Source organism: Janthinobacterium sp. PAMC25594 (genome assembly GCF_019443505.1).
Lineage (GTDB): Bacteria > Pseudomonadota > Gammaproteobacteria > Burkholderiales > Burkholderiaceae_D > Janthinobacterium.
In genome coordinates this window covers 1,842,224-1,953,835 of record NZ_CP080377.1, presented here as the reverse complement: position 1 = coordinate 1,953,835, position 111,612 = coordinate 1,842,224, and the positions used below count along the sequence as shown (strand labels likewise).

The following is a 111,612-nucleotide window of genomic DNA, read 5'->3' as shown; positions in this document are numbered from 1 at the left end:
GGCGCATGGCGCCCACGGCCATCGACACGTCGCCGTGACCGGTGACGAGGATGACGGGCAGGCTGGCATCCTGCGCCACGGCGATATCGAGCAGTTTCAAGCCATCCATGCCGGGCAGCTTGATATCGCTCAATAAAATACCGGCAAATTCGGGCACCAGCCAGGGCAGCGCTTCCTCGGCCGTGGCGACGGCCGTCACTTGCAGTCCGGCCAGTTCCAGCGATTGCCGGGCGCCCTTGCGCACGACGGCGTCGTCTTCCACCAGCAGCACTTGCATGCCTTCAAAATTATTCTCGTGCATCAGATGTTTCCTTCGTCTCTATCCCCCGGGTCGCAGCTCAGGGTGATGGTAAATTGTGCGCCGCCCCCTTCCTGCGCGCTGCGGTTGCGTACGGCCAGTGCGCTGCCGGCCGCGCGCAGTATGCCTGCGCTGATCGATAATCCCAAGCCCAGCCCGTGTTCCTTGGTGGTATAGAAGGGATCGAAGATCTTGTCGAGCGAGGCCAACGGGATGCCGGGGCCATTATCGGTGATATGCAGTACAGCAAGGCCGCCTTCGCGGCGCACCTGGAACCATATCTGCACGGGCTCGCTTTCCGGCACGGCATCCATGGCGTTGGTGATCAGATTAGTAAACACCTGTTCCAGGCCGATGGCGTTGCACAGCACGATGATGTCGTCTTCCAGCCAGCTTTCATGCAGGGTCAGGCGCTGCGAATGCTTGCGCGTGCGGATTTGCAGCATGGTTTGTGCAAACGCCTGGCGCACGCTGACGGGTTTGCGCGCATCGTCGCTGCGCCGCGCAAAGCCTTTCAGTTGCGAGGTGACATAGCCGAGCCGCTTGACGAGGTCGGAAATCGTCGACAGATTGTCGAGCGCGTCATCGATCTGGCCGCGTGCCAAAAACACCTTGGCATTGTCGGAAAACGTCTGCAGGGCGGCCAGCGGCTGGTTCAGCTCGTGCGTGACGCCGGCCGCCATCTGGCCGATGGCCGCCAGCTTGCCGCTTTGCACCAGTTCCGCCTGGGCATAGCGCAAGGTCTGCTCGGCCCGCTCACGCTCGGCCACTTCCGCCTGCAGGCGGCCATTCGCGTGCACCAGGTCGGCCGTGCGCTGCTCGACCTTGATTTCCAGCTGTTCATAGGCGCGCGCCAGGGTTTGCTGCGCATTGAGTTTGTCGGCGATGCGGCGCCGGCGCTGGCGCGCATACATCAGAGCCAGCAGCAGCAAGGCCCAGCCCAGCGCGGCCGCCATGGCTGCGTTGCGTGCCGCCTCGTTGACCTGGTCGAGTTCGGCCAGCACGGTGATTTGCCATTGCAGCGGGCCAAGAGCGCGGTTCACGGCCAGATAGTCCACCTTGTCGGCGCTGCCGGACAGGGCCGGCGTGTCGCCCGACTGCTGGCGCTCCAGGGTCATCACGCTGGCGCCGTCGGCGAACTGGCGCAGCACCTTGTGCGGCAAAATGGGCAGGTTTTCCTGCAGGAACTGTCGCTGCGCGCTGATATCGTTCTTCGCGGCCGGCGACAGCGGGGCCAGGGTCTTGAACTTGAAGGCGGGTGTGGTGGCCAGGATGATCACGCCATTCGCATCCTTGACCCAGATCTGTTCGCCCGCACCGGGCGTGCGCCACGATTGCTCGATCCAGTCCAGGTTGACCTTGGCGGCGACGACGCCGATGATGCGCCCGTCGCGCAGCACGGGCTGCGAAATGAAATAGCCGGCCTCGAAGGTGGAAAAACCGATGCCGTAGAAGCGGCCGATGCCGCCCGCGATGGAGTTCTTGAAATACGGACGGAAGCCGTAGTTGACGCCCACGTAGGAACTGCGGTCTTGCCAGTTGCTCGATGCCAGGGTCGTGCCCTTGTCGTCGAGCACGTAGACGGCAAAGGCGCCCGCGCGGCGGTTCATGTCGACCAGGTAGGCGTTGATCCGCGTGACTTTGTCGGCGCTGGGCTGTTCCAGCAATTGCGCCACGGCATCGCTCTGGGCCACGGCCAGGGGCAGGAATTCGTATTTATTCAGGGCGCCGCCGATGGACGCCGCGTACAGTTCCGCGCGCGAATCCAAGGTGCGGTGCAATTCATCGAGCTGGCGCTGCTTGACCCAGGCATACGACGCCCACGTCAGCAAGACCAGTGACCCCACGGCCAGCAGGGGGGCGAGCGCGGGTCTCAAGGTCCATTTGCCGAATGCCATGGTGCTCCGTGTGTTTGTTTGTTCAGATGTAACCCCAAAGCGAAGGACTGGGGTCGGACCCTCAGAGGGAATGCGCGCCAATGGCGCGCATTCCGATCCCGAAGGGACCGACCCCGGCCGTTGCGGTTGGGTCAGGCAACACTAATCTGCAGTGCTGGCCATCGTTTCGGCATTGTGATGACGCTGCTGCTCTTCCATCACCATCTCGCCCAGCATGCGCTTGAGGTGGTTGAACTCGGGGGCGCTCGGGTCGCGTGGGCGGGGCAGGTCGATGGCCACGTCGCGCTTGATGGTGCCGGGACGGTAGGTCATGACGATGGTGCGGTCGGCCAGGTAGACCGATTCCTCGATCGAGTGCGTGACGAAGACGATGGTGGTGCCGAAGACTTTCCAGATTTTCAGCAATTCATCTTGCAGGTTGCGCCGCGTCAAGGCATCCAGCGCGCCGAACGGTTCATCCATCAGCATGATGGGCGAATCGAGGGCCAGCACGCGGGCGATGGCCACGCGCTGGCGCATGCCGCCGGACAAGTCTTTCGGGTAGCGGGCACGGAATTCCGTCAAGCCCAGCATGCTCAGCAGCATGTCGACCCGTTCCTTGATCTCGGCTGGCGTCTTGCCGGCGATTTCCAGGCCGAAAGCGATATTGCTCTCGATGGTCATCCACGGGAACAGCGCGTATTCCTGGAATACCATGCCGCGGTCGGGACCGGGCTCGGTGATCAGCTTGCCGCCGGCCAGGATCTGGCCCGACGTGGGCTGCGAGAAGCCGGCGATGGCATTGAGCAGGGTCGACTTGCCGCAGCCGGACGGCCCCAGCAGGCAGATGAACTCGCCGCTGGCGATTTCCAGGTTGATGTCCTTCAGGGCGATGACGTCGGCGCCGCCCGTGGTGAAGATTTTATTGACTGCATTGATATTGATCGTGGTCATGACCGTTCCTCTCAGTGTTCCAGGCCGCGGTGCCACTGCAGCAAATGATTATTCAGGGCATTCATGGCCATATCGATGGCCAGGCCGAACAGGCCGATGGTAAACATGCCGGCGATAATCTTGTCAGACCAGAAGTATTCGCGCGCTTCCAGGATGCGGAAACCCAGGCCGCTGTTGACGGCGATCATTTCCGCCACGATCACGACGATGAAGGCCGTGCCCATGCCGATGCGCGCGCCGGCCAGGATGTACGGCGTGGCCGCCGGCAGGATGACGCGGCGGAACATCGTCATCTGGCTGGCGCCCAGGTTGCGCGCGGCGCGGATGTAGATGCCGTCGACCTGGCGCACGCCGGCGATGGTATTCATCAGCACGGGGAAGAAGGAACCGATGCTAATCAGGAAGAAGGCGGGCGGGTTGCCCAGGCCGAACCACAAGATGGCCAGCGGGATGTAGGCGATCGGCGGAATCGGGCGCAGCACCTGCACCAGCGGGTCGAACAGTTTATAGATGGTCTTGTTGGTGCCCATCAGCAAGCCCAGCGGCAAGGCCAGGCCGGCGCCGATGGCGAAGCCGCCCAGCACGCGCGACAGGCTGGCCCAGGCGTCATGCGGCAATTCGCCGGAGAACATCCACACCAGGTAATTGCCCGCTTCGGGCGTGTACGCTTGCATGGGAATCAGGTATTCATACCATTTCACCAGCACGGCCACGGGCGAGGGCAGGATTTGCGGATTGATCCAGCCGAACGTGGACAGCGCCTGCCAGAACAGCAACACGACCACGGGCACGATGGCACCGTGCGCGAAGCGTTTCATCATTTGAATATTCATCGTGACACTTTCAGATTAACGAGGTGCGTAGGTTTTCTTGGCTTTTTCCAGCAGGTCCAGCTTGACCCAGTCCTTGGCGGCTGGCGGCTTGGCCATGCGGCCCACGCCGAATTTCACCATGTAGTCGGTGGTCAGCTGCACGTGGCTCTGCGTGATGTCTTCCGTGAAGATGGCGTTATCGATGGCATCGCGGTAATCCTCGGACGTGATCTGATTCTTGAACATCGATTCGCGCACGTATTTTTCCGCCAGTTTCGGGTCGGCCAAAAACGCCCGCGTGGCGGCGACGAAGCAATCCATGAAGCGTTGGGCCACGGCCGGCTTTTCCTTGTACATTTTTTCCGTCATCACGAGGGCGCGCACGGGCTCGCCCAGCGGCGTGTCGTAGGGCTTGATGATGGCCGAGCCGTATTTCTTGTGGATCGCCTGCGTGGAGTAGGGCTCGGACTGGCTCATGGCGTCGATGTCCTTGGTCAGCAGCGCCTGGTTCAGGTCGGGATAGCCCATGTACAGGATCTGCACGTCCTTGCCCGGCTTGTCGGACCAGGTCAGCTTGGCCTTGGTGAGTTCGGCAAACAGCAGGATTTCCTGCGGGCCGCCGCGCGTGACGCCGACTTTCTTGCCTTTCAGGTCGGCAATGCCCTTGATGTTCAGGTCGGGACGCCCGACGATCTGCACGCCGCCCTTGGCGAAGCCGCCCACCAGGTACACGGGCAAGCCCGTGGCGCGGCCCGTGATGGCCGCTTCCAGCGCGCTGGCGGAGACGTCGATTTCGCCGGCGATCATGGCCGGCACGATGTCGAGGCCCTTGGCGAAGATGCGTTCCTCGATTTTCAGGTCGTATTTGGGCGCGATTTCCTTCATGTAGGCAACGGCGCCGTAATGGGCGAATTTCAGGTTGCCCAGGCGGACCAGGTCGGCCGCGTGGACGGCGAGCGGGAATTGCGCGGCCAGTGCGACGGCCACGGCCAGTGCCTTGGTGTTCAGGAAGGACGAGATGCGGAAGGTGCTTGCCATGCTGTTGTCTCCAAAAAAGGTAGATGGTTTTTATATTGGGTCAGGCTGCCGCTCTGGTGGCGGTTATGAAAATATAAAAGCATCTTCCGTGCCAGTGGAGCGCATTTTGACGTTTATTGCAAGTGATTGTTTATAAAGGTTTAATTTGATTCTATTGAAAATGGGAAATATCGATATTCCGTCTTTCCGCACGGCGAGGGGAAAACTTGTGCGGATTGCCGCATTCCGGGCGCTGCGCGTGCGGGACGGCATGCGGGTGAACCTTCACGGCGTGGCCGACTCCAATCGTAAAAAAACGCGTTGCAAACAGGCTGGCAACGCGTAACTCCCCCGTGGAGTAGGGGCGGCGCCGCGCGGGCGCCTGATCGATCGCCGGCTGGCGGGTTTATTTCGGCGCCGTGGTGGGCGGCAGTGCCGGCGCGGTGGCCGGATCGGTCAGTGGCGCAGGCGGCGTGACGTGGCCGGGACCGGCTTCCGGCACGGCCGGCGTGACGGGGGCGGGCATCACTTGTGGCGCGGACGTGGGGTTGGGCGCCGTTTCGGGCAGGGGTGCCTCGGCCGGTTTTTTACAGGCGGACAGGGTGACGAGCAAGGCGGCGGCCAACAGGGCAGGCATTTTCATGATGTTTCCTTTGCAAGAGTCGAAGTATCGCGAGGCGGGCGGTGAGCGCCGCGCGCGAAGCTTGAATTTATTGCAATGGAGCTTCCGCTTCTGTTCGCTATTTCACTTTGCGCCATGAATGGGAGCGCAGAGGGGGAAGTACAGCGCTTTTAGATGTCATTTTGAGATGCCGCGAGAGAAAGAATTCACTAGGGCAATATTTTTCACTTTCTTGCTTCTAATGTTCGTTAACGCACAGACCAGGGAAGAGCAGGGTGGCATTCTATGTCCAGACGCTCAGGATTCGTGGTGTTCTGGTATAAAAATTGCCAAGAACTTAACAATCCGGGCTACCGGCAATCGTTTAAAAGGAGTATTCAAATGCATGCAATGACTCAGTCTCACGTGAAGAGCGAATTAAAGGCAGCGCACCAGGAACTTCGTAGCCCCGAAAAAGGCTCGCAAATGGTAGAGCGCGCAGCACCCATCCCCCCGGAGCGCCTGAATCCCATTTCCATGGCACCGATCGAGCGCGTGCGTTCGACGTCGGCCACCCTGCGCCGCATCGAAAACATGCAAAAACTGATCGGCGAATTGTCGCTGCACGAGATGCTGGCCGATGAAATCGCCTGGTTCCTCAAGTTTTCGCCATCGGGCGCCCGCAAATACATCCGCGACTTGCGCGAAGCGGGCGTGATCGAACTGGCCCGCTACATCGAAGGCACCGCCACCTACCTGGGCAAGGCAGTGTACCAGCTGACGCCGGACCCTGAGCGTGTGCGCGCCTTCCTGGCCGCCATCGTCCAGCCGAAACGCGAAGGCGCGCCACCGCGCAAGGACCGTCCCGGCCTGCGCGAGCAAAGCATGGCAGGCAGCGGTCGTCACTTCCACATCCTGGCCGATGACACGCATTACGCGATCCGCGTCAACCGCGGTCCCGTGACGCGCGATCCGCTGGTGGCGGCATTGTTTGGAGCGCCACAGCAAAAATCGGCCGAATAACACCTGACCAAACCTACTGCGCGTCGGGATAGGCAGCCTGCGATGCTCACCGTACCTTCGTACGGTTGCGCTTCTTAGCCACCTCTCCCTTCCGCTCGCTACGGTTTTGTCAGGCGTTGTGACGTAATAGAAGCCGGGTTGCAACCCGGCTTTTGGCGTTCAGGCAGGCCGTTTCACGTAGTCTGATTGAAAAGACTGCAAGCATCCCCATGTGGGCTGGACTGCTGCCCGCAACGCGCGGGTCCACTTGAAGGAGCTTGTCCTTGTCTGCCTACGCCGTGTTCTCCTGCCCCATCGCCTTCATTGTCCTGAAGCGGGCCGCCGCATGAATCCGCTGCTGTGGATCGCCCTCGTCACGGCCGCCATCGTCTTGTCGCTGTGGTTTCCCCGCTGGCGCTTGAAGCGGGCCTTGGCCCGGCCCTTGCCGGCCGAAGGCCTGGCCGTGCTGGAAAAGAATATTCCCGTGTATCCCCGCATGCCGGCCCCGCTGCAGGAGCAGTTGCGTCGTCTCGTCGTGCAATTTCTGTACCAGAAGAAATTTGTCGGCTGCGGCGGCCTGGAGATCACGGACGAGATGCGCTATACCATCGCCGGCCAGGCCTGTTTGCTGCTGCTCAATCGCCAGACGCAGGTGTATCCCGAGCTCGACACCATCCTCGTGTATCCCACGGAATTCATCGTCAGGCGCAATGAAGTGGGGCCGGGCGGCGTGGTCACGCCATCGGCCAACGGTTTGTTGGGCGAATCCTGGGGCGATGGCCGCGTGGTGCTGGCCTGGGATCACGTGCAGCGGGGCGCCGCCGACTGGACCGATGGCCACAACGTGGTACTGCATGAATTCGCCCACCAGCTCGACAGCGAATCGGGCGCCGCGAATGGCGCGCCGTACCTGCCCAGCGTGTCGAGCTACCGCAGCTGGGCCACGGTGCTGTCGCGCGACTTCGACAACCTGCGCCATGACGCCATGCTCCAGCAGCAAAGCGTGATGGACCATTACGGCGCCACGAATCCCGCCGAATTCTTTGCCGTGGCCACGGAAACCTTCTTTGAAAAGCCGTACCAGATGGCCGAGCACCATGAAGAACTGTATGCGCAATTCTTGCAGTACTACAAGGTCGACCCGCGCGACTGGATGGCGCCGCCTGTGGAACCCGAACACATGGCCTCGCCATTTCCCAACTTTGCCCGGCACTGGTAAGCGGGGATTTCAGCCCAGCAGCCGTTGTTTCAGTGCGGGATAGCTGCTGCGCGAGACGGGGATGCCCGTGCTGGTTTGCGTGTCGAGCGCGTATTTGCCGCCCGCGCCGATCTGCAGCCGCTTGAAGCCGAGGCTGTTGACGATATAGGAGCGGTGCACGCGCAGGAAGTGGGGCGGCAGCAGGGCCATGAGCTTGTCGATAGGCAAGTCATGAAAGCACTGTTCGCCGCTGCGCAGCACGATATTGCTGTAGTGGCCATCGGCTTGCACGTGGTCGATCTCGGCCATGGCGATCCATTCCAGCGCACCCCGTTTCTTGATGGCCAGCGAGGCCGCTTGCGTCTGTCGTTCCGTATAGCGCTGCAGCGCCTTGTGCAGCCGTTCGCGGCTGAAAGGCTTGGCAACGAAGTCGAGCACGCCAAACTCGAAGGCCGTGATCGAGCGTTCCGCATGGGCCGAGATGATGATGGTCTGCAACGGGGCCTTTTGGACCAGGCGCAGCAGGTCATAGCCGTCGGCGCCGTGCAAATTCAAATCCAGCAGCAACAAGTCGACCTGCTCTTGGCCCTGCTCCCGCGCCAGGGCGGCCAGGGCTTGCGGCACATTGTCATGCAGCGCCAGCGCCGTCAGGCGCGCACCGAAATGCGCGCGCACCTCGCGTTCGAGGCCTTGCGCGATCAACGGTTCATCTTCCAGTATCAACACATTCATGGCGCCGCCGGCAAGGTAAAGGTGAGACGCCAGCCTGCCTGATGCTGTTCGCTGGCATAGTGGGCCGCATCGCCGAACACGGCGTGCAGGCTGGCGCGGATGTACTGTTCGCCCACGCCGCCGCCCGCATGGGCGCGCGCTTCGCCTTCGGGCAGGACCAGGGTGAGCACTTGCGTTTGCGCAAGCCTGGCGCTGCGCAGCACGAAGAGGGCGCCGTGGCGGTAGCGGTTATGGCTGAACGCATTTTCCAGTGCCGTCAGCAGGATGGCAGGCGGCACGGTGACGCCCGCCGCCTCGCCATCGAGCTGCAAACGGCACGGCTGCTGCAGCCGCGTGCTCATGATGCTCAGGTAATTCTGGCACAGGGCCAGTTCCTGCGTCAGGGCAATGCTCGGTTGCTGCGCAAACTCGTTGAGCATGCGCAACTCGGCGCCCAGTGCCTCGACGAAGGTTTCGGCCGCCTGCGGCGATTGCGCATTGAGTTCGCCGATCAGGCTCAAGGAATTCATCAGGAAATGCGGTTGCATGCTTTTGCGCAAGAGCTGGTTTTCCAGCTGCCGGGCGCGCGCGGCCTTGCCGCGTTCGCTCAACAGCTGCGCCAGCAATTGCGCGCACAGGGGCAGCAGCAAGAAGCACACGACGAGGGCGAAACCGCCTTCGGCAAACTGGCTGCCCGTCAGCAGGAACAGGGCGCATGAGGCCAGCGCGATCAAGGTGCCGCCGCGGCTGCCCGGCAAGCGGCGCCACAGGGCGCCCAGGTTCAGCAGCAGGCTCGCTGCCAGGCCCGTTAAAAACATCAGCCAACAGCGCGTGTCGAAATGCGCGGGCAGCGCGCCGGCCAGCGCGATGCACGCCAGCAACACCGCCGCCGCCAGCGGCCAACGGGGCAGGCGGTACGCCGTATAAAAATACAGGGGCAGCAGGGTGGAAAACAGCCAGGTCAGGGCGCTGACGGCGTACAGGCGCGGCAAGTGCCAGGGGTAGGCGTAACCGGTCACGCTGCGCCAGAGTTCCACCACCAGCAGCAGCGTCGCCACCAGGCACAGCGCGGCAAACATGGCCCAGTGCCGCTGCCGCTGGTACAGCACCGTCAAGGCGAGGAAGAGCAGGGCGACGGCGCCCAGCGCCCCGGCCAGCAGCAGCGGCGGCAGCCGGTACCAGGCCAGCGCCGCGCGGTGGTCTTGCCGGTCGATCAGGTACAGCGCATACAATGGCGACGCCAGGCGGGCCGGCGCCTGCTGCGTCGACAGCAGCAGACGCAGATGGTGCTTGCCGACGGTCAATTGCTGTGGCGTCAGGTGGATGGCGAAATCGATGTCGCCCGCGCGCTCCCCGCTGGCCTGGCGGGCCGGTTGGCCATTGCTGCCGATCAAGTGGCCATCCAGCCACAGCTCGCTGGAAGCCAGCGCCGACAGCACCAGCAGCTGCGTCGATGGTGGCGTGGCGGCCAGGGTGACAGCGCGCTCGACGCACAGCAGCTGTCCCGGCCGGAGCAACTGGTGCAGCGGGGCGGCGGGCGCGGCGGCACTGGCGCCGCAGGCGCGCCAGCCCTCGTCCAGCGATAGCCGGTCCATGCCCATGGCAAAACAGGGCAAGGCCAGGCAGCAAGCGAGGCAGTACCGCAGCAGGTAGCGGAAGAGGGAGGACATGGCGGGCATTGTAGCTGCTCATTTGCCAACCCTTTGCAACATTTTCATCAACTTCGGTGCCATTCGTGCCGGCCACGTGCATTTCGTGCACGGCCCGCCAAAAGTGTGTAAAAGACACTTACCATGCATCAGCGCCGCGCTGTGCACACAGCCCTCACCATGGAATAATGACTATGCAAAGCAGCAAATACTACGCTTTCGCCGGCGCGCTGGCGCTGTTCTGCGGCGCGGCGCAGGCCGCCCCCTCATCTGTTCCCGCTTCTGTTCCCGCTCCCGCGCTGGCCGCGCGCCTGGCGGACTTCGACGGCTGGGTCGCCCGGCGCATGGGCACGCAGCGCATCCCGGGCGTGACCGTCGGTTTCAGCCAGGGCGAGGTGGAATGGGTAAAAGGCTATGGCTATGCGGACCTGGAAAACCGCGTGCCGGCCACGGCCCGCTCCAGCTACCGGCTGGCGTCCGTTACCAAGCCCATGACGGCGGTGGCCATTTTGCAACTGGTGGAACAGGGCAAGGTCGACCTCGATGCGCCCGTGCAAACCTATGTGCCGTATTTCCCCGTCAAACCGTTTCCCGTGACGGTGCGCCAGCTGCTGGGCCACCTGGGCGGCATCGATGCCTACCGCGACAGCAAGGCGGAACAGCATTTCAAGGAGCACAAGGATACGCGCCAGTCCATCGCCGTCTTCGAACAGTTCGACCTGATCGCCGAACCGGGCACGCGCTTCCGCTACACCAGCTATGGCTACAACTTGCTGGGCGCCGTCATCGAGGGTGCCTCGGGCGAAAGCTATGGCGGCTACATGCGGCGCCACGTATGGGGGCCGCTGGGCATGGACGCCACCGTCATGGACGACCCGGATGCCGTGATTGCCGATCGCGTGCGCGGCTACCGGCTGGCCGGCAAGGAATGGAAGAATTCGGAATTCGTCGACATCAGCAGCCGCTTTTCGGCTGGCGGCACGCGCGCCAGCGTGCCCGACATGCTGGCGTTTGGCAGGGGCGTCCACGCAGGCAAGATCTTGTCGGCCGCCAGCGTGGCCGCCATGGTGCAGCCGATGGCCACGCGCGCGGGCCGCTTGACGCACTATGGCATGGGCTGGGAAGTCCTCCCGACGGGCGGGCGCTACGCCATTGCGCACAGCGGCCAGCAGCCGGAAACCGTCACCTATCTGGTCAGCTTTCCTTCGCGCAAGCTGACCATTGCCGTCGCCGCCAATCTCGAACGCATCAATCCGGAAGCGTTCGTGCAGCGCCTGTTCGAGGTGGTCACGGACGAACCGTGGCAGCTGCACACGTATATCGCCGATGCGGGCGCGCAGCGCGCTTACCAGGTGGCGCAAGGCCTGTTCGAGGAAGGCATGGCCTACGCCGAGCGCACGGATCAAGCGTATGCCGATGCGGCCGCCACGCGAGTAGCCTTTACCCAAATCAACGGGCAAGCGCTGACGCCCGATGCCACGGCGGCGCGCGCCTACATCGAGGCGGCCCGCCATCCCGCAGGCGGCTGCGTTTTCCTGGCGGCTGGCGCCAGCATGGCCGGGGCGCTGCGCCGGTCGGGCATCGACCTGAACACCTACTCGCGCGGCGGCGCGCTGGCGTTTGCCCGCGACTATATTCTGTTGTCACAAGGCACAAAGGCGGGCGCCTTGCCCCGCTTCGCCCCCGCCTTCGAGCAAGCCATCGTGACCCTGGCCGCCAGCTGGGACCGCACGGCCGCCATCGCCTGGCCGATGGGGCCTGTGCGCATTCCTGAGCTGGATAGGAAGCTGCGCGCCGCTTTCCACGGCCAGCGTGCGTATCCCGATTTCGTGTCCGAGCTGCAGGAGCTGGCGCAAGCCTCGGCCGCGCGCGGCGAGACCGAGGCGGCGCTGGCGGCCAGCCGCCTGGCCGTGGAACTGTATCCGCTCAGCGACGGCGCGCATGCGCTGCAAGGCTTGACCTTGCTGGGTGCCGGCAAGTGGGAAGCGGCCCTGGCCGCCCTGCGCCTGGCGCTGGCCCGCGACCCGCTGGGCGCGGCCAGTCCGGCGGCGCTGAACCTGGAAGCCTACCGTTTGAAAGGCAGCGGCGCCGTGGCGCAAGGCATGGCCGTGCTGCAGGCGGCCGTGAGCCTGCATCCGCAGAACGCGAATCTGCACGACAGTCTGGCCGAGTTTTATGTGGAGCAAGGCTTGCGTCCGCAGGCGGTGGCAGCCTATCGCCAGGCGCTGCAGCTCGACCCCAGCTATCCGGGCGCCGAGGGGGCCAAGGCGGCGATCATCCGCCTTAGATGAATTCTTTATAAGTAAGGCTGAAAAGATTCCTTTTTGGAAATAAGGGCGCTGCGGTCTAATGGCGGCATTCATTATCCACCAGAGGAATCCCATGCAGACCCGCCTTCATTTCGCCGCCCTGTTATTTACCAGCATCGCTTTCACGCAGGTGGCGCAAGCGGACCAGCTGGCCACCATCAAGGCGAAAGGCGAGCTGGTCTGCGGCACCCTGGGCACGGACGAACCAAACAGTTTTATCGACGCCAAGTCGCGCCAGCTGGTCGGCTATGAAGTGGACCTGTGCCGCGCTATCGCCCAGGGCCTCGGCGTCAAAGCGGTCGTGAAACAGCTGGCCGTGGCTGCCCGCATTCCTGAATTGCAGCAGGGGCGCATCGACATCCTGACGGCGTCCCTGACGCACAACAAGGAACGCGAAGCGCTGATCGATTTTTCCCTGTCCACGTTTTACACGGGCCAGCGCGTGCTGGTCAAAAAAAGCAGCAATATCACGACGGTCGCGGGCCTGGCCGGCAAGAAAGTGCTGACCGTCAAGGGCGGCACGCAGGAACCGAACATCCGCAAGGCCGTGCCCGGCGTGGATGTGGTGACATTCGAGACGGCGGGCCAGGCCTATTTGGGCTTGCAGCAAGGCAAGGGCGTCGGCTATGTCGACGATGAAGTCTCGCTGCTGAACAACTACGCCAAGCTGGGCACCGCGCAAAAAGACTACCTTGTGCTGCCGCAAAACATCAGCCAGGAAGTGTTTGCCTTCGGTATACGCAAGGGTGAGAAGGGCGTGAAAACAGCCGTCGACCAGGTGCTGCGGGGACTGGAAAAATCGGGCGAGGCGGAAAAATTGTTTTTCAAATGGTATGGCCCGACGAGCAATGTGAAATTTGAAAAACGGACTTTCAAGATCGAATCGGACAAGATCGACGCCTGAACCTTACCTGACGCTTCCGCATGTTTGATCTGAACTTTTTGCTGTCCGGCGACTACCGTGACTGGCTGGTCTCCGGCCTGCTGCTGTCCCTGCAACTGATGGGCATCACCTTGTTGCTGGCTTTGCCGCTGGCGTGCGGCGTGGCCATGCTGCGCCTCGCGCCGTCGCGCCTGCTCAACGGCCTGGGCGCCGCGTACGTCGAGCTGATCCGCAACGTGCCCTTGCTGGCCCACTTCCTGTTCTGGTATTTCGGCGCGCCCGAATTGCTGCCCGAGACGTGGAAGGAGCGCTTGTATGCCGGCAATATCGAAGCGGCCAGCGCCATCGCGGCCTTGACTTTATACACGGCCGCCTACATGGCGGAAGATATCCGCAGCGGCATCCGCGCCATTCCCGCACAGCAATTCGAGGCGGGCCGGGCGCTGGGCTTCAGCTTTCTCGCCACCATGCGCCTGTGCATCGTGCCGCAGGCGCTGCGGCTGGCCGCGCCGCCGCTGCTGTCGCAAACCCTGACCCTGTGGCAAAACACCAGCATCGCCACCGTCATCGGCGTGGCCGAGCTGATGTACCAGACGCAACGCGTGGAAGCGGCCTCGTTCCGCAGCGTCGAGGCGTTCGTCTTCGCCAGCGCGGCTTACCTGGCCGTCTCGCTGCTGATCGCCGGCCTGGCGGCCGTGCTGCAAAGGAAGGTGTCCTGATGCTGGAACTCCTCCACGATTACTGGCTGTATTTTCTTGTGGGCCGCTATCCCGAGGGACCGCTGGGCGGCCTGGCGCTGACGGTCGTGCTGGCCAGCCTGGCGCTGGTGCTCAGCCTGCCGTTCGGCTTGCTGCTGGGGCTGGCGCGCCTGAGTCCCTGGCGCCTGCTGCGCTGGCCCGTCGCCGCGCTGATCCACGTGGTGCGGGGCATCCCCTTGCTGCTCGTCATCTTCTGGGCGTATTTCTTCCTGCCCAGCATCACCGGGCATGAGAGCGGGCAATTCGGCACCATGCTGGCGGCCCTCGTCATCTTCGACGGCATTTATCTGGCCGAGATCGTGCGCGCCGGCGTGCAAGCCGTGCCCACGGGCCAGGTGGAGGCGGCCCGTTCGCTGGGCTTGAACTATCTGGACAGCATGCGCTCAGTGGTGCTGCCGCAGGCGCTGCGCCATATGCTGCCGTCCTTGGTGAACCAGTTCGTCTCGACCATCAAGGAAACCTCGCTCGGTTATATCATCGGCCTGGCCGAGGTGTCGTTCATCGCCTCGCAAGTCAATGGCCTGGTGTTGACCAAGCCCGTGCAAGTGTATGCCCTGCTGGGCATGACGTATTTTGTTTTGTGTTTCAGCCTGTCGCGCGCCGCCTTCTGGCTCGAGCGGCGCCAGGCGCGTCTTTTGAAAGCGGCAGCATGATCACCTTTGACAACGTCAACAAATACTATGGCGACTATCACGCCTTGAGCGATATCAATGAACACGTCGCCAAGGGTGAAGTGCTGGTCGTGTGCGGCCCGTCCGGCTCCGGCAAGTCGACCCTGATCCGCACCATCAACCGCCTGGAGGCAATCGCTTCCGGCCGCATCACGGTGGCCGGCCAGGATATTTATGCGCCGGGGCTGGACGTGAATGCCTTCCGCTCGCACATCGGTTTTGTATTCCAGCAATTCAACCTGTTTCCCCATTTGTCGGTGCTGGACAATTGTGCGCTGGCGCCGCAGCGCTTGCGCGGCCTGACCCGGCGCGAAGCCGAGGAGCGGGCGCTGGCCCTGCTGGAACGGGTGGGGCTGGCGCACAAGGCGCGCGCCATGCCGGCGGCCTTGTCGGGCGGCCAGCAGCAGCGCGTGGCGATCGCCCGCGCGCTGGCCATGCAGCCGCCGCTGATGCTGTTCGACGAACCGACCAGCGCACTGGACCCGGAAATGGTGGGCGAGGTGCTGCAAGTGATGCGCGACCTGGCGCAGGGCGGCATGACGATGGTGTGCGTGACGCACGAGATGGGTTTTGCGCGCGAAGTGGCGGACCGTGTCTGGTTCATGGATCACGGCCACGTGCTGGAGCGGGCCACGCCCGAGGATTTCTTTGCGCGGCCGCAACATGCGCGCGCACAACAATTCCTGTCCGATATACGCAGCCCGTTTGGCGTATCCGCATGATTGAGCACATGAGTGGGCGTGAGTGAGCGGCTGTGTGCGTAATCGAACGGTGTTTCGCGGTGCTCAGGCGCACGCTGGAACGGTGGCGCACGGTGCGCCCGCAGCCGACCAGGAGGGCCGTATCATGTCACGCATCATCGCAGGTCATTTTCAGTTGCAGGAACAGATAGACGCCGCGCGCGCCGCCCTGAACCAGGCGGGTTTTTCCGACAGCCGCATCAGCGCCTTCTTTGTCAACCAGCCGGGGCAGCACGACTTGCACGCGCTCGGCGGCGACCGCGACATCTCGCCCGGCGCCAAAGAGACGCCGGAAGGCGTGGTGGAAGGCGTGGCCGTCGGGGCCGCCGTGGGTGCGGGCATCGGCGCGGCCACCACCCTGGCGACGGGGCCGCTCGGTCCCGTCGTCGGCGCGCTGGTGGGCGCCCACGTGGGCTCGCTCTACAGTTTCAATAAAATGAAGGAGGCGGGCGAGTCCGAAAAACATGGCGAAAACAATGGCGAAAACCGCCGCCAGCCACGCCATCCTGGCATGCTGATCGCCGTCGCGCTGGGCGGCCTCGACGAGCGCGAACGGGCGCTCGAGGCGCTGCACCGGCTGGGCGCCGAGCATATCGAGGAAGCGGAAGGCACGATCGCCAATGGCGACTGGCATGATTTCGACCCGCTCAGCATTCCCGTGCTGGTGGCGTGAACCGGCGCGCCAGCCGCGCAACATGCATAAATGCCGCGCTGCATGAAATTTTAGGTATGATCCTTGTTAGTATTGGTAATTATTGGTAATCAATGCCGACAGGGATAGTTTCCGCGCGCCCGTAGTGACACTGGACCAAGGTGACTGCCTGTAGTACTTGCCTCGCATGCTAACGAGTATGAATAGGAGGTCGCGTCATGACACAGGCATGGTTCATTCTGACACGGGCCGATGGGCGCGACATCTGCGCGCCCTCGCCGGCACAGCTGGCCGATGCGCTGGCCGAGGTCTACCGCGGCGCCACACCGGACGGCAGCCCGGCCGCCGTCTTGTTGCGCTTTGGCTACGACGACGGCTTGATGTATCAGGTCGAGGTCGCTAGCGGAGGCGAAGTCACTTTCGAGGAATGGTCGGACCGCGATTGCGAAATCGCCCTGGCCAGTCCGCGCCACATGTCGGCCCTGCCGCAGGGCGACGCGCTGCAACTGTGGCAGTGGCTGGCGCAGCGCCAGGTGGCGAAGATCCGCAGCCAGCCCTGGCAGGGCGGCTAGCCCGCCGTTCTCAACAGGCCCTAGTGTGCCATCAGCACGGGGATGGTCATGCTCTGCAAAATCGTGCGCGTGACGCCGCCCAGGATGGTTTCGCGCAGGCGCGAATGGCCATACGCTCCCATCACCAGCAAGTCGGCCGACAGGTCGGCGGCGTGCGACAGCAGCGCCTCGCCGATATCGCCGCGCCGCACGCCGCCGCCATCGAGCAGATGCAGCCGCGCTTCCACGCCGTGGCGCGCCAGGTAGTGCGTCAGCTCGGCGCCCGGCTGTTCGCCGTGTTCGGCGGCATGCACCTGGGCATCGAAGATGGCGACGTGGACTTGTCCGGCGCGCTGCAGCAGAGGCAGGGCGGCGCTCACGGCGCGGCTCGCTTCCTTGCTGGCGTTCCAGGAAATGAGCACATTGCGCGCGGCCGCCGGCGGCGCCAGCAGGGGCAGCGGCGGCGCATATGGCACGATCAGCACGGGGCGGCCAGAATGCAGCAGCACATAGGCGGGAAAGTCGCGCATCACGGACGGCGATTTATCCTTGGCATTGTATTGGCTGATGACGACCAGGTCCGCATAGCGGGCCAGCAGGCTGATGCCGCCCGCCGCCTCGTCGTCAAGCACGCGCTGTTCGAACGAGGCGACGCCGGCCGCGCGCACCTGCGCCTCGAAACCGTCGAGAGCGCGCGTCGCCCGTTCGCGCAGGAAGTTCAAATGCAAGCTCAGGTTCGGGTCGGCATCGAGGTCGGGCTGGTTCTGGTACAGCAGGCGCGACACGCCCGTCAGCGCCACGCCCGTCAGGTGGCCGCCGCATGCCTGGGCGATGCTGGCTGCCGCTTCGATGCGGGCGGCGCGCCCGGCGCTGTCGTCGATGTGGAGCAATACGGTTTTATATGTCATGGCCTGTCCTCTCGCTGTGCGGTAGCTGCCATTCTGGCACAGTCCGGGGTGCCGGGCGCGCACGACTGCATCAGGCTGAGCACTTGATCTGGCGCAAAGCCGACAAGAAAAACTGCTCCTACACTTGATCCCACGCAGAACAACCATAACAAGCGGGGAGAGACAGCGATGAAGGAACAAAAGGTAGCACTGGTCACGGGCGGCATGGGCGGCCTGGGCACGGCCTTGTGCCGCCGCCTGCATGCGGCGGGCTTTGCCGTCGTGGCGGCGCATACGCCGGGCAATGCGCGCGTGGCCAGCTGGCTCGACGAGCAACAGGCGCAGCAGTATTATTTTCACCCGCTGGCCATCGATGTGAGCGATTTCGCTGCCTGCAGCGAAGCTGTGGCAAGCGTGCTGGCGCAGTTCGGCCGCATCGACGTGCTGGTCAACAACGCCGGCATCACGCGCGACCAGAGCATGCGCAAGATGGAATTGCCGCACTGGGCCGAGGTCATGCGCACCAATCTCGACAGCCTGTTCAACATGAGCAAGCAGGTGCTGGAACCCATGCTGGAAAAGAAATGGGGCCGCATCATCAATATCTCGTCCGTGAATGGCCAGAAGGGCGCGTTTGGCCAGTGCAACTATGCGGCCGCCAAGGCGGGCGTGCATGGCTTCAGCAAGGCGCTGGCGCTGGAAGTGGCGCGCCACGGCATCACCGTCAACACGGTCTCGCCCGGCTACCTGCGCACGCAGATGGTGACGGCCGTGCCGGCCGATATCCTGGAAACGAAGATCCTGCCGCAGATTCCCCTGGGCCGCCTGGGCGAGCCGGACGAGGTAGCGGCCCTGGTGGCTTACCTGGCGTCCGACGAGGCGGCGTTCGTCACGGGCGCGAACATCGCCATCAATGGCGGACAGCACATGAGCTAACCAAGGTACAGCTGGACACTTGAAGCAGGGCAATGGCAGTAGAGGAGACCCGTCCACCCAGCCGGCACGCACGATGCTGGCGGAGGACGACAGGCAACATGGTAGTCACGCTGGAAAACAGGGGGCAGGGCAGCGATGCCTTGCCCTTTGTTGTTGCGCCGCCGTCATGCTCGCGTCATGCCACGCCGCGCCGGGCTTTTTCCAGCCGCGTCTGGCAATCGATGCACAGGCGCGCTTCGGGGCGCGCGTTCAGGCGCGACAGGCCGATGGCTTCGCCACAGTTGTCGCACAGGCCGTAGCTGCCATCGGCAAACTTGGCCAGCGCGTGCCGGATGATGGCCAGCTGCGCCAGATTGTGTTCGGCCGCTTCGCTGACGAGGGCGTTCAAGGTGCGCACGCTGGCGTTGTCGGCCGGCGAGGCTTCGATTTCATTGAGCAGCGAGGCGCGCGCATCGGCTTCGGCCGACTCGTTCTCGATCTGTTCCTGCAGCGCCAGTTTGCGTTGCTCCAGCACGCCTTGCAGGCGTTGCAGCTGGTCTTGCGGCAATCCATTCATGGTTGTCACCCGGTAGAGGTTACTTCCATTATGGTAGTCCAAGATTGGCCACTCTGCTTGCGCTACTACCCGCGCCGCGTTTGATGCGGCGCAGGCAGGCATGGGCCGTTCTATGCTGGCTCCTTCAGGCAGTTGACCATCCAGGCGACGCCGAACTGGTCTTTCAGCATGCCGAAGCGCTTGGCCCAGAACGTTTCTTCCAGCGGCATCTGGATGTTGCCGTCACGCGCCAGCGCGTCGAAGGCCCGTTCCGCTTCCTCCGGCGTGTCGAGGGTCAGGCAGACCGAGCTGCCGCTCATGCCCTTGGCGCCATCTTCCTGGCAGCCACCGTCCGAGCCCATCAGCATGGTGGGGCCCAACTGCACGGAGCCGTGCATGATCTTGTCGTACCAGTCTTCCTTGACCTGCTGCTGGCCCGGCGAGCCGCGAAACGGCATCAGGCACAGGTCCGTGCCATGCAGGTGCTGACGGTAGTATTCCAGCGCTTGCGCGCAATTTCCATTGAATTGCAAATACGGTTCGATACGCATATTGGCCTCCTCTGGTGCTCCCGCGGGCACGCATTGCCATGCGGGGACGTCCCAGTATAGGCGCTCGCCGGCCAAATTCAATCAGTCCGGCGCCATCTCTTGCAGCCGCTCACGCACCTTGCCCAGGGTGCTGAGGATGCGCTCGGGATTGCGGGCGAGGACGGCGCTGCCCAAGTGCAACAAGCTCGTCGCCAGGCTGATCCAGTGCCGCACGTCGTCGTTGCGGGCGATGCGCAGGCGCACCGTGTCGAGCAGGCCGCTGAGCTGGCGCTGCGCCGTTTCCAGGCCGGCGACCGTATGCCCGGCGGCATCGGCATACAGCTGGTTGGCTTGCTGGCGCAAGGCCACTTCCAGGGCGAAGACGGCTTGCGCCTGACTGTGGCTGATACCGTTTTCTCCCTGGCTGGCGCGCTTGCGGATGGCGCGCATGACGGCGCCATGCAGGGTGACGGCCGCCTGCGACAGGCTGTCGGCCAGTTGCTCGACGCGCATGGCGCTGCTCAGAGCCGCTTCGCGGCGTTCGCTGCCTACCGATCCGTCCATCTTGCCTCCGTGGTGGTGAGGGTGGCAGCGAGCTGGGCGTGTTCACGCCCCAGTGCCGCCAGTTGCCGGCGCGCCAGGGTATGGCGCAATCCAAGCAGCCGATATTCCTCGGTTTTGCTTTGTTGCATGTTTTTCGCCAGCACGGCCAGCAGGCGCTGTTGCGGCGTGTCGGCATAGGCGATTTCCACGTCCAGCAAGCCGAGCACCATGTCGCGCTCATTGTCGCCGCTCTTGTCGTACAGCGCCAGCAAGCTGTCGAGCGCGGCCAGCAGGGCTTGCAGCGGCGCATCGCCGTCGTGCAGTACCTGCGCCAGGTGCGCCTGCTGGCTGGCCGCGCCGCCCAGGCGTGAGAGTTGCTGCAGCAGCAAGGTGTAGGCGCTGACATGCCGGTCATCGATGCCGCTGCCCGGCCAGGCGCGGATGGCGACGCCGGCACTGGCCAGTTCGGGCTGCACGTCGTATGCATCGGCTTGCGCCAGCCGGCCCAGCGCTTGCAGGTACAGGCGCACGGCTTGCGCCAGGCGCGCGACGTCCGCTCGCGCGGCACGGCGCTGGGCATCGAGCAGGCGTTCGCGCGCGTCTTCGGCCGGCGACAGATAGGGGCGCGCGCGCTGGTAGCTGTCCACGTGGCGCTGCGCCAGTTCGCTGAAGGCGTTCAAGGCATCGCTGCCGGCGGCCAGGGCGCGCACCTGCGCCAGGTCGGTGCGTGGAGTGGCGCAGCCGCACAGCACGGCAGCCAGGAAGAGGCTCAGGTACAGGTTCAGGCCAAGGGCGCGGCCATGGCGGGCGGGCAGGGCGGACACGTCACCTCTCGACAGGAAGTACTGTATGGAAAGGTATTGTCGTGCCGGCCTGTGCTGTCCGCCTTGTGCGGGCGCAAGCGTGCTGCGATCAGGCGCCCGTCAATTGCTCGCGCCAGCCCAGTCCGGCCACGGTGTCGCCCTTGGGACGGTATTCGCAGCCGACCCAGCCTGCGTAGCCGACCTGGTCGAGCAGCTTGAACAGATGGCGGTAGTTGATTTCGCCCGTGCCCGGTTCGTGGCGGCCCGGCGTGTCGGCGATCTGGATGTGGCGGATCAGGGGCAGCAGGGCGCGGATGGTGTTGCTCAGTTCACCCTCCATGCGCTGCATGTGATAAATGTCGTATTGCAGGAAGATATTGCTGCGCTGGCAGTCGGCGATGATGTCGGCCGCCTGCTGGCTATGGTTCAAAAAGTAACCGGGCATGTCGTAGCGGTTGATGGGCTCGATCAGCACGTGGATGCCGTGCGGACGGCAGGCGTCGGCCGCATATTGCAGGTTGCCGATCAGGCTTTGCCGCGCCCGTTCCAGGCTCATGCCGGGTGGCACGATGCCGGACATGCAATGCAGCTGTTTTGCGCCCAGCGCCAGCGCGTAGTTGAGCGCCAGTTGCACGTTGCCGCGGAATTCTTCGCCCCGGCGCGGATCGCAGGCGATGCCCCGTTCGCCGTGTTCCCAGTTGCCGGGCGGAAAATTGAAGACGGCCAGCTGCAGATCGTGGCGTTCCAGCCGCATGGCGATCTGGCGCGCCTCGACGACATAGGGAAACAGGAATTCGACGGCATCGAAGCCCGCTTCCCTGGCGGCGGCAAAGCGGTCGAGGAAGGGCAGTTCGGTAAACATCATGCTGAGGTTGGCAGCGAAGTTCGGCATGGCGGCACGCAGGTGAGGGTGATGGACACTATCCTAGCCCAAATCGGCAAAAAGGTGGCGTGCATGAAAAATGCGCCCGCCAACTAGGTTGGGGAGCGCATCTCAAGAAAGACAAACGGGGTCTGAAAGCGTAGCGAGCGGGAGTGATATTGCGTCGAGTAGCGCAGCCGTACTGGAGTACGGCGAGCAACGCAAACGCAATAGCGCCCCGCGCAGTAGCTTTCAGGCCGCGTTTTAGCGGCCGCGGCCGCCGGAGCGGTGATTCGCTGCCGAACGCGGCGCATTGCCGGAACGGTTGCCGCCGCCGCCACCGCCGCCCGCCGGGCCGGCGCTGCGTGGCTTGGCGCCGCTGCCGCCGGTTTTCACGCGCACCACGGCGCCCGCTGGCGCGCGGCTGTTGTTGCGGTGACCGCCGGTGCCGCTGCGCAATTGCACAGGCTGGGCGCGGGCGTTCAGGTCCGGCTCGAAGCCTTCGATGACTTCGCGCGGCAGCGTTTGCTTGATCAGCTTTTCGATGTCTTTCAACATTTCGTGCTCATCCACGCAGACCAGCGACACGGCTTCGCCCTTGGCGCCGGCACGACCCGTACGGCCGATACGGTGCACATAGTCTTCCGGGATGTTCGGCAAGTCGTAGTTGACGACGTGCGGCAACTGGTCGATATCGATGCCGCGCGCGGCGATGTCGGTGGCGACCAGTACTTGCAGGGTGCCATCCTTGAACTCGGACAGCGCGCGCGTGCGCGCCGACTGGCTCTTGTTGCCGTGGATGGCCAGGGCGCCAATGCCGTCCGCGCCCAGTTGCTCGACCAGTTTATTCGCGCCATGCTTGGTGCGCGTAAATACCAGTACTTGCGTCCAGTTGTTCGACTTGATCAGGTAGGACAGCATCGGGTGCTTCTTGTCGCGGTCGACCGGATGGATCTTTTGCTGGATCACTTCCACGGTCGAATTGCGGCGCGCTACTTCGATCATGGCTGGCTTGTTCAGCAAGCCGTCGGCCAGGGCCTTGATCTCTTCCGAGAACGTGGCCGAGAACAGCAGGTTCTGGCGTTTCGGCGGCAGCACGGCCAGCACTTTCTTGATGTCGCGGATGAAGCCCATGTCGAGCATGCGGTCGGCTTCGTCGAGAATCAGGATTTCCACTTTCGACAGGTCAACCGTGCCCTGGCCCATGTGGTCCAGCAGGCGGCCCGGCGTGGCGACGAGCACGTCGACGCCGTGTTTGAGCTGCTTGATTTGCGGGTTGATGCCGACGCCGCCGAAGATCACGGTCGAGTTCAGCTTGGTGTATTTGCCGTAGGTGCGCACGCTTTCCTCGACCTGCGCGGCGAGTTCGCGCGTCGGTGCCAGGATCAGCGCGCGGATCGGGCGCGTCGACGTGTTGCTGGTGATGGCTGCGCCATTCGCGTCAGTCGACAGGCGGTGCAGCAAGGGCAGGGTGAAGCCGGCCGTCTTGCCGGTACCGGTTTGTGCGCCGGCCAGCAAATCGCCGCCAGCCAGCACGGCGGGAATCGCCTGCGTCTGGATGGGGGTCGGCACGGTGTAGCCGTGTTCGGTAACGGCACGTACGATAGCGTCGGACAATCCGAGGGAGGAAAAGGACATGGTAACTTTATTGTGAGATCGGCCTGTCGCCATCGGGGGGCGCCAGTCGCAGGCAATCAGATTAGGGGTCGAAAGACAGCGGCAAGGGGACTGGTCATATGTGCCGCACACGCGAAGTATAACAGCATGGCAAAAAAGCGCCGGGTTTGTTTCAGGTACGCAATGCCACAGGTAAAGGAAATGCGTGGCTAGGGCGCGCTCCGGATTGGCGTTATTCACTACTATTGCCTGTAGCACTCCATGCGCGGGACTCACCGTGGCGCCGGGGTGTTCATTCCTGGAGGAATATCATGCGTATCGCCGATCTTCGCATCGCCACCCGCCTGTATGGCGGTTTCGGCACCATCGTCCTGTTGCTGGCCGCCCTGGTCACCGTCGCCACGCTGAATGTCTCGCGGCTGGCCGACGCCAATGCCATCAATACCCACACTTACCAGGTGCTCGCTGAAAACAGCGCGCTCCTGGAAAGCCTGATCAACGTGGAAACGGGCCAGCGCGGCTACGTGATCACGGGCGCGGAGGCGTCGCTGGAACCGTACAAGGCGGGGCAGGCCGCGTTTGGCACGCACCTTGCAGCTGCGCGCGGCTTGACCAGCGATAACCCTGCCCAGCAGGAGCGCCTGACGAAGCTCGATGCTGCCAAGCAAGCCTGGTTGGCTGGTGCGCTCGATCCCGTGATTGCTTTGCGGCGCGCCGTGGCGCAGGGCACGGCGGCCATCGAGCCCGTGCTGGCGCTGGAGAAGGAAGGCCGGGGCAAGCAGGGCATGGATGCCATGCGGGCACTGCTGGGCGAGATCGGCCAGGCGGAAACGGTGCTGCTGGCCCGGCGCTCGGAAGCGGCGGCGGCCTTGCAGGCGCGCACGCACTGGACCTTGCTGGGCGGCGGCGCGGCGGCGCTGATCCTGGCCGCCCTGATCGCCTGGTGGCTCGCCCACAACATTTCCGGCCCGCTGCGCGCGGCGATCGACGTGGCCAGGCAGGTGGCGCACGGCGACTTGACGGTGCAGGTGGACGTGCGCTCGAAGGATGAGACGGGCGAGCTGATGCAGGCATTGAAAGACATGACGGCCAACCTGCTGCGCATCGTCACCGAAGTGCGCGGCGGCACGCAGGCCATCGCCACGGCCTCGCGCCAGATTGCCTCGGGCAATATCGACCTGTCCGCGCGCACGGAACAGCAGGCCAGTTCGCTGGAAGAGACGGCGTCCTCGATGGAGGAACTGACCAGCACGGTACAGCGCAATGCGCAGAATGCCAGCGAGGCCAACGGCCTGGCGGCGTCGGCCTCCGCCGTGGCCGGCAAGGGCGGCGCAGTGGTGGCGCAAGTGGTCGACACCATGGGTTCGATCAACGACTCGTCGCGCAAGATCGTCGACATCATCGGCGTGATCGACGGCATCGCCTTCCAGACGAATATCCTGGCCCTGAATGCGGCCGTGGAGGCGGCCCGGGCGGGCGAGCAGGGGCGCGGCTTCGCCGTCGTCGCCACGGAAGTGCGTAATCTGGCCCAAAGATCGGCTGGCGCAGCGAAGGAAATCAAGGCCCTCATCAACGACTCGGTGGCGCAGGTGGAGAGCGGCGCGCGCCTGGTTGACGAGGCGGGCCACACCATGCGCGAAATCGTCGACAGCGTGCACAAGGTCAGCAGCATTGTCGGACAGATCTCGGCCGCCAGCGACGAGCAGCGGGCCGGCATCGAGCAAGTCAACCAGGCGATCGGCGAAATGGACCAGGTGACCCAGCAAAACGCCGCGCTGGTGGAAGAGGCTGCCGCAGCGGCGGAATCCATGCAGGAGCAGGCCGCCCGGCTGGCCGATGCGGTGAGCGTGTTCAGGACCGCGCAGGTGGATGCCGCGCCGCCCGCGCCGCGCCGCAAGGAAGCCCGCCCCGTTGCGCGCTTGCTCGCGCGCACGCCCGCTAAGGCGCCCCGTCCCGTCCCCAAGGTCTTGCCGGCCAAGGCGCAGGCAGGCGAGGGAAAGCGCCTCGCCAAACATGACGAATGGGAAGAGTTCTAGCCAGGGCTATCGCCTACGGTGCCTGCAGGCCTAGTCGTCGATCTCCCCGACAGCGTAATCGACGCCCTGGTCGTCGAGCCATGCGCGCACGGCGGCCAGGCCGTGCCACGGGTCCGGGCGCAGGTGCTGGCACACATACAGGCCGGCGTCCGTCAGCCTCGCTTCGGTGTCGGGCATGGCGCCGCCGGGGGGGCGCGGCGCCTGCGGCCGTGCCGCCAGCAGCTGCGCGATGTGCTGGCGCTGCTCCTGCGTCAGGCTGGCCGCAATCCTGAATTCAAATCCCATGTTTTCTCCTGGTGTTGTATTGCCCGATGCGCTCAATCGGAATCATCGAAAAAATTGTATATAGCTTGGCAATCTTTCCGTTTTTGTTTTCAAAGTGTCTCGTCCATACTGCATGGCACCGGCCCCGCATACACCGCGTGGGAAAAGGGCGGAAATAGAAGCCAAGCCGCACAAAAACTGCGGGCTCCGAACGATCATACCCTGATCATGATCGGGCACCAGTTCAACGCCAGCGAAGGCCATGTTCATCGATGTATCGTCCAGCAACGGATTCAGGAGAACCAGCATGAGCGCAAGCACGATCTTACTCAATGGCCGTTTCCACACGGTCGACCGAACGCGGCCGCTGGCGTCCGCCGTTGCCATCGCCGATGGCACATTCCTCGCCGTGGGCGACGTGGAAGACGTGATGCGCCATCGTGGTCCCGCCACGCAGTTGATTGACCTGGCTGGCCGCACGGTCATTCCCGGCCTGAACGACTCGCACCTGCACCTGATCCGGGGCGGCTTGAACTACAACCTGGAATTGCGCTGGGAAGGCGTGCCCTCGCTGGCCGATGCCTTGCGCCTGCTGAAAGAACAGGCGCTGCGCACGCCGAATCCGCAATGGGTGCGCGTGGTGGGCGGCTGGACGGAGTTCCAGTTCGCGGAAAAACGCATGCCGACGCTCGATGAAATCAACGCGGCCGCGCCCGATACCCCCGTCTTCATCCTGCACCTGTACGACCGCGCGCTGCTCAACCGCGCCGCCCTGCGCGCCGTCGGCTACGATAAAAATACGCCGAACCCGCCCGGCGGCGAAATCGTGCGCGATGCCGCCGGCAACCCCACCGGCTTGCTGATCGCCCGGCCGAACGCCATGCTCTTGTATGCGACCCTGGCGCGAGGCCCGAATCTGCCGCTCGACTTGCAAGTCAATTCCACGCGCCAGTTCATGCGCGAACTGAACCGGCTCGGCATCACCAGCGCCATCGACGCGGGCGGCGGCTTCCAGAACTATCCCGAGGATTACGCCGTCGTCGATGAGCTGGCGCAAAAAGAGCAGCTGACCATCCGCATCGCCTACAACCTGTTCACGCAAAACAAGGGCGCGGAACTGCAGGACTTCCAGAAGTGGACCGGCATGCTGAAACCGGGCGACGGCACGGATTACTATCGGCATAACGGCGCCGGCGAAATGCTGGTGTTTTCCGCCGCCGACTTCGAGGATTTCCTCGAGCCGCGCCCGGAGCTGGCGGCCGGCATGGAGGATGAACTGGAAAAGGTCGTGCGCCACCTGGTCGAGCAACGCTGGCCGTTCCGCCTGCACGCCACCTATGACGAATCGATCAGCCGCATGCTCGACGTGTTTGAAAAGGTCAACCGCGACACGCCGTTCGCCGGCTTGCACTGGCTGTTCGACCACGCGGAAACCATCAGTCCGAAAAATATCGACCGCGTCAGGGCGCTGGGCGGCGGCATCGCCATCCAGCACCGCATGGCTTTCCAGGGCGAATATTTTGTCGAGCGTTATGGTGCCGATGCAGCCAAGGCCACGCCGCCCGTGCAGCGCATGCTGGACGCGGGCGTACCGGTCGGCGGCGGCACGGATGCCACCAGGGTGGCCAGCTACAACCCGTGGACGGCGCTGTACTGGCTGGTGTCGGGACGCACCGTGGGCGGCCTGGCCCTGACGGAGGCGGCGGGTAGATTGTCGCGCGACACGGCACTGGAGTTGTGGACGGCGGGCAGCGCCTGGTTTTCCAGCGAGCAAGGCAAGAAGGGGCGCATACGCGAGGGCATGCTGGCCGATCTTGCCGTGTTGTCGGCCGATTATTTCGCCGTGCCGGAAGAGGCGATCAAGTCCATCGACTCCGTGCTGACCATGGTGGGTGGCAAGATCGTCTACGGCCAGGGGCCATTTTCCGCCCTGGCGCCGCCCCCGATTCCCGTGCTGCCCGAGTGGTCGCCCGTGCGCGCGGTGCCCGGCCATTACCGTCCCGCGGCCAGGCCGGCGCAAGCCTTGCTGCCGCACCAGTGCGCGGGCGCCTGCGGCGTGCACGCCCACGCCCACGACCGGGCACGCAAGTCGGCCGTGCCGATCAGCGACTTTTCCGGCTTCTGGGGCACGCTGGGCTGCAGCTGCTTCGCCTTCTAGCCGATGGCCATGCCTTATTTGGAAATGCGCAGGATGGCCGAGGCGAGCCGCGTGAAACAGGGGCTCAGGTCGCTTTCGGTGGCCGCATAGCAGTACAGGCCCATGGGTTCGGCCGGCTTGCGGCAACGCGTAGGCGCATCGCTCGTGTTGGCCAAACAGCGCAGCAAGTCTGCGCCTAGTTCATTATCCGGCCCCTCCGGTGCGATCAGCGATGGACCCATGCCCAGGGTGAAGACGAAAATGCCTTCCTGGCGTGCCTTGGCCGCTATCGCTTCGGGCAGGTTGCGCGAAGCGCGATGTACATTGGTCCATCGTTGCTGCTGCGTGGACACCGAACTGGTCACAACGCGCGGCGTGTTGGTCACGATGGGGAACTCCTGCAGCGCTATATCGTTGGCTTGGGGCGCCGGATTGTTGGCGTTGTACCAGGGGGGCAGGGTGCTAATCGCGCTAGCGGCGCAGTTGGTGGGATCCATCAGCGTACTCGCCGCCCATTTTTCGTACAGGCCAAACAACTGCGGCTGACTGTTGCTTTGCAGTTTGTCCACAGTCGCGAGCCCACCCGCCGTGCAGTTGCTTGACATGGCGGGGAAGAAATAGGAGGAAAACGCGGATGGCGAGCCATCGGAGAAAAATACGATGACACGCAGGCTCGAGCGGTTGATCTGGCCGATGTCTTTCAGCTGCTTGCGCGCCTGCCACATGCCTTCGGCCGAATTGGTGCCGCCAGAAAAAACAAAATTGCTAATTTTTGCCGTGGTGGTGGTGCGGTCAAATCCGCGGTTGAGTAGCTTGATGGGAAGGTCGATTTGCGCCTCGGAGGCGAAATGCAAGAGGCCAACCCGATCCACGGTGGAATTGAATTTATTCAGAAAGGAAATGCCTGCCGCCCGTACGGCAGTGGCATTGCCAGACAGCGAACCCGAGGTATCCATCACCAGCACCATGTCCAGGTCCTTGCGGATGGTTTGCGCGGCGGCTGCCACGTTCAGGGTCTTGAAGCCGAGTATGCCCATCAGCGAGACGGGCATCGAGGCGGTGGCGGAGACGTCGATGGTGACGGTGCCCTTGTCGAAGGTCACACCGACGGGGTTGAGTACGGGCGTGGAGAGCAGGAATTTGTCGGGATAGTTGATGTCAAAAAATTCCTTGGCCGATTGGCGCGCGTTGGCCGCCTGCGCCGCCTGCGTATCACCCTGGGTCACGCCGCGCGCCGCCGCCAGGCTGGCCGAATCGACTGCCGCGTTGAGCTTGGCCTTGACGAAATAGCCGAGCGCCGAATCGATGGCCAGGCCCGCCGAGGCGATCAGGACGACGGCCGACAGCGCCACCATGATCAGCACTTGCCCGTTTTGTTTCTTGTGTGGAATGCGCATCAAAATACCGTCATCGAATAAAGGTTGGGGCCGAGGACAGGCGTCGTGCTGTTGCCGATTTTCAATGTGCCAAACAGCATGTCGAAATTATAGAAAGTCTCCACGGCATAAATCAGTTCGCCATCGGACAGCTGGCCCGACATCAGTGACACTGCGGGAGCACTGTCGGCCTGGGCGATATTGGTGCACGTGCCATTGCTCCAGCTACCGCATTGCCACACCTGGCTGGCAGGAAGGTAGCCACTCACCTTCGCGCCGGCGTCCCAGCGGTACTGTTCCAGCACGATATTGCGCAAGCCGCTTTTCGCCGTGTAGCCCATGATCTTGGTAATGTAGATCATGCCGCGCTTGTTCATGTCCAGCGGCGGCGTGCTGGCGGCCAGCGCATTCATGATGGTCTGGCTCGATCCGTTCAGGTCGGTCGTCGAGCGCGAGGCCAGGTTGGCACCTTCGCGGCTGATGTTGAGCAGGATGATCTTGGCCTGGATGGCGCGCGACAGGTCGACCACCATGAACAGCAGCAGGGCCAGCAGTGGCAGCACGATGGCAAATTCCACGGCGGCGATGCCGCGCGCGGCACGCCGCGAAAGAGAGTGGGAACGCATCATAGGCCGCCAAAACTTTCATTGCGCATGGTGGCGGCCACCACGTAGGGCGCCTTGCCGTCCTTGTAGAAGGCGGCCATCATCGGCGTGGCGAATGTCCAGTTGTATGCGACGGAGATGACGACGATATCGCCCGCGTTGCCGAACATGCCGGCACTGGTGCCGCTGACGCCGTTCACCGTGATGACGGGATTGACCTTGTCGTAGATGCCCATCGAACTGGCTTTCATTTTTTGAATGACGGCCTGGTAGCGCTGCTGGTTGCTGCTGGCGGGATCGAGATCGCTGTTGCCCGTCACGGCATAGCGCGCCCCCTCACGCACCGCATGCTGCATGGTGAGATTGGCGAAATATGCCATGCTCAGTTCGATGATGCCTATCATGAACAGCAGGAAGACCGGTGCGATGATGGCGAACTCGACGATGGCGGAGCCGCATTGCCTGAATTTGCCTTGCGGGGACCGGAAGGGTGTGGCCTGGTTGAGCATCATGTCTGGTATCCGTATCAAGGCTCGCGCCGGCATCGGTGTGATGGCGGGCCTGTTGCCCATGGGGCACTCTTCATTGTATCTCGCTTCGAGTGCGCAAGGGTGGCACCAAAGTGCATATAAATCAAGTTTCTTGTAATAAATGTAGTTAATTGATTACTCCATACCCCTGAGTAACGTTCCTGAGAGTAAGATGCGGAGGCTTAATAAATTAAAGAATAATCAACCATTGTCCTGGTGATCCAGCCGATGGTGTTTTTGAAAAGTGAATAAATCAGCATGCTGCAACAGCAACAACTGCAAGAGGAACCAAATGCCGATACGGCATTGCCAATGGTCGATCATGCAGATTTGATCATGATCTCTGGCATGCGCCTGCTGCTGTCGGTGACGGCGTTATTAACGCTGATCATCAACCCGGGCAAGCTGGGTGTGCCGAATCAGCTGGCCTGGTTGATCCTGTGTTCATACGTTCTGCATAGCGCAGTGCTGTTTGTTTTTCTTTATTTCAAGCATCCGGTAGTGCATGGCAAGGTGATATGCTGGCTCGACGTGCTGTGGTGCGGCCTGATCGTGTATGGTACCGGCGGCGCCGAAAGCTATTTTTTCCCTTTCTTTTTCTTCGTTATCCTGGCGGCGTCGTTTCAGCGCGGACTCGATGAAGGCGCGCGCATCACGCTTGCCTCCTGTGTTCTGCTGGTGCTGGCATCGGTGGCATCGACCCCCGAGCTGATCATTTCGCACCTGTTGCTGCGCACCACCTTTGTCATGGCGCTCGGCTACATGATTGCGTACTGGGGCGGCCTGGGGCTGTTGCAGAAGCGCCGCCTGGCGTTGTTGCGCGAGGTCAGCCAGCAATCGAATCCCCGCTTTGGCGTCGACCACACGGTGGCGTCGGTCTTGCAGAAAGCGCGTGCCTTTTTTGACGCCAGCAGCTGTATCCTCGTCATGCGCGAGGGCGATGGGGCGCAGTGGCAGTTGCGTACGGCGCTCGAAGAGAGAGGCGGACATGCTGGGCGTGTCAGCCAGCTGAGCGAAGCCGCGGTGGCGCCGCTGATGGTGTTCGATGCCAGCCAGAGCGTGCTGTACGCGCCGTCGTTGCGCGCGCGCCTGGGACTGGCGAGCGTGCTCACGGGAGTCGAACGCGGCAGTGCGAAGTGGCAGCGGCTCGATGCGCATGGGCCGCAGGGCACGGCGCTGGCCGAACTGCTCGATGCGCGCTCCTTCATCAGCGTGCCCCTGCCTTTGCATAAGGGACTGGGCCGCATCTACGTGATCTCCGCGAAGAACCGGCTGACCCGGGCCGACGCCAGATTCCTGCTGCATATCGTGGCGCAAGTGTTCCCCCTGATTGAAAACATCGCCATTCTCGACAAGCTGGCCTCCGGCGCGGCGTACCGCGAGCGGCAAAAGATTGCGCGCGACTTGCACGATTCGACCATCCAGCCGTATATCGGCCTGCGCCATGGCTTGAGCGCCTTGCGCGCCAAGGTGGCCGCCGACAGCCCCTTGCTGGCCGATCTCGATCAGCTGATCGACATGAGTGGCCAGGTGATTGGCGACCTGCGCCGGATGGCGCAGACGGTGCGCGGCGGCGCGGAGCGGGAACAGGTGACCTTGCTGGTGGCGTTGCGGCGCCAGGCGGAGCAGCTCAAGAAGTTTTTTGGCATCACGATCGAGATCGTCTCGGACAGCGCGTTTGATCTCAGCGACCGGCTGGCAGCCGAAGTATTCCAGATCGTCAATGAAGGCATGAGCAATATCCGCAAGCACACCACCGCCCGCGAGGGCCGCGTGACACTCGTCTGCGATGCGCATGCCTTGTCGATATCGATAGAGAATGCCGGCGAAACGTCGTCCCGCGTCGAGTTCATGCCTGCCTCCATTGCTGAACGCGCCATGGCGCTGGGCGGTCGGGTGCAGGTCAGCCAGGGCGCTGATGGCGCCACCACCGTGCATATTGAAATTCCAGTCTGACGGCAAGAGCGTCACGGCTGCCCTGTTAAAGGCCATCGTATGTCAAGTCTGCATCCCATCCGCGTCATGCTGGTTGATGATCATAAAACCATGTTGTGGGGACTGGAAAAACTGCTGGAAGAGGCGCAACCGGCGATGCAGGTGGTCGCCAGTACCAGCACGATAGGCGGCGCGCTGGAGCTTGCCGAGAGCTTGCGCCCCGATATTGTCGTGCTGGACGTGGACCTCGCCGGCGTGTGTTCCGTCGATTTCATCCCCGCGCTGTTGGCCAATGGCGTCACGCGGGCGGTGATGTTCAGCGGCACGCGCGACCAGGAGGTGCTGGGCCGCGCCGTGCGCAGCGGCGCGCGCGGCGTGATCGGCAAGGAGGCGGCGGCGGAGCAGGTGATCGATACCATTGCCAGGGTACATCGGGGCGAATTGTGCCTGGACCAGGCCTTGCTGGGCAGTCTGCTGGGAGCGCTGATCAAGCCGGTGCCCATGCCGGCGCCGCCCGATCCCGAAATGGCGCGCATTGCCCTGCTGACCCTCAAGGAACGCAAGATTGTCGCCATGATGGTCGAAGGCAATGGGGCACTCAACAAGACCATCGCGCAGCGCGCTTTCATTTCCGAGCAAACCTTGCGCAATCACTTGACGTCGATTTACAACAAACTGGACGTTGCCAACCGGCTGGAATTGTATGTCTACGCGGTGAAAAACGGGCTGGCGGCGCCCCAGGAATGCTGATGTCAGTACAAATGTACTGATGTCATGTAGGAAAAAAGGCTCTTTTGTACCGGCAACAAAATGACTTTTGTCTGATTAGTATCAATGTGTCTTTCCATACAATACCGTTATCAGCAATCGGTGATCGTCGCTGAGTTAGCCAGATTGAAAATGCGAACGGTGACAGGAGCTGGAAATGCGCTTGAACGATGGTGGGACGGGTGAGCTTGCGTATTTCTTGCAAGATCAAAGTGGTAACTCATTTTTCGAACACGCTTTGCTGCTGTCGCTGATGGCCGTGGTGTTCCTGCTTGCGCTGCTGGCCATATGCAAGGGTTCATAAGTGATCGATTTACTGCTTGCATCAGCAGTCCTACATGACGTTGTTAACACTTACTCTGAATGGATTAATCATGAATTTCATCAAAAATTTTATCGCTGAAGAAGATGGCGTTACCGCAATCGAATACGGCCTGATCGCTGCGCTGATCGCTGCCGTGATCGTTGCGTCCGTGACCTCGATCGGCACTAACATCGCAGGCGTATTTACCAAAATTGCCGCCAAGATTACCGCAACCTAAGCATATCCATCAGGGCAAGCCGCACGCCAAGCGTGTACTTGCCACTGTGATGGCCCGGATCATCTTGCATGGCGCCGGGCCATTTTTTTTTGTACCGAGTCCTTGTCCTTCCTGTGCCGGATAATTCATGTACACCGATCTTTTCCTGAGCTGGTTGCCGGCAGTCCTGCTGGCCGTTCTGCTGCTGCTGGCCGTGTATCACGACGTGCGCAGCCGCCGCATTCCGAACCGCCTGGTGTTGGCCGGTGCGCTGGCCGGACTCTTGCTCAATACGCTGTTGCCGCCCGGTGCAGGACTGTTGACGGCCGCGCCCGGCGCGCTCGGCTTCTGGCCGGCGCTGGGTGGCCTGGCCCTGGGCCTGGCGCTGCTGATGCCGATGTACGCGATCAAGGCGCTGGGCGCCGGCGACGTGAAACTGATGGCGATGGTGGGCGCTTTTGTCGGTCCGCACAGCGTCTTCTTTTGCTTGCTGGCCAGCCTGCTCGCGGGCGGCGTGCTGGCGCTGGCCGTGGCGGCGTTCCACGGCACGCTGCGCCAGGTTGCGAGCAACAGCTATTACCTGGTATTGAATAGCCTGATGCGCGCCATCGCTACGCAACGGCCCGATATCGATGCGCCTGCCAAGCCCAGCGGCCAGTTGCCCTATGCCATCGCCATCGCCAGCGGCACCTCGCTCTACCTGCTGCTGGCCGCCAGCGGCCAGCTGGGAAGGTTCGCATAATCCATGGCGTCTTCTGTACCTGTGCCCATGCCTGCTGATCTGCTTGCCGCGCCAGCGGCCCAGCGTGCCCCGCGCACCGTCGAAGAGACGGGCTTGCCCTTCTTTTTCCTGGTCGAATTGCTGGTGAAGGTGCTGTTCCAGCGGGGACAGCTGCACCTGCCCGAGCTGGCCAGCTACGTCAAGCTGGGCCTGGGCGTGATCGATCCCGTCATGGTCTTCATGCGGCAGGAAAAAATGTGCGAAGTCATGCGCCGCGGCGCCAGCGGCACGGATGCCGACATCCACTACCAGTTGACGGACAGCGGCCGCCAGCGCGCCCTCGAGTGCCTGGCGCGCAATGCCTATGCGGGTCCATGCCCCGTGCCGCTGGCCGCCTACAACGCGCAGGTGGCGGCGCAAAGCGTGGCCAACATGCATGTCACGCGCCCGCAGGTACAGGCCAGCTTCGACGGCGTGGTCGTCAATCCTGCCGTGCTCGACCAGTTGGGCGCGGCCATGAATTCCGGGCGCGCCATTTTCATCTACGGCGCCGCCGGCAGCGGCAAGACGTATCTGGCCGAACGCCTGCAAGACTTGCTGCAAGGGGCCATTGCCCTGCCTTACGCCATCATGGTCGATGGCGAAGTCGTGCCCTTTTATGATCCGGTGCTGCATCTGCCGGCGGCGCAGCAGCCTGAAGCGCCGGCCGGTATCGAGCGCGCCGTGCAGCTCGACGCGCGCTGGGTACGCGGCGTGCGCCGTCCGGCCGTGCTCACCGGCGGTGAGCTGACCCTGGAAATGCTGGACCTGCGCTTCGACAGCGTGACGCGTTTGTACCGCGCGCCGCCGCATCTGAAGGCCAACAACGGTATCTTCATCATCGACGACCTGGGGCGCCAGCGCTGTTCGCCGCTGGAACTGATGAACCGCTGGATCGTGCCGATGGACCGCGCCATCGATTACCTGTCGCTGCACAACGGCCACACCTTCCAGGTGCCGTTCGACGTGGTGGTGGTGTTTTCCTCGAATTTCCTGCCCGAGCGCCTGTCGGATGCGGCCTTCCTGCGCCGCTTGGGCTACAAGATCGAAGTGCCGGCGCTCAGCGCGGCGCATTACGAAACCGTCTTTCGCCAGACCTGTGCCGCCTACGGCATGGAGTTCGACGCGGCCGCCTTTGCCTTCCTGCTGCAGCGCCATGCGCGCGGCGCGACGCCCTTGCTGGCCTGCTATCCGCGCGACCTGCTGCGCCAGGTACGCGACCTGGCCCGCTACGAGGGCACGGCGGCGCAACTGAACGAGCAGGTGCTGGACTGGGCCTGGAACAATTATTTTGCCGGCGCGAATCAGCGCCAGGGCGCCGATGACATGGCCGTGCAAGAGCGGCGTGAACCGAAATCAAGCTGAAGTCAGAGGAAAAACGATGCGAAATACCCGTGCTTTACTCATGTTGCTGCTGGCCTTGGTGCTGGCTGGTGCCGCCGTGCTGACGGCGGCGATCTGGATGGGCGGCCAGAGTACGCCGTCGAACCAGAAGATCGTCGTGGCCCTGGTCGATATCGGCGTGGGTACGAAGATCACTCCGCTCATGTTGCGCAGCATGGACTGGCCCGCCGGCGCGCAGCCGCCCGGTGCCTTTGCCGACAGCAAGGCGCTCGACGGGCGCATTACGCGCACGGCCATCAGCCTGGGTGAACCGGTGCTGGAAAGCAAACTTGCACCGCCGGGCACGAGCGGTGGCCTGTCGTCCATCGTGGCAGACGGCAAGCGCGCCATGACCGTACGCGTCAACGATGTGGTGGGGGTGGCGGGCTTTGCCTTGCCTGGCAACTTTGTCGACATCCTCGTCAATACCCAGGACGACCGCGCCAAGGCCAGCGGTGGCGCCGAACTGGCCATTTCCAAGATCGTGCTCGAACGCATCCTGGTGCTGGCCGTGGCGCAGGAATCGAACCGCGACGACAACAAGCCCAAGGTGGTCAATGCGGTGACCCTGGAATTGACGCCGGACCAGGTGGAAAAGCTCGACCTGGCGCGCAGCGTGGGTACCTTGTCGCTGGTGCTGCGCAACCAGATCGATCCGGCGCCCGTCAACACGGGCGGCGCCACCAAGGAATCGCTGCTGGGTCTCAAGCCGCTGGTGCCGGTCGCCGCGCCGCGCGCGGCTGCGCCAGCGCCAGCGCGGCAGGCGCCGCGTGCTCCCGCGCCACCGGCCGAGAGCGTCAAAGTGATCACGGGCATGGACACGCGTGTCCAGCAATTTTAAAAATTTCAGAACCAGGGATAGTTGATGACCTCATTTCGTACCCGTATCGTCAGGCCCCGCTTGACCTTGGCCCTGGCCCTGAGTGGCTTGACGGCGAGCTTGCTGTGGCAGCCCGGCGCCAGCGCCGCGCCCGCCGTGCGCAAGGTGGACGCCGTCAGCCAGGCGGCCCCGTTGTCGCTGGGGGCCGATATCGCCCGGCTGGGTCCGCCGATCCGCTTGTCCGTCGGCAAGTCGACCTTGCGCAGCCTGACGCGTGCCGTCTCGCAGATCGCCGTCAATGATCCGAAGGTGGCGGGCGCCAGGCTGCTGGGCAGTTCCAGCGAGCTGTATATCTGGGGCCTGGCACCGGGCAGCACCAATCTGATTCTGTGGGACAAGGATCACCGTCCCGTGATCGTCGATATCGAAGTCGGTGTCGATGCCGACGGCTTGCAGGCGCAGCTGGCGCTTGTGTTTCCCCGTGAAACAGATCTCAAGGCCAGCTCGGCCGGCGGCGCGATCGTGCTGACGGGCATGGTCTCGGATGCCGTCAAGGCCAGCCAGATCATGGCCATGGCCACGGCGTTCGCACAGCGCGGTGCCGGCGAAGCGGCGGCGCCCGTTGCGACAGCGGGTGTGATGCCAGCGCCCGCTGCCGCCGGTGCCGCCGGTGCTGGCGCGGGCGCCGCGGGCGTGAGCGTGATCAATATGCTGACCATCGCCGCGCCGCAGCAGGTGATGCTGGAAGTAAAAATTGCCGAGGTCTCGAAAACCCTCGTCGACCAGCTGGGCGCCAGCATCGGCGCGCGCGCCAGCAGCGGCAACTGGACTTACAGTTTCCTGTCGAACTTGTTGAGTGGCAATCCCAGCATGATCGATGGCTTCAACGGTAAAAACGGCAATTTCCTCACGCTCGATGCGCAAAAGCGCGACGGCCTCGTGAAAGTGCTGGCCGAACCGAACATCATGGCCATCAGCGGCCAGGAGGCCAGCTTCCTGGCCGGCGGCAAGATCTACATTCCCGTCTCGCAAGACAGCGCCACCAACAAAATCACCCTGGAAGAAAAGGAGTTCGGTATCGCCGTCAAGTTCACGCCCACCGTGCTCGATGGCGGGCGCATCAACCTGAAGGTGGCGCCGGAAGTGTCGGAACTGAACAAGGACGGCATCGGCATCAGCACGGGCGGCACCGCCGGCCGCGCCATCCTGCCGGCGTTTACCACGCGGCGCGCCACCACCACGGTGCAATTGTTCGACGGCCAGAGCTTCGCCATCGGCGGCTTGATCAAGAACAACGTGACCACGAATATCAAGGCGCTGCCGATGCTGGGCGAGATTCCCGTGCTGGGCGCCTTGTTCCGCAGCAGCGATTTCCAGACCGACCGCACCGAACTGGTGTTCATCATCACGCCGCATCTGGTCAAGCCGCTGGCCAGCGACTACGTGCTGCCGACGGATGCCTATGTGGCGCCAAGCCGCGCGCAATTCTTCCTGCAAGGGAAGATGGAAGGCAATCCCAAGGCGCCGCCAGCGGCCGACAAACAACCGGGCGCCGCAGCGGCGACTGGCTTCGACATTCAATAGGAGAGTGAGCATGCAGCGTCCTCCATTCCTTCCCCTGCTGTGCGTGCTGCTGGCGTCGTTTGCCGCCAGCGGCTGCGCCACCACGCCGCACTTCGACCGCAACTTTGGCCGCAGCGTCGATTTGCTGCGTGCCCAGCAAGTGATCAACCCGCAGGCGGGACTGAACCGCGACCCGGTGACTGGCCTTGATGGCACGGCGGCGGTGGCGGGCTACAACGCGTACCAGAAGTCGTTCAGCGCGCCCGTGCCGCAATCGGGCGGCATGACGATCAGCCTCGGACGCCAATGAACATGTCACCGTTACCACAGAACAGGCAAGGCATATCGTGAAAATCGCCATCATATCCCGCGACGAAAAAGCATTGGCCGAGCTGGGCAGCCTGGTCGGCAACCGCAATCCGGCGGACGACGTCGATGCCCGCAGCGGACCGCTGGAGCAACTGTATTCGGCGCAAGAGCTGCCCGATGTGCTGATGTTCGACCGGCCCGGCAACGATGGCGCCGACCTGGCCGCCATCGAGCGGCTGAGCAATCAGTTTCCGCGCCTGGCCGTCATCCTGCTGTGTCCGCAGCATTCGCCCGAATTCCTGCTGCAAGCCATGCGTGCCGGCGTGCGCGAAGTGTTGCCGTCGCCGGCCGCCGCCGCCAGCATCTACCCGGCGCTCGAGCGCATCGAGGAGAAACTCGAGCGGCGCGACAATGGCAATGGCAAGGTGCTGGCCTTCATTTCCTGCAAGGGCGGCAGTGGCGCCACCTTCATCGCCACCAACCTCGGCTATGCCCTGGCAGCCAGCGGCCACAAGCGTGTTGCCCTGCTGGACCTGAACCTGCACTTCGGCGATGCCTCGCTGTTTGTCTCCGAGAGCAAGCCGCTGGCCACCCTGTCCGACGTGACGCGCGACATCCACCGCCTGGACCCGTCCTTCCTCGCTTCGAGCATGCTCAATGTGCTGCCCAATTTCAGCGTCCTGGCGGCACCGGAAGACCCGGCCCACGCCAGCGAAGTGCTGCCCGAACATATCGACGCCATCATCAAGCTGGCGCGGCGCCAGTATGATTTCGTGGTGCTCGACGTGGGGCGCAACCTCGATGCGGTCAGCGTGCGTGCGCTCGACCACGCGGACCTGATTTTCCCCATCCTGCAAACGACCTTGCCGTACATCCGCGATGGCAAGCGCCTGCTGGGCATGTTCCGTTCGCTGGAATACGACAAGGACAAGGTGCGCCTGATCGTCAACCGGCACGACAAGGGCGGCGAAATCCGCTTGCAGGACCTGGAGGCGGCGTATGGCACCACGATCGACCGCACGGTGCCGAATCATTATGCGTCGGCCGCCGCATCGGTCAACCAGGGCATGCCGATCTTGCAGCTGGATAAGAACAGCCCCATCACGCGCTCGCTGCAGGAGTTTGCCGCCAGCCTGACGGGCGTCAGCGTCGAAGCCGTGCCGCAGGGCTGGCTGAGTCGTATGCTGCGGCGCGCCTAACACCACTCGAACAGGAATTCTTTTATGGCAACTTCTCCCGCCCCCAGCCTGTCGATCCGCGAGCGTCTCGGTAACGGCAAGATCGCTACCCTGACGCCGCAGCGCGCGCCGTCCATCGACAACCGCAGTTACCGCGAGCTGAAACAGCGCATTCACGCGCTGCTGCTCGAGCGCGTCGATCTGGAAAGCATGCAGCGGCTGACGCAGGAACAGATCCGCGACGAGTTGCGCGGCCTGGTCGAGCGCCTGCTCGACGAAGAAGCCGTGGTCATCAATGATGTCGAGCGCAAGAACCTGACGCGCGACATCCGCAACGAGATGCTCGGTTTTGGTCCGCTGGAAACCTTGTTGTCGGACCCGACCGTGTCGGATATCCTCGTCAATGGCCACAAGCAAGTGTATGTCGAGCGGCGCGGCAAGCTGGAATTGACCGATGTCGTGTTCAATGACGATGCCCATCTGATGAAAATCATCGACAAGATCGTCTCGCGCGTGGGCCGCCGCATCGACGAATCGAGCCCCATGGTCGATGCGCGCCTGCCCGATGGGTCGCGCGTCAACGCCATCATCCCGCCACTGGCCATCGACGGACCCGTGATGTCGATCCGGCGTTTTTCCGTCGATCCCCTGCGCCTGGCCGACCTGGTCGCCTACACCAGCATGACGGCCGAGATGGCCGAGGTGCTGCAGGGCTTGGGCAAGGCGAAGATGAATATCCTCATTTCCGGCGGCACGGGCAGCGGCAAGACCACCATGCTGAATGTGATTTCCGGCTTTATCGGCCATACCGAACGCATCGTCACGGTGGAAGACGCGGCCGAGCTGCAATTGCAGCAGCCGCACGTGGTGCGCCTGGAAACGCGCCCGCCGAATATCGAAGGCAAGGGGGAAGTGTCGCAGCGCGCGCTGGTGCGCAATGCCTTGCGGATGCGTCCCGACCGCATCATCCTGGGCGAGGTGCGCGGCGCCGAAGCGCTCGACATGCTCGGCGCGATGAACACGGGCCATGAAGGCTCGATGGCCACCATCCACGCCAACACTCCGCGCGACGCCATTACGCGACTGGAAAACATGATCAGCATGGCGGCCGCCAACTTGCCCAGCAAGGCCATCCGCCAGCAGATCAGCTCGGCCATATCGGTGGTGGTGCAAGTGTCGCGCCTGATCGACGGCAAGCGCAAGGTCACGTCGATCCAGGAAATCACGGGCATGGAGGGCGATGTCATCACGATGCAGGAAATCTTCAGTTTCAAGCAGACGGGGGTGGGGGAGAGCGGGGCGGTCGTCGGGTATTTCTCGGCCAGCGGCATCCGTCCCCATTTCCTGGAACGCCTGAAGAGTTTTGGCATCGGCATTTCCAGCGCGGTCTTCGAGCCGACCGGCAGCGGGCGCTGACGCGGCATGGGCTATCTCTCGTATCTGGTGTATCTGCTGATCTTCCTGGCGGTCATGCTGCTGGTCGGCGCCGTTTACTTCAACCTGCAGTCGCGCGGCGCCGGCGCTGGGCGCGTGGCGCGCCGCTTGCTGGCGATGAACACGGCCAGCGACGACGCGCAGAAAACCGTGTCGATCACCAAGAACCGGCAGCTCAGCTCGCATGCGGGCGTACAGGGCTTGCTGGAGGCACTTCCCGGCGTGCAATGGCTGGATCGCTTGCTGCTGCAGTCGGGTAAGAACTGGAACGTGGGCAAGCTGCTCGGCTATTGCCTGTTGGGCTTGCTATTCGGGCTGCTGCTGGGCAGCCTCAGCCCCTTGCCCTGGTATCTGCGTCTGCTGCTGAGCCTTGCCTGTGCGGCGCTGCCGTTCTTGCTCGTGATGCGTGCCAAGGCCAGCCGGCTGGTGCGCATCGAGCAGCAGTTGCCCGACGCCCTGGACATGATGAGCCGCGCCATGCGTGCCGGCCACGCCTTTCCCACGGCCCTGAAAATGGTCGGCGACGAGATGACGGGTCCCCTGGCCGATGAATTCCGCGCCGTGTTTGACGAAGTCAATTTCGGCGTGGCGATGTCCGATGCCCTGTCGGGCCTGGCGGCGCGCGTGCCCAGTACGGACCTGCGCTATTTCGTCATCGCCGTGCTGATCCAGCGTGAAACGGGCGGCAACCTGACGGAGTTGCTGAACAGTATCAGCGCCATCATCCGCGACCGCCTTAAATTGATGGGCCAGGTGCGCGTGCTGTCGGCCGAAGGGCGCATGTCCGCCTGGATACTCGGTTCGCTACCCTTCGCCGCAGCCCTGATGATGCAGGTGATTAACCCGGATTTCCTCGCCGTGTTGTATACGGACAGCGGCGGTCGCAAGATGGTCGGGGGCGCCTTTGGCATGCTGGTAGTGGGCGTCTTTGTGATTCGCAAGATTATCCGCATTCGCGTGTGAGGCCATGAGATGAGGCAGTTGACTATACGGAAGGTGGCGCGATGAGCGGCATGCAGATAGGCTTGTTGGTGGTGTTGTTCCTGATCGTGTTCGGCATCGTCCTGGTGCTGGCGCGTTTGTTTGCGGGCAACGCGGTGCAAATGCGCCTCGATACCCTGGACGTGCAGAAAATAGATACCGGCAAGGCTGGCCGGATGAACCAGCGCTGGCTGGGACACCTGATCAGTCTGACCCGTCCGCTGGTCAAGCTATCCTTGCCTGAAGAGGGTTGGGAAGTGTCGCCCATCCGCATCCGCTTCATCAATGCGGGCTGGCGCAAGAGTACCGCACCAGCGCTGTTTTATGCGGCCAAGACGGGGCTGACCCTGCTGTTTCCGCTGCTGGCATATCTGCTGCTGCGCCATGGCGACCACCAGCTGTTCCTGTGGCTGGTGCTGGCCGCCGCCCTCGGCTATTACCTGCCCGACTTCTGGCTCAAGCATTGCCTGCAAGAGCGGCAGCGCGAAATCTTCGAAACCTTTCCCGATGCGCTGGACTTGATGACCGTCTGCGTCGAGGCGGGCCTGGCGATGGATGCGGCGCTGGCGCGCGTGGCGCAGGAAATTGGCATGAAAAGTGAGATCCTGGCCGAGGAGTTGCAACTGGTGACGCTGGAGCTGCGCGCAGGCAGCGCCAAGGACAAGGCTTTGCGCAACCTGGCCCTGCGCACGGGCGTGGAAGACGTCGACGCGCTGGTGACCCTGCTGATACAGGCGGAGCGTTTCGGTACCAGCATCGCCGCCTCCTTGCGCGTGCAATCGGACCAGCTGCGCACCAAGCGGCGCCAGCGCGCCGAGGAAACGGCGGCGAAGATTGCGCTCAAGCTGCTGTTCCCCCTGATTTTCTTCATTTTCCCGTCCTTGCTGGTGGTGCTCATGGGGCCTGCCCTGCTGCAGATCCGCCGCGCCCTGTTGCCAGCGATGGGGGCGGTATGAGGCTGCCATTCAGCCGGTTTGGGATGGCAGGCTTGTATATGCTGGCATTCCTGCTGTTGTCGGGCTGCACAGCCAGCCATGCTCCGCCGCAGTGGCAAGTCCAGGGCGTGCAGCGCATCAGTCATTCCGCCGGCCAGAATGCCGCCACGTATTTTGAACTGGGCAAGTTTTACCAGGAGCGGGGCCAGCTTGCGCTTGCCGCCGAAGCCTATGCCGCCTCGATCGCCCTTGACCCGCAGCAACTGGCGGCGCGCAATGCGCTGGCCGTGCTCGACGCGCGCCAGGGCCGGCTTGAACAGGCTGCCACGGCGCTGCTGGTGCTGGTACGCGACTTCCCTGCGGCTGCCCAGCCGCTGAATAATCTCGGCTATGTGTATTACCTGCAAGGGGAGCTGGCGCAAGCGTCCGGCATGCTCGAGCAGGCCATGGCGTGCGATGGCGGCACGGCACTGGCGCGCAATAACTTGCAACTGGTGCAGGCGGCGCAGCTGGCGTTGGTGCCGGCCGCGCCAGCCGCGCCAGTCGTGGCCGTCGCGCCGGAGGCGCCGGCCGAGATCGAAATCATCAATGGCAATGGCATACGCGGCATGGCGGCGCAGGTGCGCTTGCGCGTGCAGGCGCGGGGCATGGCGGTCAGCCGGCTGCGCAACCAGCCCGGTTTTCGCCAGGAGCGCAGCCAGATCCTGTACGCGCCCGGCCACGCACGCCAGGCCGATGCCTTGCGGCAAGCCCTGGCGCAGCGGGGGGAGGCCATGCCACTGGTGGCCGTCGCCAGCCTGGGGCGCGGCGCCGGCATCCGCCTGATCCTGGGGCGCGACCAGGCTTGAACAAGATAGCAGTAACACATGATCAGCAGCAAAATAACAGGGAGAAGTACATGTCTGGATTGATGAGTAGCGGTGTGTCGGCGCGCTGGGCGCTGTGTCTGGCTGCCGGCACGGCAGTGACGTTGCTGGCCGGCTGTGGCGGGGGCGGTTCCGGCAGCAGCGATTGCAGCACCTTGGACCCGAGCCGCAATCCGAACCTGCCCGGCTGCGTGGTGCCGCCCGTCACGCCGGTGGTTCCCGTGACACCCGTCGTGCCGTTGCCGGCGACCCTGGCGCTGAGCCTGAAAGACGGGGCCGGCAAGGCGACCACCTCGGTCAGCCCTGGCAACAGCGCCACCGTGCAAGCCGTCGTGAAGGATGGCAGTGGCGCCGTGCTGCCGGGCGTCTTGCTGATCTTGAACAGCAGCGACAAGAGCGCCAGCTTCACCCCGGGCGCGGCCAGCGCCCTGACGGATGCGAACGGCGTGGCCAGCATCGTCATCGCTGCCGGCAGCCAGAGCGGCGCTTTTGCGCTGACGGCCAGCGCCACGGTGAATGGCAGCGTGTTGACGTCGAATATCAATTACACGGTGGTTTACCCGACCCTGACACTGGGCGGCGTGGGCGTCGTGCCGGCGACCCTGTCGGCGGGCGGCACGGCCGGCCTGAGCGTGACGGTGATGAATGGCGCGGCCGTGTATGCGCCGGTACAGTCGGTCATCTTCAGCTCGCCTTGCGCCAGCGCCGGCAAGGCGGTCATCAGCAGCCCCGTGAATACGGTCAATGGCGTGGCCAGCACCTCGTATATCGACAAGGGCTGCGGCGCGCCGGACGTGATCACGGCCAGCACCGTCTTCAATGCCACCACCTTGAGCCAGGCGGGCACCCTGACGGTGCAGACGGCCGCTGCCGGCCAGATCGGCTTTGTCTCGGCGCTGCCGCAAAACATCGCCCTGAAAGGCACGGGCGGTGCGGGCCGACAAGAGTCATCCATCGTCACCTTCAAGGTGCTCGACAGGAATGGCAATCCCGTCAGTGGCCATGTGGTTGACTTTTCGCTGAACACCACGGCTGGTGGCCTGAGTCTCAATCCGGCGCAATCGACCAGCGGCGCCGATGGCAGCGTCAGCACCACGGTGGCCTCCGGCACCGTGAACACGCCGATCCGCGTCACGGCCACCTTGCAAGGCACCAGCCTGTCGACGGTGTCGGACCAGCTGGTGGTGTCCACCGGCGTGCCCGAGCAAGACAGCTTTACCTTGAGCACGTCCATGTTCAATACGGAAGGCCGGGATTATGCCGGCTGCACCGCGCCGACGGGTGCCACCATCACGGCGCGCCTGGGCGACCACTTCCACAATCCCGTGCCCGATGGCACGGCCGTCAGCTTCACGGCCGAAGGCGGTACCGTCGATGCGTCCTGCCTGACGGGCCTGGTCAACACTACCCTGACGGACGGTACGGTGATCACGCAGAAGGGCATACCGGGTTCGTGCAGCGTGCGTTTTTGCCCCGGCAACCCCCGTCCGCTTGACGGCCGCGTGACCATCCTGGCATACGCCTTGGGCGAGGAAAGTTTCGCTGATACGAATGGCAATAATCTGTTCGACAGCGGCGAGACGTATGTCGACCTGGGCGAGCCGTTCCGCAATGACCGCGCCATCGTTGGCAACAATGCCAATTTCAAGGATGACGCCTACAGCACGGGCAATGCCGTGCGCGCCGATGGCGAACCCATTATCGATTCGAACGGCAACGGAAAATGGGACGCGACGGGCGACAAGCAGTACAACGGCGTGCTGCGGTCGGCGTCCAGCGTCAACACCACGGCGGCCAATACCGTGCATATACGCCAGGCACTGGTGCAGGTGCTGTCGGGCAGCACGGCGCGTTTCACGCCGCTGGGCGCTGCCACCATTGATCTGGACAAGTGCGTCGATGGCACTGTGTTCGAGAACAAGGTTCACACCTTCCAGCTCGCCATCCGCGACGACAATGACACCGTGTTTGTGATCAATGGCAAGGATGTGACCAAGCGGGCGTTTGACTTGCCCGGTAATCCGCTGCCGGCCGGCACGACGATCAGCTTCTCGGCGAGCAATGGCAGCATCGTCAGCGGCGCCAGCTTCGTCGTGCCGAGCATGGACAGCGCCAGTTCCGCCAACTGGATCTATCCCGTGCAGATGATCAGCGACGTGACCCAGATCGGCACCGCGTGCCAGCCGAACAGTGTGCGCAACGGCCTGTTGACGGTGACGGTACGTACGCCGAATGGCATCCTGACGTCGGCGTCGTATGGCGTCAGCGACTGATCGCTATACCTGCGGGCAATAAAAAAGCTGCCGGAGTTTCCTCCGGCAGCTTTTTTTACATCAGAGCGCGTCTGGCGATCAGGCGAAAGGCGTCAGCAGGGTGATCATCTGGCCAAAGATCTTCGGGCTGGCGGCGATGACGTCGCCCTTGTACAGGTAGTCCGATTCGCCGGAAAATTCACCGACGATGCCGCCCGATTCCGTGATCATCAGGGCGCCGGCGGCGATATCCCAGGGCTTCAGGCCTTTTTCGTAGAAGCCGTCCAGGCGGCCGCAAGCGACGTAGGCCAGGTCCAGCGCGGCCGAGCCGGCGCGACGCACGCCCTGGCTGCGTTCACCCATGATCGCGTACATCTTCAGGTATTCGTCCAGCGCGCGGGCGCTGCCGGCCACGTAGCCGGTGCCCAGCAGGGCGTTCGAGATGCGGTCCAGCTTGGTGACGCGGATGCGTTTTTCGTTCAGGTAGGCGCCGGCGCCCTTGGTGGCCGTGAACAGGTCGTTGCGTACCGGATCGTAGATGACGGCTTGCGTGACGACGCCGCGATGCGCGAGCGCGATCGAGATGCAGTACTGCGGGAAGCCGTGGATAAAGTTGGTGGTGCCATCGATCGGGTCGATGATCCACTGATATTCATTCTCGTCGTGCGAGTTGGCGGAAGCTCCCGATTCCTCAGCCAGGAACGCGTGGTCCGGGTAGGCTTTGGACAGCACCTCGATGATGGCTTGTTCGGCCGCCTGGTCGACGTCGGTGACGAAATCGTTATGTTGTTTTTCCGTGACGACGACGCGGTCGAGGTCAAAAGAGGCGCGATTGATGACGGCGGCGCCGCGGCGGGCGGCTTTGATCGCCGTGTTGAGCATTGGGTGCATGTGAGCTTCCGTTAAAAGCACGCGACCGCCCATGGCCGCCTTGCGGCGCCGGTACGATAGAGTGCAAGAATGAATTAAAGAGCGGAGCGGTGCCGAAGTGGTTAAAATCCCGGCCTGGCGTCAGCGTTTTGTGACTCCGTTTCCCGAAATTTCCTGTATCGATACCGCGCAATAGCGCTATTTTAAATGAATCTGCCCGAAATCAACACGTCTCTTTTCACACGCCTGCGATTTATTCTTGTCGAAACTAGTCGTCCTGGCAACATTGGCGGCGTCGCGCGCGCCATGAAAACGATGGGGTTTTCCGATCTGGTGCTGGTCAACCCCCGCTTCCCCGATGCCTTGACGGATGCGGAAGCGGTGGCCTTTGCCAGCGGCGCGCAGGATATTCTGTCCGGCGCGCGCATCGTCGGCTCGATCGCCGAGGCGCTCGAAGGCTGCAATTACGCGGCGGCCGTGTCGGCCCGTCTGCGCGAATTCTCGCCGCCCGTCACGGCCCCGCGCGCCATCGCGGCCCAGCTGGCGGCCGGCGAAGACTTGCACGCGGCCGTCATCTTCGGCAACGAGCGCTTCGGCTTGCCCAACGAGATCGTCGAGCAGTGCAATGTGCTGATCAACATCCCCGCCAATCCCGAGTACTCGTCGCTGAACCTGTCGCAGGCGGCACAGGTCGTGGCCTATGAATGCCGCGTGGCGGCCCTCGGCGATGGGCAGCTCGCCAGCCCCGTCGGTTTTCATGGCGACGCGGCCAGCCTGGCGCAGGTCGACGGCATGTACGATCACTTGCAGCAGGCGCTGGTCGCCATCGATTTCCTCGATGCCGACAACCCGAAAAAGCTGATGCCGCGCTTAAAACGCCTGTTTTCGCGCACGGGGCTGGAGACGGAAGAAGTCAATATCTTGCGCGGCATCGCGCGCCATATCCTGGCGGTCGCCAAAAAAGGCCCATGATCGAGACGCGGCTGCTGCGCCAGTTCATCGCCGTCGCCGAGGAGCTGAATTTCCGGCGCGCGGCCGAACGGCTGCACATGGCGCAGCCGCCCCTGTCGCAGGCGATCCTGCGGCTGGAAGACTTGCTCGGCTACCCCGTATTCGAGCGCACCAACCGCAAGGTCAGCCTGACGCCGGCAGGGGATGCTTTCCTGGCCACGGCGCGCCAGGTGCTGGCCAGCCTGGAAGAGGGCGTGGCGGCCACGCGCCGCGTGGCGCAGGGCATCGAGGGGCACTTGCGCCTGAGTTTCATCCACTTCACGCCGTATGCCCACGTATTGCATGCCTTGCGCGCCTTCCGCGCCGCCTCGCCCGCCGTGCAATTTACCTTGCGCGAAGCGTCGACGCAGCAGCAGGTCGAGTGGCTGGAAAAAGGCGAGGTCGATATCGCCCTGCTGCGCGCGCCGGGCCGCAGCACGCCGGGCTTGCGCTTCGAGCGCCTGTCCGGCGAAGACATCGTGATCGCGCTGCCGTTCAACCACCGCTGCGCGGGCCAGGCGCGGGTGGACCTGCTTGACCTGGCCGATGACGATTTCGTCGCCTCGCCGCGCGACCTGGGCCAGGGTTTCCACGACCAGCTGGCCAGCCTGTGCCTGCATGCGGGCTTCGTGCCGCGCGTGGCGCAGCAGGCGCGCCGCTTGCAAACGGTGCTGGGCCTGGTGGCGGCCGGTTTCGGCGTGGCCCTGCTGCCGGCCAGCCTCGCCGCCTGCGCGCCAGCGGGCGTGGTCATGCTGCCGCTGCACAGCGATGCGCCCGAGGCGCTGCGCCAGCTCGACCTGTACATGGCGTGGGATCCGCAGCGCACGTCCCCCGTGCGCGAGCGGCTGCTGGCGCAACTGCGGCTGTCCGCCACTCAATGAGACTTAAATTGAGACGTCAAGCGTCTCGTTTCAAGATAAATAAGATATTTTACAGATGACGGCCCAGGGGCCAGCATGGCGTTTTTGATTGTCGGGAATTGCCATGTCCATCGTTTCATCGCGCAGCCGTGCGCTGCCTCCCTCTATTTATTGGCTGTCGCTGTGCAGCTTTGCCTTCGGCCTGTGCGAATTCATCGCCGCCGGCCTCTTGACTCCCATGGCGCGCGACTTGCACGCCAGCGTGGCGGCGACCGGCGGCGCCATCGCCGCGTATGCGCTGGGGGCGGCCATCGGCGCGCCCGTGCTGACGGCCCTGCTGGCGCGCCGCCCCACGCGCCAGATCCTGGTGGCCACCATGCTCGTGCTGGCGGCCGGCAGCGTGGCCATGGCGGGGTCGCCGGCACTGGGCGCGCTGCTGTGTGTGCGCTTTGTCGTCGGTCTGGCGCATGGGGTGTTCATGGCCGTCGCTTCGCACGCGGCCACCAGCCTGGTCGACCCGTCCCGCGCGGGCAGGGCGCTATCCATCGTCTGGCTGGGCCTGACCCTGGCGCTGGCCGGCGGCGTGCCGCTGGGGACGTGGCTGGGCGCCGTCGCGTCGTGGCGCTGGGTGTTTACGGCCATCGGCGTGCTGGCCCTGTGCGGCGGCGCCGGCTTGCGCTGCGCCATGCCGGCCGCGCGCCAGCCGGCCGCCGCCACGCCGGCCCTGGCCAGCCTGCGCGCCATCCTGCAGCCGCCCCTGCTGCTGGCGGCCGGGGTGGCGGCGCTGGTCAGCGTGGCCACCTTCAGCTTTTTCACGTATGTGTCGCCGTTCCTGCTGCAAGTGGGCGGGCTCGATGCGGGCTGGCTGAGTGCCGCCATGCTGTGCTTTGGCGCGTGCGCCATCGGCGGCAACCTGCTGGGCGGCTGGTGCGCGGATCGCCCTTCCGCGTTGCGCGCCACCGTGCTGGCCCTGGCCGCGCTGGCGCTCAACCTGCTGGGCTTTTATGTGCTGCGCGCGCATCGGTTTGCCATGCTGGCCCTGTGCGGCACTTTGGGCATGCTGTTCTTTGCCCTCGTGACCCTGTCGACCATGCGCCTCCTGCGCCTGGCGCAGCGGCATTGCCCGGGCAGCGACGCGGTGGCGGCGGGCCTGAATATCGCCGCCTTCAATGCGGGCACGGCCGCCGGCGGTGCGCTGGGCGGTGTGCTGATCGTCGCCTTCGGCTTGCCCGGCATCGCCATCGGCGGCGCGCTGGCGGCGCTGCTGGCCATGCTGCTGCTGTGCTTCCAGTCGCGCAAACTAGACGCGCCGCTCTAGTTTTTGCGTTCAAACGCCCACTGCCTTTGGCGTACACTGGCCTGCAAAAGGCCGTACAAAACAAGGAGACACATGGGATTGCAACGCAGATCGTTTCTGAAACTGGGCGTGCTGGGCGCCTGTGCGCTGGCCGCCGGCGGCGCCGCCTACCGCGCGCTGCGGGGGCCGCCGCCGCCGGGTCGCTTCGTGCTCGATGGCGCGGCGCGCGCGGCGCTGGCGGCCATCGTGCCGGCCATGCTGGGCGAGGCCTTGCCGCACGGGGGCGATGCGCGCAGCAAGGCCCTCGACGACGCCATTGCCGGCGTGGACACGGCCATCCATGGCTTGCCCCTGGCGGCGCAGCAGGAAGTGCAGGATTTGTTTGGCTTGCTGGCGCTGGCGCCTGCGCGGCGCTTCGTCGCCGGCGTAAAAGATGGCTGGCGCGAAGCCGATCCCGTCCAGGTGGCCGCCTTTCTGCAGGCATGGCGCACGCACCGCCTGGCCACCCTGCAGACGGCCTACCTGGCCCTGCACGACCTGATCCTCGGCGCCTGGTACGCCGATGCCGCCCACTGGGCAGCCATCGGCTATCCGGGACCGCTGCCCGAACTGAGCGCATAAGGCATCCATGAGCACATCCCCTATACCCGATCCCATCGCCATCGGCGTGGCCGCCGGCTGGAACGTCACCGACGCCAGCACCCTGGCCGCCGACCGCAGCTTCGAGGCGGACGTCGTCGTCATCGGCAGCGGCGCCGGCGGCGGCGTGACGGCGGAAATCCTCGCGCTGGCCGGCCTGAAAGTCTTGATCGTCGAGGAGGGCGGCCTGAAGTCCTCGAAAGACTTCAAGATGCGCGAAGCGCAGGCCTATCCCGCGCTGTACCAGGAATCGGCCGCGCGCAAGACGCGCGACAAGGCCATCAACATCCTGCAGGGGCGCACCGTCGGCGGCTCGACCACCGTCAACTGGACCTCGAGCTTTCGCACGCCGCCCGGCACCCTGGAATACTGGCGCCAGCATTTTGGTTTGTCCGGCTATTCCGTGGACGCCATGGCGCCGTGGTTCGCCATGATGGAAAAACGCCTGCACGTGAGCGACTGGGCCGCGCCGCCCAACGAAAACAACGATTTATTGCGCCGTGGCGCCACGGCGCTGGGCATCCCCACCGCCGCCATCCGGCGCAATGTGAACGGCTGCTGGAACCTCGGTTACTGCGGCATGGGTTGCCCGACCAACGCCAAGCAGTCGATGCTGGTGACGACGATCCCCTCGGCGCTGGCGCTGGGTGCGGGGTTGCTCGTGCATGCGCGCGCCGAGCGTTTCCTCTTCAAGGGCGAGCGCATCGACAGCCTGCAGGTGACGGCGCTGGACGCCGCCTGGCAAGTACCCACAGGCGTGCGCCTCACCTTGCGCGCCAAACACTTTGTGCTGGCCGGCGGCGCCATCAACTCGCCGGCGCTGCTGCTGCGCTCGCAGGCGCCCGACCCGCATGGCTTGCTGGGCCAGCGCACCTTTTTGCACCCGACGGTGATCTCGGCCGGTCTGTTCCCCCAGCGCGTCGATGCCTATGCGGGCGCGCCGCAGACGATTTATTCCGACCATTTCCTGCACACGGCGCCCATCGATGGTCCCATCGGCTACAAGCTTGAGGCGCCGCCTTTGCACCCGCTGCTGATGGCCACCACCATGGGCGGCTTCGGCGACGAACATGCGCGCACCATGCGCGAATTCCCCCATGCGCACGGTTTGCTGGCGCTGCTGCGCGACGGCTTTCACCATGAGGCGGCGGGCGGCAGCGTGTCCATCGACAGTTTCGGCGCGCCCGTGCTCGACTATCCGCTCACGCCCTTCATCTGGGATGGCGTGCGGCGCGCGCTGCTGTCGATGGCGGAAATCCAGTTCGCCGCCGGCGCGAAGAGCGTGTATCCCGTACACGAGCTGGCCAGCCACTATACGAGCTGGGCGCAGGCGAAGCAGGCCATCAACGGCTTGCCGATGAAGGCGCTGCTGGCGCGGGTGGTCTCGGCCCACGTGATGGGCGGCTGTGCCATGTCGGACGATGCGCGCCTGGGCGTGACGGGGGCCGACGGCCGCTACCACGGCGTGCGCAACCTGTCGGTGCACGACGGCTCGCTGTTTCCCACCTCGATCGGCGCCAATCCGCAATTGACGATCTATGCGCTGGCCGCGCGCCTGGCCAGCGGCCTGGCGCAAGCGGTGACGGGCAAGCCTGCGCCCGTTCCCATGCCTGCCTCGGCCACGGCATGATCGCGCGCATCCTCAAGTGGCTGATGCTGCTGCAAGTGCTGGCCGTGCTGGGTTTTGCCTACCTGGCCATGCATGCGTGGGGCGTCGCGTCGCCCGTCATGGCCGTGCTGCTGGCGCTGGCCATGCTGCTGGCCGTGCGCGCGCTGATCGTGGCGCGCAATTTCTGGCAGAGCCGGAGTTTTGGCAGCCCCGTGCCACAGGAATATCAGCTCGGTGTCCGGGGCGCCGCGCGCCTGTTCCTGGGCGAGTTGCGCGCCACCCTGTGGACGTCGTCGTGGGGCATGCTGCGGCCGCGCCTGCATGCGGCCGACTGCATCACGCCTGGCCAGGGCCTGCCGGTGCTGCTGGTGCACGGCTATGTGTGCAACGGCGGTTATTGGACAAAGCTGAGCCGGCAGCTGGCGCAGGCGGGCATCGTGCACAAGGCGATCGACCTGGAGCCGATCGATGCCAACATCGATGGCTACGTGACGCAAGTGGAGCAGGCGCTGCAGGTGTTGTGCACGCTCACGGGCAAGTCGCAAGCCATCATCGTCGCGCACAGCATGGGCGGCCTGGTGGCGCGCGCCTGGCTGCGCCATTACGGCGCAGCCCGCGTGGCGCGCATCATCACCATCGGCACGCCGCACCACGGCACGGCGTTGGCCAACTTGGCGGCGGGCACGAATGCGCGCCAGATGAGCCGTATCGGTGGCGCGCCCAGCGGCTGGCTGGCGCAACTGGCCGCCAGCGAGGCACCTGAAACGCGCGCCCTGATCACCTCGATCTATTCGCACCACGATAATATTGTCGCGCCGCAAACTTCCGCGCACTTGCCCGGCGCGCGCAATCTGGCCTTTGGCGCCATCGGCCACGTGGCGCTGGCCAGCGATGCGCGCGTGCTGCGCCAGCTGCTGGCGGAAATCACTATCAAGTACGAAGTCGCCCAGTCCCCGTCTGGCCTCCATTTTTCCTGAATTCTGTTGTGTTTTATCAGCATGGCAAGACTGTCTCTTTTGACTCTGCTGTTGCCCATGTTTAACAGGTGCTGGCCCAGAAAATGCTGTTTTCCACTGGCGTACTGTATTAAGCTAGCATCACGAAGGTGACGGTCAGCAATGATTGCCGAGACCGTATATGGCGCGCCACGGCGATCCGCATGCGAGATATTTGCGGGGATGCAGGGCAGGATGTCGTAGGATTAGCATGTTGCCGCGCAAGCGGAAAGATGAGTGCAGGCAAAAAATGAGTTTATGCAGTTTTCATGGGGGGTGCTAATTGTCCGCACGTATCCTGATTATCGAAGATAACGCCACCAATATGGAATTGATGGTGTACCTGTTACGTGCCTTCGGGTACACGCCGCTGGCCGCCTATGACGGCGAAGAGGGCGTGCGCATGGCGCGCAGCGAATTGCCGGACTTGATCATCTGCGACGTGCATTTGCCCAAGCTCGATGGCTATGGCGTGGTGGCCGAGCTGAAGAAAGACCCGCTGCTGCGCAAGATCCCGGCCCTGGCCGTGACGGCGCTGGCCATGGTGGGTGACCGCGAACGCCTGCTCGAAGCGGGTTTCAATGGCTATATCGGCAAGCCGATCGAGCCGGATCTGTTCGTGGCGGAGCTGGAATCTTTTTTACCCGGGGCGCCGTCGACGCCAGTTAAAAACGACATAGCTACCATCTTGATCGTTGACGATCATGTGCTGAACCGCGAATTCCTGACCGCACTGCTGGGCTACGGCGGCCACCGCCTGCTGGAGGCGGCCAATGGCGCCGACGCGCTGGAAGTGCTGCGCACCGAGCGGCCGGACCTGATCATCTCCGACATCCTCATGCCCAACATGGACGGCTACGAATTCGTCACGCGCGTGCATGCCGATCCCGCGCTGACCGACGTGCCCATCATTTTTTATACGGCCACCTACCGCGAGCAGGAAGCGATCTTGCTGGCACAGGCATGCGGCGTGCGCTGGGTGTTGCCCAAGCCGTCCGATCCCGAAGTCATCGTGCGCACGGTCAACGAGGCGCTGGGACTGATGCCGGCGGCCGTCCAGGCGTCCGTTGTGCCGGGCGCGGGCGGTGCTGCGGGCCTTCCCGTCACTGGCAAGCTGGCCGCCATCGATCACCAGGTCAGCGGCTACCTCGACGAAGTCGAGTCCAGCAGCCAGCAGATTTCGCAGCTGGCCAGCCAGCGCGAAGGCCATGCCGCCATGCCCGAAGACCTGGGCATCATGACGGAGCGTTTGTCGCGCTCTCTGTCGAGCCTGCAAGCGGTGAGCCTGCGCCTGACGGCCCTGATCGAGCTCGGTATCGAGCTGGGCGCCGAACGCGATCCGCGCGCCTTGATCGAAGCGGGCTGCAAGGTGGCGCAGAATATCTGCGTCTCCAGGTACGCCTGCATCGGCGTGCTGGAAGAGGGCGCCGAAAAGCTCAGTTATTTTTCCTCCTGCGGCGCCGAGAAAGACCTCGAGCGCATTGCCAGCGCGCCGCGCACGGGCATCCTGAACCGCTTGCTGGAACAGCGCCAGCCCTACCGTGTCAATGGCTTGAAGGGCGACCCCGGCGCGCTGGGCCTGCCCGACACGCACCCGCCCGTGCACTCCTTCCTGGGCGTCGCCATCGCTTCGCGCGAGCGCAGCCACGGCTGGCTGTACCTGGTCGACAAGCTTGGGGCGAATGAATTTTCCGAAGTCGACGAGCGGGTCGCCGCCACAGTGGCGGCGCAGATCGCCGTCGCCTACGACAACCTGCTGCTGTACGACGAGATCAAGCGCCACCACGAGCAGCTGACCCTGGACATGGCGGCGCGCATCCGTCTCGATGAAGACTTGCGCCGCTTCCGCCTGGCGATGGATGCCACGGCCGACGCGATTTTTCTCGTCGACCGCGCCGGCATGTGCTTCGTCGACGTCAACCAGACTGCCTGCCGCATGCTGGGCTTTGAACGCGAGGATTTCCTGCGCGTGGGGCCGGGGCGCGCGAGCGAGGGCGAGACCCAGCTGGAAGAACTGTACAACAAGCTGCTGGCCGGCGACCAGGGCGGCCCGATGACGGAATTGCAGCTGCAGCGCAAGGATGGCTCGCCGCTGTCGGTGGAAGTGCAGCGGCGCACCCTGCGCTCGGGCCAGAGCTGGATCCTGGTGGCCGTGGCGCGCGACATCACCGAGCGCAAGGATGCCGAGCAGCGCCTGATGAAGCTGGCCCATTTCGATACCTTGACCGGCTTGCCGAACCGCAGCCAGTTTTACGCCTCGCTGACCCATTCGCTGTCCCAGGCGGCCGAACACCAGTGGGCCGTGGCCGTGCTGTTCATGGACATCGACCGCTTCAAGAATATCAACGACACCCTGGGCCACACCCTCGGCGACGACCTGCTGCGCCAGTTTTCCAGCCGCCTCGTCGATTGCCTGCGCGTGCGCGATACCATCGGCCGCTTTGGCGGCGATGAATTCGCCACCATCCTGGTGCTGCCGGAAGGCATCCAGCATGCCGTGGGCGTGGTCGACAAGATCCGCGAAGCGATGCGCAAGCCCTTCGACTTGCAGGGCCACGAGGTGACGGTGACGGTCAGCATCGGCATTTCCGTGTTCCCCGAAGACGGCCTCGATGCGGACACCCTGATTCAGTATGCCGACACGGCCATGTACCGTGCCAAGGAGGCCGGACGCGATGCCTTCCGCTTCTTCACGGCGGAAATGAACGCGCAATCGATGGCGCGGCTGGACATGGAAAATGCCCTGCGGCGTGCCATCGACAACGAGGAATTCGTGCTGTTCTTCCAGCCCAAGGTGAATATCATCTCGGGGCGCATCAGCGGCGCCGAGGCGCTGATACGCTGGCGCCGCCCCGGCCACGGCATGGTCTCGCCGGCCGTGTTCATCCCCCTGCTGGAAGAAACGGGGCTGATCGTGCGCGTCGGTAACTGGGTGCTGGACGAAGCCTGCAAGAAGATCAGCGAATGGGGCGCCAGCAGCATCGGCCCCGTGCACCTGTCGGTGAATGTGTCGGGCATCCAGTTCTTCGTCGGCGGCCTGGAAGAAGAGGTGCTCAAGGCGATCAGCAAGCACGATATTGCGCCCGACCTGCTGGAACTGGAGCTGACGGAAAGCTCGCTGATGTCGAATGCCGAGGAAACCATCGCCGTGCTGCGCAACCTGAAGGCGCTGGGCATCCAGATTTCCATCGACGATTTCGGCACCGGCTATTCCAGCCTGGCCTACCTGAAGCGCTTCCCCATCGACAAGCTGAAGATCGACATCGCCTTCGTGCGCGAAGTGACCAGCAATCCCGATGACGCGGCCATCGTGCTGGCCATCATCAGCATGGCGCACAGCATGAAGCTGGAAGTGATCGCCGAAGGCGTGGAAAACGATGCGCAGCTGGCTTATTTGCGGCGCCACGGCTGCGACGAGATGCAGGGCTATTATTTCAGCCGCCCCGTGCCGCAGGAAGAATTCGAGCAGATGCTGATGGCGGGCAAGCTGCTGCAGGCGCCGCACGATGACGGCAGCGAAGAGCAGCAAACCTTGCTGATCGTCGACGACGATGTCTTCATGCTCGACGTGCTCAGCGACTTCCTGGCGCAGGACGGCTACCGCATCCTGACGGCGCAGACGGCCGCCGAGGGCTTCGACATCCTGGCGCGCCACAAGGTGCAGGTGATCCTGTGCGACCAGTGCATGCCGCTCATGAGCGGCACCGAATTCATGGAACGGGTCAAGCACCTGTGCCCCGACACTTTCCGCATCATGTTGTCGGCTTTTGCCGACCTGACGCCCATCATGGCGGCCATCAACCGCGGCGCCGTCGACCGCTTCTATACCAAGCCGTGGAAAGGCGCCGTGCTGCGCGAGAACATCCGCGAAGGCTTCCGCCTGCACAAGCTGCTGCATGGCCCGGTGAAAGCGGCCGCCTAGGCACTTGCCGTGCAGGTCGCTGTGTGCGCTGGCGCACGTTGAGAAGCAGCTTTCCATCGAATTAGACTCCCGTCTCTAGTTTTGCTCTCTAGAATAAAAAGCATCCATGAAGTGGCATGGCCTTTCATATGACGGGAGCGGGCGATGGTGAAGAAATTGAAGGAATTGGCGGAAGACAAGGAATTGGCGAGCACCGTGCGCTCGTCCGCGCAGCAGATCTGGCAAGCGGGCCTCGGTGCCTTCGCCAAGGCGCAGGAAGAGGGCGGGCGCGTGTTTTCCAAGCTCGTCAAGGAAGGCACGGAATTCCAGAAGCGCGCCGAAGACAAGGTGGCCGATGTCGGCGACAGCGTCGGCAAGCTGGCCGATGGCGTGGGCAAGCAGGCCAGCGGCTCCTGGGACAAGCTGGAACAGGTGTTTGAAGAGCGCGTGGCGCGTGCCCTGGCCACCATCGGCGTGCCGATGCAAAACGATATCGCCGCGCTGCACGCCAAAATCGATGCCTTGAGCTTGCAGGTGGCGGCGCTGTCCGCCAAGGCCGCGCCGGCGGCCAAGCCGAAGGCGGCACCGAAAGCCGCACCGAAGGCGGCCGTCGCCAAGGCCCCGGCCAAGCCGGCAGCCAGGGCCGCGCCGCGCGCCGTAGCCAAGCCAATAAGCAAGCCAATAAGCAAGCCGGTGAGCAAGCCGGTGAGCAAGCCGGTGAGCAAGCCCGCCGCCAAGCCGACGGTGAAGAAAAAAGCGCCGGCCGCTTGAGCTGGCGCAACATCCCTCCAGCCTGCTCGCGCAGGCTTTTTTTTGCCTGCGCTTTTCGCCGGTGCCGTGGGGCGTAGTGTTTCATTACGGCTATCTTAGGTGGTATGCTTGAGGCAGAACACAGAGAGATTGCCCGCCATGCTACAAAAAGCACCACGCCGTACCCGCGAACGCATCCTGGAGTTGTCGCTGCGCCTGTTCAATGAGTTTGGTGAGCCGAATATCACGACGACCGTGATTGCGGAAGAGATGAATATTTCGCCGGGAAACCTGTATTACCACTTCCGTAACAAGGATGACATCGTCAACTCGATCTTCGTCCAGTTCGAGGCGGAAATCGAACGCATCCTGACCGTGCCTGACGGACGCCGTTCGAATATCGAGGATGTCTGGCTGTATTTGCACCTGATGTTCGAACTGATCTGGCGCTACCGCTTTTTCTATCGCGACCTCAATGATTTGCTGTCGCGCAACCGCAAGCTGGAACTGCACTTCAAGCTGATCCTGGCGCACAAAATCAAGGTGGCCACGCAGCTGTGCGAAGATTTGCGCAGCGAACAGTCTTTGGAAGCGTCGGACATGGAAGTGGCCGCGATGGCGACGAATATGGTGGTCGTCGCCACCTACTGGCTGTCGTACGAATATGTGCGCAATCCGCGCAAGTACAGCGAGCAGCAATCGATGTCCGATGCGCTGGCACGCGGCTGCTACCAGGTGCTGTCGCTGATCGGGCCATATTTGCGCAATGAAACGCATTTGCTGTTTCGCAAACTGTCGGAAGAGTATGTGACCAAACTCAAGAACGACTGACGCGGCTGCTGGCGCCACGTCGTCATTTACAGGAGAGAGATATGGCTTGGAAACAATTCCCCTATCCGGACGCAGCCTATGTCTATACGCCGCAGACCCTGGAAGCGGCCTGGGCGCGCCTGCATGCGGGCGATGTGGAACCGTTTCCCACGCACCCGGCGCTGGTGCAAGCCTGGCTGGCCTTCCACGCGGGCGACTTCGAACGCGCCGTGAAGCTGGGCCTGGCCGTCGGCGTGCCCGGCTATGCGGTGGCGCACAAGGCGACCTGCATCCATGCCACGCACCTGGAAGTGAACGACCGCCAGAAACTCGACATGTACGAGGAAGTGGCGGAGCGCTGCGAGCGCCAGCAGAGCGAACAGCCGGACAACCCGGCCGGCTACTACTGGCATGCCTATAGCCTGGGCCGCTACGCGCTGGGCACCTCCGTCGTCAAGGCCCTGGCGCAAGGCATGGGGGCGCGCGTGCGCAACAGCCTGGACCGCACGATGACGGTGGCGCCCATGCATGCGGAAGCGCATATTGCGTTTGGGATTTATCATACGGAAATTATCGACAAGGTCGGCGCCATGATCGGCAGCCTGACCTACGGCGCCAACAAGGAAGATGGCTATCAGCACTTCAAGACGGCGCTGGCCCTGACGCCGTATTCGGCGCTGGCGCACAGCGAATATGCGCGCGCGTTGAATATGCTCGACGGAAAGAAAAAGCTGGCGGAAGCGCTGGCCCTGTATGAAAAGGCGGCCGACTGCGCGGCACTGGACGCCAAGGAACGCCTCGAGGTCGAGGCGGCGATCGATGAATTGAAAGGGTAGGGATTACTGTGATCAAGGCTTTATGTGTGTACTGCGGCGCCAACGCGGGCGTCTCGCCCGACTATGCGGTGGCGGCGCGCGAACTGGCGCGCGTGCTGGTGGCGGAAAATATTTCGCTGGTGTATGGCGGCGGCAAGGTCGGCCTGATGGGCGTGATCGCCGATGAAGTGCTGCGCCTGGGCGGCGAGGTGACGGGCGTGATTCCCACCCAACTGGTTGAACGCGAAGTGGGCCACATGGGCTTGACGCGCCAGTTCATCGTGAAGGACATGCATGAGCGCAAGGCGATGATGGCCAGCCTGTCCGACGCCTTCATCGCCATGCCCGGCGGCTATGGCACCCTGGAAGAGCTGTTCGAGATGCTCACATGGGCCCAGCTGGGCTTGCACGCCAAGCCCATCGGCTTGCTCAATGTCGACCGTTTCTATGATGGCTTGATTGCTTTCGTGCAAAACGGCAAGGAACAGGGCTTCATCCGCCCGCAGCACGCGGCCTTCCTCAATGCCGACGCCGATCCCGCAGCGCTGGTGCAACGCCTGAAGGAGTGCGCGCCGCAGTAAGATCTTGAGCTCCGCGCCTCACGACCACAGGCGCTGGCCTGACAGGTCGAGCTGGGTCAGGTACAGGCGCACGTCGAATTCGTACTGGTGGTATTGCGGTTCCATATACGTGCACAGCTTGTAGAACGGCTTGTCGTGCTGCTTTTCTTTTACATGCGCCAGTTCGTGCACGGCGATCATGCGCAGGAATTCCAGCGGCACTTCCTTGAACATGGTGGCCACGCGGATTTCATGCTTGGCCTTGAGCTTGCCGCCCTGCACGCGCGAGATCGAGGTATGCAAGCCCAGCGCATGCTGGATCACGTGGATCTTGCTGTCGAACGCCACTTTGTTGATGGGTTCGGCATTGCGCAAGAATTCATTCTTCAAGTCTTGCACGTACTGGTACAACGCCTTGTCGTTGCGCACATCGTGCGCGTTCGGGTAGCGTTTTAACAGGACTTCGGCCAGCTTGTCCTGCGCGATCAGTTGTTGCACTTGCGCTTGCGTTTGTTCGGAATAGGCGCTCAGGTATTTCAGGGATGGCTGCATGCGGGGAAGGGCGGGGCGGGGCGCGAATGTGTCAGTAAGGCGAGAATGTACCATACCGCCGCGCCCCGCGCTGTGCCAGCCCCGGCACGGGGCTGCCAGGGCCGCCCCGTGCCGTCGTCAAGCCGCGTGCCAGATCAGCCAGGTCAGCCCTTGTCGTCTTCGTCCTTGTTGCCCTGCCGGCCAGCCTTCGACTGTTGTTGCTCGGCGCCGCCGCCGCGTGCCGCCGTGCTGCCGCGGCTTTCATTGGCGCGCTGGGCCGATTGCCGGCTTTCGCCGCCCTTGCGGCCGATTTCCGCCATGTGTTCGCGGTTGCGGCTGACGGCTTCGCCGCCTTTCTGTCCGGCCCGGCGTGCTTCTTCCGAGTCGAATTCATGCGCCGTGCCCTTTTGATGGGCTGCCTGACCGCCCTTGCTGGCGATTTCGCGTTGCTGCTCTTCGTTCATGGCGGCGAAACCGCGCTTGCTCGTGCCTTTGGCGCTGCCCGCTTCGCCGGCTTTCTGGCTGCTGCCAGCGCCCTTGCCCTGTTCATTACCTTGATTGCTAGCCATGTCGCTCTCCTTGCTGTCGAGTGGGGGTGTTCAATGTGCCTGATCGGATTGCCGGCTGCTCTCGCGGCCGCGGGCTACACCGTCGCTGCGGCCCGTGGCGTGCATTTTTTCGATCATGTCACGCTGGCGCTGCGTGGCTTTTTCTGTTTCTTCGGCCGTCTTGCGCACCACTTCGTCAGCGAAGGCCACGGCCGTGCGGCTTGTTTCGGGCAGGTGGTTCTCTGCCGTGCGGTTCATCTCGACATTGGCGCTGGCGACGAGATTGCCGAGTTGCTGCTGGTATTGGCGCAGCTTGTTGCTGCCCGGCTGCAACTGGGCGGCGGCCAGCGACATGAACTCGCCCGTGTCGCGCGCAGACAGCAGTTGCTGGCTGGCGTTGCTCCATTCCTGCAGCAAGTCTTGCGCCAGCCGCAGATGCAGCTCGCTCAGTTGCTGCGCCGTATCGAACAGCTTGCGCGATAGTTCTGTGGCGAAATTGCACTGGGCCTCCAGGTGGGACTTCAGGGCGGGGCTGAGACTGGGGGAAATACTGTTTGTGAACATGTTCTACCTCAATGAAAATCTGGTCCGAGAAACACCCGGTGTACCGGATGCGACGTGTGCTGAAACAAGCAAAGAGATAGACGCCGGACGGCGTGCCAGGTTCCACGCGGGAGGCGGGTTTGGCGCGAGAATGGTGCCTGGCAGATGGAAAAACGCGATGGCTTTGTGCCAGATCAAAGGAACGTCAATCTGCTTGCCGCTGCGGGCAGCCACGCTGCTTGTGTGGAAAATGCAGGTTTACAGGCCCGGCCGTGCGACAATAGCCGGCTCGCGGCAGCGCAGCCGATGGCCGGCGCGCGTGGCTGAGCCGAGCATAGCCCTATTTTTTGCCTTATTCCGCGACCATGACGCATCCCGAATATATCCTGACCCTGTCCTGCCTGGACCAGCGCGGCATCGTGCACCGCGTGTCCGGCTTTCTGGCCGAACACGGCTGCAACATCCTCGATTCCGCCCAGTTCGGCGACCAGGAATCCCAGCTGTTCTTCATGCGCGTGCATTTCGCGCTGGAAGACGGCGCCGTCAGCGACGCCCAGTTGCGCAGCGACTTCGCCGACCTGTCGCAAGTCATGCAGCTCAATGGCCAATTCCATGGCCAATTGCACGATGCACGCGTCAAGCCGCGCGTCATGCTGATGGTGTCGAAGATCGGCCATTGCCTGAACGATTTGCTGTTCCGCTACAAGAGCGGCTTGCTGAACGTGGAAATCCCCGCCATCGTCTCGAACCACATGGAGTTCTACCAGCTGGCGGCCAGCTACAATATTCCCTTCCACCACCTGCCGCTGGCGGCCGGTGCGCCGGAAGCGGCCAAGCTGGCGCAGGAAGCGAAGATCATCGAGCTGATGGACACGCACAAGATCGACCTGGTGGTGCTGGCGCGCTACATGCAAATCCTGTCGCCCGGCCTGTGCCAGGCGCTCGACGGCCGCGCCATCAATATCCACCATTCCTTCCTGCCCAGCTTCAAGGGCGCCAAGCCGTATGCGCAGGCGCACCACCGCGGCGTCAAGCTGATCGGCGCGACGGCCCATTTCGTCACGGGCGACCTGGACGAAGGCCCGATCATCGAGCAGGATGTCGAGCGCGTCGACCATGCGATGGATGCCGACACCCTGACGGCCATCGGCCGCGACGTCGAGTGCGTGGTGCTGGCGCGCGCCGTGAAATGGTTCGTTGAGCACCGCATCCTGAAAAATGGCGACAAGACGGTGGTTTTCCGCTGATACCGACTTCACTATTCACTTTACCGAGACAGAAACACGATGGCCCTCAAAGCAACAATTTTCAAAGCCGATCTGCAGATCGCCGACATGGACCGCAATTACTACCAGGATCACGCGCTTACCCTGGCGCGCCACCCGTCCGAAACGGATGAGCGCATGATGGTGCGCCTGCTGGCGTTCGCCATCCACGCCGACGAGGCGCTGACCTTCACCAAGGGCTTGTTCGACACGGAAGAGCCCGACCTGTGGCAGAAGGACCTGACGGGTGCCATCCAGTTGTGGATCGAAGTGGGCCAGCCCGACGAAAAGCGCATCCTGAAGGCGTGCGGGCGTTCGGAACAGGTCATCGTGTATAGCTACGGCGCAACCAGCCACATCTGGTGGAAGCAGATCGCCAACAAGCTGGAACGGGCGAAGAACTTGACCGTCATCAACCTGCCATCCGAGGCGGCGCAAGACATGAGCAAGCTGGCACAGCGCAACATGCAGCTGCAATGCACGATCCAGGATGGCCAGATCTGGCTGACCGACAGCGTCAACACGGTCTTGATCGACCGCGAACCGGTGAAGCCGGCGCGCTGATGTTGACTGTTTGAAACGCAAAAAGCCCGGATCGCTCCGGGCTTTTTGCGTTGCGCCGCCGCTTTTATGGAGCCGCGTCTTCGTCATTGCTGACGATCACCAGCAACTGCGCCTGCTGTGCGCCGATGCTGCGCGTGCGATGCGGAATCAGGGCGTTGAAATACACGGAGTCGCCCGTGTGCAACTGCACGGTTTCCTGGGGGAATTCGATTTCAATCGTGCCCTGGTGCACGAACAGGAATTCCTCGCCGGCATGTTCCTTGAAGGCGGAGGCGACGAAATCGGGCGCCGGATAGACCATGAAGGGCAGCATTTTCTTCGGTGCCACGCCGGCCGCGATGCTGGCGAAATGCGGCAGCGGCGGCATCGCCCCCGCGCTGGCCGGATCGTCGGCGCGCGTGATGGTGACGGCCGCCTGCCGGTGGCTGTCGCTGAACAGCTGCTCCACATCCACCTGCATCGCGTGCGACAGTTTCAGCGCCACGGCGATCGAGGGCACGCTCAGGCCCCGCTCCACCTTGGACAGGTAACTCTTCGTCAAGCCGCTTTTTTCCGCCAGCTGTTCCAGGGTCCAGCCCTTGTGTTTTCTCAGCAGTTTCAGACGCATAGCCATGGTTGCATCGGTCGATTTTAAAAAACTATTGTACCTCATGACACAAAGTGTCCTAAAATACACTCAGTTTCCTTGGATTGGGTTGCGCGGCCACTGCCGTGCATGCCGGGAAGCGTAGTCAGCATGAGTGAAGGAAAGACGATGCAGCAAAATACTCCGTATGAAGTGGCCGCCCCGGGCGCCAGCCTGGCCTTGTCGAAAGACGCGCTGGTGGCCATCGCCGAGCGGCGCCTGGCCAGCGTCACGCAGGACAGCCCGTGGTCGGCGCGGCAAACCCTGGCGCTGTCCTGCCGCATCCTGTTCGATGGCGGGCATGATTCCGGCCTGGCAGGGCAGATCAGCTGCCGTGGTGGCCAGGACGGCACGTTTTACACGCAACAGCTGGGCCTGGGCTTCGATGAAATCACGGCCAGCAACCTGATCGAGGTCGACCACGACCTGCGCGTGGTGCACGGCGAGGGCATTCCCAACCCGGCCAACCGTTTCCACAGCTGGATCTACCGCCAGCGCCCGGACGTGGCCTGCATCATCCACACGCATCCCACGCATGTGGCGGCGCTGTCGATGCTGGAGCAGCCGCTGATCGTGTCACACATGGATACCTGCCCCCTGTTCGACGATTGCGCCTTCCTGCCCTCGTGGCCGGGCGTGCCGGTAGGCAATGAAGAGGGCGAGATCATCGCCAGCGCCCTGGGCGACAAGCGCGCCATCCTGCTGGCCCATCACGGCCAGCTGGTGGTGGGCCGCACGGTGGAAGAGGCGTGCATGCTGGCCTTGCTGATGGAACGGGCAGCCCGCCTGCAATTGCTGGCCATGGCCGCCGGCACCATCCTGCCGCTGCCGCCGGCCCTGGCGCGCGAGGCGCACGACTGGATTTCTACGGCGCGGCGCGACAGCGTGACCTTCGCCTATTACGCGCGGCGCGCCCTGCGCCAGCATGCCGATTGCCTGGCTTAACGACATACACTGGAGGACACCACATCATGCAAACCTTATTTCAAGGCATCATTGCCTACCCTGTCACCCCGTTCATGGCCGACGGCGGCGACGTCGACTTGCCGCGCCTGCAGCAACTGATCGAGCGCCTGATCGCCGACGGCGTGCACAGCATCGCCCCGCTGGGCAGCACGGGCGAGAGCGCCTACCTGCAGGATGGGGAATGGGATGCCGTCGCCGCCACCTCGCTGGCCGCCGTCGCCAGGCGCGTGCCCACGGTGGTGGGCATTTCCGACCTGACCACGGCGGGCGCCATGCGCCGCGCCCGCTTTGCGGAAAAGCAGGGCGCCGACGCCGTGATGGTCTTGCCGGTGTCGTACTGGAAATTGAGCGAGGAAGAAATCGTGCGCCACGTGGCGCGCATCGGCGCTGCCGTGGGTATTCCGATCATGCTGTACAACAATCCGGCCACCAGCGGTATCGACATGTCGCCCGAGTTGATCGTGCGCATCTGGCGCGAGGTGCCGAATGTGACGATGGTCAAGGAAAGCACGGGCGACGTTCAGCGCATGCACCGGCTGGCGCAGCTGAGCGGGGGCGAGTTGCCGTTCTACAACGGCAGCAACACCCTGGCCTTCGCCGCGCTGGCGGCCGGCGCCCGCGGCTGGTGCACGGCCGCGCCGAACCTGCATGCGGGCTTGCCGCTGGCCCTGTATGCGGCCGTGCAGGCGGGCGACTTGCCGCGCGCGCGCGAACTGTTCTTCCAGCAATTGCCATTGCTGCAATGCCTGATGAAAGGGGGCTTGCCGCCCACCGTCAAGGCGGGCCTGGCGCTGCGGGGCTTTGATGTGGGTACGCCGCGAGCGCCGCTGCAGCCGCTGGGCGAGGCGGCCACGCGCGAGCTGGCCGCCGTGCTGGCCAGCCTGACGGCCTAATTCGGCGCGGCACCCAGGCGCTTGATGCTGCTTGAGCGCTGCATGCTGCGGCTGATGCGCGGATCGCCGTAGTAGCTCACTTCGCCCGAGCCGCCGATGCTGATGCTCAGGTCATCCTTGGCCCATACTTGCGCCTCGCCCGAGCCGCCGATGCTCACCTGCACCTCGCGCGCGGCCAGGCGGCCCGCCTGGATATTACCCGAGCCGCCGACCGAGGCCGTCAGCTGTTCCGTCTTGCCGCTGGCCTTGAAGTTGCCGCTGCCGCCGATGGAAATGGAGGTCATGCGGCTGTCGAGGTCGCGCGCATCGATGGAGCCGGAACCGCCCACGTCGAAGCGCAGCTTCTCGGCGCGCAAGCCCGTCGCCGTGATGCTGCCCGAGCCGCCCACGCTGATGCGTTCCACCTGGCGCGCCTGGATGACGATGGTCAGGTTGCTCTGGCGGAAAAACGTATTGCGCCTGGCGGGGCGAATGCGCAAGGTGCCGTTTTCCACCACCGTCTCGATCAGCGGCAGGATATTGTCGTCGGCCTCGATGGTGATGCTGTCCGTGTTGCCAATGCGCAATTCGACCGTGCCCGGCACGTTCAGCGCCACGGCATGGAAACTGCCCACTTCGCGCGTCTGCTTTTGCAGCTTGCCGCTGCCCTGGATGCTGTTGCCAGAGATCCAGTCGAGCGGCGACGCCAGCGCCGGTGCGGCCGGGATGGCCAGGGCGCAGACGGCCAGCAGCAGGGCGGTGGCGGCACCAGCGTGGCGGCGGTGGCGCGGGTGGAAAAGTGGCTGTGTCATTCTTGCTCCCTGTTTTGAATTGGACTGCAGGCATGGTATGCCAGCCGGTGGCGCCTGCGAACCGCGCTGCGACAGACTGCGCCGGCAGCGGCATGGAATGCAGGAGGATGCGACAGGATGGCATGAGGTATCATGCCGGTATTGGACATACGACGAGCGGTACGCGCCGCTCACACTACTGGAATTACATGCTGATCATCACCATCAAACAGGGCAAGGAAAAGAGCTTGCTGGGCCAATCGTGGATTTACGCGTCCGCGATTGAAAAAGTCGAAGGCAAGCCGCAGGAAAAAATGAAGCCCGGCTCGACGGCCATCGTGCAAAGCTCGTCGAAGCAATTCATCGCCCGCGCCGCCTACAATTCGAAGTCGCAGATCCGCGCGCGCATCTGGAGCTTCAAGGAAGACGAACCGGTCGACCACGCGCTGATCAAGCGCCGCGTCAAGGCCGCCATCGAGAAAAAGCTGCCGGCTATCAAGAAGGCGGGCGAGAACCAGCTGTTGACCCTGATCAAGGGCGAAGACGAGGGCTTGCCGGGCCTGGTGGTACAGCTGTTTGGCGGCGTGCAAGGCTATCTGATCTGCGAATTCAACGCCGGCGGCGTCGACGCGTGGAAAGTGGCCATCGTGCAATCGCTGATGGCTTCCACGGGCTGTGCGAACGTGTATGAGCGCTGCGATGACCTGATGCGCAAGGGCGAAGGCTTGCCCCTGATCGACGGCGCCCTGGCCGGCGAGGAGCCGCCCGATGAAGTCATGCTGACGGACAACGGCGTGCGCTATGCGCTGGACTTGAAAACGGGGCACAAGAGCAAGTTCCGCTGAGAGCGGTTGCCTGACAAGTAAAAAGCCGGCGCGAGCCGGCTTTTTCATGTCTGCTACTCCAGCGGCACGCTGCGGTACTTGTTTACTTCCAGCGCCGACACCGCCGGCGCATCATTGCCCCACGACGCGCGCAGATACGTCACCACGGCCGCCACTTCCGCATCATCCATGACGGGGCCGAACGGCGGCATGCCGTAGGGGCGCGGGTTGCCGCTGGTGCCGGGCGCAAAGCCGCCGTTGAGCACGAGGCGGATGGCGTTCACGGCCGAGTCCGTCGTCAGCGCGCGGTTGCCGGCCAGCGGCGGGTAGCCGGGCGGCACGCCCTTGCCGTCGGCCTGGTGGCAGCTCGCGCATTGCGCCTCATACAGTTTCGCGCCCAGCGCCAGTTGCTGCCGGGCTTGCTCCGACGTGTCGCGCGGCGCCTTTTTCGACGGCTGCGCGGGGGCGGGCAGGCTTTTCAGGTACACGGCCATCGCCTGCACGTCGGTGGTGCCCATGTGCTGCAAGCTTTGTCGCACCACCTCGGCCATGGGACCGAAGACGGTGGCGCGCGGCGAGACGCCCGTTTGCAGCAATTCCACGATATGCGCCGTGTCCCAGTCGCCCAGGCCCGCTTCCGCGTCCGACGTCAGCGAGGGCGCATACCAGCCCAGCACGGGGATCAGGCCGCCGGACAGGCCGTCGTCGCTGCCGCCCAGGGTGGTGCGGCTGCTATGGCAGGCGCTGCAGTGGCCCAGGCCCTGCACCAGGTAGGCGCCGCGGTTCCACTCCATGCTTTTACTGGTGAGCGGCTGGTACACGCCCGGCTTGAAATACAGCGCGCGCCAGGCGGCCAGCGCGATCTGCTGGTTGTAGGGGAAGCGCAGCGCGTGCGGCGCGTTCGCTTGCCGGTGCGGCGGCACGCTCTGGAAATACGCGTACAGAGCGTCGCTGTCCTCGCGCTGCACCTTGGTGTAGCTGGTGTACGGAAAGGCCGGATATAGCAGCCGGCCATCTTTCGACTTGCCGTTGTGGATGGCGCGCCAGAAATCGTCTGCCGTCCAGCTGCCGATGCCCGTTTCCCTGTCGGCCGTGAGGTTGGGCGAGAGCACCTTGCCGAACGGCGTCTGCAAGGCCCGTCCGCCCGCGTAGGGCACGCCGCCGCGCGTCGTGTGGCAGGCCATGCAATCGCCGGCCTTGGCCAGGTAGGCGCCGCGCGCGACCAGCTGTTGCTGGCTCAGGGTGCTGGCAACGGCGGGCGGGCCGATGTCGTCGTCCGGGTACAGCAGGAACTTGGCGCTCCCGCCGGCGATCAGCACCAGGCCGGCCGCGATCATCCATTTCTTCATGGCGCCACCTGCGCGGCAGAACCCGGCACGCCGCCGCAGTGCAGCGGCAGGGGCAGGGTGATGCCGCTGGCGGGGCGCGCGTCGGCGCTGGCCACTTGCGTGCCCAGCCAGGCCGAGACGGCGCCCACGTCCGCATCCGACAGGCGCTGCGCCACTTGCGCCATGCAGTCGGGCGCATGGGCGCGGCGGATGCCGTTCTTCCAGGCGCCCAGCTGGGCGTTGATGTAGTCGCGTGGCAAGCCCAGCAAGCCGGGGATGGCGGGCGCCACGCCGGCCAGCTTCTCGCCATGGCAGGCGATGCAGGCGGGAATCTTTTTCCCGCTGTCGCCGTGCAGCACCAGCTGTTTGCCGCGCGCCAGGGCTGTCGTGCCGGCGTTGCTGGGCTGGCCCGGCGGCGGGGCAGGGTGTTGCGCCGCAAAATACTCGGCGATTTCGCGCAGGTAATCGTCCGGCAAGTGCTCGACCATGTAGTTCATCATCGGATACTGGCGCCTTCCCTCGCGGAAATTGAGCAGCTGGTTGTACAGGTAGCCGGCCGGCTTGCCGGCGATGCGGGGAAAGAAGGCGTCGTGGCGTTCCTTCGGCGCATGGCAGGCCGTGCACGCCTTGATGCGCTGTTCCAGGCTGTCGTGGCCGGCCGGCACGCTGGCCGGTGCGGCCAGCGCCATGCCGGGCAAGGCGCAAGCCAGGGCCAGCACCAGCACGAGGGGGGAATGCGGTAGCATGGAGAGTTGCATGGGAAAAATCACCTGTCTCATCGGTCGATATGGCGTGCCGGTGTTGCTGCCCGGATGTTGTTACCCTAGCATATAACGGGCGCTGTCACTGTGACAGGATCAGTTGTGTAATAAAAATACGGATCAGTTTGAGGAGCAAGGTTGAAACGATATGAGGAATTGGCGGAAGAAGTCGCCGCCATGATCAGCACGCAGCTGTTGCTGCCTGGTGACAAGTTGCCTTCCGTGCGCCAGCAGCATGCGCGGCGCGGCGTGAGCCCGTCGACGGTGTTCCAGGCCTATTATTTGCTCGAAGCGCGCGGCATGATCGTCTCGCGTCCCCGCTCCGGCTATTACGTGGCGCCGCAGCGCGCTGCATTGGCGCCTGAGCCGGACAGTTCGCGCCCGCTCGACGCCAGCACCACCGTCGATGTCAGCGACCTCGTGTTCGAGGTGCTGGGCGCCGTCGGCGCGCGCGATATCGTGCCGTTCGGCTCGGCGTTTCCCAGTCCGCATCTGTTCCCGATGGAACGGCTGGCGCGGGCCGTGTCGGCCAGCATGCGCCGCCTCGATCCGTGGAGCACGGTCACGGATTTATCCCTGGGCAATGCGGAATTGCGCCGCCAGATCGCGCTGCGCTACCAGCTCGACGGCGTGCTCGTGTCCAGCGACGACATTGTCATCACGAATGGCGCGCTGGAAGCGCTGAACCTGTGCCTGCAAGCCGTCACGCGGCCCGGAGACACGGTGCTGATCGAGTCGCCCAGCTTCTATGCCTGTTTGCAGGCGCTGGAGCGGCTGGAACTCAAGGCGGTGGAAATTGCCACCAGCCCGCGCGACGGCGTCGACCTGGCGGCGCTGGAAGAGTTGCTGCAACGCCACCAGCCCAAGGCGTGCTGGCTGATGACGAGTTTCCAGAACCCGCTGGGCAGCCTGATGCCGCCGGAAAAGAAACGCGCACTGGTGGAACTGCTGGCGCGCCATGGCGTGCCGCTGATCGAAGATGACGTGTATGGCGAGCTGTATTTCGGCAAGCAGCGCCCCGGCTTGACGAAAAGCCATGACAGCGCGGGCATGGTCATGCATTGCAGCTCGTTTTCGAAGACCCTGGCACCCGGTTTCCGCCTGGGCTGGGCCGTGGCGGGCCGCCATGCGCGCCAGGTCGAGCGCCTGAAGCTGACGACGAGCCTGTCGGCGCCGATACCGCTGCAGATGGCGCTGGCCGATTACCTGGCGCACGGCGGCTACGACCGCCATTTGCGCCAGTTGCGGCTGACCCTGGCGGCGCAGCAAAACACCATGCTGCAAGCCATCGCCGTGCATTTTCCGCCCGGCACGCGGGTCACGCGGCCGCAGGGCGGCTATTTCGTCTGGGTGGAAATGCCGGTGGGCATCGATGCGCTGGCCTTGCACCGCAGCGCGCTGGCGGCCGGCATCAGCATCGCGCCCGGTCCCATCTTTTCCGCCACGCGCGCGTTTCGCCATTGCATCCGTCTCAATTACGGCCACCCGTGGAGTCCGCAGCTGGAAGAAGCCATCGCCACGCTGGGGCGGCTGGCGTTGGCGGCGGCAAGCGCCGCATGAAAAAAGTCCCTTGCGGCAGCAAGTGTTTCATTTCAAAAAGAAATATTACTGTTATATTGATGTATCTATAACTAATGATGGGAATGATAATGGATAACACGCAGCCGGAAGTGGGTCGTACGCAAGATACGACGATCGCCATCCTGTCCCATATTGGCGGCCTGTTCACCAGATGGGTGGCGCCGCTGATCATTTATTTGATCAAGAAGGATGATGCGGATAAATTTTCGGCTGAGAACGCCCGCGAAGCGCTGAATTTCCAGATCACCCTGATCATCTGGTACGTCGTCTGCTTTATCCTGACTTTCGTCATCATCGGCATTTTTATGTTCTGGCTGGTGGCGCTGGGCAATCTGGTGTTTTCCATCATTGCCGCCGTCAAGGCCAGCAATGGCATCACTTACCGTTATCCCTTGACCTTGCGCCTCGTCAAATAAGCTTGCCTCGGCCGCCGGGTTTCATCCCGGACGGCCGGGCAGGACCAGGAAGGCGGCAAAGTCGGGCGCCACCGTGCTGGTGGCGCCTGTTTCGTGCGACCACAGCACGACCACCGGCTCACCGGTGGGCCCCGTTTGCGCATAATCAAAACAATAGTAATCGCCTGTGCCGAACTGGGCAAAGGGCAGCAGGGCGCTGGCATCGCTGTCGTTCGCGCCCACATTCTCCAGCCATTCCTGCCAGCTCGTGCGGTAATGGCGCTCTATCGATTCCCACGTCTTGCGCGCATAGTCCGCGTCGTAGACGGGAAACACGCTCAAGGCGCCCAGCGCGCGGCCATTGTTGACCAATAACCATTGCACGTAGGACAGGGGCAGCGTTCGCCCCAGTGCCTGTTCGGCGGCGGCGATCGCGTCAGGCGTGGTGCCGATGGACTTGCTCTTGCTCATGTTGCAGGAAGGTGCCCGGCTCAGGCGGCGATAGGCGGCGGGACAGGCGGCGTGCTGGCGCGCGGGGCTTTTTGCGGCGCGACTTTACCGCCATCGGCGATCCAGCGGCGGTACACGCGCAGGGCCACTTGCGCATCGTCGGCCGCGTACAGGATCTGCTTTTCCGTCAGGCGCGAGGTGGCCCAGTTGGTGGTGGAGATCTTTTTCGATTTCTGCAGGTGCAGGCCGAAGAACTTGGCCACGGCCGTCTTGGCGCCCAGGTCGTTGCGCTGGCCGCCGCGCAGGGCGACGGACAGGTCCAGCACCTGCGCTGGCGCAATGCCCAGCTTGTTGCGCAGGCGCTTGACGTCGTCGGACAAACCAAAGCCCACCTTCAGGGTGGTGGTCGATTCGAGGATGGCCTTGAGTTCGGCCAGGGCCGGCGCCGGTGTGCTGCCCACCTGGAACAGGTAGGCGATGTCGTCGGTGGCCAGCTGGATCAGGTGCGGTCCCGTGGAGGACTCACCCTTGACGAACGTGGGCTTCGATTCCGTGTCGAAGCCGATGGCATCGGCGGCCAGCAGGGCGGCCATGGCTGCCCTGGCATCGTCACTGGTGCGTACCAGTTTGACGTGCTCGAGTGCAATGCCTTGATACGGGGGCAGTGGCGGTGCGGCAGCTGTGTCCATGAAACCGGATCAGCCTTTGCGCGAGAATTTCGCGGTCAGCTGATTCAGTTTTTCCAGGCGCAAACGGTTCGCTTCTTCGGCGGCGGCCGCGTCGCGTTCGGCTTTCTTGCGCTCGGCTTCTTTCTTGAAGCGCTGCTGCAATACTTGCGTGGCGTGGTCGCGGTGGGTTTGCGTCACTTCCGCGCCGGCCGTGCCGTCGAGGTCGTAGCGGATCTTGGCTTTTTCCATCATGCGCAGGTAGCGCAGCGAACCCGTGTGGATGCCCAATGCCGTGCGCATCAGCTTGCGGTCCAGGTCCGGCAGGCGCGCCAGGATCTGCTTGTCGATACCGATCGACAAGGGCAGACAATCGCGGAATGGCGGGAATTGCTCCTGGAACTGCTTCAGCAGGGCGCGTGCGGTCAGGCCGGCAGGCGCCGGCGTGGTCGCTGCGGCCGGTGCCGCCGCTGGGGCTGCATCGACTGGCGTGTCAGGAGTGGTGGCTTGCTGGTCTGGCGTGGAGCTGGTCATCGACATCATTGGTTGGGCTATAAAAGGGGAGCATAGCACGCGCCACAGGCAAGTGCATTGTCTTTTTTGGCAACTTGCACAGAGATAAGCGGGTCCGTACTACAGTGCCCGCAGCGCGAAATGCGGGAAATGTGTATAATGTCGGCTTGCGCTGATGACTGGACCCCGTGTTTGACGGTCTGGCTCAGGTGGGCAGGGGATAGGAGCAGTGCGGTGCAGGGCCTCAATTATTAGTATTTTTGATATCGGATATTTTGCTTATCAATTATCCAGATAACTGGCCTTCGTGCATAATCTTGCTCTCCGCTGTGTCTTCACTGAAGAACAATAGATTCAAGCCCGTTCTGGTACGGGCTTTTTTTCATTCCGCAATGTACATCGCTTATTTATCTGATCCGGCTTCGGCCCCGCCGCCCTCATTACGGGATGCGCGGGCTTTGAGCGCCCTGATAAGCAGGCGCCGCTGCCGTTAACGGCAGCCGCAACAATACGCTCCATCGAGTCCGGTTTCGCAGGCTTAGGTGGAATCATTCACTTCGCGCCGACACCATCTGGTCTCGCATTAAGAGATATCTCATGAAGAATACGCCAAAAACTTTAACGTTGTCCGCCAAGGCGCCACGCCCAGCCGCGGCACCACTTGCCGTACCCAAAACGACTTTATCTTACTTCATCGATAATGCGCAAGACAATCCGGAAGCCACCGTCACGACGGCGCCCACCGTCGTGACGGTGGTCAAGAAAAGCCGTTCGCGCCTGGCCGCCGTGCCGCCGGCCGAGTCGGCTGCCGAAGCGCCAGCGGCGGCTGTCGAAGCCGTTGCCGAAGTGACCGAAGTGGCCGACGCTGCACCTGTCAAGACGCCGAGCGTGAAGATCGCCCCCGGCGCCAAGGCCCCGGCCGCGCCGCGCAAGATCAGCGAAAGCGCCGCCACGAATAAAGTGGTGACGGCAGCCCGTTCGAAAGTCGTGCGCGCCAAGCCTGAAGCGGCGCCCGTGACCATCATCACCGGCGCGCAAGTGGTCAGCAAGACCACGGACGCCGATGCCCTGGCCGCCATCGATACCTCGAATTACTTCTTGCCGACCGTCAAGGTGCCAGGCCGCCGTGGCCGCAAGCCAAGCGAATTCACGCCGGAAAACGATGAAGTGGCAGCACTGAACGCCGTCGAACGGGCCGAATTGAAGGCCGTGTCGAAAGCGCGCGATCGCAAGGCCAAGGGCGGTCTGGCCGATGCGCTGGGCGATCCGGAAGCGTCGGCAGCGGACCTGGAACGCCGCCGCAAGCAGATCACGGGCTTGATCAACATGGGCAAGGAACGCGGCTTCCTCACCTATGCCGAGATCAATGACCAATTGCCGGAAAACATCATCGACCCGGAAGCGATCGAAGGCATCATCGCCACCTTCAACGACATGGGTATCGCCGTCTACGAGCGCGCCCCTGACGCGGAAAGCTTGTTGTTGACCGACAACGTCGCCACCGTCACCAGCGACGATGAAGTGGAAGCGGCTGCCGCGACCGCCCTGTCGACGGTCGACTCCGACTTCGGCCGCACCACCGACCCCGTGCGCATGTACATGCGTGAAATGGGCGCCGTGGCGCTGCTGACGCGCGAAGGCGAGATCGAGATCGCCAAGCGCATCGAAGGCGGCCTGAAGGACATGATTCAGGCCATTTCCGCCTGCCCCACCACCATCGGCGAAATCGTCGCCTTGTCGCAAAAAATCGCGCGCGACGAAATCAAGGTCGATGAAGTGGTCGACGGCTTTGTCGACTTGAACGAAAGCAATGCCCCGGCACCCGCCGCCGCTCCCGCGCCCGCCGCCGCCAGCGGTGACGACGAGGAAGAGGAAGAAGAAGCCGAGGAAGAAGACGGCGACGCCAATGGCGGCGCGGCCGGTTTCTCCAGCGAACAGCTGGCCCAGCTGAAAAAGAATGCGTTGGAGAAATTCAACGTCATTTCGACGCAGTACGACAAGATGCGCAAGGCGCCCGAGGGCTACAACTCGAAAGCCTACATCAAGGCGCAGGAAGCCATTTCGCAGGAATTGTTGGGCATCCGCTTCACGGCCAAGGTCGTCGAAAAGCTGTGCGACACCCTGCGCGGCCAGATGGAAGAAGTGCGCCACATCGAGCGCGCCGTGCTGGAACTGTGCGTGAACAAATGCGGCATGCCGCGCGCCCACTTCATCAAGGTGTTCCCGGGCAATGAATGCGACCTGGAATGGGTCGACCGCGAAGTCGATTGCAAGTATCCGTACAGCGCCATCCTCAGCCGCAACGTGCCTGCCGTCAAGGAACTGCAAAAGAAGATGATCGACCTGCAAGCGCGCGTGGCACTGCCATTGGCTGACTTGCGCAAGATCAACAAGCAGATGGCCGCCGGCGAAAAGCGCGCGCGTCACGCGAAACGCGAAATGACGGTCGCCAACTTGCGTCTGGTGATTTCGATCGCCAAGAAATACATCAACCGCGGCTTGCAATTCCTCGATCTGATCCAGGAAGGCAACATCGGTCTGCTGAAGGCGGTCGATAAATTCGAATACCGTCGCGGCTACAAGTTCTCGACCTACGCCACCTGGTGGATCCGCCAGGCCATCACGCGTTCGATCGCCGACATGGCCCGCACCATCCGCGTGCCGGTGCACATGATCGAAACGATCAACAAGATGAACCGCATCTCGCGCCAGATCATGCAGGAAACGGGCAGCGAACCGGACCTGGCGACCCTGGCCGTCAAGATGGAAATGCCGGAAAACAAGGTGCGCGAAATCATGAAGATCGCCAAAGAGCCGATTTCCATGGAAACGCCGATGGGCGAAGATGGCGATTCGCAACTGGGCGACTTCATCGAAGACAACACGACTTTGGCGCCGCTGGACGCCGCGCTGCATGCGTCGATGCGCAACGTGATCAAGGAAGTGCTCGATTCCCTGACGCCGCGCGAAGCGAAAGTGCTGCGTATGCGTTACGGCGTGGAAATGTCGAACGACCACACGCTGGAAGAAGTGGGCAAGCAGTTCGACGTGACGCGCGAGCGCATCCGCCAGATCGAGGCGAAAGCCATGAGCAAGCTGCGCCAGCCTTCGCGTTCGGACAAACTCAAGACTTTCCTCACGCAAAACTAAGCGTAGGGCAAGCACACAAAAAAAGAGGCGCAAGCCTCTTTTTTTTCGTCCATCCGTAGCGTTGGCTTACATGAAACGCGTGCGCGCGCCCAGCAGGCCCATGCGATAGTTGCGCTGCAATTTGTACAGCACCACGCCGCTGGCGGAGATGAGGATGGTGATGAGCAGCCAGTCCAATGGATTGCTGCGCTGTGGTGCGGGAGCCGCTTGCGACGGTACGGCGAAGGCCTGGAATTTGTGCCCCGTGTAGATGGCGCCGACCACCAGGCCCGCATCGGTGATCTTGTTGGTCAGGTACAGGCCGTCGTCGCGGCGGCGCACCGTCATCACGCCTTCCTTGTAGACAAAAGTCATCGGTTCAAAGCCTTTGATGCTGACGCTGCCGACGACGTGTCCGGCCGCGTTGACTGCCGTGGCGTAGCTGTCGCCCTGGCCGATCAGGGCGCCCAGGTCGAGCATGCGCTTGCCGTCCCAGGCAAACGCGTGCCAGCGGCGCTTCTCCGTTTCCGACGCGCCCACGATCAGGCCGGCGTCATTGATGGCGGTGGCTGAACTGATGCGTCCGCCGGGCAGGGTGCCGATTTCCTGCATGCCCGTGCCGGGGCGGTAGACGAAGGCGCGGCGGTAGCCGTCGCCGCGCTGCGCCGTGCCGACCACCACGCCATGGCTGTTCAAGCCGCTGGCATAGCTGCTGGCGCCGCCCAGGGTACCCAGGTCCTGCAGGCTGTGGTCGGCTTTCGTGACAAAGGCGTGGAAATCGCCGGCGCTGGTGTCGGCATAGCCGGCGATCATGCCGTCGCGCGTGATGGCCGTGGCATAGCTGCTGGTGCCGCCCAGGGTGCCCAGGTCGCGCATGCCGCCCGCCGCGTCGTAGCGGAAGGCGTGCCAGGCGCCGGCGGCCGTCTGCGCCGAGCCCACCACCACGCCATGGGTATTGATGGCCTTGGTGAAGCCTTCATTGCCACCCAGGGTGCCCAGTTCGCGGATGCGGCCATGCTGATAGGTCACGGCGCGGCGCCGTCCTGCTTCTTCCATGATGATGCCGGCCACCAGACCGGCCGGGTTCAGGTCGGAGGCGATGCTGCCATTGCCATCCCTTTCACCAAAGCCGCGTTCGGCATACATGGTGGCGCTGGCGGTGGGAATGGCGGCCAGCAGGAGCAGGCCGAGCAGTGGGGCGGGGAAGCAGGCGAACCGTGGCGGCATGATAGTTTCCTCAAAGAAAAAACTTACTATACTTTTTTATGCCGCAAATGCATACTTAATTTACTACTGTTTTTGCTAATTTTTGTGTTTTGGCATGATCGACATGCTGCTGGCCTGCCTGCTGGGGCAGGTGGATGGCCAGCGCCGTGCCGCGGCCCGCCTGGCTGTCGATGCGCAGTTCGCCGCCCAGCGCATGGACACGTTCGCGTATGCTTTTCAGGCCGAAGGCGGCCCGCTTGCCGTGGTCGCCCGGCTGCATGCCGATGCCGTTGTCGCTGATGCGCAGCACGATGGCGTCCGCATCTTGCGTCAGCGCCACTTCCACTTCGCTGGCCTGGGCGTGGCGCACGATATTCGACAGCGATTCCTGCAGCACGCGGAAGATGGCCGATGTCTGGCGCTGGTCCAGGCCCAGGTCGGGCGCCTCGCTGTCGAGCGTGAGCTGGTAGCGGATGGTGCCACGGCTCTCCATCTGGCGGATCAGCCACTCGGCCGCCGGGCCCAGTCCCAGCTCCAGGGTGCTGGGATGCAAGTCATTGATGATGGTGCGCACGGAGCGGATGGTGGCGTCGATGGTGTCGAGCACGCGCTGTGCGTGGCGATGCAGGTGCGGGTGGGTGGTGGCCGTGCGCGCGTGCAGCAGCGACACATCGATGCGCAGCACCATCAGATTCTGGCCCAGGTCGTCATGAATATCGAGCGCGATGCGGCGTCTTTCCTGTTCCTTGATGGTTTGCTGGTGGTCGCTCAGTTCGCGTAATTGCGCCAAGGTGCGCTCCAGGTTTTCCTCGTTGCGCTTGCTGTCGGTGATGTCGACGGCCATGGCGATGATCATCTGCGGCCGGCCTTCCGCGTCAAACACGGGTTTCTTGTGCGTCTGCACCAGGCGATTTTCCTGCAATTGCGCGTTCCATACCAGTTCTTCGCGTATCACCACCTTGCGGCTGGCAAACGCTTCCTGGTCGGCCGCGTGGAAGCCCGTGTTCTGATCGCTGGGAAAGTGTTGCAGGTCGCGCCCTTCGGCGATGTCTTGGTGGCGCACGCCCCATTGCTGCTCGCAGGCCTGGTTCATCAGCACGATGCGCGAATCGGCATCTTTCAGGAACAGCGACAGGGGCATCATGGAAATGATGTCCTGCAGCCGCTCTTCGCTGCGCGCCAGGGCCGCTTCCGTTTGTGCGCGCATGGCGATTTCCGCGGAGAGCTGGATATTTACATCGAGCAATTGGGCCGTGCGCAGGGCCACGCGGCTTTCCAGCTCCGCATGGGCCAGGCTCAACGCGTGTTCGGCTCGCTTGTGTTCGGTGATGTCGCTGGCCAGCACCAGTGCGCCCGTCACAGTGCCGTGCTGGTCGTACAGGCGCCGTCCGCTGAGCATCGCCCAGCGCTGTGTGCCGTCGCCATGCTGGTAATGCAGTTCGCCCATGCAGCTATCGCTCGCCGTCTGGCGCAGCGGACACAGGCGCAGCAAGGTGGCCTCGTCGTGGAATTCTTCCATGGAGTGCAGCAGCAGCTGCTCGGCGGGGACGCCCAGCATGTCGCACAGGCGCTGGTTGACGTACAGAATGCGGCCTTGCGCATCCGTCTGCCACATGCCGTCCTGCGCCGTTTCGCTCAGGTGCCGGTAGCGCATGACGCTGGCATCGAGCTGCGAACGCGTGCTGGCGAGGTGGGCGCGCAGCCTGCGCATCAGCCACATGGCCGTGCCGGCGGCGGTCGCCAGCAGCAGGGCCAGCCAGACATGTTCCCAGAAGCCGAGCGCCGGCCAGGCCGCGCCCGCCAGCCCACCCAGCATGATCAGGATGAGGGCGGCGCAGGCCGCACTCAGCGTTTCAATCGACCATTTGCTCATCCGCGTCCCTGGCGTCATGGTTGGCCGCTGCGGTGTGCATGGGGCCGAAGTGAGGAAGGTGTCTACCGCTAGTGTAATACTAATTGTTGTTTTATTGAGAATATTTTGCAATTGGGCAAGCAAAAGGGCCGGCCCTTGCAGTGCCGGCCCTTGTCTGCCGATGGCAGCCTGGCGTGATCAGCCCGTGTTGCGCAGGCCGGCCGCCACGCCGTTGATCGACAGCTGGATGCCGCGGTGGACCCTTTCGTCGATCTTGCTTTCCGCCGACAGGGCGCGGTTGCGCTTGATCAATTCCACTTGCAAGTGGTTCAGCGGGTCGAGATAGGCGAAGCGGTTCTGGATCGAGCGGGCCAGCAGCGGATTGCCCGCCAGGCGCTCCGTGTTGCCGGTGATCAGCTCCAGGCAGCGCAAGGTGTTGCCATGCTCGTCCGTGATGCGCTTGTAGATGCGTTCGCGCAATTCCTGGTCTGCCACCAGTTCCGCATAGCGCGAGGCAATCGCCAGGTCCGTCTTGGCCAGCACCATGTCCATGTTCGACAGCAGGGTGGCAAAGAACGGCCATTTGGCGTACATGGCGCGCAGGGTGGCGATCCTGTCATCTTTCGATGCTGGCTCGCCATCGTTGATCCAGGCCTCGATGGCGCTGCCGAAACCGAACCAGCCCGGCAGCAGCAAGCGGCACTGGCCCCAGGAAAAGCCCCAGGGAATGGCGCGCAAGTCTTCGATGCGCTGGTTGGCCTTGCGCGAGGCGGGGCGCGAACCGAGGTTCAGCTCGGCGATTTCCGCAATCGGCGTGGCCGAGAAGAAATATTCCGTAAAGCCTGGCGTTTCATACACGAGGTGGCGGTAGGCGTGGTAGGCGAGGTCCGACAGCTGCGCCATCACGGCTTCGAACTGCGCCAGCTCGCTTGCGTGCGCGGGATTGGCCGCCTGCGGCGCCAGGCTCGCTTCCAGGGTGGCGGCCACCAGCAATTCCAGGTTGCGCCGGCCGATTTCCGCATTGGAAAACTTCGAGGCGATGATTTCGCCCTGTTCCGTCAGACGGATCTGGCCGTTGACGGTGCCCGGCGGCTGGGCCAGGATGGCTTCATAGCTGGGTCCGCCGCCACGGCCCACGGTGCCGCCACGGCCATGGAACAGGCGCAGCTTGACGCCGGCCTTCTGGAAGTCGCTCACCAATGCGAGTTCCGCCTTGTACAGTTCCCAGTTCGAGGTCAGGAAACCGCCATCCTTGTTCGAATCGGAATAGCCGAGCATGACTTCCTGCAACTGTCCCTGCTTGGCGATCAATTGTTTGACCAAAGGCAAGGCCATGACCTCGCTCATGATGCCGGCCGCGCGCTGCAGGTCGGGGATCGTCTCGAACAGGGGGATGACCATCAGCTCGCAGCTGCTGTCGCCAGCTTGCCAGTCGGTGCGCAGCAAACCCGTTTCCTTTTGCAGCAGCAACACTTCCAGCAGGTCGGACACGGTTTCCGTGTGCGAGATGATGTAGTTGCGGATGGCCCGCGCGCCGTAGCGCTGGCGGATGTCGCGCGCCGCGCGCAGGATCGCCAGCTCGGAATCCGTTTCCGTGGCATAGCTGATATAGGGCGAGTACAGCAGCCGCGGCTGGGCCAGTTCGCTCAGCAGCAGTGCCTGCTTGTCTTCCTCGGACAGGGACGTGTAATCGGCGGCCACGCCGCTCTTGGCGAACAGCTCGGCCAGCACGCGCTCGTGCACGTCGGAGGTCTGGCGCATGTCCAGCGACGCCAGGTGGAAACCGAAGATGTCGGCCGCGCGCGCCAGCGTGGCCAAACGCGGGCGCACCAGGGCCGCGCCATGGTGCGCTTCGAGCGAGGCGACGATGGTGCGCAAGTCGGCGACAAAGGCGGCCGCGTCCGGGTAGGCGGCGGCCGCGCCCACTTCCTTGCGCAGGATGTTGGTGGCGCCCAGCGCGCGGGCGGTGGCGGCCAGGCGCGCATAGATGCCGATCAGGGCGCGGCGGTACGGTTCGTCGCTGCGGTGCGGCGAGGCATCCGGCGACTGATCGGCCAGTGCCTGCAGTGCGGCGCTCACGCCCACCATCAGCGTCGAGACGGACAATTCCGCGCCCAGCGCGTGCACTTCGTCGAGGTAAAAGTCGAGGATGGTGGTGGCGTGGCGCGCCAGCGCGTGCTGCATGGTGCCCGCGTTGACGTTCGGGTTGCCGTCGCGGTCGCCGCCGATCCAGCTGCCCATCTGCACGTAGGCGGCATTGATCGGCTCGATCGTGCCGTCGCCGTTCGGGTATTCGGCGGCGATATCGTCCTCGATGTCGTCATACAGGCCCGGCAGTTCGCGCAGGAAGGTGATGCGGTAATAGGACAGGGCGTTTTCGATCTCGTCGGCCACCGTCAGCTTCGAGTAGCGCAGCATGCGCGTCTGCCACAGCGTGGAGACGCGCGAGCGCAGCAGCTGCATGTTGGCGTGCCGCTCTTTCGGCGTCTGCGGCAGGTCGCGCTCGGCCAGCAGGCGGGCGATGTCGTGCTCGGCGTCGAGGATGCTCTTGCGCTGCACTTCCGTCGGGTGGGCCGTCAGCACGGGGGCGATCAGCACGTCCTGGAAGAAGGTGTCGACCGTCTTGCGCGGCACGCCGGCGGCGCGCAGTTTTTTCAGCGCGAAGCTGACGCTGCCCTTTTGCGCCGGTGAGCCGGCCAGCAGGTGGGCGCGGCGGCGGCGGATGTGGTGTTGATCTTCGGCAATGTTGGCCAGGTGCGAAAAATAGGAAAAGGCGCGCACCACGGAAATCGTCTGTTCGCGGCTCAGTTCTTTCAGCATGGCGTCGAGTTCCAGCGCGGCGTCCGCGTCCGCTTCGCGGCGGAAGCGCACGGAGGTCTGGCGTATGGTTTCCACCACATTGAAGACGGCGTCGCCTTCCTGTTCGCGCAACACGTCGCCCAGCAGGCGGCCCAGCAGGCGGATATCTTCTTTCAGTGGCGCATCCTTGTCGGAAGCGGCCGCTGGAACTATTTCTGGTGCTACTGCGTCATTGAGCATAATAAAGAACCAAAGTAAGTGTAAAAGCAAGGGAATGTGGATCGCACCGGGCGTTTGGCCGCAGAGGGGAGGGGCGCATGATAAAATTTGTGGTCTTCAACATGGACGCTAGCCTGACTTGGCCTTCTAGGCTAAGGGATAACGATTATAGCGATGCCGGGCGCCACCCGATACAAAATTGATATCGGGCAGGCGAATTGGCAACGACAACGACAGCCACAGCGAAAGAACTTGTTTTGAAAGCATCCGAATTGACCCAAAATATTCCTGCCCGCCTGGTGATCGCCACGCGCGAGAGCCGTCTTGCCATGTGGCAAGCTGAACATGTGCGTGCGCGCCTGGCCGCCCTGTATCCGCGGTGTAGCGTTGAAATTCTCGGCATGACCACACGCGGCGACCAGATTCTGGACCGCGCCCTGTCCAAGGTAGGCGGCAAGGGCCTGTTCGTCAAGGAGCTGGAAGTGGCGATGGAAGAAGGCCGCGCCGACCTGGCCGTGCATTCGCTCAAAGACGTGCCGATGGAGTTGCCAGAAGGCTACAGCCTGGCCGCCATCCTCGAGCGCGAAGACCCGCGCGACGCGTTCGTCTCGAACGACTATGCCAGCCTGGCCGAGCTGCCGCACGGCGCCGTGGTCGGTACCAGCAGCCTGCGCCGCCAGTCGCTGATCGCCGCGCGCTACCCGCACCTGACGATTCTGCCCCTGCGCGGCAACCTCGATACGCGTTTGGGCAAACTGGACCGTGGCGATTACGCCGCCATCATCCTCGCCGCCGCCGGCCTGAAACGCCTGGGCCTGGCAGCGCGCATCCGCGCCGTGCTGGCGCCGGAAGACAGCCTGCCGGCCGCAGGGCAGGGTGCCATGGCGATTGAAATCCGCAGCGGCCGCGTTGACGGCGCCGACCTGGTGCGCCTGCTGGCGCCGCTGAACCACACGGCCACGGCGCAAGCCGTCACGGCCGAGCGCAAGGTGTCGAAGATTTTCGGCGGCAGCTGCCAGATTCCGCTGGCCGCGTTTGCCACCGTCGAGGGCGAACAGATGCGCCTGCGCGCCATGGTCGCCACGCCGGACGGCGCGCGCATGGCCAGCGCCGAGCTTGAAGGCCCGGCCAGCGCGCCGGAACTGCTGGGCGAACAGGTGGCCGAACTGCTGCGCGGCCAGGACGCCGCCGGCATCCTCGCCTCGTGCGCCGTTACACCCGACAACCATGAAGGCCTGGCGCCGCATGCCTGACAGCGTGGTGATCACGCGGCCCGCGGCGCAAGCGGGGCCGCTGGCCGCCCGGATCGCGGCGCTGGGCTGGCGCGTGACCCTGCTGCCGCTGCTGGAAATCCACGCGCTCGATGGCGACGATGAATGCGCGCAGCTGCAAGCCGTGCTGGCGCGCCTGGTGGAATACGACCTGGTGGCCTTTGTCTCGCCCAACGCCATCGATTGCGTCTTTGCGCAGCTGTCCGCCTGGCCGCCTGGCGTGCCGCTGGCCGTGGTGGGCGAGGGCAGCCGGATGGCCTTGGCCGCGCATGGCGTCACGGATGCCAACGCCAGCATCACCAGCCCGTTTGACACGGCGCGCAGCGATTCCGAACATCTGTTGCTGGCGCTGGACTTGCCGGCCCTGCGCGGCAAGCGCGTGCTGATCGTGCGCGGCGACGGCGGACGCGACTACCTGGCCGACGGCTTGCGCGCGGCCGGCGCCGAAGTCGAGTTCGTCACAGCCTATCGCCGCCAGGTGCCCAAGCTGACGCCGGCCTTGCGGGCGACCCTGGAAAACCTGTTGCAGCATAATAATGACTGGATCATCACCAGCTCGGAAGCGCTGCGCGGTTTGCTGGCGCTGCTGGGCGAAATGGGCGATGAAAAGATGGTTGTTGCAAAAATGCAACAGCAGCATTTGATCGTGCCGCACGCGCGCATTGCACAAACGGCGGCGGCCCTGGGTTTTGCCCGTGTCACCTTGACAGGATCAGGCGACGCAGGCGTGCTCGCCGCGTTACAATCACGACCATGAACGAAATGCCTACACTCTCCGAACCGAATGCAACGCCTGGCAGCACCGTGAAGACGGCGCCGCAGGCGGCCGACCAACCTGCCGGCCGCGCGCCGACCCTGCTGGAACAGCTGCAAAAGCCCATGAGCATCGCCGTCATCGTGCTGGCCGTGCTGCTGGCGGCGCAAAGCTGGTCGACCAGCAAGCAGATCCGCAACCTGCGCGAAGAAGTGGCCAAGCGCCTGCAAAAGGGCGATGTCAGCAACGCCGAAACGGGTGTGCTGGCGCGCAACGTGCAAGAAGGCACGAAAGAGCTGCAAATCAAGGTGGGCGCGCTGGAAAACCGCCAGAGCGAAACACAAAGCCAGCAGCTTGCGCTGGAACAACTGTACAACGACTTGTCGAAGAACCGCGACGAGTGGGCGCTGACGGAAATCGAGCAAGTGCTGTCGACGGCCAGCCAGCAGCTGCAACTGGCCGGCAACGTGCCCGGCGCGTTGATCGCTCTGCAAAACGCGGACCGCAGCCTGTCGCGTTCCGACAAGCCGCAATTCATCACCATCCGCCGCGCCATCGGGCGCGACATGGAAAAACTCAAGGCCCTGCCCAGCGTCGATTCGACGGGCGTGGCCCTGCGCCTCGATGCCGTGATCGCCCAGATCGACGCCTTGCCGATGCTGTCCGACGAAACGCCGGCCTTGCCGGCCGCGCCGGAAAAACCGGGCAAGGCCAAGGCCGGGGCCAAGCCCGTGCGCGATGCCAGCGGCAAGCTGGTCGGACCGCCGGCGCCGGAACCGCTGCTGCAAACAGTGCGCGACGGCTTCAATACCTGGAGCGGCGACATGTGGAATGACGTGCGTCAATTGATCCGCATCCGCCGAGTCGATACGCCGGAAGCGCTGATGCTGTCGCCGACGCAATCGTATTTCTTGCGGGAAAACGTCAAGCTGCGCCTGCTGAATGCCCGCATGGCCTTGTTGTCGCGCAATGAAACGGCGTTCAGGAATGACCTGATCGCCGCCCAGGATGCGCTGGCCAAGTATTTCGACACCCGCGCCAAGAGCACGCAGACGGCGCAAGCCTTGCTGCGCCAGGTGCAGGGCAGCAACCTGGCCATCGAAATGCCAACCTTGTCCGACAGCCTGACGGCTGTGCGCAACTACAAAGCGAAGTCCTGAGCCCATGCGTCTATTTCTCTGGTTACTCGCCCTGATGGCCGCAGCGATCGGTATCGCCGTGACGGCCCGTTTTAATCCCGGCAACGTGGTGCTGTTCTATCCGCCGTACCGCATCGATTTGTCGCTGAACTTCTTCCTGCTGCTGCAGGTCGCGCTGTTCGTGCTGCTGTACCTGCTGGTGCGCGCCGTGCGCGCCACCGTGCGCATGCCGGCGCAAGTGGCGGCCTACCGCCAGCGCAAGCGTGAGCGCGATGGCAACAAGGGCTTGCGCGAAGCCTTGAAAGCCCTGTTCGAAGGCCGTTTCGGCCATGCCGAGAAGGCCGCCCTGCGCGCCGCCGAGCTGGAAGAAAATGCCGGCCTGGCCGCGCTGATCGGCGCGCGCGCCGCCCACCGCATGCGTCAGTCCGAGCGCCGCGACAGCTGGCTGGCCCGTGTCGAGGGCGATGCCAGCCTGAAAACGGCCCGTTTGATGACGGTGACGGAATTGCTGGTCGACGACCACCAGCCGGAAGCGGCCCTGGCGGCCGTGCGCGAACTCAATGCCAGCGGCACGCGCCACATCCACGCGCTGCAATGGTCGCTGAAGGCCGAGCAGCAGGCGAAGAATTGGCCGGAAGTGCTGCGCCTCGTGCGTTCGCTCGACAAGCACCGCGCCCTGCATCCGGCCCTGTCGTCGCGCCTGCGCGAGCTGGCCTATGACCATTTGCTGTCCGACCCCTCGCATGACGCCGAATCGCTGATGCGCGTCTGGTCCACCGTGCCCAGCAGCGATCGGGTCAAGCCGTATATCGCCTGCCGCGCCGCCACGGCCCTGAATGCGCGCGGCCTGCACGACGAAGCGCGCCTCGTGTGCGAAGAGTCGCTGGCCGCCGACTGGGACGAGCGCGTCGTGCGCGCCTACCGCGAAGCGGCGGCGCCGGCCGGCACGCCGGCCCTGCTGCTGCAGATCGAGCATTGCGAGCAATGGATGAAACAGCGTCCGCTCGATGCGGAACTGGCGCTGACCCTGGGCACCCTGTGCCTCAAGCAAAAACTGTGGGGCAAGGCCCAGCGCCACCTGGAGCAGGCTTTGTCGGACGCGAGCGAGCCGCAAATGGTGCGCGACGCCCACCTGAAGCTGGCACAGATGCACGATGCCTTGCAGCAAACGGAACAGGCCGCCGCGCATTACCGGCAGTGCGCGCTGGCTACCATCCTGTAAGCCATTTCATCAGACGTAAAAAAGCCGTTCAGTGCAGACTGAACGGCTTTTTTTATGGGCGCACTCCATGGAAGAGTGCGCTGTTACTTTACTTCTTCGAGATGGCCGTGCCTTCGGGCAAGGCATACGCGATCAGGGTGTCGCTCATCTTGGTACCCAGCGAACCGTGGCCGCCAGCCATGACGACGACGAACTGGCGCCCCGACTTGTTCGACACGTAGCTCATCGGCGTAGCCTGGCCACCTGCCGGCAGGCGGGCTTTCCAGATGACTTTACCGTTGCTGACGTCGTAGCCGCGGATATAGTAGTCGAGCGTGCTGCTGAGGAAGGTTACGCCGCCACCGGTGGTGACCATGCCGCCCAGGCTGGGCACGCCCAGTGGCAACGGGATCGGCACGGGGCCGCTGTCGCGCGTGGTGCCGTTCTTGTGCATCCACACTTTTTTCATGGTGCGCAGGTCGACGGCGGCCACATAGCCCCACGGCGGTGCCTGGCATGGGAAGCCCAGCGGCGACAGGAAGGCCTTGATTTCCACGGCGAACGGGACGCCCGTCTGTGGCTGCAAGCCCATTTCGCCACCCGTGCCGCCCTTGGCCGTCGTTTCCGCGCGCGGCACGAGTTTTTCCAGGAAGCCCATGTAGTCAGGGTTGACGATCAACAACTGGCGCACGGGATCGATGGCCGCGCCGCCCCATTCGAAGATACCGAGCGGGCCGGGCGAGATGACGGCGCCCTTGCCAGCCGTTTGCGGCGTGAACGGGCCTTCATAGCGGCGTTCCTTGAAGATGATGCGGCAAGCGAGCTGGTCGAACGGCGTGGTGCCCCACATGTCCGCTTCGCTGATATTGCGCTCTGGCAAGAAGGTGAGGGCCGAGAACGGCTGCGTGGGCGACAGGGTGTCGCCGGCGGCAGGATTGCTCGTTGGCACAGGCTTTTCCGGCGCCGGCACGACCAGGCTGCCATCGCGGCGGTCGATCACATAGATATCGCCCCGTTTTGTCGTGGCGACCACGGACGGCACTTTGCCTTTCGGCGTGTCGATGTCGACCAGCGAAGGTTGGCCGCCGATATCCATGTCCCAGATATCGTGGTGCACGGTCTGGTAGACCCAGCGTACCTTACCCGTCGCCAGGTCCAGCGCGACGATGGCGCTGTTGAATTTCTCGCCGTTCTTGTTGCGGTTACCGCCCCAGGTGTCGGGGGTTTCATTGCCCATCGGAATGTAGACCATGCCCAGCTTTTCATCGATGCTGGCCACGCCCCACGAGTTGGGCGAGTTGTTGGTGTAGTTCTTGCCTTCAGGGAAGGGCTTGGTATCTTCCGGCGTGGCCGGGTCCCAGTTCCACAGCAGCTTGCCCGTGACGGGATCGTAGCCGCGGATCACGCCCGATGGTTCTTCCGTCGAATGGTTGTCCGTCACGCTGGCGGCGATCACGGCCACGTTTTGCGCCACGGCCGGTGGCGACGTTGGCATCAGGAAACCGCGCTTGATCATGGCCATGTTTTTATACAGGTTGACGACGCCGTTGTTGCCAAAGCTCTTGCACGACTCGCCCGTATCGGCGTTGACGGCGATCATGGTGCCATCCATGGTCGGCGCCAGGATGCGGCGCGGGCATTCCATGCCAGCCGCCTCGGGGGCGGGGTTGTTCTTGGCGCGGCCCGCGTTGACGTCCCAGTAGGCGACGCCACGGCAGATCATGTGCTGGTAGCTGGCCGCGTCGCGGTTGATCTTCGGATCGTGGCGCCAGATTTCCTTGCCCGTGTCGGGATTCAGGGCGATGACGATATTGTGCGGCGTGCACAGGTACAGCATGTCATTGACCTTCAGCGGCGTGACTTCATTGGCGATCTCGCCCGGGTCGTTTGGCCCCTTGAAGTCGCCTGTGTGGTAGGTCCAGGCTTCTTTCAGTCCAGAAATATTCGCGGGCGTGATCTGCGCGGCCGGGGCATAGCGGTCGCCATAGCCGGAACGGCCATACGCGGACCAGTCATTGTGCTCGACGCCGGGCGCCAGGTCGCCAGTGGCGGTGGCTGCCATGTTTTCGGCCGGCACGTCGCCATGCAGGTCATGGTAGTCCTGGAACAGGGCGATGACGCCGGCGATGACGGTCAGGGCCACGGCGGCGGACAGGGCTGTCTTGCCCGCTTGCCCCTGTTTCGCTGCGGCGGGTGGCGCCAGGCGGCGGCTGACGAAGGGCAGCAGCAGCCAGACGGCGGCGGCAAACCAGATATCGAGGCGCGGCAGCAATTGCCACCAGTCGAATTTCACTTCAATCACGGACCAGATGAGGGTGGCGAGCAGCAGCAGCGCCATGAATGGTTGCGCATTGCGCTTGCCTTTGAAGACGAGCACGCCTGCGATCAGCATGCCTATGCCGGCCAGCAAGTAGTACCAGGAGCCGCCGAGCATGGCCAGCCAGATGCCGCCGCCCAGCAGGGCGAGGCCGAACAGAATGAAAATAACGCCGGTGACCTTTAATAAAGGACCGGGCCGGAAAGAGGGAATCATCATATTCCTTTTTGCAAGGATTTATCGGTGGCGCGTTGATGCGTCATATTGAATTCAGGGAAGGCGTCGATTGCAGAATATACAAAGTTTGGAATCACCAGAATGTGACAGTTTATCAGAATTGATGATTGTCTTCTGGTCGCGCCCTTTTTTGGCTGGGGCACTATTTGAATCAAATACATGCTTCAAATAAGCGCAAATATTATGCTGGAAGAGTGGATTGCCGGGCTGCGTAGACGTTCGGCGTAGCATATTGAAGCGCTTGCGTCATTATGCGAAGACATCGCTGGATGAATGACAATAAAATTGTTGTTATAAACTGCTGCAATAAATACAATTCGTCTTATAATAACCATGCCTGCTGCAGGGTGATATTGAAATGAAAATACACAGGTAGTCAAGGTATTATCTCTGGACTGGTCGTAGTATTACTTAAGTGTTTATACTTATTGTTGTCGATGGTCTGTTTATTTTCTCTGTGGCAGGCCGCGCGCGCTGGCGGGCCGTGCCTGCCACTGTTGTTGGCTGGATGCGCAAAACGCGGGCGGGCCGCTGCTGCATCGCACAAGCCGCCTGTACTTCGCTATAATTACGCGGTTAAAACACCATCCGCTAATGAGGAACCCCATGAGTTTGAATAAAGTCTCTTCCGGCCGCGACCTGCCGAACGATTTCAACGTCGTCATCGAAATTCCGATGAATGCCGATCCGATCAAGTACGAAGTCGACAAGGAAAGCGGCGCGATCTTCGTTGATCGCTTCATGGGTACCGCCATGCATTACCCGTGCAACTACGGCTACGTGCCGAACACCCTGTCGCCGGATGGCGACCCGGTTGACGTGCTGGTCATCACCCCGTTCCCGCTGATCCCGGGCGTGGTCGTGCGCTGCCGTCCTATCGGCGTGCTGAAAATGACCGACGAGTCGGGCGAAGACGCGAAAGTGCTGGCCGTGCCAGTCGACAAGGTCCTGTCGATCTACAGCCACTGGCAAAAGCCGGAAGATCTGAACGAACTGCGTTTGCGCCAGATCCAGCATTTCTTTGAGCACTACAAAGATCTGGAAAAAGGCAAATGGGTCAAGATCGACGGCTGGTATGGCCCTGACGTGGCCAAGGAAGAAATCCTGAACGGCGTCGCCGCCTACAAGGCAGATGCCGCAAAAGCCTAACTGCACCAGTTAAAAAACGCTCCCCGCCAGCCATGGCCGGGAGCATTTTTTTATGCGCGAAACGGGCTGTGCTCGTTCAATTCATCGAGGTAGGCATCGATGCCGCCCCGTTCGCGTTCGAGGAAGCGCTGCACGGCGTCGGCAAACGCCGGGTGCGCCAGCCAGTGGGCGGACCAGGTCTTTTGCGGCAGGAAGCCGCGCGCCATCTTGTGCTCGCCCTGGGCGCCCCCTTCGAAGGTGGCGATGCCGTTGGCGATGCAAAACTCCAGCGGCTGGTAGTAGGCCGTCTCGAAATGCAAACAGGGTACGTGCTCGAGCGCGCCCCAGTAGCGGCCATACAGGGTGTCGGCCGTGTAGATCACCAGCGAGGCGGCGATGGCCCGGCCTTCGCGCTCGGCGATCACCAATAAAATGTTCTGCGGCATGCTGGCGGCTATGCGCCGGAAGAAGTCCAGGCTTAAGTACGGCGACGAGCGGTGTTCCGCATAGGTATTGCTGTAGCACCGATGGAACAGCTTCCAGTCGGCATCAACAGCATCGACGCCGCGTACCTGGCGCATGGTCACGCCCGCTTCCTGTACCTTGCGCCGCTCGGCGCGGATATTCTTGCGTTTCTTGTGTTCCAGGGTGGCGAGGAATTGCTCGAAATCCGTGTAGCCGGGATTGAGCCAGTGAAATTGCACGCCACTACGCATCAGGTAGCCGGCTTCTTCCAATTGGCGCGCTTCGCTTTCCGGCGGGAACAGGATGTGGCAGGACGACACCTCGCTGGCTTGCTGCTGCGTCTGGAGGAAGGCCAGCAGGGCCGCGCGCGCCTGGCCATCGCGGGCCAGCAAGCGCGTGCCGCTGACGGGCGTAAACGGGATCGCCGACAATAGTTTCGGGTAATATTCCAGGCCATGCTGCTGATACGCGTCGGCCCAGGCCCAGTCGAACACATATGACGCATCCCGGTTTACGCATGTAAATGTCCGAGTAGCACTCACTTTCGTAAACCCTGAAGCCGTCATTTAGAAATTCGTGAGCCGTGTCTGTCTCATATCATGCCACAGTCAACACTACCCTATGCGCACCTTCATTGGTTGTGTTTATCTGGCAATCTTGAGCCAATTTTGGGACGCCGATTCTCTTCAGCTCGCTTCGCTTTATAGCATCTGCACTTCCTAAAAACATAAATTTGCTTGGCGCCGTAAATTAGTGCACTCACGCGGCAGGCAGAGCAAAATCTAGAGCCTTGCCAGCTATGCGAATGATGCAGCATATCGACTCGCTTCTAGTCGCAAACTACGGCAGGGTTATAGTCGATGAGTTTCAGGATTGTGATGTTGTCCAACACAGCATAGTTTCGCGTCCTACTGAGTTGCTGCCAGTTGCAGTCCTGGGCGACCCACTACAACAAATTTTCACTTTCAACGAAGCGATGCCGACTTGGGAGGATGTACAAAAAAAGTTCCAGACCCCACGAGCTTACGGAACCTCAGCGATGGCTGCGTGTCGGCACCGGCCCCCTAGGCTATTGGTTGCTCGAACTTCGCGAAGAGATACGCCAGCAAAAAAATGTTGACCTCTCGACTGCATCGAAGGAGTCTTTGACTCACATTAAAAATGAAGGCAAAGATGCGAGTTACTCCAACTCTATGGCCTCCATATCCGTGACGACCGGGCGCACCCTTGTGGTTGGGGACGCTACAAGTGAACTGAGACGTTGGGAGCTGGCACGTGGATTCCCAGGTGCACTTGTCGTCGAGACCGTCGAATTGAAATGCCTTGTGAGGTTGGCCGAAGATATTGATGCAGCCATTGCAGGAAGGCCCCTGCCGTCTCCCGAATCCAAGAGATAGTTTTGGGTTTTGCTTCAAGTGTTATGACAAAGGTCAGCGCGACCACGCTACTTAAGCGCTTAGCCTCAATCCAAAACGGGAAGAATAAAGCTCCGGCCGCCGCCCATGAACAGGCTGGCATTGACCTAGCTGCTTCGCTCACATATCGGTCAGTCCTAGCCTTCCTGGAGTGCTTGGAAGCGCAAAAAGGAGTTCGCCTTTTCCTGCCTTCTATGTTTTACGCAGCGCTGAAAGTCCTCCGCATCGCTACAACAGGCCAAGCAAGCAATCTATTGGTTGGTGTCACGGAGTACCGCGAACACAGAAGACATTTCGTTGCCTCAGTTCCAGCCATTGCAGTTGGCAGCACACTGCTGCTAAAGGGCATTGAGGCCGACAACGTGTTCATCAACGACGCGGACAGCATGAGTGCCAACAATCTGTATGTTGCATTAACCAAGGGCTCGCGAAAGATAATAGTACGGTCAAAAAGTCTAACCATCACCCCTACGACTCGAAGCTAAAGCACCTTCAACTGCTGCGGGCGCGCCGCTTATATAGCGGCGACTACAAAAGAATGTCACTACTGCTACAAGTCGCTATGCCAAGGCTGAAGGTGTAAAAACATCCTGCTGACCAAACAAATCCGTGTCGGCAGCTCGCCACAGGGCGGCACGCTTACAGTTGTGCTCGGACCTTACCTTGATGAAAAATCCGTATCTGTTTTTTAAAGTCCGCGAGAATCTGTGCCACGAACTTTACGACATGCGTTCGTAGGCGTCGCTCCACGTCTTGAACCTAAAATCAACTGTGCGCTAGGGCTGTAAAAGCACATGTACATCAACGCTCAGCGCGTTAGCCAATTTGCGCAAGCTATCGATTGAAATGTTTTTTAACTCGCGCTCGACTTGGCTCACGAACGTACGATGAACGCCCGCCAGAGCGGCAAGGTCCTCTTGCGAGATAGCCCTAAGTGCTCGACTGGCTCGGAGATTTTTGGCAACTATGGCACGCAATTCTGCTTCGGAAGTTGGTTTAAACATATAGCAAGCAGCGTCGCCGAGAGAAGCTTTTGTGTCTACAGCCCATGAATCCACAGCCTTTGAGTCTACACGCTTTACATCTACAGCCTTTGAGGCTATTATTCTTGCGAATTTGCTAGCTTGCCCATCCGCAACATCAGTGTAGTTAAACATCAACGACTTATAGTGGTTTTGTATAGCAGCAGAACACAAAACAGTTTGTTGCCTAATAGTCTATTTTTTAAGCCAAAACGCTATGCCGTCTCCTCAGTTCCTTTCGTCATATGGCTTGTTTAAATCCGCAATTGCGGCTTTCTTGGAGACTCCCGAGGAACTCAGGTCTACTCCCTGTGAACGTGACGTTATAAGCGCATTTGAATGTGCGATTCAAGGATTGACGCCACAGGATGAAAAGAAATTTCTTGAATATGCCGAGGAAATGCTACGGCTGCCTGGGAAACTCAAAGACGCAGCAACCAGAAGGCGCACAGCACAATGGGGTCTCGACCTCGCAATCGCTAAGGATGGAGCCAATCTCATCGATGCCGGCCACATCATTTTCATTGATGAGTTTTTGCGCCGGACAGGGCTGAGCATGGTTATGTTTGCGCAAAAACTGAAAGACCACAAAATTTTCAAAATGCCGAGTCGTGTTGAATTCGTCTGGGAAAAGACATATGTTCCCGCTTTTTTTGCCGATGCAAAATTCGACCTTGACGCTCTTGAGGTTGTCTGCAAGGCGCTACGAACATGCAATGGAATTGAGAAGTATCGGTTCTTCACCACGGCTGTGGCAACGCTCGGCAACCAGACTCCCCTTGACGTCATTGCCGCTGGAGGAACGGAACGTGTTCTGCAAGAAGTCAAAACCTTCAGACGCGGACTTCGAGGCTTAGTGGGACCTGGAAAATGGCATGAATGAAACATCGACGGCGCAATTTAACATGACCAACTAAGGAGTAGAAGTATGGTCAATCATCATGACGTTACTAGAAAGGGCCGGCGGTTTCTGCTGCTATTAGTTGCTTCCCTCACGCCTTTGTTCAGTCAAGCTTACACCGCCATCGCGCAAGTCGACGGGATACCACACGGCACGATTTACGCCGCGTGGGGTTACGCAAATCAAAAAGAGGCTGACTTGGCTGCAGTAAAGGGATGTAGAGCCTATGCAAAAGAAAGCGGCTTTACTAAGCAGGCGGCAACGTGCGCCGTAATACATAGGCAAAAAGGCTTCGGCGGCGGTGCGATGGTGTGCGGGGTAGGAGGATGTGCGATGAGCACAGGCGTCGACACACAGCAGAATGCCGTAGACCGGGCATTTCGCCAATGTGAGCAAAAAAAGTTAGGTGATTGTCAAACTACTGATATCACCAGTTGGTGGGACGAGACCGGATATATCCAGTCAAATACGCCGAAACGAGAGGCAAAGTCGAATTGCGGCCCGCCACCGGGACGAACAGTTCGGTCTACCTACCAGTGCAGTAACGGCGACTGCGTACGTACGTTTGAAAATGGCTGCACGCAGCGGTTCCAAGCCCAGTACTGCCACGACCCCATCAGTGGGAAATGGGACTGGAAACCCGATGGATGCTAGCCAAAGGTGCGCGGCAGCCACACTAAGCGAAACACGTCTTCACAGATGACCCCAGGTACAAAAGTCTTACATCTGCCCGCGAGGGCCTACGCTTGTCCATCCTTAAGAAAAATGAAAACTCTACAAAAAATTTCAGCAACCGCCGCCATGCTTATCATTGGTGGATGCGGCGGAGGGGGGGCCAATAGCAATACGACCCCAGTCTCGCCACCAACCACGGTAACGCCTCCAGTGACGGCGGCTCCAACGACCGTAACCAACATTTTGACCGGCACCGCTGCGCCAGGCGTTGCTACCCAGACCATTCGTGGGACCGCATATGTAGGGGCCTCCGTGACCGCCTATAGCGTGCAGGCCAATGGCAGCGCTGGTGCGGCGTTAGGTGTCCCGACCACTGCGGACCTCAACGGCCAGTTCGTCATTACAGCAACCGCCGCACCACTGGGTCCAGTACGCCTCGTGGCAGTTGGGGGAACAGTGGCACGCGCTGCAGACAACACTATTCAGCCCGGTGGTTCGCTGGAGTTGATAACGCCGTTCGTAACAACTGAGTACAACAACTTCAAAATTAGTCCGCTAACCGATATCGCGGCTAACGCGATGGCATCGAGTGCACGGAACGGCGCGACGTTGGCAAACGCATTCTCCGAGGGCATGCAGCGCCTGCTCGAACTAGACGTTGCAAACGTCGTTTTCCTGCAAGACAAGTCGGTATACCTAAATGTGCTGAAAGGGTCAGTCAAGAGCGACACGACATATTACGGCGCCCAGTCACTGCAAGGCCAAGAACTGCTGAATGGGCTGGAGTACCTCGGCGTGATGCTGGACCTGCCCGCCCAAGCGGTGGTCAAGGCTGTCGGCGCCGCGGCTCAGGGCAGCTACGCGTTGGCCAATGTGGATGGCACGGGCATGCCCATCAGTGTCGGGACATGGGCGAACAGCACATTTAGCCCCGGCGCGACAGCGACCCTGAAGTCGCTACGGGACGCGAAAACGCCTGATGCGCAAAAAGTAGCGGGGACTGCAGGCACTAGCGTCGCCCCTCGCCTTAACGAGTACGTGAGTCGCTACCTGGTTATGGACTTCACTATGGATACTGCGTGCCGTAGCAATGCATCGCTGTATTTCACTAGCCGCTATCCCTTCTACCAGGTTGATGCTCAAGGCAAAATGTTTGCGGCTGATTGCAGCGCGGCAGCGCAGCGCATTGCTGAACTCAAGGCGCGGGTCGCAACGAACAATAGCACTCGAATGAAGTAATAGGTCAGGCACGATGCGGCTGCCATCCCGGCGGAGCGATATTTAGAAGCGGCTCTGTCGCCGACGCACAGTAAAAACCGAATTAAAGGAGAGCTGTGAAGCCATTGGTATTTCTCGATTTTGACGATGTCATTGCTATCCACCCTGACTACACGTCAGGAGTGGTCGTGGCAGCGCTCAGGTCCGGCAATCCGCATCTGGCAATAGAGCTCTGGGCAAACGTATTTCATCAAGAAATGAGGGCTAACCTAGCGCGGCTGCACCACGAGTTCGAACCCATCTACGTAATCAGTTCATCATGGGCGACCTATATGTCACGCGACGAAATTAAGGAAGCACTCATTCGAGGAGGGCTCGGTTTCGTTGCTGCGTCGTTGCATTCACGCTGGCGGAGCGCAACCGAGGTGGGTTCATTTCGTGTTACAGACATCGTGGCTTGGTTGAGGTCAAACGGCGCCCCGAGACCGTTCGCGTACGTCATCCTTGACGATTCATCGAGCGGCCGCACTCTAGTCGACTCGGTCCTGGAGCCGCACACCGTGTTCTGCGATGAATGGGTTGGGTTTGCAGGAATCCAATTGGAGCGCGCCAGAGCAATTCTTTTAGCACAACGGACGTCGTTATCGATAGAGGTCTAGGCTAGCTTTTGACTGCAAATTCTCCCTACATCTGCGTGCACCCTGGACGCCAGAGCGTCCTTACTGTGTCATCAATGCCCACACATTTGGCGGTCATGAACCCTGTACTCTATCTCGATTTTGACGGCATTTTGCATCCAGCAGATGTCCGCGTTACGCCTGAAGAACCTCTGCACCCGAGGGTGTTTGTGCGTGGTAAGCCAACCGATGAACCTCTTTTTCGGTACGTTTCGCTGCTCGAGCTCCTTTTGTACCCATACCCTGAGTTACGGATTGTGTTAGCGACATCTTGGGTACGCGCGTTCGGGTATGAGAACGCGTTAATGCGGTTATCGCCCGCGCTTCAAAAGCGCGTCATCGGTGCCGCTACATTTCCAGCGCCAACTCGGTTTGGAACCATATCTTTCGACGCGGAGGAACGGGGGCTCACGAATTGGTTATCGCTCGACGACGACCACGTCGGGTGGCCGGAAGAGCGCCTGCATCAGTTGGTTGCCCCAACCAACCCATACCTGGCGCTCGTTGAGCCTGGCGTCGCCGCAACCCTAGCGACAATGCTCGAGGCCCTGTGCGCCGGAGTTCCCCTTGATGCGGTAACAAACGTCGCGAGGTCAACTTCGACGGTAGCCCGTCTTTTTGCTCTGCCCAACGTTACAGAGGCGGAGGTTCTCCGCGCACTTGAGGAGGACGCCAGAGTCGTGGAGATACTCCGACAGGCTCGAGCGCGGCGTGACAACGTTATCTAACCGTCCAGTAGCGCGGCCCTATATTCCTACCACAGCAGTTCGAGCATCACGCCCGTGCGCCTTAGCTCGTTGTGTATGGTCGGCTAAGCCGACGCCAAGCGCTGCACGGACGACTATGCACCGGGAGGCAACAGCAGCAACTCCAAGTGAATTCCGAAAAATGCAGGCTGCGTTTATGAATTGAAAGCGAGAAATAAAATGACAGCTTTGGAACAGAAGAGCAAGTTGCTATCCCGATGGCTTCGGCATCGGCCAGACGCAATCGGCCTTGAAATCGATAAACGTGGATGGGTTGACGTCGCTGAGTTGCTCTTGAAAGCAGCGGGTGCCGGTGTCGCGCTCACTCATGACGAGCTAATGCAAATAGTGGCCGACAACGATAAGCAGCGGTTTTCGTTGAGTGAAGACCGGACGTGTATCCGCGCGGCGCAGGGGCACTCTGTCGATGTCGACCTGAAGCTCCCGGTCAAAACCCCGCCTCCGGTACTTTTCCACGGTACGGTGCAAAAGTTTATCGCATCGATTCGCCGGCAGGGTCTGCTGCCAGGAACGCGGCGAGACGTACATCTGTCTGCGACGAAACAAACTGCAGCGGAGGTGGGTACGCGACGGGGTACGGCTGTAGTACTAATTGTTGAGACACATCCAATGCTTCTCGACGGCTACGAGTTCAGATGTTCGGACAACGGCGTATGGCTAACTCAGCGCGTCCCGGCAAAGTATATCCGGTTCCCAGATAAATGAATGCACAGGCGACGCTCAACGCCTCCGTCGCGCCATGGCGCTCTCGCACACTGACAACCTTCAGTTTCATCCCACTAAACCCCATGTCTTGTCCTGGTCTGATGCAGTGCGATACATCAACAGGCGACGGGCGACGGGCGCGAGAAAATATGAGGGGCAGGCTGGTAGCACGCCCCTCATCAAATTATGAAATATCTTTCAACATAATTTTATCGGTGCCTGACTGAGTTTGCGGCGCACCTGAAGTTGCAGACACGCGTGCTTCTTTGACCGCGTAAAAACTCTTCTTTGCGGCTGTGTGGGCGTTTTTATACGCCGCGTCAGCATGCTGGTACAAAGCTTCGGTCTCCCTCTGCATATCCATCAGCATACGGTGAACAGGGAGAAACGCCTCCTGAACTTCATGAAATCTATTCTTCTCCAATGCGTGCTTCAAATTGATTGCGTGCTCACACACCTCTAATGTTGCGTGAAACCGGAAGTCGGCTAAGTTTGCCGCTTCTCTTGCAGCACTACGGTGTTCGACTGCAGCGTTGTATTCAGTTTCGAGCTTAACAAGGTTCGACACGTCAGAGATTGTCAGCATAATTTTGTCCTTTGGGAAATTGTTTTCGGAGCGCAAGAGGCGCCAATCTTTGGTGTAGGCACAGAGGAGCGAATTTTGTTATATGCATTGAAAATATTTTTTCCCGTCCGAAAAATGGAAAATCAAGGCGGCTGTACGCTGCGGTAGGCCCTGGCACGAGTAGATTTGACGGAGAATCGCAATTAAAAGGCCGGCGACCATGAGGGCTGATTGAACTGATAATGCACTTCTGAAACGAACCAAGGCAGGCAATCTGGGTATGCTGCCTTAGCCCTCGGTGAGATACTCCGCAGTGTATGCGGCGAGAGTGACCTGTAAAAGCCGGTACTCCCTCAACATTGCTCGCTCGGTTGTTTCCTTTATCTGTTCGTCGGTCCAACCGGCAGCACGAGCGGCGCGACTGAAACCGGCGAGAAGGGAAAGTGCATTGTCGTTTGTGACCTTAAAATCAACTGGGGCGAGCGAGGCGGTAGGGTTCATGTTTATGATTTCCATGGTGAAGTAATGAGTGCTCGAATTGGGACTTGAATCTTCTAGTTGCTATTTGCCGCTTGTCGCGTTTACGCGAAACTCGACGTGGCTTGCGAGCCAGGCATCAACGTCGACCCGGCGCCATCGCAGGAGCCGCGTTCCGGGGATATGCAGGCGAGGAGGAACGGCCAGACGGTTACGGCGGATGTCCTTTTTAATTGTTTCCGGGCTACGGCCGAGCAGGTTGGCCAATTCGGCCAAATCCAAAATTGAATTTTCCATATGTTCTCCAAAAAAATATGTGGAGCACCCGAGGCGCCAAAAGAATGAGCTGGGCGCCGACAGATGCCGGTATGCGTCATTGAGTGACGGCACGTGTAGCGGATGGTTTTATATGCAGAGGTAGGTTTGGCGAGGACTGTTACATGGCACCATCTTGACGACGAGTTGCTCTTCGCGTGCGCGTCAACGGTACCGGACACGGAAGAGCGATTGGAGGAAAGACTAGCGATGGTGACCACGATGGCACCAAAGTCGCAGCTGCCTCGTCACCGGAGGCGACCTCGGGTATTGTTGGTACGATAATCATCACGACCGATTGATGCTTTGCCAAGCTGATTGAAACGGTTGAGTGCGCGGATGGAAGTTGGACTGCCCAACCGAACGAGCGCTTGATTGCCGCCGTCAAATACTTCTTTCCCTGATTACGACCTTGAGGTAGAATTTTCGTCAGGAGAGAGGCGCATGCGTGCGCTTCTCGAAGGGTGGTTCCTTGGTTCTGGCCGACCAGTACACTATTCATACTCAATTTGGTACTGAATTTCCTCGTTAACTACGTTCGATTTCTTAAACGGCCAGGTCATCTAATCGGACGAAGAAAGGTTGACGATGCAATTCACACATCAAACACTCACCAGCACATCCAAGCAGTTCAGCGATTCCCTCAAAGAGATGGGTCTTGAACTGCCCTTTAGCGCGACTCAAAATACATGGGCTCAAATTGTCGTGGGGAAGAATTTCTCTGCCGCGGTAGCTTGCGCAAATGGACAGGGTCACATCTGCGCGGTGCCTATCACGGAGGAAAGTATCCAGGCGAAGCTTGGTGCGCGGAGTCGGGAGGTTGACAGCCAGGCCGCGGCCGACCTATTTGCGAAGGCAATTCGCGAGGACCTGCCAAAGCTTTCAATCAGCATGGCCAAACTTGTAACGTTTATTGGAGGTCGCGAACAGACCTGCCTCATTAGCGCCTGCTCGGACCAAACGGGGCTAGGAATTATGGACGCAAAAAATGCAGGCTATCTGCCGGTTAGCAATATGCGTTTCCTCAGCGCCGAGGAGCATGAAGTAGCTTGGCTCCGTTCAAGCGCTGACTTGGTAGCCACTACCGTCAACACTTTGGCGGGAGTGAACACGTACCAAAGCCTTGAAATATTTGCAGCTAATTCTCGAGCGGGCAATGAGAAAGAGGATGAAGTCTTTGCTCAGCATTTCGGTGCCCGAATTGAACCCTGCAGCCAAGCTATTGTCGAGCAGGTTCTGAAATCCTTTGACCCTTTGTCGGCGAAAGAATGGGAGGTGGACTACGACGATGTTCGGGACATCGTCTTTGATGTTTTTGAGCGTGAGCGAGGCGACGATGGGCACAATTGGTTGAAGCCAGAATGCGCGCTCGGGGACGCAATGATTGACCATCTTGCGGCACGGCTCCGTGAAACCTTGAAGTGGCTGAGAGACCAGGCGAACGATGGGGCGGAAAGCGATTCTCCCTTAGAGTCGTTAATGCAAACAGCGAAACTGTCGATGCGGAAAATTCTCAGCGTCCAGGTTAATTAACATCGACTCGTTCTCTTAGGCTATTCCACGGTGAGTAAGTAAGCTGGCCCATCTTGCCGTGGAACACTCGTTTGCGCAAAGGGAATTATTTAAACAAATTGGAAAGCCACGCAATGATTCCCCCTGACCTTTTCTGAGTGAGCGCTTCGTGTCGCGGTTGCATCGAGGGTGACGGCGGCACGGGGACTACTGGTGGCCTCGGAATGACCGTCGCCCGGGCTTTGGCAGGTGTCGGTGGGTTCTGGTGGCTTGGGCCGCCTGAGTACACTGGCGACGCCACTTTCCCTCTTGACGGGGGCGGAGGTGTTTGCTGCCGCATGCGCTCCAAAGCAAGTTGATTCGCGCTCAAGCTTCTTGGTGCCGCACTCGTGCGTGGCGGCGCCTTTTCTACGACAGGCTTAGAACTCTCTACGGCGAGTTTCTGCAACGTGCTGTTATTCGTTCGCGCTGGAATCAGGTCGGGCTTCTGATAAGGCGTCAACCGGTACTTGGCTTCCTTCTCGGTCAACACGGTCACCTGAGCGAGTGTCGCGGCTGCAATTGTCATGTGGTCATAGGCACCTTTCCGAAAAGCCTGGACCAAGCCGCGAACCGTAACCCAGCGGCCGACCCAAGCTTTGGTGGGCCTTTCCTTGCTTCTAGCTAACGCATCGCTCCATAATGCTATCGTTACGCTTTTTCCTCTCCAGTCGCCGAAATTCAGGAAAGCATATTCTAGGTAATCTGGGCTCACATGAACGATTTTTCCAACTAATTCAATCATTGACCCGATGTTTTCCTGAAATGCGGAGAAATTAGCCGCATCGAGAACGGTGTAGGGACTTATGTAACCGGAGCCAGTCGACGCGGCTATGGACAACTCACTCTCGCTCATCCGCTGCGGGATATTCCTGCGTGAGATGAAATCGTCAAGGCTTGGAATTTGCACAAACTGCGCTGTACAAATGGTCGCGAAATTTTGGACATCGCGCTCCAGACCAGGGATTTTGGCTAATTCCGCAAGGATGCGCGAACCGCCGGGATTCGCGAAATCGTTCGCCCTGCAAATGATGACACCGGCGCCGCTTTGTGACGAATCCCAGATGGAGGGCCTCGCGCACAGCGCACGCAAAGACAGGTTTAAAACAATGAAGGAGAACCGGTCTAGTCGAGCACTGAAGTGGGAGGAGTCACGCTTTGGGTGCTGATAGTCCCGATGGCCCAATTCCGCTCCGCCGAGCGACGCTATTTCCGGGACGAACATTCCGTCGTAGTCAATGAGCTGAAGTTGACGACCGCTGTCGGCCACCATGAGGTTGCCCTCCTGGATGTCTCCGTGAGCGATATTTTGCTCCTCAAGATACGCCGCAAGCTTCCCCAAAGACGCAATAAGGTTCGTTAGCTGTATCGAGTCGTGAAAGTTCGACTCTACGAAGTCGCCTAGCGTTTTCCCCTCGGCCCACGCCATCTTTACGACCGGGTAAACACTTTGGTTCGCCTTGACGCCTGTCGGTTGGAAATCGAACCTTACGAAGTAAGGAGATGCCAAGGACGCGAGTTTCGACGAAATCCCCGCATATCTCCGTTCGATACCCTTCGCTTCCTTGTGGAAGCAACGCACGGCATACTTAGTGCGATTTGTCTCGAGCGCATAGGTCAGGGCGAATCCACCAGACACGACGATTGGGGTGCCCATTCCAGAGGGCCGAATTCTCCCCGCAGCAAGTTCCGGGTCAGTGAACGCCGTTTTTGGGTACTGCAGAGCAATTTGGTACTGCTCGATGCTTGGGTATGCCATGGTTTGCTCAGGAAGACTCAACAATCAATCGGATGAGCGTTGAATCGTCCAGTTTCAATTTATTCTCCGACCGTAGTCGCAGGGTTAACGCGGAGAACTCTTCCTGTATCGTTACGGCGTCTAGGAGTTCTAGTGCCGATTCCCCGGAGCGCTGATTTTTGAGTAGCCACTGCCCTACAGCATCGGTCATCAGGTAGATTACATCGTCTGGCAAAATGGTCCAGGTCTTGCTACTGTTCCGCTGGAAGAACCCTGGCTCTTTAACGAAAGAATTGTTCGGCGAAAGAGTCGACAGCAGCATCGGGTTCTCATCGAATTGCTCTGCCTGCTCATACGGGAAAGTGGACAGAAGGAGTCCATCGCGCACATGGACGGCAAGGCTATCGCCTACCGCCAGGACTTCGACCTCGCTGCCATTTTCTGCCAACTGCAGCGCCAGGAGCGTCGCAAAACTTCCGCGTTCAAATGCCATTTGTTTCGACCACGAGAGCGCAGAGAAATCGACCGTGGTGTTGTACGCCGTGATGGCGGTGCTCACCCAATCCCAGTCAAACATTTGGTTGGCCGAGTACTTGTCGACAAGGGCGCGCGCCCAACGCTTTGAGTCGTACGACTCCGAGGCGCCATCAGACAATGCGTAGCAGGAGAGCAATTCGTCGCATGCCCAAGCGTCCTCGTTCAGCTCGGGGCGCTCCAGGTCCTTCGGAACTGAAGCCGCGAAATCTTGACGTAGCCGCACAGGAATTAGCGCAACTGCGATGGGCGTGTTCCGATATCGAAGAAGTCTGCAATCTCGCCGGCATCGGCATTGAAGATGTAGCCGCGCGATTCGAAAGAAACCTGCTGTCCCTTGTCCTGCACCGCTTTTACAAGATGTTCAGGAAGTTGGCTCGACATACGGAACAAGAGTTTCGCGTACTGGTCAGGCAAGTTCCCTTCACCGGCAGGAAATGACACCGAGCTACCGCCCTGCGCGCTAACGTGGAGGTTCAACAATAATACACTTCCATCGTTAGTCGAGAACTGTCTTAACGTGTCAGCTAGTTGTTCGGGGTCACCGTCCGTGGATTCGCCATCAGTGACGTGCAGGACGGTTGGAGGGTAGCTGTCCGGATGGCTGTCACACCACGCCGCGAGCTCTGCACCTGCGAGACGAATCGCTTGGCACATTGGCGTATCGCCGTTCGCCTGTGGCTCGAACCATACGGGGAATTTTACAGATTGCTCAATGACGCCGCCGGCGCCGTCGTCCACTTTTCGCTTGCGGTCCTCGACCCGAAGGGGGGCGGCCTCAATTGCCGAGATAGGATTCAGGATTTTGGCGCCGAGCGGACCATGCAAACTGTTTTGCGCGTTTCCGTTGCCGTAGCCGATAACGCCCAGCTCGAAGTAGTCACGGACACCATCCGCTTTCGTGCAGCGAGTTACCAAGTTCATAAATGTTCTATTGAGGACGTCGGAGACGAACTGGGCTTTTGTCTTTTCAGATGTTGACATGCGGTCACCCATGGAGCCCGACTGGTCTACAAGAAACAAGAAAGCAGTGGGCGCACTGCGCTGAATAGCCGCTTGGTATTGCATACGATGACTCCCTATGGTGTTGTGAAAAAACTACCCAAGCATTTTAAACTATTTCCTGAAAGAAAGTAATTTCCAGAAGAAAGTCGAGCGCAGTTCGTGGCATGGTTCAACTGCGTCCTCCAATCGGGACAGATGGCTATTGAGGTTGCTGGGGTCGGCGGCGCGATTATGCTGACGCCGCGCCCCTGCAGAGGTGGGGCACCGCCAACGGCACGCAAGGGACTCGTAAGTTAGATTGCAGAACGTTCTAAGCACTGCCCCGTTCCTTGCCATTCCGCAAGCTAGGGCTGACTACTTACATATATGCTGCACTTGCGTTACTGTGATGATAGCCGCCAACGACGGCAGCCGGCACTGGCTGTGTAAAAACGCAAAAACACGACATTTTTATGAGTAGGGTGACCATTTTCTGTGCCGTAAAAACCGTGTAGCGGCCGTTCTGAACGGTCTATTTTTTTTTCACGCCGCATTTCTCTGCGTTTTACACAGCTTGGGTCAGAAGCAGACACAGAGAATCGATGAGTGGGAAAGCATTTGAAACGTGTGCGACACTTGGAGCCACTAATCTCAAAGGTAACTATGAACTTGAATTTAGCTCTCATCGAACGATGGCTCACTGGCCGGAGCCTGGCTCGGGGTCTTCCGCTCCCGCTCCAGGACTCCGGTGGACTATGCGTCGAGGTCGGTACTGCTAAAGAGACGCGCCGCCATGTATTCCTCGACGCTGGGCCGGCACTGCAAGCCTGTGCCGCGCAAACAAATGCGCCCCTTATCTTTTTGAAGGCAGCGGTTGCGCCTTATGTCATGCGTGCGGCACTTCCAGAGTGCTGGAGAACTGAGGACGCAGCGTATCTAATGCACGGCCCGACGGCAATGCCCGGCAAGGCGACATTACCCGCGGACTACGATATTTTTCTGGAGGCCGAGCATGGTGGTTACCTGTCAAGACCGGCCTGGTTATATACGCGTTTAACGAATAATTCCGGCTTTTTCTCCTGCCATTTCTTCATCGCCTGAATCGGTGTTGCGTTATCCAAGGCGCGCTGGGGAATGTTGTGGTTGTAGATTTTCAGGTAATTGCGCAGCGTCGATTCCAGTTCGGCCCGGGAGCCGAAACGAGTCTGGTTGACGACCTCGCTGATACGGCCATTGAAGCGTTCGACCATGCCGTTGGTTTGCGGGTGACGCGGCGGAATCAATCGATGTTCGATCACCAATTGCTTGCACAGCACGTCAAAGACATGCTTGCCGCTCGGGATACGGTCGCCGCTGACAGGGTCTTTTTTCTTGCTGGTAAAACGGTCGGTGAACTGGCTGCCGTTGTCAGTGAGTAGTTTGACGATGGTGATCGGGCAAGCATTTTTCAGTTTGAGCAGGAAGTCGGTACTGCTGCTGTCGGACTGGTTGGCATAGATTTCCATGAAGACCCAGCGTGTGGCGCGGTCAATGGCGACGAACAGGTAACGGCGTTCGGTTTCATCGAGCATCTGCGGTAAGTACTTGATATCCATATGTAAAAAGCCCGGCTCGTAGTCCTTGAACGACTTTTTGGTAACCGGTTTGTCGTCTTCGAGTGCGGCCATTTTAAGCAAACTGGAGACACCATGGCGCCGCAAGCAGCGGCCCAGGGCGCCACGCGAAAGCGCCGGGTTGACGAACTCACGCGCCACCGCCAGCAAGTCGTCGGTGGGCAAAAGCAAGGTGGTGCGTAGCGCGATGACGACCAGTTCCTGCGCTGGCGTCAGCGTCGTATGCATGGTGTGGGGCCGGTGCGAACGGTCCTCGGCGCTGTCGCGGTTCTGCCATTTACGGATCGTCAGGCGGCTCACGTTATAGCGCTCGGCAAGCTCCCGTTGGGGCAGTGTCGAGTTGCGGATTTCTTCCCGGATCAGGTGGGTGGTGCGGGCTCGGCTGTGAAGGGCTTGGGTCATGGCGCTGGCGGTGAGGTGACAGGAATCAACAGTGTACTCAACAGGCGCCTGGCTTTGAAGTAGGGCAAGCTGCGAATAGGAATATGATCACCCAATTCTAAACAGGTACCTAGCACGCGTCGTCCATGCTAGTGGCGAGTTGGCTGCGTCAGGTCGCGTCGCAATTCGTGCGGGATGCGCTGTGTTTGACCAAATCGTTACCGATGAAGCCCATCGCCGCTCTGGCCTGGCTACCGTGGTAATGCAAAGCCTAGATAAGTTGGCCGAAAAGGCCGGTGCGACAGAGCGACTCTTGGTCGCAACGGAGGCCGGACGCGCCCTATACGAGCGTCTAGGTTGGACCGTGCTTGCACCATGGTCAACAGCGGTGCTGTTTGATTAGCGTAATTTACCAAAGAGATATTGTTGACCGGCGGCTTTGGGGCGATTGCAGATGGAGGCGTAGGCCGAAAACAGTGCTAAGTGCCAGTGGTAAGCTATTGGACTTTCTCAACCTAAATCTGGAAACAGCATGCCGCAAGCCATCGTACATATAGCGCTTGTCGTACGCGACTATGACGAAGCAATCGATTTCTACGTCAATAAACTTGGGTTCGAGTTACTCGACGATATCCATCAGTGGGAGGAGGATAAGCGCTGGGTTGTCGTCGCCCCACCAGGCGGGGTCGGCACCACACTGTTGTTGGCCAAAGCATCTAAGCCTGAACAAGAGCCGTATGTTGGAAATCAAACTGGTGGGCGCGTATTCCTGTTTCTGAACACTGATGACTTCTGGCGCGACTATGAACGTTTGCGTGCTCATGACATCACATTCATTCGGGAGCCCAAGGAAGCCGAGTACGGCACGGTGGCCGTGTTCGAGGACCTGTATGGCAATCTATGGGACCTACTACAGCTGCGTGCTGAACACCCAATTGCAGTGCGCCTTCGTCCTCGTTGATTACATCTGCTAGGCTCGCTGTCGTTCGCCTTCTTGGCGAAGTATAAGAAGCCGGCTCCGCTGTTGACGCGGCAATCCGAACTTCCGCTTTGGGGCGGAAACTACCAACAGCGGCAACCCGTCAGAGCGGACCATCACCCAAGGCGCAAGGTCAGTCGTCTGTGGGCTGGGGATAGTTGCGACGTGACCGGTGTGGGTAATGCGAGTGGATAATCCGTAATTACACCATTGACACCGCGTATTAAACATGGATATTCTGAACTTCCGATTTACCAATTTTCCCTAACAGTAGTTTTGACCGGAAGAGGTATTCAAATGGATGCGCAACAACTCATCTCGGAATTTCTGTCGTCTGACCATGGGGCTCAAGCGACCCAGGCGCTGGAAGCACAAGGTATCAATGCGGACGACGCTCAGCAAATGCTGAGCCAAGCGGTAGATGTGACGCACGCTCACCTCCAAGAGCAGTCCGAAACATCGGGAGAGGAACATACGGGCCGGAACTTTTTTGCCGGTTTAGCGGCCGGACTGGTCAGAGGCGACGGCTTCTTCAAATCGTTGCTGGACGGCGGTGAGGGTATGCTTGCCGGCAAGGTGACCGCAGCCTTAGCCGAGCGGATGGGTATCGCCCCCGGCGCAGCATCTACCGTCGCGGCCGCAGCCACGCCGTACATCGCTGCGTTCCTCAAAGAAAAGCTTACTTGAGCAATCCCATCTTATGTCAGCATTGCAACGCGATAATGAGTCAGATGCCTTCGTCGTGCAGGCCTTTCCGTGGCCTGCATCGAAACCTTTGGTTTTAGCCGCCGCATCGCTCATGTACTCGCAGTTCTTGGTCATCCAGGATGGCGAATCGGTGTGTCGCGTTGACGGATTGAATCCGCAGGCGAGAGCCGCCAACCGCGACAGGCCCTTTTCCGCCACAAGCAGCCACTCCCATGCATTTCCAATGCCCGCACAAGATTTAGGCAGAATAATTTAAGATGCGTCATAAAATACGAGAAGAACTAACCGCCATCATTCCGTTGGATGAATTGGAACGATGCCAAATTGCGAATGCACTTGAGTGGATTGATTCTGGCGAAGAATTGTACCGCTTAGCGAAGCCCGCAACGCCGCCAAAACACCTAGTGTCCTACTTCGTGGTGGTGGATGATGAGCATGTACTACTCGTTGACCATCGGAACGCCCAGCTCTGGTTACCTCCTGGTGGTCACGTCGAAAGAGACGAGCATCCGCGTGATACAGTCATCCGTGAACTTGAGGAGGAACTGGGCTTGGTCTCCTCGCATCGCATTGATGCCCCTCTGATGGTTACCGTAACCACGACTGTGGGTTTGACTGCAGACCACACCGATGTATCGCTGTGGTATGTGGTAAAGGCCGACCGGACAACGAAGATTAAGTATGATGAGGAAGAATTCCAATCGATACGATGGTTTCCGTTTGGTACCTTTCGAGCGAACCGACCCGCATATGAGGCGCTTCCTTTCTAAGCTTTCCAACAATCCTGCTTTTCCGGCCTAAATCGGCCAGAAGCGGACATCACGAACTACTCCTCAAACAACTTTTATCTAACTGCCAATGCTTAAGCTGCTTAGCAAACTTTTGGGACGGGACTTGACCGCCCCACCTGAGCCACCTGTTGAAGAAGACGAGAACCTCTCGGACGCACAGATTCTGAAAGAATATTTTTCTGCGTCTACACAGGCTAAACAAGCCCTAAGACGTTTCCTTACTCCCATAACTGCGCAGTTGGGAACAGAGGAAAGTCAGCGCTTAACCAAGCTTGTAATTTCACATTTAGGGCGCGGCGATACAACAAGTGAAGCAATCGAGAGCGGCATACTCGACGACGAGGGGCAGCGGCGGGGCAAGTGGGTTTTGCTGCAAGTCGACTGGAAGGCCACTGAGGAAGTGGAATGGCAGGCGAACGAACTGCTTACCGTTGCCGGAATTAACGAAACCTGGCACCTGCAAGGCGGAACACGTACTACGGTTCCGAGAGCACTGCTAGAGTTTTCCTCCTGGGTCAAACCCAGGGGAGGCCGTTTGCTTCATCTCGACTTAGGAAACGATGCGTATTACGCACTGCTGATGTCGGAGGAAAAATCGGCAGAGATTGTTCAAATGGCGAAGAAAGCTGGTCTGAAAGTTAAGGAATCAGATGAGTTTGAAGTCGAGCATCGGCCCGAATGACGCAAGAGAATCTGTTGGGCGAATGTGGAGCGGCGCGTCATGTGATTGCTAGGACACCGTGCTAAGGTCCGCTCCGGGGCGAACCCAGCCTGTCGTGAGACGCGCTAGATTTTTGTACTGACGACCTGCTATGCTGAGGAAAACGGCCGGGTTCGGCCAATACCAGACGGTCCGTGATGGCTGGGAGGAATGGCGCTCCCTCGACATAGGGGAAAGCTCTCGCATAGAATCATTGCTCTGAATCACTCAAGAGGTAGCAATGTCAATTCGTAAAGCTCTTCCTATTGATAATTCCGGTGCCAAGGCTGTAGTACAGAAATCATTAGCTTCTTTCGGTTTAATCGCGGATTTTGACACTTTAGATGCTGCCATTGGTGCGCTTGGCCAAGCCAACACCCCTAACGAAATCGAATTAGTGGCAGAGGTAGATGGCAAGCTAGTCGGCTGCCTTGCAATTCAGCGTATGGAAGGGGCTGTCGCCAAGCTGTTCGGCTTCCACGTCGATGCGAGCATGCACGGACAGGGCATCGGCAGAATGCTGTTGAGCGAGGGAATAGCACAGGCCGTTATCCATAACTTCACTCAACTGGAACTCAAGACTTGGGGCGACATGGGGGCTGCGGTTCACCTGTATGAGTCTTTGGGATGGGTTCGTGGACCGGACCCACTACCAGAAAGTGGAGCGGACCGCTTTTACTGCTTGGCACTAATCAAGTAAAACCCGACTTAATGAGCGCCGCCCGCAGCTGACGACTATTGGAAAACTGAATGTTTGTAATGGGGCGATACCTGGCAACAACAGCAGCCGGCCAAGAGCGGACGATTTTATCGAATGGCAGTCGAGGTGACTGTCATGGATTGGGACATATTGAGAATGAAATTTAAGTTATTCAGCCTTTACACCCTTATGCTCTGCGCATCGGTTGCTTCCAATGCCGCCACAATCGGTGACGTGAGCACTACCGCTGTCGCCAATAAATTTCTGGATGCGTTACAGCATCAACGTTACAGGGACGCTGCGGCTATGTTTGCACCTGGGGAAGGGGCCGGAGATATCGCTACCACCGAGTACACCTTAAGGCGAATCGACGATAGTCTTGGTGGTTTCTCAAGCATGCATCCTATCGTAGCTCTACCTGATGGGAAAAGTATTAAGTTGGAAGTTGCGGCGCATCAAAATAGAACTATGAAAGTTCCGAAATTTGTTCAGCTTCGATATGTCTCTACTGCCGGTGACGGGGAACCTGTTTTTTACGAATTGAACCTTACAGTTGACGGTATGCCAGCACAGATATTGTCGTTCGGGCTACATTTCCCCGCGACCGATACACAATCGTTGAAACGTGCGAACCAGCTCGTAACTACCATCAACCGTTGAAGTTTGCCTCAAGACGGCAGTAAACGGCCAAAAGCGGCCGTAATTGATGGCACTGTGATTTAAAAAAAGGAATATAAATGATTTATGTTGAAACGAAACTGGGTTCAAAGTCGTTCTGCTACGTTGCTACCTCAGAAGATTTTCGTCTGCGCACCGGAATCGAACCGGTTCTCAAAAACGACTGTGGCTGCAGAGCCAATACAGTCGGATGTTTGTGTGGAATAGACGCTGAGGCGACAGCATCGAAGGGAAACTTCAAGCTGGATATTGGCGATAAATATGACACACACAAATATCTCTTCATGACAATAACAGGCAATATCAACAATAATTGGCCTAGCACAACCGGGAATCCCTCGGGGATAAATCGGGGAAACAATCCGCCATAATTTCGCCGTTGTCGGCCAGAAGCAGCCTCCCATCGAGAAAGGTCATCGTATGGCTCAGTTACC

Annotated in this window: 112 protein-coding genes and 1 pseudogene (2 of these 113 only partly in view); 69 read left to right on the top strand and 44 right to left on the bottom strand. The window is 61.7% G+C overall.

What is annotated here, in order from left to right; all coding sequences use genetic code 11:
- The 5 genes from KY494_RS08635 to KY494_RS08615 all read right to left on the bottom strand — a co-directional run.
- A protein-coding gene (locus tag KY494_RS08635) for a sigma-54 dependent transcriptional regulator (RefSeq protein WP_219135677.1) crosses the window boundary here: on the bottom strand, positions 1 to 301 show its start. It extends 1,046 nt beyond the left edge of the window; only the first 301 of its 1,347 coding nucleotides appear in the window; it begins with the start codon at positions 299 to 301; its stop codon lies beyond the left edge, outside the window.
- Entirely contained in the window at positions 301 to 2,196 is a 1,896-nt protein-coding gene (locus tag KY494_RS08630; protein ID WP_219890630.1) for an ATP-binding protein, read from the bottom strand. Before KY494_RS08630 ends, KY494_RS08635 begins: the two co-directional genes overlap by 1 nt.
- Positions 2,197 to 2,337: 141 nt before the next feature.
- Positions 2,338 to 3,129, bottom strand: coding sequence for an ABC transporter ATP-binding protein (locus tag KY494_RS08625; protein WP_141172357.1), 792 nt, complete (start codon positions 3,127 to 3,129; stop codon positions 2,338 to 2,340).
- Between the two features lie 11 nt (positions 3,130 to 3,140).
- Complete coding sequence (locus KY494_RS08620; RefSeq protein WP_373917182.1) at positions 3,141 to 3,950, bottom strand: ABC transporter permease; 810 nt, start codon at positions 3,948 to 3,950, stop codon at positions 3,141 to 3,143.
- 27 nt (positions 3,951 to 3,977) lie between these two features.
- A complete protein-coding gene (locus KY494_RS08615) occupies positions 3,978 to 4,979 on the bottom strand; it encodes an ABC transporter substrate-binding protein (RefSeq protein WP_219135675.1) in 1,002 nt (333 codons plus the stop codon).
- Between KY494_RS08615 and KY494_RS08610 the strand changes: the two genes are divergently transcribed.
- Together KY494_RS08610 and KY494_RS08605 are read left to right on the top strand one after the other, a co-directional pair.
- Positions 4,978 to 5,115 carry a hypothetical protein gene (locus KY494_RS08610; RefSeq protein WP_219890629.1) on the top strand — a complete coding sequence of 46 codons (138 nt, stop codon included), beginning with the start codon at positions 4,978 to 4,980 and terminating at the stop codon, positions 5,113 to 5,115. The two genes, KY494_RS08615 and KY494_RS08610, sit on opposite strands and share 2 nt — an antisense overlap.
- Before the next feature lie 24 nt (positions 5,116 to 5,139).
- A complete protein-coding gene (locus KY494_RS08605) occupies positions 5,140 to 5,304 on the top strand; it encodes a hypothetical protein (protein ID WP_219890628.1) in 165 nt (54 codons plus the stop codon).
- Between the two features lie 60 nt (positions 5,305 to 5,364).
- Here KY494_RS08605 and KY494_RS08600 read toward each other — a convergent pair whose 3' ends face one another.
- Positions 5,365 to 5,601, bottom strand: a complete 237-nt coding sequence (locus KY494_RS08600; protein ID WP_219890627.1) for a hypothetical protein — start codon at positions 5,599 to 5,601, stop codon at positions 5,365 to 5,367.
- A gap of 444 nt (positions 5,602 to 6,045) precedes the next feature.
- Between KY494_RS08600 and KY494_RS08595 the strand changes: the two genes are divergently transcribed.
- Together KY494_RS08595 and KY494_RS08590 are read left to right on the top strand one after the other, a co-directional pair.
- Positions 6,046 to 6,582 carry a winged helix-turn-helix domain-containing protein gene (locus KY494_RS08595; protein WP_099760033.1) on the top strand — a complete coding sequence of 179 codons (537 nt, stop codon included), beginning with the start codon at positions 6,046 to 6,048 and terminating at the stop codon, positions 6,580 to 6,582.
- 325 nt (positions 6,583 to 6,907) lie between these two features.
- Positions 6,908 to 7,780 (top strand): zinc-dependent peptidase, encoded by an 873-nt coding sequence (locus tag KY494_RS08590; RefSeq protein ID WP_219890626.1) that lies wholly within the window; start codon positions 6,908 to 6,910, stop codon positions 7,778 to 7,780.
- A gap of 9 nt (positions 7,781 to 7,789) precedes the next feature.
- Here KY494_RS08590 and KY494_RS08585 read toward each other — a convergent pair whose 3' ends face one another.
- Complete coding sequence (locus tag KY494_RS08585; protein WP_219890625.1) at positions 7,790 to 8,491, bottom strand: LytTR family DNA-binding domain-containing protein; 702 nt, start codon at positions 8,489 to 8,491, stop codon at positions 7,790 to 7,792.
- Positions 8,488 to 10,140: a histidine kinase gene (locus KY494_RS08580; RefSeq protein WP_219890624.1), complete on the bottom strand. Its 1,653-nt coding sequence runs from the start codon at positions 10,138 to 10,140 to the stop codon at positions 8,488 to 8,490. The genes KY494_RS08585 and KY494_RS08580 overlap by 4 nt, the downstream gene beginning before the upstream one ends.
- Before the next feature lie 173 nt (positions 10,141 to 10,313).
- On the opposite strand from KY494_RS08580, the gene KY494_RS08575 reads away from it, so the two are divergent.
- The 7 genes from KY494_RS08575 (at position 10,314) to KY494_RS08545 (ending at position 16,704) form a co-directional block, all read left to right on the top strand.
- Positions 10,314 to 12,410 carry a serine hydrolase domain-containing protein gene (locus tag KY494_RS08575; protein WP_219890623.1) on the top strand — a complete coding sequence of 699 codons (2,097 nt, stop codon included), beginning with the start codon at positions 10,314 to 10,316 and terminating at the stop codon, positions 12,408 to 12,410.
- 91 nt (positions 12,411 to 12,501) lie between these two features.
- Positions 12,502 to 13,332: a transporter substrate-binding domain-containing protein gene (locus tag KY494_RS08570; protein ID WP_219890622.1), complete on the top strand. Its 831-nt coding sequence runs from the start codon at positions 12,502 to 12,504 to the stop codon at positions 13,330 to 13,332.
- Positions 13,333 to 13,352: 20 nt separating this feature from the next.
- Positions 13,353 to 14,030 (top strand): amino acid ABC transporter permease, encoded by a 678-nt coding sequence (locus KY494_RS08565; RefSeq protein ID WP_219890621.1) that lies wholly within the window; start codon positions 13,353 to 13,355, stop codon positions 14,028 to 14,030.
- On the top strand, positions 14,030 to 14,722 hold the full coding sequence (locus KY494_RS08560) for an amino acid ABC transporter permease (protein WP_219890620.1): 693 nt from the start codon (positions 14,030 to 14,032) through the stop codon (positions 14,720 to 14,722). Before KY494_RS08565 ends, KY494_RS08560 begins: the two co-directional genes overlap by 1 nt.
- Positions 14,719 to 15,462 (top strand): amino acid ABC transporter ATP-binding protein, encoded by a 744-nt coding sequence (locus KY494_RS08555; protein WP_219890619.1) that lies wholly within the window; start codon positions 14,719 to 14,721, stop codon positions 15,460 to 15,462. The genes KY494_RS08560 and KY494_RS08555 overlap by 4 nt, the downstream gene beginning before the upstream one ends.
- Positions 15,463 to 15,586: 124 nt before the next feature.
- Entirely contained in the window at positions 15,587 to 16,153 is a 567-nt protein-coding gene (locus tag KY494_RS08550; protein ID WP_219135664.1) for a glycine zipper domain-containing protein, read from the top strand.
- A 197-nt stretch (positions 16,154 to 16,350) separates the two neighbouring features.
- Complete coding sequence (locus tag KY494_RS08545; RefSeq protein WP_071078622.1) at positions 16,351 to 16,704, top strand: hypothetical protein; 354 nt, start codon at positions 16,351 to 16,353, stop codon at positions 16,702 to 16,704.
- A 20-nt stretch (positions 16,705 to 16,724) separates the two neighbouring features.
- On the opposite strand, the gene KY494_RS08540 is transcribed toward KY494_RS08545, so the two are convergent.
- Positions 16,725 to 17,591: a universal stress protein gene (locus KY494_RS08540; protein WP_219890618.1), complete on the bottom strand. Its 867-nt coding sequence runs from the start codon at positions 17,589 to 17,591 to the stop codon at positions 16,725 to 16,727.
- A gap of 168 nt (positions 17,592 to 17,759) precedes the next feature.
- Here KY494_RS08540 and phbB point away from each other — a divergent pair, with 168 nt between their 5' ends.
- Positions 17,760 to 18,506, top strand: coding sequence for an acetoacetyl-CoA reductase (gene phbB / locus KY494_RS08535; protein ID WP_219890617.1), 747 nt, complete (start codon positions 17,760 to 17,762; stop codon positions 18,504 to 18,506).
- A gap of 175 nt (positions 18,507 to 18,681) precedes the next feature.
- Here phbB and KY494_RS08530 read toward each other — a convergent pair whose 3' ends face one another.
- The 6 genes from KY494_RS08530 to KY494_RS08505 form a co-directional block, all read right to left on the bottom strand.
- A complete protein-coding gene (locus tag KY494_RS08530) occupies positions 18,682 to 19,062 on the bottom strand; it encodes a TraR/DksA family transcriptional regulator (protein ID WP_219890616.1) in 381 nt (126 codons plus the stop codon).
- Between the two features lie 110 nt (positions 19,063 to 19,172).
- Positions 19,173 to 19,592, bottom strand: a complete 420-nt coding sequence (locus tag KY494_RS08525; RefSeq protein ID WP_219135660.1) for a VOC family protein — start codon at positions 19,590 to 19,592, stop codon at positions 19,173 to 19,175.
- Between the two features lie 81 nt (positions 19,593 to 19,673).
- Positions 19,674 to 20,135: a hypothetical protein gene (locus KY494_RS08520; RefSeq protein ID WP_219890615.1), complete on the bottom strand. Its 462-nt coding sequence runs from the start codon at positions 20,133 to 20,135 to the stop codon at positions 19,674 to 19,676.
- A complete protein-coding gene (locus KY494_RS08515) occupies positions 20,120 to 20,938 on the bottom strand; it encodes a hypothetical protein (RefSeq protein ID WP_219890614.1) in 819 nt (272 codons plus the stop codon). The genes KY494_RS08520 and KY494_RS08515 overlap by 16 nt, the downstream gene beginning before the upstream one ends.
- Positions 20,939 to 21,026: 88 nt before the next feature.
- Positions 21,027 to 21,809 (bottom strand): 2-oxo-tetronate isomerase, encoded by a 783-nt coding sequence (gene otnI / locus KY494_RS08510; protein WP_219890613.1) that lies wholly within the window; start codon positions 21,807 to 21,809, stop codon positions 21,027 to 21,029.
- A 234-nt stretch (positions 21,810 to 22,043) separates the two neighbouring features.
- Positions 22,044 to 23,417: a DEAD/DEAH box helicase gene (locus KY494_RS08505; protein ID WP_219135656.1), complete on the bottom strand. Its 1,374-nt coding sequence runs from the start codon at positions 23,415 to 23,417 to the stop codon at positions 22,044 to 22,046.
- 290 nt (positions 23,418 to 23,707) lie between these two features.
- On the opposite strand from KY494_RS08505, the gene KY494_RS08500 reads away from it, so the two are divergent.
- Positions 23,708 to 25,432 carry a methyl-accepting chemotaxis protein gene (locus tag KY494_RS08500; RefSeq protein ID WP_219890612.1) on the top strand — a complete coding sequence of 575 codons (1,725 nt, stop codon included), beginning with the start codon at positions 23,708 to 23,710 and terminating at the stop codon, positions 25,430 to 25,432.
- Between the two features lie 30 nt (positions 25,433 to 25,462).
- Here KY494_RS08500 and KY494_RS08495 read toward each other — a convergent pair whose 3' ends face one another.
- Both KY494_RS08495 and KY494_RS08490 read right to left on the bottom strand, forming a co-directional pair.
- Positions 25,463 to 25,717, bottom strand: a complete 255-nt coding sequence (locus KY494_RS08495; protein WP_219890611.1) for a hypothetical protein — start codon at positions 25,715 to 25,717, stop codon at positions 25,463 to 25,465.
- Positions 25,718 to 25,759: 42 nt separating this feature from the next.
- A complete protein-coding gene (locus KY494_RS08490) occupies positions 25,760 to 26,029 on the bottom strand; it encodes a hypothetical protein (protein ID WP_219890610.1) in 270 nt (89 codons plus the stop codon).
- Between KY494_RS08490 and KY494_RS08485 the strand changes: the two genes are divergently transcribed.
- The gene (locus tag KY494_RS08485) at positions 26,004 to 27,854 is read left to right on the top strand and encodes an amidohydrolase (RefSeq protein WP_219890609.1); all 1,851 of its coding nucleotides are present in this window, start codon (positions 26,004 to 26,006) and stop codon (positions 27,852 to 27,854) included. The genes KY494_RS08490 and KY494_RS08485 overlap by 26 nt on opposite strands.
- A 14-nt stretch (positions 27,855 to 27,868) precedes the next feature.
- On the opposite strand, the gene KY494_RS08480 is transcribed toward KY494_RS08485, so the two are convergent.
- Genes KY494_RS08480 through KY494_RS08470 form a run of 3 tightly spaced genes read right to left on the bottom strand, consistent with a single transcriptional unit; the run spans position 27,869 to position 30,326 of the window.
- Entirely contained in the window at positions 27,869 to 29,230 is a 1,362-nt protein-coding gene (locus tag KY494_RS08480; RefSeq protein WP_219890608.1) for a VWA domain-containing protein, read from the bottom strand.
- Positions 29,230 to 29,838: a TadE/TadG family type IV pilus assembly protein gene (locus tag KY494_RS08475; RefSeq protein ID WP_219890607.1), complete on the bottom strand. Its 609-nt coding sequence runs from the start codon at positions 29,836 to 29,838 to the stop codon at positions 29,230 to 29,232. Before KY494_RS08475 ends, KY494_RS08480 begins: the two co-directional genes overlap by 1 nt.
- Positions 29,835 to 30,326, bottom strand: coding sequence for a TadE/TadG family type IV pilus assembly protein (locus KY494_RS08470; protein WP_258194749.1), 492 nt, complete (start codon positions 30,324 to 30,326; stop codon positions 29,835 to 29,837). The genes KY494_RS08475 and KY494_RS08470 overlap by 4 nt, the downstream gene beginning before the upstream one ends.
- Before the next feature lie 354 nt (positions 30,327 to 30,680).
- On the opposite strand from KY494_RS08470, the gene KY494_RS08465 reads away from it, so the two are divergent.
- The 15 genes from KY494_RS08465 to KY494_RS08395 all read left to right on the top strand — a co-directional run bounded on the left by KY494_RS08465 (position 30,681) and on the right by KY494_RS08395 (position 46,070).
- Positions 30,681 to 32,300, top strand: a complete 1,620-nt coding sequence (locus KY494_RS08465; RefSeq protein ID WP_219890606.1) for a sensor histidine kinase — start codon at positions 30,681 to 30,683, stop codon at positions 32,298 to 32,300.
- A gap of 39 nt (positions 32,301 to 32,339) precedes the next feature.
- Complete coding sequence (locus KY494_RS08460; protein WP_258194748.1) at positions 32,340 to 33,029, top strand: response regulator transcription factor; 690 nt, start codon at positions 32,340 to 32,342, stop codon at positions 33,027 to 33,029.
- A gap of 175 nt (positions 33,030 to 33,204) precedes the next feature.
- Positions 33,205 to 33,351 carry a hypothetical protein gene (locus tag KY494_RS08455; protein ID WP_165829357.1) on the top strand — a complete coding sequence of 49 codons (147 nt, stop codon included), beginning with the start codon at positions 33,205 to 33,207 and terminating at the stop codon, positions 33,349 to 33,351.
- Between the two features lie 70 nt (positions 33,352 to 33,421).
- Positions 33,422 to 33,589, top strand: coding sequence for a Flp family type IVb pilin (locus KY494_RS08450; protein WP_219890605.1), 168 nt, complete (start codon positions 33,422 to 33,424; stop codon positions 33,587 to 33,589).
- 127 nt (positions 33,590 to 33,716) lie between these two features.
- A complete protein-coding gene (locus KY494_RS08445; RefSeq protein WP_258194747.1) occupies positions 33,717 to 34,310 on the top strand; it encodes a prepilin peptidase in 594 nt (197 codons plus the stop codon).
- Positions 34,311 to 34,313: 3 nt separating this feature from the next.
- Positions 34,314 to 35,693, top strand: coding sequence for an ATP-binding protein (locus KY494_RS08440; protein WP_258194746.1), 1,380 nt, complete (start codon positions 34,314 to 34,316; stop codon positions 35,691 to 35,693).
- Between the two features lie 16 nt (positions 35,694 to 35,709).
- Positions 35,710 to 36,552 (top strand): Flp pilus assembly protein CpaB, encoded by an 843-nt coding sequence (cpaB, locus tag KY494_RS08435; protein WP_071078605.1) that lies wholly within the window; start codon positions 35,710 to 35,712, stop codon positions 36,550 to 36,552.
- A gap of 24 nt (positions 36,553 to 36,576) precedes the next feature.
- On the top strand, positions 36,577 to 38,115 hold the full coding sequence (locus KY494_RS08430) for a type II and III secretion system protein family protein (RefSeq protein ID WP_219890604.1): 1,539 nt from the start codon (positions 36,577 to 36,579) through the stop codon (positions 38,113 to 38,115).
- Positions 38,116 to 38,125: 10 nt separating this feature from the next.
- Positions 38,126 to 38,404 carry a pilus assembly protein gene (locus KY494_RS08425; RefSeq protein WP_219890603.1) on the top strand — a complete coding sequence of 93 codons (279 nt, stop codon included), beginning with the start codon at positions 38,126 to 38,128 and terminating at the stop codon, positions 38,402 to 38,404.
- A gap of 37 nt (positions 38,405 to 38,441) precedes the next feature.
- Entirely contained in the window at positions 38,442 to 39,602 is a 1,161-nt protein-coding gene (locus tag KY494_RS08420; RefSeq protein ID WP_219890602.1) for an AAA family ATPase, read from the top strand.
- A 48-nt stretch (positions 39,603 to 39,650) separates the two neighbouring features.
- Entirely contained in the window at positions 39,651 to 40,997 is a 1,347-nt protein-coding gene (locus KY494_RS08415; protein WP_375143480.1) for a CpaF family protein, read from the top strand.
- 6 nt (positions 40,998 to 41,003) lie between these two features.
- Complete coding sequence (locus tag KY494_RS08410) at positions 41,004 to 41,978, top strand: type II secretion system F family protein (RefSeq protein WP_219890600.1); 975 nt, start codon at positions 41,004 to 41,006, stop codon at positions 41,976 to 41,978.
- A gap of 41 nt (positions 41,979 to 42,019) precedes the next feature.
- Complete coding sequence (locus KY494_RS08405) at positions 42,020 to 42,952, top strand: type II secretion system F family protein (RefSeq protein ID WP_219135638.1); 933 nt, start codon at positions 42,020 to 42,022, stop codon at positions 42,950 to 42,952.
- A gap of 38 nt (positions 42,953 to 42,990) precedes the next feature.
- Positions 42,991 to 43,779 carry a LytR C-terminal domain-containing protein gene (locus KY494_RS08400; RefSeq protein WP_219890599.1) on the top strand — a complete coding sequence of 263 codons (789 nt, stop codon included), beginning with the start codon at positions 42,991 to 42,993 and terminating at the stop codon, positions 43,777 to 43,779.
- 50 nt (positions 43,780 to 43,829) lie between these two features.
- Positions 43,830 to 46,070, top strand: a complete 2,241-nt coding sequence (locus tag KY494_RS08395) for an Ig-like domain-containing protein (RefSeq protein ID WP_219890598.1) — start codon at positions 43,830 to 43,832, stop codon at positions 46,068 to 46,070.
- 78 nt (positions 46,071 to 46,148) lie between these two features.
- Here the strand turns inward: KY494_RS08395 and KY494_RS08390 are convergent, their stop codons facing one another.
- On the bottom strand, positions 46,149 to 46,931 hold the full coding sequence (locus tag KY494_RS08390; protein WP_035826389.1) for an inositol monophosphatase family protein: 783 nt from the start codon (positions 46,929 to 46,931) through the stop codon (positions 46,149 to 46,151).
- Positions 46,932 to 47,126: 195 nt separating this feature from the next.
- Between KY494_RS08390 and KY494_RS08385 the strand changes: the two genes are divergently transcribed.
- The 11 genes from KY494_RS08385 (at position 47,127) to KY494_RS08335 (ending at position 60,166) form a co-directional block, all read left to right on the top strand.
- Positions 47,127 to 47,891, top strand: coding sequence for an RNA methyltransferase (locus tag KY494_RS08385; protein WP_219890597.1), 765 nt, complete (start codon positions 47,127 to 47,129; stop codon positions 47,889 to 47,891).
- Positions 47,888 to 48,790, top strand: coding sequence for a LysR substrate-binding domain-containing protein (locus KY494_RS08380; RefSeq protein WP_219890596.1), 903 nt, complete (start codon positions 47,888 to 47,890; stop codon positions 48,788 to 48,790). The genes KY494_RS08385 and KY494_RS08380 overlap by 4 nt, the downstream gene beginning before the upstream one ends.
- 103 nt (positions 48,791 to 48,893) lie before the next feature.
- Positions 48,894 to 50,087 (top strand): MFS transporter, encoded by a 1,194-nt coding sequence (locus KY494_RS08375; protein ID WP_258194745.1) that lies wholly within the window; start codon positions 48,894 to 48,896, stop codon positions 50,085 to 50,087.
- Positions 50,088 to 50,159: 72 nt separating this feature from the next.
- Positions 50,160 to 50,687 carry a hypothetical protein gene (locus KY494_RS08370; RefSeq protein WP_219890595.1) on the top strand — a complete coding sequence of 176 codons (528 nt, stop codon included), beginning with the start codon at positions 50,160 to 50,162 and terminating at the stop codon, positions 50,685 to 50,687.
- A 7-nt stretch (positions 50,688 to 50,694) separates the two neighbouring features.
- The gene (locus tag KY494_RS08365; protein ID WP_219890594.1) at positions 50,695 to 52,335 is read left to right on the top strand and encodes a GMC family oxidoreductase; all 1,641 of its coding nucleotides are present in this window, start codon (positions 50,695 to 50,697) and stop codon (positions 52,333 to 52,335) included.
- Positions 52,332 to 53,291 (top strand): triacylglycerol lipase, encoded by a 960-nt coding sequence (locus tag KY494_RS08360; protein WP_219890593.1) that lies wholly within the window; start codon positions 52,332 to 52,334, stop codon positions 53,289 to 53,291. Before KY494_RS08365 ends, KY494_RS08360 begins: the two co-directional genes overlap by 4 nt.
- Before the next feature lie 301 nt (positions 53,292 to 53,592).
- Complete coding sequence (locus KY494_RS08355; RefSeq protein ID WP_219890592.1) at positions 53,593 to 57,231, top strand: EAL domain-containing protein; 3,639 nt, start codon at positions 53,593 to 53,595, stop codon at positions 57,229 to 57,231.
- A 144-nt stretch (positions 57,232 to 57,375) separates the two neighbouring features.
- Entirely contained in the window at positions 57,376 to 57,981 is a 606-nt protein-coding gene (locus tag KY494_RS08350; protein WP_219890591.1) for a phasin family protein, read from the top strand.
- A gap of 138 nt (positions 57,982 to 58,119) precedes the next feature.
- Positions 58,120 to 58,791, top strand: a complete 672-nt coding sequence (locus KY494_RS08345) for a TetR/AcrR family transcriptional regulator (protein WP_034758777.1) — start codon at positions 58,120 to 58,122, stop codon at positions 58,789 to 58,791.
- A gap of 41 nt (positions 58,792 to 58,832) precedes the next feature.
- A complete protein-coding gene (locus tag KY494_RS08340; RefSeq protein WP_219890590.1) occupies positions 58,833 to 59,606 on the top strand; it encodes a hypothetical protein in 774 nt (257 codons plus the stop codon).
- 11 nt (positions 59,607 to 59,617) lie between these two features.
- Positions 59,618 to 60,166, top strand: coding sequence for a TIGR00730 family Rossman fold protein (locus tag KY494_RS08335; RefSeq protein WP_219891529.1), 549 nt, complete (start codon positions 59,618 to 59,620; stop codon positions 60,164 to 60,166).
- 18 nt (positions 60,167 to 60,184) lie between these two features.
- On the opposite strand, the gene KY494_RS08330 is transcribed toward KY494_RS08335, so the two are convergent.
- From KY494_RS08330 to KY494_RS08320, 3 genes are all read right to left on the bottom strand, one after another.
- Positions 60,185 to 60,697, bottom strand: a complete 513-nt coding sequence (locus KY494_RS08330) for a YgjP-like metallopeptidase domain-containing protein (RefSeq protein WP_219890589.1) — start codon at positions 60,695 to 60,697, stop codon at positions 60,185 to 60,187.
- 143 nt (positions 60,698 to 60,840) lie between these two features.
- Entirely contained in the window at positions 60,841 to 61,245 is a 405-nt protein-coding gene (locus KY494_RS08325) for a KGG domain-containing protein (protein WP_219135627.1), read from the bottom strand.
- Between the two features lie 30 nt (positions 61,246 to 61,275).
- Positions 61,276 to 61,788, bottom strand: coding sequence for a phasin family protein (locus KY494_RS08320; protein WP_219890588.1), 513 nt, complete (start codon positions 61,786 to 61,788; stop codon positions 61,276 to 61,278).
- Between the two features lie 344 nt (positions 61,789 to 62,132).
- Here KY494_RS08320 and purU point away from each other — a divergent pair, with 344 nt between their 5' ends.
- A complete protein-coding gene (gene purU / locus KY494_RS08315; protein WP_219135625.1) occupies positions 62,133 to 63,014 on the top strand; it encodes a formyltetrahydrofolate deformylase in 882 nt (293 codons plus the stop codon).
- Positions 63,015 to 63,053: 39 nt separating this feature from the next.
- Complete coding sequence (locus tag KY494_RS08310; protein WP_034758748.1) at positions 63,054 to 63,596, top strand: YaeQ family protein; 543 nt, start codon at positions 63,054 to 63,056, stop codon at positions 63,594 to 63,596.
- Between the two features lie 64 nt (positions 63,597 to 63,660).
- Here KY494_RS08310 and KY494_RS08305 read toward each other — a convergent pair whose 3' ends face one another.
- Positions 63,661 to 64,209 (bottom strand): helix-turn-helix domain-containing protein, encoded by a 549-nt coding sequence (locus tag KY494_RS08305; protein ID WP_219890587.1) that lies wholly within the window; start codon positions 64,207 to 64,209, stop codon positions 63,661 to 63,663.
- A 141-nt stretch (positions 64,210 to 64,350) separates the two neighbouring features.
- Between KY494_RS08305 and KY494_RS08300 the strand changes: the two genes are divergently transcribed.
- Entirely contained in the window at positions 64,351 to 65,166 is an 816-nt protein-coding gene (locus tag KY494_RS08300) for an aldolase (RefSeq protein ID WP_219890586.1), read from the top strand.
- 26 nt (positions 65,167 to 65,192) lie between these two features.
- The gene (locus KY494_RS08295) at positions 65,193 to 66,080 is read left to right on the top strand and encodes a dihydrodipicolinate synthase family protein (protein ID WP_219890585.1); all 888 of its coding nucleotides are present in this window, start codon (positions 65,193 to 65,195) and stop codon (positions 66,078 to 66,080) included.
- Here the strand turns inward: KY494_RS08295 and KY494_RS08290 are convergent.
- Positions 66,077 to 66,871: a head GIN domain-containing protein gene (locus KY494_RS08290; protein WP_219890584.1), complete on the bottom strand. Its 795-nt coding sequence runs from the start codon at positions 66,869 to 66,871 to the stop codon at positions 66,077 to 66,079. The two genes, KY494_RS08295 and KY494_RS08290, sit on opposite strands and share 4 nt — an antisense overlap.
- A 188-nt stretch (positions 66,872 to 67,059) precedes the next feature.
- Between KY494_RS08290 and KY494_RS08285 the strand changes: the two genes are divergently transcribed.
- Complete coding sequence (locus KY494_RS08285) at positions 67,060 to 67,695, top strand: SAM-dependent methyltransferase (RefSeq protein ID WP_034758744.1); 636 nt, start codon at positions 67,060 to 67,062, stop codon at positions 67,693 to 67,695.
- Positions 67,696 to 67,748: 53 nt separating this feature from the next.
- Here KY494_RS08285 and KY494_RS08280 read toward each other — a convergent pair whose 3' ends face one another.
- Together KY494_RS08280 and KY494_RS08275 are read right to left on the bottom strand one after the other, a co-directional pair.
- On the bottom strand, positions 67,749 to 69,023 hold the full coding sequence (locus tag KY494_RS08280; RefSeq protein ID WP_219890583.1) for a cytochrome c: 1,275 nt from the start codon (positions 69,021 to 69,023) through the stop codon (positions 67,749 to 67,751).
- A complete protein-coding gene (locus KY494_RS08275) occupies positions 69,020 to 69,748 on the bottom strand; it encodes a c-type cytochrome (protein WP_219890582.1) in 729 nt (242 codons plus the stop codon). The genes KY494_RS08280 and KY494_RS08275 overlap by 4 nt, the downstream gene beginning before the upstream one ends.
- A 153-nt stretch (positions 69,749 to 69,901) precedes the next feature.
- On the opposite strand from KY494_RS08275, the gene KY494_RS08270 reads away from it, so the two are divergent.
- Together KY494_RS08270 and KY494_RS08265 are read left to right on the top strand one after the other, a co-directional pair.
- Complete coding sequence (locus tag KY494_RS08270; RefSeq protein ID WP_219135618.1) at positions 69,902 to 71,323, top strand: PLP-dependent aminotransferase family protein; 1,422 nt, start codon at positions 69,902 to 69,904, stop codon at positions 71,321 to 71,323.
- A gap of 89 nt (positions 71,324 to 71,412) precedes the next feature.
- A complete protein-coding gene (locus KY494_RS08265) occupies positions 71,413 to 71,760 on the top strand; it encodes a DUF4870 domain-containing protein (RefSeq protein WP_219890581.1) in 348 nt (115 codons plus the stop codon).
- Between the two features lie 21 nt (positions 71,761 to 71,781).
- On the opposite strand, the gene KY494_RS08260 is transcribed toward KY494_RS08265, so the two are convergent.
- From KY494_RS08260 to KY494_RS08250, 3 genes are read right to left on the bottom strand one after another with little or no spacing between them, the layout of a single operon-like run.
- Entirely contained in the window at positions 71,782 to 72,210 is a 429-nt protein-coding gene (locus KY494_RS08260) for an SMI1/KNR4 family protein (protein WP_219890580.1), read from the bottom strand.
- Between the two features lie 20 nt (positions 72,211 to 72,230).
- Complete coding sequence (locus KY494_RS08255; protein WP_219890579.1) at positions 72,231 to 72,878, bottom strand: 3'-5' exonuclease; 648 nt, start codon at positions 72,876 to 72,878, stop codon at positions 72,231 to 72,233.
- 9 nt (positions 72,879 to 72,887) lie between these two features.
- On the bottom strand, positions 72,888 to 73,397 hold the full coding sequence (locus KY494_RS08250; RefSeq protein WP_219890578.1) for a ProQ/FINO family protein: 510 nt from the start codon (positions 73,395 to 73,397) through the stop codon (positions 72,888 to 72,890).
- Positions 73,398 to 73,964: 567 nt separating this feature from the next.
- On the opposite strand from KY494_RS08250, the gene rpoD reads away from it, so the two are divergent.
- A complete protein-coding gene (gene rpoD / locus KY494_RS08245; protein ID WP_219890577.1) occupies positions 73,965 to 76,517 on the top strand; it encodes an RNA polymerase sigma factor RpoD in 2,553 nt (850 codons plus the stop codon).
- Between the two features lie 66 nt (positions 76,518 to 76,583).
- On the opposite strand, the gene KY494_RS08240 is transcribed toward rpoD, so the two are convergent.
- The 3 genes from KY494_RS08240 to ppc all read right to left on the bottom strand — a co-directional run bounded on the left by KY494_RS08240 (position 76,584) and on the right by ppc (position 82,593).
- Positions 76,584 to 77,723 carry an HAF repeat-containing protein gene (locus tag KY494_RS08240; protein ID WP_219890576.1) on the bottom strand — a complete coding sequence of 380 codons (1,140 nt, stop codon included), beginning with the start codon at positions 77,721 to 77,723 and terminating at the stop codon, positions 76,584 to 76,586.
- Between the two features lie 55 nt (positions 77,724 to 77,778).
- Positions 77,779 to 79,575: a PAS domain S-box protein gene (locus tag KY494_RS08235; RefSeq protein ID WP_219890575.1), complete on the bottom strand. Its 1,797-nt coding sequence runs from the start codon at positions 79,573 to 79,575 to the stop codon at positions 77,779 to 77,781.
- Positions 79,576 to 79,752: 177 nt separating this feature from the next.
- Positions 79,753 to 82,593 (bottom strand): phosphoenolpyruvate carboxylase, encoded by a 2,841-nt coding sequence (gene ppc, locus KY494_RS08230; RefSeq protein ID WP_219890574.1) that lies wholly within the window; start codon positions 82,591 to 82,593, stop codon positions 79,753 to 79,755.
- A gap of 308 nt (positions 82,594 to 82,901) precedes the next feature.
- On the opposite strand from ppc, the gene hemC reads away from it, so the two are divergent.
- Genes hemC through KY494_RS08210 form a run of 4 tightly spaced genes read left to right on the top strand, consistent with a single transcriptional unit; the run spans position 82,902 to position 86,958 of the window.
- Complete coding sequence (hemC, locus tag KY494_RS08225) at positions 82,902 to 83,825, top strand: hydroxymethylbilane synthase (RefSeq protein ID WP_258194918.1); 924 nt, start codon at positions 82,902 to 82,904, stop codon at positions 83,823 to 83,825.
- Positions 83,818 to 84,600, top strand: a complete 783-nt coding sequence (locus KY494_RS08220; RefSeq protein ID WP_219891528.1) for a uroporphyrinogen-III synthase — start codon at positions 83,818 to 83,820, stop codon at positions 84,598 to 84,600. Before hemC ends, KY494_RS08220 begins: the two co-directional genes overlap by 8 nt.
- The gene (locus tag KY494_RS08215; protein ID WP_219135608.1) at positions 84,597 to 85,757 is read left to right on the top strand and encodes a uroporphyrinogen-III C-methyltransferase; all 1,161 of its coding nucleotides are present in this window, start codon (positions 84,597 to 84,599) and stop codon (positions 85,755 to 85,757) included. Before KY494_RS08220 ends, KY494_RS08215 begins: the two co-directional genes overlap by 4 nt.
- Before the next feature lie 34 nt (positions 85,758 to 85,791).
- Positions 85,792 to 86,958, top strand: coding sequence for a heme biosynthesis protein HemY (locus KY494_RS08210; RefSeq protein WP_258194917.1), 1,167 nt, complete (start codon positions 85,792 to 85,794; stop codon positions 86,956 to 86,958).
- Between the two features lie 88 nt (positions 86,959 to 87,046).
- Here KY494_RS08210 and KY494_RS08205 read toward each other — a convergent pair whose 3' ends face one another.
- Positions 87,047 to 89,473, bottom strand: coding sequence for a membrane-bound PQQ-dependent dehydrogenase, glucose/quinate/shikimate family (locus tag KY494_RS08205; protein ID WP_258194743.1), 2,427 nt, complete (start codon positions 89,471 to 89,473; stop codon positions 87,047 to 87,049).
- 624 nt (positions 89,474 to 90,097) lie between these two features.
- Here KY494_RS08205 and ppa point away from each other — a divergent pair.
- Positions 90,098 to 90,640: an inorganic diphosphatase gene (gene ppa / locus KY494_RS08200; protein ID WP_219135605.1), complete on the top strand. Its 543-nt coding sequence runs from the start codon at positions 90,098 to 90,100 to the stop codon at positions 90,638 to 90,640.
- Between the two features lie 50 nt (positions 90,641 to 90,690).
- On the opposite strand, the pseudogene KY494_RS08195 reads toward ppa, so the two are convergent.
- A pseudogene (locus KY494_RS08195) lies at positions 90,691 to 91,581 on the bottom strand (GNAT family N-acetyltransferase); the annotation flags it as partial.
- 302 nt (positions 91,582 to 91,883) lie between these two features.
- Here KY494_RS08195 and KY494_RS30115 point away from each other — a divergent pair.
- Both KY494_RS30115 and KY494_RS08185 read left to right on the top strand, forming a co-directional pair.
- Positions 91,884 to 92,204: a UvrD-helicase domain-containing protein gene (locus KY494_RS30115; RefSeq protein ID WP_375143466.1), complete on the top strand. Its 321-nt coding sequence runs from the start codon at positions 91,884 to 91,886 to the stop codon at positions 92,202 to 92,204.
- Positions 92,205 to 92,654: 450 nt separating this feature from the next.
- Complete coding sequence (locus KY494_RS08185; protein WP_219890570.1) at positions 92,655 to 92,984, top strand: hypothetical protein; 330 nt, start codon at positions 92,655 to 92,657, stop codon at positions 92,982 to 92,984.
- Between the two features lie 291 nt (positions 92,985 to 93,275).
- On the opposite strand, the gene KY494_RS29645 is transcribed toward KY494_RS08185, so the two are convergent.
- Positions 93,276 to 93,656, bottom strand: coding sequence for a helix-turn-helix domain-containing protein (locus KY494_RS29645; protein WP_258194742.1), 381 nt, complete (start codon positions 93,654 to 93,656; stop codon positions 93,276 to 93,278).
- A gap of 82 nt (positions 93,657 to 93,738) precedes the next feature.
- Here KY494_RS29645 and KY494_RS08175 point away from each other — a divergent pair, with 82 nt between their 5' ends.
- The 5 genes from KY494_RS08175 (at position 93,739) to KY494_RS08155 (ending at position 98,464) form a co-directional block, all read left to right on the top strand.
- Positions 93,739 to 94,404 carry a hypothetical protein gene (locus KY494_RS08175; RefSeq protein WP_219890569.1) on the top strand — a complete coding sequence of 222 codons (666 nt, stop codon included), beginning with the start codon at positions 93,739 to 93,741 and terminating at the stop codon, positions 94,402 to 94,404.
- A 1,005-nt stretch (positions 94,405 to 95,409) separates the two neighbouring features.
- Positions 95,410 to 96,336, top strand: a complete 927-nt coding sequence (locus KY494_RS08170; protein WP_219890568.1) for a hypothetical protein — start codon at positions 95,410 to 95,412, stop codon at positions 96,334 to 96,336.
- 95 nt (positions 96,337 to 96,431) lie between these two features.
- Positions 96,432 to 96,974 carry an HAD domain-containing protein gene (locus tag KY494_RS08165; protein WP_219890567.1) on the top strand — a complete coding sequence of 181 codons (543 nt, stop codon included), beginning with the start codon at positions 96,432 to 96,434 and terminating at the stop codon, positions 96,972 to 96,974.
- A gap of 74 nt (positions 96,975 to 97,048) precedes the next feature.
- Complete coding sequence (locus KY494_RS30110; RefSeq protein ID WP_375143465.1) at positions 97,049 to 97,720, top strand: HAD domain-containing protein; 672 nt, start codon at positions 97,049 to 97,051, stop codon at positions 97,718 to 97,720.
- Between the two features lie 198 nt (positions 97,721 to 97,918).
- Positions 97,919 to 98,464, top strand: coding sequence for an RNA 2'-phosphotransferase (locus KY494_RS08155; RefSeq protein ID WP_219890565.1), 546 nt, complete (start codon positions 97,919 to 97,921; stop codon positions 98,462 to 98,464).
- Positions 98,465 to 98,648: 184 nt separating this feature from the next.
- Here KY494_RS08155 and KY494_RS08150 read toward each other — a convergent pair whose 3' ends face one another.
- From KY494_RS08150 to KY494_RS08140, 3 genes are all read right to left on the bottom strand, one after another.
- The gene (locus tag KY494_RS08150; protein ID WP_219890564.1) at positions 98,649 to 99,050 is read right to left on the bottom strand and encodes a hypothetical protein; all 402 of its coding nucleotides are present in this window, start codon (positions 99,048 to 99,050) and stop codon (positions 98,649 to 98,651) included.
- A gap of 267 nt (positions 99,051 to 99,317) precedes the next feature.
- Entirely contained in the window at positions 99,318 to 99,530 is a 213-nt protein-coding gene (locus tag KY494_RS08145; RefSeq protein WP_219890563.1) for a hypothetical protein, read from the bottom strand.
- 60 nt (positions 99,531 to 99,590) lie between these two features.
- Entirely contained in the window at positions 99,591 to 99,803 is a 213-nt protein-coding gene (locus KY494_RS08140; RefSeq protein WP_219890562.1) for an AlpA family transcriptional regulator, read from the bottom strand.
- Between the two features lie 606 nt (positions 99,804 to 100,409).
- Here KY494_RS08140 and KY494_RS08135 point away from each other — a divergent pair.
- The gene (locus tag KY494_RS08135) at positions 100,410 to 101,354 is read left to right on the top strand and encodes a hypothetical protein (protein WP_219890561.1); all 945 of its coding nucleotides are present in this window, start codon (positions 100,410 to 100,412) and stop codon (positions 101,352 to 101,354) included.
- Between the two features lie 85 nt (positions 101,355 to 101,439).
- Here KY494_RS08135 and KY494_RS08130 read toward each other — a convergent pair whose 3' ends face one another.
- The 4 genes from KY494_RS08130 to KY494_RS08115 all read right to left on the bottom strand — a co-directional run bounded on the left by KY494_RS08130 (position 101,440) and on the right by KY494_RS08115 (position 106,643).
- On the bottom strand, positions 101,440 to 103,131 hold the full coding sequence (locus KY494_RS08130) for a serine/threonine protein kinase (RefSeq protein ID WP_219890560.1): 1,692 nt from the start codon (positions 103,129 to 103,131) through the stop codon (positions 101,440 to 101,442).
- A 7-nt stretch (positions 103,132 to 103,138) separates the two neighbouring features.
- Positions 103,139 to 103,687 carry a hypothetical protein gene (locus KY494_RS08125; RefSeq protein ID WP_219890559.1) on the bottom strand — a complete coding sequence of 183 codons (549 nt, stop codon included), beginning with the start codon at positions 103,685 to 103,687 and terminating at the stop codon, positions 103,139 to 103,141.
- Positions 103,688 to 103,875: 188 nt separating this feature from the next.
- The gene (locus KY494_RS08120) at positions 103,876 to 104,712 is read right to left on the bottom strand and encodes a vWA domain-containing protein (RefSeq protein WP_219890558.1); all 837 of its coding nucleotides are present in this window, start codon (positions 104,710 to 104,712) and stop codon (positions 103,876 to 103,878) included.
- 935 nt (positions 104,713 to 105,647) lie between these two features.
- Positions 105,648 to 106,643: an IS481 family transposase gene (locus KY494_RS08115; protein WP_219890557.1), complete on the bottom strand. Its 996-nt coding sequence runs from the start codon at positions 106,641 to 106,643 to the stop codon at positions 105,648 to 105,650.
- Between the two features lie 181 nt (positions 106,644 to 106,824).
- On the opposite strand from KY494_RS08115, the gene KY494_RS08110 reads away from it, so the two are divergent.
- The 8 genes from KY494_RS08110 to KY494_RS08075 all read left to right on the top strand — a co-directional run.
- Entirely contained in the window at positions 106,825 to 107,025 is a 201-nt protein-coding gene (locus KY494_RS08110; RefSeq protein ID WP_375143464.1) for a GNAT family N-acetyltransferase, read from the top strand.
- 129 nt (positions 107,026 to 107,154) lie between these two features.
- On the top strand, positions 107,155 to 107,583 hold the full coding sequence (locus KY494_RS08105) for a VOC family protein (RefSeq protein ID WP_219890556.1): 429 nt from the start codon (positions 107,155 to 107,157) through the stop codon (positions 107,581 to 107,583).
- Positions 107,584 to 107,898: 315 nt separating this feature from the next.
- Positions 107,899 to 108,288, top strand: coding sequence for a hypothetical protein (locus KY494_RS08100; RefSeq protein WP_219890555.1), 390 nt, complete (start codon positions 107,899 to 107,901; stop codon positions 108,286 to 108,288).
- 278 nt (positions 108,289 to 108,566) lie between these two features.
- Entirely contained in the window at positions 108,567 to 109,079 is a 513-nt protein-coding gene (locus tag KY494_RS08095) for an NUDIX domain-containing protein (protein WP_219890554.1), read from the top strand.
- 124 nt (positions 109,080 to 109,203) lie between these two features.
- On the top strand, positions 109,204 to 109,782 hold the full coding sequence (locus KY494_RS08090) for a hypothetical protein (RefSeq protein ID WP_219890553.1): 579 nt from the start codon (positions 109,204 to 109,206) through the stop codon (positions 109,780 to 109,782).
- A gap of 259 nt (positions 109,783 to 110,041) precedes the next feature.
- Positions 110,042 to 110,500, top strand: coding sequence for a GNAT family N-acetyltransferase (locus tag KY494_RS08085; protein WP_219890552.1), 459 nt, complete (start codon positions 110,042 to 110,044; stop codon positions 110,498 to 110,500).
- Positions 110,501 to 110,635: 135 nt separating this feature from the next.
- Positions 110,636 to 111,160, top strand: coding sequence for a hypothetical protein (locus KY494_RS08080; protein WP_219890551.1), 525 nt, complete (start codon positions 110,636 to 110,638; stop codon positions 111,158 to 111,160).
- Positions 111,161 to 111,598: 438 nt separating this feature from the next.
- Positions 111,599 to 111,612, top strand: the 5' end (the start) of a protein-coding gene (locus tag KY494_RS08075) for a hypothetical protein (protein WP_219890550.1). It continues 190 nt past the right edge of the window; only the first 14 of its 204 coding nucleotides appear in the window; its start codon is at positions 111,599 to 111,601; the stop codon falls past the right edge of the window.

Coding starts and splice junctions, on each gene's coding strand:
- KY494_RS08630 (WP_219890630.1), bottom strand. CDS start 2,196: ATGGCATTCGGCAAATGGACCTTGAGACCCGCGCTCGCCCCCCTGCTG.
- KY494_RS08625 (WP_141172357.1), bottom strand. CDS start 3,129: ATGACCACGATCAATATCAATGCAGTCAATAAAATCTTCACCACGGGC.
- KY494_RS08620 (WP_373917182.1), bottom strand. CDS start 3,950: ATGATGAAACGCTTCGCGCACGGTGCCATCGTGCCCGTGGTCGTGTTG.
- KY494_RS08610 (WP_219890629.1), top strand. CDS start 4,978: ATGCTGTTGTCTCCAAAAAAGGTAGATGGTTTTTATATTGGGTCAGGC.
- KY494_RS08615 (WP_219135675.1), bottom strand. CDS start 4,979: ATGGCAAGCACCTTCCGCATCTCGTCCTTCCTGAACACCAAGGCACTG.
- KY494_RS08605 (WP_219890628.1), top strand. CDS start 5,140: ATGGGAAATATCGATATTCCGTCTTTCCGCACGGCGAGGGGAAAACTT.
- KY494_RS08600 (WP_219890627.1), bottom strand. CDS start 5,601: ATGAAAATGCCTGCCCTGTTGGCCGCCGCCTTGCTCGTCACCCTGTCC.
- KY494_RS08595 (WP_099760033.1), top strand. CDS start 6,046: ATGGTAGAGCGCGCAGCACCCATCCCCCCGGAGCGCCTGAATCCCATT.
- KY494_RS08590 (WP_219890626.1), top strand. CDS start 6,908: ATGAATCCGCTGCTGTGGATCGCCCTCGTCACGGCCGCCATCGTCTTG.
- KY494_RS08585 (WP_219890625.1), bottom strand. CDS start 8,491: ATGAATGTGTTGATACTGGAAGATGAACCGTTGATCGCGCAAGGCCTC.
- KY494_RS08580 (WP_219890624.1), bottom strand. CDS start 10,140: ATGTCCTCCCTCTTCCGCTACCTGCTGCGGTACTGCCTCGCTTGCTGC.
- KY494_RS08575 (WP_219890623.1), top strand. CDS start 10,314: ATGCAAAGCAGCAAATACTACGCTTTCGCCGGCGCGCTGGCGCTGTTC.
- KY494_RS08570 (WP_219890622.1), top strand. CDS start 12,502: ATGCAGACCCGCCTTCATTTCGCCGCCCTGTTATTTACCAGCATCGCT.
- KY494_RS08565 (WP_219890621.1), top strand. CDS start 13,353: ATGTTTGATCTGAACTTTTTGCTGTCCGGCGACTACCGTGACTGGCTG.
- KY494_RS08560 (WP_219890620.1), top strand. CDS start 14,030: ATGCTGGAACTCCTCCACGATTACTGGCTGTATTTTCTTGTGGGCCGC.
- KY494_RS08555 (WP_219890619.1), top strand. CDS start 14,719: ATGATCACCTTTGACAACGTCAACAAATACTATGGCGACTATCACGCC.
- KY494_RS08550 (WP_219135664.1), top strand. CDS start 15,587: ATGTCACGCATCATCGCAGGTCATTTTCAGTTGCAGGAACAGATAGAC.
- KY494_RS08545 (WP_071078622.1), top strand. CDS start 16,351: ATGACACAGGCATGGTTCATTCTGACACGGGCCGATGGGCGCGACATC.
- KY494_RS08540 (WP_219890618.1), bottom strand. CDS start 17,591: ATGACATATAAAACCGTATTGCTCCACATCGACGACAGCGCCGGGCGC.
- phbB (WP_219890617.1), top strand. CDS start 17,760: ATGAAGGAACAAAAGGTAGCACTGGTCACGGGCGGCATGGGCGGCCTG.
- KY494_RS08530 (WP_219890616.1), bottom strand. CDS start 19,062: ATGAATGGATTGCCGCAAGACCAGCTGCAACGCCTGCAAGGCGTGCTG.
- KY494_RS08525 (WP_219135660.1), bottom strand. CDS start 19,592: ATGCGTATCGAACCGTATTTGCAATTCAATGGAAATTGCGCGCAAGCG.
- KY494_RS08520 (WP_219890615.1), bottom strand. CDS start 20,135: ATGGACGGATCGGTAGGCAGCGAACGCCGCGAAGCGGCTCTGAGCAGC.
- otnI (WP_219890613.1), bottom strand. CDS start 21,809: ATGCCGAACTTCGCTGCCAACCTCAGCATGATGTTTACCGAACTGCCC.
- KY494_RS08505 (WP_219135656.1), bottom strand. CDS start 23,417: ATGTCCTTTTCCTCCCTCGGATTGTCCGACGCTATCGTACGTGCCGTT.
- KY494_RS08500 (WP_219890612.1), top strand. CDS start 23,708: ATGCGTATCGCCGATCTTCGCATCGCCACCCGCCTGTATGGCGGTTTC.
- KY494_RS08495 (WP_219890611.1), bottom strand. CDS start 25,717: ATGGGATTTGAATTCAGGATTGCGGCCAGCCTGACGCAGGAGCAGCGC.
- KY494_RS08485 (WP_219890609.1), top strand. CDS start 26,004: ATGAGCGCAAGCACGATCTTACTCAATGGCCGTTTCCACACGGTCGAC.
- KY494_RS08480 (WP_219890608.1), bottom strand. CDS start 29,230: ATGCGCATTCCACACAAGAAACAAAACGGGCAAGTGCTGATCATGGTG.
- KY494_RS08475 (WP_219890607.1), bottom strand. CDS start 29,838: ATGATGCGTTCCCACTCTCTTTCGCGGCGTGCCGCGCGCGGCATCGCC.
- KY494_RS08470 (WP_258194749.1), bottom strand. CDS start 30,326: ATGATGCTCAACCAGGCCACACCCTTCCGGTCCCCGCAAGGCAAATTC.
- KY494_RS08465 (WP_219890606.1), top strand. CDS start 30,681: ATGATCTCTGGCATGCGCCTGCTGCTGTCGGTGACGGCGTTATTAACG.
- KY494_RS08460 (WP_258194748.1), top strand. CDS start 32,340: ATGTCAAGTCTGCATCCCATCCGCGTCATGCTGGTTGATGATCATAAA.
- KY494_RS08455 (WP_165829357.1), top strand. CDS start 33,205: ATGCGCTTGAACGATGGTGGGACGGGTGAGCTTGCGTATTTCTTGCAA.
- KY494_RS08450 (WP_219890605.1), top strand. CDS start 33,422: ATGAATTTCATCAAAAATTTTATCGCTGAAGAAGATGGCGTTACCGCA.
- KY494_RS08445 (WP_258194747.1), top strand. CDS start 33,717: ATGTACACCGATCTTTTCCTGAGCTGGTTGCCGGCAGTCCTGCTGGCC.
- KY494_RS08440 (WP_258194746.1), top strand. CDS start 34,314: ATGGCGTCTTCTGTACCTGTGCCCATGCCTGCTGATCTGCTTGCCGCG.
- cpaB (WP_071078605.1), top strand. CDS start 35,710: ATGCGAAATACCCGTGCTTTACTCATGTTGCTGCTGGCCTTGGTGCTG.
- KY494_RS08430 (WP_219890604.1), top strand. CDS start 36,577: ATGACCTCATTTCGTACCCGTATCGTCAGGCCCCGCTTGACCTTGGCC.
- KY494_RS08425 (WP_219890603.1), top strand. CDS start 38,126: ATGCAGCGTCCTCCATTCCTTCCCCTGCTGTGCGTGCTGCTGGCGTCG.
- KY494_RS08410 (WP_219890600.1), top strand. CDS start 41,004: ATGGGCTATCTCTCGTATCTGGTGTATCTGCTGATCTTCCTGGCGGTC.
- KY494_RS08405 (WP_219135638.1), top strand. CDS start 42,020: ATGAGCGGCATGCAGATAGGCTTGTTGGTGGTGTTGTTCCTGATCGTG.
- KY494_RS08400 (WP_219890599.1), top strand. CDS start 42,991: ATGCTGGCATTCCTGCTGTTGTCGGGCTGCACAGCCAGCCATGCTCCG.
- KY494_RS08395 (WP_219890598.1), top strand. CDS start 43,830: ATGTCTGGATTGATGAGTAGCGGTGTGTCGGCGCGCTGGGCGCTGTGT.
- KY494_RS08390 (WP_035826389.1), bottom strand. CDS start 46,931: ATGCTCAACACGGCGATCAAAGCCGCCCGCCGCGGCGCCGCCGTCATC.
- KY494_RS08385 (WP_219890597.1), top strand. CDS start 47,127: ATGAATCTGCCCGAAATCAACACGTCTCTTTTCACACGCCTGCGATTT.
- KY494_RS08380 (WP_219890596.1), top strand. CDS start 47,888: ATGATCGAGACGCGGCTGCTGCGCCAGTTCATCGCCGTCGCCGAGGAG.
- KY494_RS08375 (WP_258194745.1), top strand. CDS start 48,894: ATGTCCATCGTTTCATCGCGCAGCCGTGCGCTGCCTCCCTCTATTTAT.
- KY494_RS08370 (WP_219890595.1), top strand. CDS start 50,160: ATGGGATTGCAACGCAGATCGTTTCTGAAACTGGGCGTGCTGGGCGCC.
- KY494_RS08365 (WP_219890594.1), top strand. CDS start 50,695: ATGAGCACATCCCCTATACCCGATCCCATCGCCATCGGCGTGGCCGCC.
- KY494_RS08360 (WP_219890593.1), top strand. CDS start 52,332: ATGATCGCGCGCATCCTCAAGTGGCTGATGCTGCTGCAAGTGCTGGCC.
- KY494_RS08350 (WP_219890591.1), top strand. CDS start 57,376: ATGGTGAAGAAATTGAAGGAATTGGCGGAAGACAAGGAATTGGCGAGC.
- KY494_RS08345 (WP_034758777.1), top strand. CDS start 58,120: ATGCTACAAAAAGCACCACGCCGTACCCGCGAACGCATCCTGGAGTTG.
- KY494_RS08340 (WP_219890590.1), top strand. CDS start 58,833: ATGGCTTGGAAACAATTCCCCTATCCGGACGCAGCCTATGTCTATACG.
- KY494_RS08330 (WP_219890589.1), bottom strand. CDS start 60,697: ATGCAGCCATCCCTGAAATACCTGAGCGCCTATTCCGAACAAACGCAA.
- KY494_RS08325 (WP_219135627.1), bottom strand. CDS start 61,245: ATGGCTAGCAATCAAGGTAATGAACAGGGCAAGGGCGCTGGCAGCAGC.
- KY494_RS08320 (WP_219890588.1), bottom strand. CDS start 61,788: ATGTTCACAAACAGTATTTCCCCCAGTCTCAGCCCCGCCCTGAAGTCC.
- purU (WP_219135625.1), top strand. CDS start 62,133: ATGACGCATCCCGAATATATCCTGACCCTGTCCTGCCTGGACCAGCGC.
- KY494_RS08310 (WP_034758748.1), top strand. CDS start 63,054: ATGGCCCTCAAAGCAACAATTTTCAAAGCCGATCTGCAGATCGCCGAC.
- KY494_RS08305 (WP_219890587.1), bottom strand. CDS start 64,209: ATGGCTATGCGTCTGAAACTGCTGAGAAAACACAAGGGCTGGACCCTG.
- KY494_RS08300 (WP_219890586.1), top strand. CDS start 64,351: ATGCAGCAAAATACTCCGTATGAAGTGGCCGCCCCGGGCGCCAGCCTG.
- KY494_RS08295 (WP_219890585.1), top strand. CDS start 65,193: ATGCAAACCTTATTTCAAGGCATCATTGCCTACCCTGTCACCCCGTTC.
- KY494_RS08290 (WP_219890584.1), bottom strand. CDS start 66,871: ATGACACAGCCACTTTTCCACCCGCGCCACCGCCGCCACGCTGGTGCC.
- KY494_RS08285 (WP_034758744.1), top strand. CDS start 67,060: ATGCTGATCATCACCATCAAACAGGGCAAGGAAAAGAGCTTGCTGGGC.
- KY494_RS08280 (WP_219890583.1), bottom strand. CDS start 69,023: ATGAAGAAATGGATGATCGCGGCCGGCCTGGTGCTGATCGCCGGCGGG.
- KY494_RS08275 (WP_219890582.1), bottom strand. CDS start 69,748: ATGCTACCGCATTCCCCCCTCGTGCTGGTGCTGGCCCTGGCTTGCGCC.
- KY494_RS08265 (WP_219890581.1), top strand. CDS start 71,413: ATGGATAACACGCAGCCGGAAGTGGGTCGTACGCAAGATACGACGATC.
- KY494_RS08260 (WP_219890580.1), bottom strand. CDS start 72,210: ATGAGCAAGAGCAAGTCCATCGGCACCACGCCTGACGCGATCGCCGCC.
- KY494_RS08255 (WP_219890579.1), bottom strand. CDS start 72,878: ATGGACACAGCTGCCGCACCGCCACTGCCCCCGTATCAAGGCATTGCA.
- KY494_RS08250 (WP_219890578.1), bottom strand. CDS start 73,397: ATGATGTCGATGACCAGCTCCACGCCAGACCAGCAAGCCACCACTCCT.
- rpoD (WP_219890577.1), top strand. CDS start 73,965: ATGAAGAATACGCCAAAAACTTTAACGTTGTCCGCCAAGGCGCCACGC.
- KY494_RS08240 (WP_219890576.1), bottom strand. CDS start 77,723: ATGCCGCCACGGTTCGCCTGCTTCCCCGCCCCACTGCTCGGCCTGCTC.
- KY494_RS08235 (WP_219890575.1), bottom strand. CDS start 79,575: ATGAGCAAATGGTCGATTGAAACGCTGAGTGCGGCCTGCGCCGCCCTC.
- ppc (WP_219890574.1), bottom strand. CDS start 82,593: ATGCTCAATGACGCAGTAGCACCAGAAATAGTTCCAGCGGCCGCTTCC.
- hemC (WP_258194918.1), top strand. CDS start 82,902: ATGTGGCAAGCTGAACATGTGCGTGCGCGCCTGGCCGCCCTGTATCCG.
- KY494_RS08220 (WP_219891528.1), top strand. CDS start 83,818: ATGCCTGACAGCGTGGTGATCACGCGGCCCGCGGCGCAAGCGGGGCCG.
- KY494_RS08215 (WP_219135608.1), top strand. CDS start 84,597: ATGAACGAAATGCCTACACTCTCCGAACCGAATGCAACGCCTGGCAGC.
- KY494_RS08210 (WP_258194917.1), top strand. CDS start 85,792: ATGGCCGCAGCGATCGGTATCGCCGTGACGGCCCGTTTTAATCCCGGC.
- KY494_RS08205 (WP_258194743.1), bottom strand. CDS start 89,473: ATGATGATTCCCTCTTTCCGGCCCGGTCCTTTATTAAAGGTCACCGGC.
- ppa (WP_219135605.1), top strand. CDS start 90,098: ATGAGTTTGAATAAAGTCTCTTCCGGCCGCGACCTGCCGAACGATTTC.
- KY494_RS30115 (WP_375143466.1), top strand. CDS start 91,884: ATGCGAATGATGCAGCATATCGACTCGCTTCTAGTCGCAAACTACGGC.
- KY494_RS29645 (WP_258194742.1), bottom strand. CDS start 93,656: ATGTTTAACTACACTGATGTTGCGGATGGGCAAGCTAGCAAATTCGCA.
- KY494_RS08175 (WP_219890569.1), top strand. CDS start 93,739: ATGCCGTCTCCTCAGTTCCTTTCGTCATATGGCTTGTTTAAATCCGCA.
- KY494_RS30110 (WP_375143465.1), top strand. CDS start 97,049: ATGCCCACACATTTGGCGGTCATGAACCCTGTACTCTATCTCGATTTT.
- KY494_RS08155 (WP_219890565.1), top strand. CDS start 97,919: ATGACAGCTTTGGAACAGAAGAGCAAGTTGCTATCCCGATGGCTTCGG.
- KY494_RS08150 (WP_219890564.1), bottom strand. CDS start 99,050: ATGCTGACAATCTCTGACGTGTCGAACCTTGTTAAGCTCGAAACTGAA.
- KY494_RS08145 (WP_219890563.1), bottom strand. CDS start 99,530: ATGAACCCTACCGCCTCGCTCGCCCCAGTTGATTTTAAGGTCACAAAC.
- KY494_RS08140 (WP_219890562.1), bottom strand. CDS start 99,803: ATGGAAAATTCAATTTTGGATTTGGCCGAATTGGCCAACCTGCTCGGC.
- KY494_RS08135 (WP_219890561.1), top strand. CDS start 100,410: ATGCAATTCACACATCAAACACTCACCAGCACATCCAAGCAGTTCAGC.
- KY494_RS08130 (WP_219890560.1), bottom strand. CDS start 103,131: ATGGCATACCCAAGCATCGAGCAGTACCAAATTGCTCTGCAGTACCCA.
- KY494_RS08125 (WP_219890559.1), bottom strand. CDS start 103,687: ATGTTTGACTGGGATTGGGTGAGCACCGCCATCACGGCGTACAACACC.
- KY494_RS08120 (WP_219890558.1), bottom strand. CDS start 104,712: ATGCAATACCAAGCGGCTATTCAGCGCAGTGCGCCCACTGCTTTCTTG.
- KY494_RS08115 (WP_219890557.1), bottom strand. CDS start 106,643: ATGACCCAAGCCCTTCACAGCCGAGCCCGCACCACCCACCTGATCCGG.
- KY494_RS08105 (WP_219890556.1), top strand. CDS start 107,155: ATGCCGCAAGCCATCGTACATATAGCGCTTGTCGTACGCGACTATGAC.
- KY494_RS08100 (WP_219890555.1), top strand. CDS start 107,899: ATGGATGCGCAACAACTCATCTCGGAATTTCTGTCGTCTGACCATGGG.
- KY494_RS08095 (WP_219890554.1), top strand. CDS start 108,567: ATGCGTCATAAAATACGAGAAGAACTAACCGCCATCATTCCGTTGGAT.
- KY494_RS08085 (WP_219890552.1), top strand. CDS start 110,042: ATGTCAATTCGTAAAGCTCTTCCTATTGATAATTCCGGTGCCAAGGCT.
- KY494_RS08080 (WP_219890551.1), top strand. CDS start 110,636: ATGGATTGGGACATATTGAGAATGAAATTTAAGTTATTCAGCCTTTAC.